The organism is Corynebacterium sp. LaCa78, from assembly GCF_046717505.1.
In the GTDB taxonomy this organism is placed as follows: Bacteria; Actinomycetota; Actinomycetes; order Mycobacteriales; family Mycobacteriaceae; genus Corynebacterium.
In genome coordinates this window covers 399,295-510,381 of record NZ_CP177112.1, presented here as the reverse complement: position 1 = coordinate 510,381, position 111,087 = coordinate 399,295, and the positions used below count along the sequence as shown (strand labels likewise).

At 60.7% G+C, this 111,087-nt stretch carries 117 protein-coding genes and 1 pseudogene (2 of these 118 cut by a window edge); 38 read left to right on the top strand and 80 right to left on the bottom strand.

Annotated features, from left to right (window positions below; translation table 11 throughout):
* On the top strand, positions 1–682 hold the 3' portion of the coding sequence (gene metX, locus ACLI1O_RS02570; RefSeq protein WP_239269002.1) for a homoserine O-acetyltransferase MetX. 425 nt of this gene lie to the left of the window's left edge; only the last 682 of its 1,107 coding nucleotides appear in the window; the start codon falls outside the window, past its left edge; the stop codon is at positions 680–682.
* Between the two features lie 283 nt (positions 683–965).
* Here metX and ACLI1O_RS02565 read toward each other — a convergent pair whose 3' ends face one another.
* The 3 genes from ACLI1O_RS02565 to ACLI1O_RS02555 all read right to left on the bottom strand — a co-directional run bounded on the left by ACLI1O_RS02565 (position 966) and on the right by ACLI1O_RS02555 (position 3,209).
* The gene (locus tag ACLI1O_RS02565; RefSeq protein WP_239269004.1) at positions 966–1,934 is read right to left on the bottom strand and encodes an HNH endonuclease signature motif containing protein; all 969 of its coding nucleotides are present in this window, start codon (positions 1,932–1,934) and stop codon (positions 966–968) included.
* Between the two features lie 115 nt (positions 1,935–2,049).
* A complete protein-coding gene (locus ACLI1O_RS02560) occupies positions 2,050–2,364 on the bottom strand; it encodes a DUF3017 domain-containing protein (RefSeq protein ID WP_239269006.1) in 315 nt (104 codons plus the stop codon).
* Positions 2,361–3,209: a bifunctional methylenetetrahydrofolate dehydrogenase/methenyltetrahydrofolate cyclohydrolase gene (locus tag ACLI1O_RS02555; RefSeq protein ID WP_239269008.1), complete on the bottom strand. Its 849-nt coding sequence runs from the start codon at positions 3,207–3,209 to the stop codon at positions 2,361–2,363. Before ACLI1O_RS02555 ends, ACLI1O_RS02560 begins: the two co-directional genes overlap by 4 nt.
* A 23-nt stretch (positions 3,210–3,232) precedes the next feature.
* On the opposite strand from ACLI1O_RS02555, the gene ACLI1O_RS02550 reads away from it, so the two are divergent.
* A complete protein-coding gene (locus tag ACLI1O_RS02550; RefSeq protein ID WP_239269010.1) occupies positions 3,233–3,703 on the top strand; it encodes a tRNA (cytidine(34)-2'-O)-methyltransferase in 471 nt (156 codons plus the stop codon).
* On the opposite strand, the gene ACLI1O_RS02545 is transcribed toward ACLI1O_RS02550, so the two are convergent.
* Both ACLI1O_RS02545 and ACLI1O_RS02540 read right to left on the bottom strand, forming a co-directional pair.
* Entirely contained in the window at positions 3,687–5,003 is a 1,317-nt protein-coding gene (locus tag ACLI1O_RS02545; RefSeq protein WP_239269012.1) for a PH domain-containing protein, read from the bottom strand. The genes ACLI1O_RS02550 and ACLI1O_RS02545 overlap by 17 nt on opposite strands.
* Entirely contained in the window at positions 5,000–5,461 is a 462-nt protein-coding gene (locus ACLI1O_RS02540) for a PH domain-containing protein (RefSeq protein ID WP_239269014.1), read from the bottom strand. The genes ACLI1O_RS02545 and ACLI1O_RS02540 overlap by 4 nt, the downstream gene beginning before the upstream one ends.
* 307 nt (positions 5,462–5,768) lie before the next feature.
* Between ACLI1O_RS02540 and ACLI1O_RS02535 the strand changes: the two genes are divergently transcribed.
* The 3 genes and pseudogenes from ACLI1O_RS02535 to ACLI1O_RS02525 all read left to right on the top strand — a co-directional run bounded on the left by ACLI1O_RS02535 (position 5,769) and on the right by ACLI1O_RS02525 (position 6,640).
* Positions 5,769–6,122: a hypothetical protein gene (locus ACLI1O_RS02535; protein WP_239302398.1), complete on the top strand. Its 354-nt coding sequence runs from the start codon at positions 5,769–5,771 to the stop codon at positions 6,120–6,122.
* Complete coding sequence (locus ACLI1O_RS02530) at positions 6,106–6,333, top strand: helix-turn-helix domain-containing protein (protein ID WP_255716931.1); 228 nt, start codon at positions 6,106–6,108, stop codon at positions 6,331–6,333. The genes ACLI1O_RS02535 and ACLI1O_RS02530 overlap by 17 nt, the downstream gene beginning before the upstream one ends.
* A gap of 42 nt (positions 6,334–6,375) precedes the next feature.
* Positions 6,376–6,640: pseudogene (locus ACLI1O_RS02525) on the top strand (helix-turn-helix transcriptional regulator).
* A gap of 113 nt (positions 6,641–6,753) precedes the next feature.
* Here the strand turns inward: ACLI1O_RS02525 and ACLI1O_RS02520 are convergent.
* Positions 6,754–9,873: an error-prone DNA polymerase gene (locus ACLI1O_RS02520; RefSeq protein ID WP_239269017.1), complete on the bottom strand. Its 3,120-nt coding sequence runs from the start codon at positions 9,871–9,873 to the stop codon at positions 6,754–6,756.
* A gap of 136 nt (positions 9,874–10,009) precedes the next feature.
* On the opposite strand from ACLI1O_RS02520, the gene ACLI1O_RS02515 reads away from it, so the two are divergent.
* The 3 genes from ACLI1O_RS02515 to ACLI1O_RS02505 all read left to right on the top strand — a co-directional run bounded on the left by ACLI1O_RS02515 (position 10,010) and on the right by ACLI1O_RS02505 (position 12,660).
* The gene (locus tag ACLI1O_RS02515) at positions 10,010–10,873 is read left to right on the top strand and encodes a MetQ/NlpA family ABC transporter substrate-binding protein (RefSeq protein WP_239269019.1); all 864 of its coding nucleotides are present in this window, start codon (positions 10,010–10,012) and stop codon (positions 10,871–10,873) included.
* Positions 10,874–10,945: 72 nt separating this feature from the next.
* On the top strand, positions 10,946–11,983 hold the full coding sequence (locus ACLI1O_RS02510) for a methionine ABC transporter ATP-binding protein (RefSeq protein ID WP_023025305.1): 1,038 nt from the start codon (positions 10,946–10,948) through the stop codon (positions 11,981–11,983).
* Positions 11,980–12,660, top strand: coding sequence for a methionine ABC transporter permease (locus ACLI1O_RS02505; protein WP_005277229.1), 681 nt, complete (start codon positions 11,980–11,982; stop codon positions 12,658–12,660). Before ACLI1O_RS02510 ends, ACLI1O_RS02505 begins: the two co-directional genes overlap by 4 nt.
* On the opposite strand, the gene ACLI1O_RS02500 is transcribed toward ACLI1O_RS02505, so the two are convergent.
* Positions 12,647–13,519 (bottom strand): sucrase ferredoxin, encoded by an 873-nt coding sequence (locus ACLI1O_RS02500; protein ID WP_239269021.1) that lies wholly within the window; start codon positions 13,517–13,519, stop codon positions 12,647–12,649. The two genes, ACLI1O_RS02505 and ACLI1O_RS02500, sit on opposite strands and share 14 nt — an antisense overlap.
* A gap of 111 nt (positions 13,520–13,630) precedes the next feature.
* Here ACLI1O_RS02500 and ACLI1O_RS02495 point away from each other — a divergent pair, with 111 nt between their 5' ends.
* Positions 13,631–14,188 (top strand): hypothetical protein, encoded by a 558-nt coding sequence (locus tag ACLI1O_RS02495; RefSeq protein WP_239269023.1) that lies wholly within the window; start codon positions 13,631–13,633, stop codon positions 14,186–14,188.
* On the opposite strand, the gene ACLI1O_RS02490 is transcribed toward ACLI1O_RS02495, so the two are convergent.
* Positions 14,185–15,717 (bottom strand): DNA polymerase Y family protein, encoded by a 1,533-nt coding sequence (locus ACLI1O_RS02490; RefSeq protein WP_239269025.1) that lies wholly within the window; start codon positions 15,715–15,717, stop codon positions 14,185–14,187. The two genes, ACLI1O_RS02495 and ACLI1O_RS02490, sit on opposite strands and share 4 nt — an antisense overlap.
* Positions 15,714–16,343, bottom strand: a complete 630-nt coding sequence (locus ACLI1O_RS02485; RefSeq protein WP_239269128.1) for a hypothetical protein — start codon at positions 16,341–16,343, stop codon at positions 15,714–15,716. Before ACLI1O_RS02485 ends, ACLI1O_RS02490 begins: the two co-directional genes overlap by 4 nt.
* A 97-nt stretch (positions 16,344–16,440) precedes the next feature.
* On the opposite strand from ACLI1O_RS02485, the gene ACLI1O_RS02480 reads away from it, so the two are divergent.
* Positions 16,441–16,959 (top strand): hypothetical protein, encoded by a 519-nt coding sequence (locus tag ACLI1O_RS02480; RefSeq protein ID WP_411706929.1) that lies wholly within the window; start codon positions 16,441–16,443, stop codon positions 16,957–16,959.
* A 39-nt stretch (positions 16,960–16,998) separates the two neighbouring features.
* Positions 16,999–18,057 (top strand): HNH endonuclease signature motif containing protein, encoded by a 1,059-nt coding sequence (locus tag ACLI1O_RS02475; protein WP_239269027.1) that lies wholly within the window; start codon positions 16,999–17,001, stop codon positions 18,055–18,057.
* A gap of 63 nt (positions 18,058–18,120) precedes the next feature.
* On the opposite strand, the gene guaA is transcribed toward ACLI1O_RS02475, so the two are convergent.
* The 3 genes from guaA to guaB form a co-directional block, all read right to left on the bottom strand.
* Positions 18,121–19,695: a glutamine-hydrolyzing GMP synthase gene (gene guaA, locus ACLI1O_RS02470; RefSeq protein ID WP_239275576.1), complete on the bottom strand. Its 1,575-nt coding sequence runs from the start codon at positions 19,693–19,695 to the stop codon at positions 18,121–18,123.
* A gap of 192 nt (positions 19,696–19,887) precedes the next feature.
* Positions 19,888–21,039, bottom strand: a complete 1,152-nt coding sequence (locus ACLI1O_RS02465) for a GuaB3 family IMP dehydrogenase-related protein (protein ID WP_296086874.1) — start codon at positions 21,037–21,039, stop codon at positions 19,888–19,890.
* Between the two features lie 7 nt (positions 21,040–21,046).
* Entirely contained in the window at positions 21,047–22,567 is a 1,521-nt protein-coding gene (gene guaB, locus ACLI1O_RS02460; RefSeq protein ID WP_023016786.1) for an IMP dehydrogenase, read from the bottom strand.
* 120 nt (positions 22,568–22,687) lie between these two features.
* Here guaB and ACLI1O_RS02455 point away from each other — a divergent pair, with 120 nt between their 5' ends.
* Positions 22,688–23,059 carry a DUF5319 domain-containing protein gene (locus ACLI1O_RS02455; RefSeq protein WP_239269033.1) on the top strand — a complete coding sequence of 124 codons (372 nt, stop codon included), beginning with the start codon at positions 22,688–22,690 and terminating at the stop codon, positions 23,057–23,059.
* A gap of 19 nt (positions 23,060–23,078) precedes the next feature.
* Here ACLI1O_RS02455 and ACLI1O_RS02450 read toward each other — a convergent pair whose 3' ends face one another.
* Both ACLI1O_RS02450 and ACLI1O_RS02445 read right to left on the bottom strand, forming a co-directional pair.
* Positions 23,079–23,837, bottom strand: coding sequence for a hypothetical protein (locus ACLI1O_RS02450; RefSeq protein ID WP_239269035.1), 759 nt, complete (start codon positions 23,835–23,837; stop codon positions 23,079–23,081).
* 65 nt (positions 23,838–23,902) lie between these two features.
* On the bottom strand, positions 23,903–24,475 hold the full coding sequence (locus tag ACLI1O_RS02445; RefSeq protein ID WP_239269037.1) for a sigma-70 family RNA polymerase sigma factor: 573 nt from the start codon (positions 24,473–24,475) through the stop codon (positions 23,903–23,905).
* Between the two features lie 419 nt (positions 24,476–24,894).
* On the opposite strand from ACLI1O_RS02445, the gene ACLI1O_RS02440 reads away from it, so the two are divergent.
* Positions 24,895–25,191, top strand: coding sequence for a WhiB family transcriptional regulator (locus tag ACLI1O_RS02440; protein ID WP_239269039.1), 297 nt, complete (start codon positions 24,895–24,897; stop codon positions 25,189–25,191).
* A 374-nt stretch (positions 25,192–25,565) separates the two neighbouring features.
* On the opposite strand, the gene groL is transcribed toward ACLI1O_RS02440, so the two are convergent.
* The 5 genes from groL to ACLI1O_RS02415 form a co-directional block, all read right to left on the bottom strand.
* A complete protein-coding gene (gene groL / locus ACLI1O_RS02435) occupies positions 25,566–27,185 on the bottom strand; it encodes a chaperonin GroEL (protein WP_239269041.1) in 1,620 nt (539 codons plus the stop codon).
* Positions 27,186–27,194: 9 nt separating this feature from the next.
* The gene (gene groES, locus ACLI1O_RS02430; protein ID WP_005277188.1) at positions 27,195–27,488 is read right to left on the bottom strand and encodes a co-chaperone GroES; all 294 of its coding nucleotides are present in this window, start codon (positions 27,486–27,488) and stop codon (positions 27,195–27,197) included.
* Between the two features lie 176 nt (positions 27,489–27,664).
* A complete protein-coding gene (locus ACLI1O_RS02425; RefSeq protein ID WP_239275574.1) occupies positions 27,665–28,906 on the bottom strand; it encodes an ATP-binding protein in 1,242 nt (413 codons plus the stop codon).
* A 106-nt stretch (positions 28,907–29,012) separates the two neighbouring features.
* Complete coding sequence (locus ACLI1O_RS02420; protein WP_239269045.1) at positions 29,013–30,272, bottom strand: FtsX-like permease family protein; 1,260 nt, start codon at positions 30,270–30,272, stop codon at positions 29,013–29,015.
* The gene (locus ACLI1O_RS02415; protein ID WP_239269047.1) at positions 30,256–30,861 is read right to left on the bottom strand and encodes an ABC transporter ATP-binding protein; all 606 of its coding nucleotides are present in this window, start codon (positions 30,859–30,861) and stop codon (positions 30,256–30,258) included. Before ACLI1O_RS02415 ends, ACLI1O_RS02420 begins: the two co-directional genes overlap by 17 nt.
* Positions 30,862–30,973: 112 nt before the next feature.
* Here ACLI1O_RS02415 and ACLI1O_RS02410 point away from each other — a divergent pair, with 112 nt between their 5' ends.
* Positions 30,974–32,170, top strand: coding sequence for a sensor histidine kinase (locus ACLI1O_RS02410; RefSeq protein WP_239275572.1), 1,197 nt, complete (start codon positions 30,974–30,976; stop codon positions 32,168–32,170).
* Positions 32,167–32,802, top strand: a complete 636-nt coding sequence (locus ACLI1O_RS02405; RefSeq protein ID WP_239269051.1) for a response regulator — start codon at positions 32,167–32,169, stop codon at positions 32,800–32,802. Before ACLI1O_RS02410 ends, ACLI1O_RS02405 begins: the two co-directional genes overlap by 4 nt.
* A gap of 11 nt (positions 32,803–32,813) precedes the next feature.
* Here the strand turns inward: ACLI1O_RS02405 and ACLI1O_RS02400 are convergent, their stop codons facing one another.
* The 10 genes from ACLI1O_RS02400 to ACLI1O_RS02355 all read right to left on the bottom strand — a co-directional run bounded on the left by ACLI1O_RS02400 (position 32,814) and on the right by ACLI1O_RS02355 (position 44,550).
* Positions 32,814–33,242, bottom strand: coding sequence for a hypothetical protein (locus tag ACLI1O_RS02400; RefSeq protein ID WP_005277173.1), 429 nt, complete (start codon positions 33,240–33,242; stop codon positions 32,814–32,816).
* A gap of 89 nt (positions 33,243–33,331) precedes the next feature.
* Entirely contained in the window at positions 33,332–34,375 is a 1,044-nt protein-coding gene (gene tsaD / locus ACLI1O_RS02395; RefSeq protein ID WP_284771941.1) for a tRNA (adenosine(37)-N6)-threonylcarbamoyltransferase complex transferase subunit TsaD, read from the bottom strand.
* Positions 34,375–34,896 carry a GNAT family N-acetyltransferase gene (locus tag ACLI1O_RS02390; RefSeq protein ID WP_284771940.1) on the bottom strand — a complete coding sequence of 174 codons (522 nt, stop codon included), beginning with the start codon at positions 34,894–34,896 and terminating at the stop codon, positions 34,375–34,377. Before ACLI1O_RS02390 ends, tsaD begins: the two co-directional genes overlap by 1 nt.
* Entirely contained in the window at positions 34,893–35,585 is a 693-nt protein-coding gene (gene tsaB, locus ACLI1O_RS02385) for a tRNA (adenosine(37)-N6)-threonylcarbamoyltransferase complex dimerization subunit type 1 TsaB (protein ID WP_284771939.1), read from the bottom strand. The genes ACLI1O_RS02390 and tsaB overlap by 4 nt, the downstream gene beginning before the upstream one ends.
* Positions 35,585–36,094 carry a hypothetical protein gene (locus tag ACLI1O_RS02380; protein ID WP_239269059.1) on the bottom strand — a complete coding sequence of 170 codons (510 nt, stop codon included), beginning with the start codon at positions 36,092–36,094 and terminating at the stop codon, positions 35,585–35,587. The genes tsaB and ACLI1O_RS02380 overlap by 1 nt, the downstream gene beginning before the upstream one ends.
* Before the next feature lie 174 nt (positions 36,095–36,268).
* On the bottom strand, positions 36,269–37,858 hold the full coding sequence (locus ACLI1O_RS02375; protein ID WP_284849565.1) for an aspartate:alanine exchanger family transporter: 1,590 nt from the start codon (positions 37,856–37,858) through the stop codon (positions 36,269–36,271).
* An 88-nt stretch (positions 37,859–37,946) separates the two neighbouring features.
* Positions 37,947–38,447 carry a tRNA (adenosine(37)-N6)-threonylcarbamoyltransferase complex ATPase subunit type 1 TsaE gene (gene tsaE / locus ACLI1O_RS02370; protein ID WP_284849566.1) on the bottom strand — a complete coding sequence of 167 codons (501 nt, stop codon included), beginning with the start codon at positions 38,445–38,447 and terminating at the stop codon, positions 37,947–37,949.
* On the bottom strand, positions 38,437–39,534 hold the full coding sequence (gene alr, locus ACLI1O_RS02365; protein WP_284849567.1) for an alanine racemase: 1,098 nt from the start codon (positions 39,532–39,534) through the stop codon (positions 38,437–38,439). Before alr ends, tsaE begins: the two co-directional genes overlap by 11 nt.
* A 115-nt stretch (positions 39,535–39,649) precedes the next feature.
* On the bottom strand, positions 39,650–41,521 hold the full coding sequence (gene glmS / locus ACLI1O_RS02360) for a glutamine--fructose-6-phosphate transaminase (isomerizing) (RefSeq protein WP_284849568.1): 1,872 nt from the start codon (positions 41,519–41,521) through the stop codon (positions 39,650–39,652).
* 224 nt (positions 41,522–41,745) lie between these two features.
* Complete coding sequence (locus ACLI1O_RS02355; RefSeq protein ID WP_349839789.1) at positions 41,746–44,550, bottom strand: FAD-binding and (Fe-S)-binding domain-containing protein; 2,805 nt, start codon at positions 44,548–44,550, stop codon at positions 41,746–41,748.
* 202 nt (positions 44,551–44,752) lie between these two features.
* On the opposite strand from ACLI1O_RS02355, the gene ACLI1O_RS02350 reads away from it, so the two are divergent.
* Complete coding sequence (locus ACLI1O_RS02350; protein ID WP_284849570.1) at positions 44,753–45,586, top strand: dienelactone hydrolase family protein; 834 nt, start codon at positions 44,753–44,755, stop codon at positions 45,584–45,586.
* 22 nt (positions 45,587–45,608) lie between these two features.
* Here ACLI1O_RS02350 and ACLI1O_RS02345 read toward each other — a convergent pair whose 3' ends face one another.
* The 4 genes from ACLI1O_RS02345 to glmM all read right to left on the bottom strand — a co-directional run bounded on the left by ACLI1O_RS02345 (position 45,609) and on the right by glmM (position 49,371).
* Complete coding sequence (locus ACLI1O_RS02345) at positions 45,609–45,887, bottom strand: hypothetical protein (RefSeq protein ID WP_023016768.1); 279 nt, start codon at positions 45,885–45,887, stop codon at positions 45,609–45,611.
* Complete coding sequence (locus ACLI1O_RS02340) at positions 45,887–47,617, bottom strand: hypothetical protein (RefSeq protein ID WP_284771935.1); 1,731 nt, start codon at positions 47,615–47,617, stop codon at positions 45,887–45,889. Before ACLI1O_RS02340 ends, ACLI1O_RS02345 begins: the two co-directional genes overlap by 1 nt.
* Complete coding sequence (locus tag ACLI1O_RS02335; protein ID WP_034653448.1) at positions 47,617–47,931, bottom strand: hypothetical protein; 315 nt, start codon at positions 47,929–47,931, stop codon at positions 47,617–47,619. The genes ACLI1O_RS02340 and ACLI1O_RS02335 overlap by 1 nt, the downstream gene beginning before the upstream one ends.
* A 96-nt stretch (positions 47,932–48,027) precedes the next feature.
* Complete coding sequence (gene glmM, locus ACLI1O_RS02330; protein WP_005277129.1) at positions 48,028–49,371, bottom strand: phosphoglucosamine mutase; 1,344 nt, start codon at positions 49,369–49,371, stop codon at positions 48,028–48,030.
* Positions 49,372–49,566: 195 nt separating this feature from the next.
* Here glmM and ACLI1O_RS02325 point away from each other — a divergent pair, with 195 nt between their 5' ends.
* A complete protein-coding gene (locus tag ACLI1O_RS02325) occupies positions 49,567–51,492 on the top strand; it encodes a BCCT family transporter (protein WP_411706928.1) in 1,926 nt (641 codons plus the stop codon).
* Between the two features lie 335 nt (positions 51,493–51,827).
* Here ACLI1O_RS02325 and rpsI read toward each other — a convergent pair whose 3' ends face one another.
* The 6 genes from rpsI to eccCa all read right to left on the bottom strand — a co-directional run bounded on the left by rpsI (position 51,828) and on the right by eccCa (position 58,856).
* Positions 51,828–52,370 (bottom strand): 30S ribosomal protein S9, encoded by a 543-nt coding sequence (gene rpsI, locus ACLI1O_RS02320; RefSeq protein ID WP_005281349.1) that lies wholly within the window; start codon positions 52,368–52,370, stop codon positions 51,828–51,830.
* Positions 52,370–52,813 carry a 50S ribosomal protein L13 gene (gene rplM / locus ACLI1O_RS02315; protein WP_239269129.1) on the bottom strand — a complete coding sequence of 148 codons (444 nt, stop codon included), beginning with the start codon at positions 52,811–52,813 and terminating at the stop codon, positions 52,370–52,372. Before rplM ends, rpsI begins: the two co-directional genes overlap by 1 nt.
* 358 nt (positions 52,814–53,171) lie before the next feature.
* A complete protein-coding gene (locus tag ACLI1O_RS02310) occupies positions 53,172–53,459 on the bottom strand; it encodes a WXG100 family type VII secretion target (RefSeq protein WP_005277116.1) in 288 nt (95 codons plus the stop codon).
* 44 nt (positions 53,460–53,503) lie between these two features.
* Positions 53,504–53,818, bottom strand: a complete 315-nt coding sequence (locus ACLI1O_RS02305) for a WXG100 family type VII secretion target (RefSeq protein ID WP_005277114.1) — start codon at positions 53,816–53,818, stop codon at positions 53,504–53,506.
* A 133-nt stretch (positions 53,819–53,951) separates the two neighbouring features.
* Positions 53,952–55,166 (bottom strand): type VII secretion-associated protein, encoded by a 1,215-nt coding sequence (locus ACLI1O_RS02300; RefSeq protein WP_411706927.1) that lies wholly within the window; start codon positions 55,164–55,166, stop codon positions 53,952–53,954.
* Positions 55,167–58,856, bottom strand: a complete 3,690-nt coding sequence (gene eccCa / locus ACLI1O_RS02295) for a type VII secretion protein EccCa (RefSeq protein ID WP_239269074.1) — start codon at positions 58,854–58,856, stop codon at positions 55,167–55,169.
* Positions 58,857–59,008: 152 nt separating this feature from the next.
* On the opposite strand from eccCa, the gene ACLI1O_RS02290 reads away from it, so the two are divergent.
* Both ACLI1O_RS02290 and ACLI1O_RS02285 read left to right on the top strand, forming a co-directional pair.
* Complete coding sequence (locus ACLI1O_RS02290) at positions 59,009–60,454, top strand: type VII secretion integral membrane protein EccD (protein WP_239275519.1); 1,446 nt, start codon at positions 59,009–59,011, stop codon at positions 60,452–60,454.
* Complete coding sequence (locus ACLI1O_RS02285; protein WP_239269080.1) at positions 60,454–61,695, top strand: S8 family serine peptidase; 1,242 nt, start codon at positions 60,454–60,456, stop codon at positions 61,693–61,695. Before ACLI1O_RS02290 ends, ACLI1O_RS02285 begins: the two co-directional genes overlap by 1 nt.
* Here the strand turns inward: ACLI1O_RS02285 and eccB are convergent.
* The 12 genes from eccB to secY all read right to left on the bottom strand — a co-directional run bounded on the left by eccB (position 61,692) and on the right by secY (position 71,623).
* Positions 61,692–62,975 (bottom strand): type VII secretion protein EccB, encoded by a 1,284-nt coding sequence (gene eccB / locus ACLI1O_RS02280; protein WP_411706926.1) that lies wholly within the window; start codon positions 62,973–62,975, stop codon positions 61,692–61,694. The genes ACLI1O_RS02285 and eccB overlap by 4 nt on opposite strands.
* Before the next feature lie 92 nt (positions 62,976–63,067).
* Positions 63,068–63,949: a tRNA pseudouridine(38-40) synthase TruA gene (gene truA, locus ACLI1O_RS02275; protein ID WP_239269084.1), complete on the bottom strand. Its 882-nt coding sequence runs from the start codon at positions 63,947–63,949 to the stop codon at positions 63,068–63,070.
* Between the two features lie 381 nt (positions 63,950–64,330).
* A complete protein-coding gene (gene rplQ, locus ACLI1O_RS02270) occupies positions 64,331–64,843 on the bottom strand; it encodes a 50S ribosomal protein L17 (RefSeq protein WP_005277082.1) in 513 nt (170 codons plus the stop codon).
* A gap of 67 nt (positions 64,844–64,910) precedes the next feature.
* Positions 64,911–65,921: a DNA-directed RNA polymerase subunit alpha gene (locus ACLI1O_RS02265; RefSeq protein WP_239269086.1), complete on the bottom strand. Its 1,011-nt coding sequence runs from the start codon at positions 65,919–65,921 to the stop codon at positions 64,911–64,913.
* Positions 65,922–66,035: 114 nt separating this feature from the next.
* Positions 66,036–66,641: a 30S ribosomal protein S4 gene (rpsD, locus tag ACLI1O_RS02260; RefSeq protein WP_023016758.1), complete on the bottom strand. Its 606-nt coding sequence runs from the start codon at positions 66,639–66,641 to the stop codon at positions 66,036–66,038.
* 21 nt (positions 66,642–66,662) lie between these two features.
* On the bottom strand, positions 66,663–67,067 hold the full coding sequence (gene rpsK, locus ACLI1O_RS02255; RefSeq protein ID WP_005277076.1) for a 30S ribosomal protein S11: 405 nt from the start codon (positions 67,065–67,067) through the stop codon (positions 66,663–66,665).
* Between the two features lie 3 nt (positions 67,068–67,070).
* Positions 67,071–67,439 carry a 30S ribosomal protein S13 gene (gene rpsM, locus ACLI1O_RS02250; RefSeq protein ID WP_023025213.1) on the bottom strand — a complete coding sequence of 123 codons (369 nt, stop codon included), beginning with the start codon at positions 67,437–67,439 and terminating at the stop codon, positions 67,071–67,073.
* Between the two features lie 182 nt (positions 67,440–67,621).
* On the bottom strand, positions 67,622–67,840 hold the full coding sequence (infA, locus tag ACLI1O_RS02245) for a translation initiation factor IF-1 (RefSeq protein ID WP_003854422.1): 219 nt from the start codon (positions 67,838–67,840) through the stop codon (positions 67,622–67,624).
* Positions 67,841–68,099: 259 nt separating this feature from the next.
* Complete coding sequence (locus ACLI1O_RS02240; RefSeq protein WP_411706925.1) at positions 68,100–68,627, bottom strand: L,D-transpeptidase; 528 nt, start codon at positions 68,625–68,627, stop codon at positions 68,100–68,102.
* Positions 68,628–68,958: 331 nt separating this feature from the next.
* Positions 68,959–69,753, bottom strand: a complete 795-nt coding sequence (gene map / locus ACLI1O_RS02235; RefSeq protein WP_239269090.1) for a type I methionyl aminopeptidase — start codon at positions 69,751–69,753, stop codon at positions 68,959–68,961.
* Entirely contained in the window at positions 69,753–70,298 is a 546-nt protein-coding gene (locus ACLI1O_RS02230; RefSeq protein WP_126318292.1) for an adenylate kinase, read from the bottom strand. The genes map and ACLI1O_RS02230 overlap by 1 nt, the downstream gene beginning before the upstream one ends.
* On the bottom strand, positions 70,298–71,623 hold the full coding sequence (gene secY, locus ACLI1O_RS02225) for a preprotein translocase subunit SecY (protein ID WP_239269092.1): 1,326 nt from the start codon (positions 71,621–71,623) through the stop codon (positions 70,298–70,300). Before secY ends, ACLI1O_RS02230 begins: the two co-directional genes overlap by 1 nt.
* A gap of 377 nt (positions 71,624–72,000) precedes the next feature.
* On the opposite strand from secY, the gene ACLI1O_RS02220 reads away from it, so the two are divergent.
* Complete coding sequence (locus ACLI1O_RS02220) at positions 72,001–73,308, top strand: class I SAM-dependent methyltransferase (protein ID WP_239269094.1); 1,308 nt, start codon at positions 72,001–72,003, stop codon at positions 73,306–73,308.
* Positions 73,309–73,319: 11 nt separating this feature from the next.
* Positions 73,320–74,822 (top strand): FAD-binding oxidoreductase, encoded by a 1,503-nt coding sequence (locus ACLI1O_RS02215; protein WP_239269096.1) that lies wholly within the window; start codon positions 73,320–73,322, stop codon positions 74,820–74,822.
* A gap of 106 nt (positions 74,823–74,928) precedes the next feature.
* Here the strand turns inward: ACLI1O_RS02215 and ACLI1O_RS02210 are convergent, their stop codons facing one another.
* The 7 genes from ACLI1O_RS02210 to rpsH all read right to left on the bottom strand — a co-directional run bounded on the left by ACLI1O_RS02210 (position 74,929) and on the right by rpsH (position 77,855).
* A complete protein-coding gene (locus ACLI1O_RS02210; protein WP_239269098.1) occupies positions 74,929–75,069 on the bottom strand; it encodes a hypothetical protein in 141 nt (46 codons plus the stop codon).
* A gap of 142 nt (positions 75,070–75,211) precedes the next feature.
* Positions 75,212–75,658, bottom strand: coding sequence for a 50S ribosomal protein L15 (gene rplO, locus ACLI1O_RS02205; RefSeq protein ID WP_005277000.1), 447 nt, complete (start codon positions 75,656–75,658; stop codon positions 75,212–75,214).
* Between the two features lie 3 nt (positions 75,659–75,661).
* Positions 75,662–75,847 carry a 50S ribosomal protein L30 gene (gene rpmD / locus ACLI1O_RS02200; RefSeq protein ID WP_005276997.1) on the bottom strand — a complete coding sequence of 62 codons (186 nt, stop codon included), beginning with the start codon at positions 75,845–75,847 and terminating at the stop codon, positions 75,662–75,664.
* 3 nt (positions 75,848–75,850) lie between these two features.
* Entirely contained in the window at positions 75,851–76,474 is a 624-nt protein-coding gene (rpsE, locus tag ACLI1O_RS02195; protein WP_005276995.1) for a 30S ribosomal protein S5, read from the bottom strand.
* Between the two features lie 40 nt (positions 76,475–76,514).
* Positions 76,515–76,916, bottom strand: coding sequence for a 50S ribosomal protein L18 (gene rplR / locus ACLI1O_RS02190; protein ID WP_023025204.1), 402 nt, complete (start codon positions 76,914–76,916; stop codon positions 76,515–76,517).
* A gap of 3 nt (positions 76,917–76,919) precedes the next feature.
* Entirely contained in the window at positions 76,920–77,456 is a 537-nt protein-coding gene (gene rplF, locus ACLI1O_RS02185) for a 50S ribosomal protein L6 (protein ID WP_023025203.1), read from the bottom strand.
* Between the two features lie 15 nt (positions 77,457–77,471).
* Entirely contained in the window at positions 77,472–77,855 is a 384-nt protein-coding gene (rpsH, locus tag ACLI1O_RS02180) for a 30S ribosomal protein S8 (protein ID WP_005276990.1), read from the bottom strand.
* 354 nt (positions 77,856–78,209) lie between these two features.
* Here rpsH and ACLI1O_RS02175 point away from each other — a divergent pair, with 354 nt between their 5' ends.
* Both ACLI1O_RS02175 and fdhD read left to right on the top strand, forming a co-directional pair.
* Positions 78,210–78,458 carry a DUF6457 domain-containing protein gene (locus ACLI1O_RS02175; RefSeq protein ID WP_005276987.1) on the top strand — a complete coding sequence of 83 codons (249 nt, stop codon included), beginning with the start codon at positions 78,210–78,212 and terminating at the stop codon, positions 78,456–78,458.
* On the top strand, positions 78,458–79,276 hold the full coding sequence (gene fdhD, locus ACLI1O_RS02170) for a formate dehydrogenase accessory sulfurtransferase FdhD (protein ID WP_239269102.1): 819 nt from the start codon (positions 78,458–78,460) through the stop codon (positions 79,274–79,276). Before ACLI1O_RS02175 ends, fdhD begins: the two co-directional genes overlap by 1 nt.
* Here the strand turns inward: fdhD and ACLI1O_RS02165 are convergent.
* Positions 79,273–80,058, bottom strand: a complete 786-nt coding sequence (locus ACLI1O_RS02165) for a formate/nitrite transporter family protein (RefSeq protein ID WP_411706924.1) — start codon at positions 80,056–80,058, stop codon at positions 79,273–79,275. The genes fdhD and ACLI1O_RS02165 overlap by 4 nt on opposite strands.
* A 610-nt stretch (positions 80,059–80,668) precedes the next feature.
* Here ACLI1O_RS02165 and ACLI1O_RS02160 point away from each other — a divergent pair.
* Both ACLI1O_RS02160 and ACLI1O_RS02155 read left to right on the top strand, forming a co-directional pair.
* Entirely contained in the window at positions 80,669–81,193 is a 525-nt protein-coding gene (locus ACLI1O_RS02160) for a sortase (protein ID WP_239269105.1), read from the top strand.
* A 233-nt stretch (positions 81,194–81,426) separates the two neighbouring features.
* A complete protein-coding gene (locus ACLI1O_RS02155; protein ID WP_411706923.1) occupies positions 81,427–84,843 on the top strand; it encodes a choice-of-anchor M domain-containing protein in 3,417 nt (1,138 codons plus the stop codon).
* 1,210 nt (positions 84,844–86,053) lie between these two features.
* Here ACLI1O_RS02155 and rplE read toward each other — a convergent pair.
* From rplE to rplN, 3 genes are read right to left on the bottom strand one after another with little or no spacing between them, the layout of a single operon-like run.
* Positions 86,054–86,605, bottom strand: a complete 552-nt coding sequence (rplE, locus tag ACLI1O_RS02150; protein ID WP_005276969.1) for a 50S ribosomal protein L5 — start codon at positions 86,603–86,605, stop codon at positions 86,054–86,056.
* A 2-nt stretch (positions 86,606–86,607) separates the two neighbouring features.
* Positions 86,608–86,922 (bottom strand): 50S ribosomal protein L24, encoded by a 315-nt coding sequence (gene rplX, locus ACLI1O_RS02145; RefSeq protein ID WP_005276967.1) that lies wholly within the window; start codon positions 86,920–86,922, stop codon positions 86,608–86,610.
* A 4-nt stretch (positions 86,923–86,926) separates the two neighbouring features.
* Positions 86,927–87,295, bottom strand: a complete 369-nt coding sequence (gene rplN, locus ACLI1O_RS02140; protein ID WP_023025193.1) for a 50S ribosomal protein L14 — start codon at positions 87,293–87,295, stop codon at positions 86,927–86,929.
* Positions 87,296–87,838: 543 nt separating this feature from the next.
* Between rplN and ACLI1O_RS02135 the strand changes: the two genes are divergently transcribed.
* Positions 87,839–88,177: a hypothetical protein gene (locus tag ACLI1O_RS02135; protein ID WP_284772178.1), complete on the top strand. Its 339-nt coding sequence runs from the start codon at positions 87,839–87,841 to the stop codon at positions 88,175–88,177.
* Positions 88,178–88,468: 291 nt separating this feature from the next.
* Here the strand turns inward: ACLI1O_RS02135 and ACLI1O_RS02130 are convergent, their stop codons facing one another.
* Both ACLI1O_RS02130 and ACLI1O_RS02125 read right to left on the bottom strand, forming a co-directional pair.
* Positions 88,469–90,496: a sucrose-specific PTS transporter subunit IIBC gene (locus tag ACLI1O_RS02130; RefSeq protein ID WP_239269107.1), complete on the bottom strand. Its 2,028-nt coding sequence runs from the start codon at positions 90,494–90,496 to the stop codon at positions 88,469–88,471.
* Positions 90,497–90,620: 124 nt separating this feature from the next.
* Complete coding sequence (locus ACLI1O_RS02125) at positions 90,621–91,829, bottom strand: glycoside hydrolase family 32 protein (RefSeq protein WP_239269108.1); 1,209 nt, start codon at positions 91,827–91,829, stop codon at positions 90,621–90,623.
* Between the two features lie 20 nt (positions 91,830–91,849).
* Between ACLI1O_RS02125 and ACLI1O_RS02120 the strand changes: the two genes are divergently transcribed.
* Positions 91,850–92,734: a carbohydrate kinase family protein gene (locus tag ACLI1O_RS02120; protein WP_239275515.1), complete on the top strand. Its 885-nt coding sequence runs from the start codon at positions 91,850–91,852 to the stop codon at positions 92,732–92,734.
* Positions 92,731–93,126, top strand: coding sequence for a multidrug transporter (locus tag ACLI1O_RS02115; protein WP_239269110.1), 396 nt, complete (start codon positions 92,731–92,733; stop codon positions 93,124–93,126). The genes ACLI1O_RS02120 and ACLI1O_RS02115 overlap by 4 nt, the downstream gene beginning before the upstream one ends.
* A 38-nt stretch (positions 93,127–93,164) precedes the next feature.
* Here the strand turns inward: ACLI1O_RS02115 and ACLI1O_RS02110 are convergent, their stop codons facing one another.
* The 4 genes from ACLI1O_RS02110 to ACLI1O_RS02095 all read right to left on the bottom strand — a co-directional run bounded on the left by ACLI1O_RS02110 (position 93,165) and on the right by ACLI1O_RS02095 (position 97,135).
* Positions 93,165–93,992, bottom strand: coding sequence for an ABC transporter ATP-binding protein (locus tag ACLI1O_RS02110; protein ID WP_284849572.1), 828 nt, complete (start codon positions 93,990–93,992; stop codon positions 93,165–93,167).
* Positions 93,993–94,076: 84 nt separating this feature from the next.
* Positions 94,077–95,111, bottom strand: a complete 1,035-nt coding sequence (locus tag ACLI1O_RS02105) for a FecCD family ABC transporter permease (protein WP_284849573.1) — start codon at positions 95,109–95,111, stop codon at positions 94,077–94,079.
* Positions 95,108–96,187: a FecCD family ABC transporter permease gene (locus ACLI1O_RS02100; RefSeq protein ID WP_411706922.1), complete on the bottom strand. Its 1,080-nt coding sequence runs from the start codon at positions 96,185–96,187 to the stop codon at positions 95,108–95,110. The genes ACLI1O_RS02105 and ACLI1O_RS02100 overlap by 4 nt, the downstream gene beginning before the upstream one ends.
* A complete protein-coding gene (locus tag ACLI1O_RS02095; protein WP_239275511.1) occupies positions 96,188–97,135 on the bottom strand; it encodes an ABC transporter substrate-binding protein in 948 nt (315 codons plus the stop codon).
* A 127-nt stretch (positions 97,136–97,262) separates the two neighbouring features.
* On the opposite strand from ACLI1O_RS02095, the gene ACLI1O_RS02090 reads away from it, so the two are divergent.
* Positions 97,263–98,057, top strand: a complete 795-nt coding sequence (locus tag ACLI1O_RS02090) for a siderophore-interacting protein (RefSeq protein WP_239275509.1) — start codon at positions 97,263–97,265, stop codon at positions 98,055–98,057.
* 71 nt (positions 98,058–98,128) lie between these two features.
* Here ACLI1O_RS02090 and rpsQ read toward each other — a convergent pair whose 3' ends face one another.
* The 11 genes from rpsQ to rpsJ are packed head-to-tail and all read right to left on the bottom strand — an operon-like array spanning position 98,129 to position 103,303.
* Positions 98,129–98,437 carry a 30S ribosomal protein S17 gene (gene rpsQ, locus ACLI1O_RS02085; RefSeq protein ID WP_239269114.1) on the bottom strand — a complete coding sequence of 103 codons (309 nt, stop codon included), beginning with the start codon at positions 98,435–98,437 and terminating at the stop codon, positions 98,129–98,131.
* A 2-nt stretch (positions 98,438–98,439) separates the two neighbouring features.
* Positions 98,440–98,670, bottom strand: a complete 231-nt coding sequence (rpmC, locus tag ACLI1O_RS02080) for a 50S ribosomal protein L29 (RefSeq protein WP_005276944.1) — start codon at positions 98,668–98,670, stop codon at positions 98,440–98,442.
* Complete coding sequence (gene rplP, locus ACLI1O_RS02075) at positions 98,670–99,086, bottom strand: 50S ribosomal protein L16 (protein WP_005276943.1); 417 nt, start codon at positions 99,084–99,086, stop codon at positions 98,670–98,672. The genes rpmC and rplP overlap by 1 nt, the downstream gene beginning before the upstream one ends.
* Positions 99,087–99,089: 3 nt before the next feature.
* Entirely contained in the window at positions 99,090–99,836 is a 747-nt protein-coding gene (rpsC, locus tag ACLI1O_RS02070) for a 30S ribosomal protein S3 (RefSeq protein WP_005276941.1), read from the bottom strand.
* Positions 99,836–100,198 carry a 50S ribosomal protein L22 gene (gene rplV, locus ACLI1O_RS02065; protein ID WP_005276938.1) on the bottom strand — a complete coding sequence of 121 codons (363 nt, stop codon included), beginning with the start codon at positions 100,196–100,198 and terminating at the stop codon, positions 99,836–99,838. The genes rpsC and rplV overlap by 1 nt, the downstream gene beginning before the upstream one ends.
* Before the next feature lie 3 nt (positions 100,199–100,201).
* Positions 100,202–100,480 (bottom strand): 30S ribosomal protein S19, encoded by a 279-nt coding sequence (gene rpsS / locus ACLI1O_RS02060; RefSeq protein WP_005276936.1) that lies wholly within the window; start codon positions 100,478–100,480, stop codon positions 100,202–100,204.
* A gap of 13 nt (positions 100,481–100,493) precedes the next feature.
* Complete coding sequence (gene rplB, locus ACLI1O_RS02055; protein ID WP_005276935.1) at positions 100,494–101,330, bottom strand: 50S ribosomal protein L2; 837 nt, start codon at positions 101,328–101,330, stop codon at positions 100,494–100,496.
* Positions 101,331–101,365: 35 nt separating this feature from the next.
* Positions 101,366–101,668, bottom strand: coding sequence for a 50S ribosomal protein L23 (gene rplW, locus ACLI1O_RS02050; RefSeq protein ID WP_005276934.1), 303 nt, complete (start codon positions 101,666–101,668; stop codon positions 101,366–101,368).
* Positions 101,668–102,321, bottom strand: coding sequence for a 50S ribosomal protein L4 (gene rplD / locus ACLI1O_RS02045; RefSeq protein ID WP_239269115.1), 654 nt, complete (start codon positions 102,319–102,321; stop codon positions 101,668–101,670). The genes rplW and rplD overlap by 1 nt, the downstream gene beginning before the upstream one ends.
* Positions 102,318–102,974 (bottom strand): 50S ribosomal protein L3, encoded by a 657-nt coding sequence (rplC, locus tag ACLI1O_RS02040; RefSeq protein WP_005276932.1) that lies wholly within the window; start codon positions 102,972–102,974, stop codon positions 102,318–102,320. Before rplC ends, rplD begins: the two co-directional genes overlap by 4 nt.
* A gap of 23 nt (positions 102,975–102,997) precedes the next feature.
* Complete coding sequence (gene rpsJ / locus ACLI1O_RS02035; RefSeq protein ID WP_003848085.1) at positions 102,998–103,303, bottom strand: 30S ribosomal protein S10; 306 nt, start codon at positions 103,301–103,303, stop codon at positions 102,998–103,000.
* A 711-nt stretch (positions 103,304–104,014) separates the two neighbouring features.
* On the opposite strand from rpsJ, the gene ACLI1O_RS02030 reads away from it, so the two are divergent.
* The 6 genes from ACLI1O_RS02030 to amaP are packed head-to-tail and all read left to right on the top strand — an operon-like array spanning position 104,015 to position 107,301.
* Positions 104,015–104,494, top strand: coding sequence for an Asp23/Gls24 family envelope stress response protein (locus tag ACLI1O_RS02030; protein WP_005276899.1), 480 nt, complete (start codon positions 104,015–104,017; stop codon positions 104,492–104,494).
* Positions 104,495–104,499: 5 nt separating this feature from the next.
* On the top strand, positions 104,500–104,847 hold the full coding sequence (locus ACLI1O_RS02025) for a hypothetical protein (protein WP_005276897.1): 348 nt from the start codon (positions 104,500–104,502) through the stop codon (positions 104,845–104,847).
* A 2-nt stretch (positions 104,848–104,849) separates the two neighbouring features.
* Complete coding sequence (locus ACLI1O_RS02020) at positions 104,850–105,044, top strand: hypothetical protein (RefSeq protein ID WP_239269116.1); 195 nt, start codon at positions 104,850–104,852, stop codon at positions 105,042–105,044.
* The gene (locus ACLI1O_RS02015) at positions 105,044–106,174 is read left to right on the top strand and encodes an Asp23/Gls24 family envelope stress response protein (protein ID WP_239269117.1); all 1,131 of its coding nucleotides are present in this window, start codon (positions 105,044–105,046) and stop codon (positions 106,172–106,174) included. The genes ACLI1O_RS02020 and ACLI1O_RS02015 overlap by 1 nt, the downstream gene beginning before the upstream one ends.
* Positions 106,167–106,733: a DUF6286 domain-containing protein gene (locus ACLI1O_RS02010; protein ID WP_023025174.1), complete on the top strand. Its 567-nt coding sequence runs from the start codon at positions 106,167–106,169 to the stop codon at positions 106,731–106,733. The genes ACLI1O_RS02015 and ACLI1O_RS02010 overlap by 8 nt, the downstream gene beginning before the upstream one ends.
* Entirely contained in the window at positions 106,726–107,301 is a 576-nt protein-coding gene (gene amaP / locus ACLI1O_RS02005) for an alkaline shock response membrane anchor protein AmaP (RefSeq protein WP_239269118.1), read from the top strand. The genes ACLI1O_RS02010 and amaP overlap by 8 nt, the downstream gene beginning before the upstream one ends.
* Here amaP and ACLI1O_RS02000 read toward each other — a convergent pair.
* The gene (locus ACLI1O_RS02000; protein ID WP_239269119.1) at positions 107,290–107,988 is read right to left on the bottom strand and encodes a hypothetical protein; all 699 of its coding nucleotides are present in this window, start codon (positions 107,986–107,988) and stop codon (positions 107,290–107,292) included. The genes amaP and ACLI1O_RS02000 overlap by 12 nt on opposite strands.
* A 388-nt stretch (positions 107,989–108,376) precedes the next feature.
* On the opposite strand from ACLI1O_RS02000, the gene ACLI1O_RS01995 reads away from it, so the two are divergent.
* The 3 genes in view from ACLI1O_RS01995 to ACLI1O_RS01985 are tightly spaced (each overlapping or abutting the next) and all read left to right on the top strand, a layout consistent with a single transcriptional unit that may run on beyond the window.
* On the top strand, positions 108,377–109,318 hold the full coding sequence (locus ACLI1O_RS01995) for an ABC transporter permease (protein WP_239269132.1): 942 nt from the start codon (positions 108,377–108,379) through the stop codon (positions 109,316–109,318).
* Positions 109,319–110,311 (top strand): ABC transporter permease, encoded by a 993-nt coding sequence (locus ACLI1O_RS01990; RefSeq protein WP_023016732.1) that lies wholly within the window; start codon positions 109,319–109,321, stop codon positions 110,309–110,311. It abuts the gene before it with no gap.
* On the top strand, positions 110,308–111,087 hold the beginning of the coding sequence (locus ACLI1O_RS01985; protein WP_239269120.1) for an ABC transporter ATP-binding protein. The gene runs 1,104 nt beyond the window's last position; 780 of the gene's 1,884 nt are visible here — the first part of the coding sequence; its start codon is at positions 110,308–110,310; its stop codon lies beyond the right edge, outside the window. The genes ACLI1O_RS01990 and ACLI1O_RS01985 overlap by 4 nt, the downstream gene beginning before the upstream one ends.

The following is a 111,087-nucleotide window of genomic DNA, read 5'->3' as shown; positions in this document are numbered from 1 at the left end:
ATGGACGCTGATGTACCCGGATGCGGTCGATGCCGCGTGCGTTATTGCCGTCTCCGCGCGCGCCTCCGCGTGGCAGATTGGTATCCAGTCGGCGCAGATTTCCGCGATTGAACGCGATCCCTTCTGGCACGGCGGCGACTATTATTCCTCCTCTCAGCGTCCCCGCGAGGGCCTGGCGGCGGCGCGGCGCATCGCGCACTTGACGTATCGCGGCGAGCAGGAAATCGATGAGCGCTTTGGCGTCCAAGCCCAAACCGGCGAAGAACCGCTGGGGCCCTACCGCCGGCACGACCAGCGCTTCGCTGTGAATTCCTACCTGGATTACCAGGGCTCGAAGCTGGCGGATCACTTCGATGCCGGTTCCTACGTCACGCTTACCGAGGCCCTCAACCGCCACGACATCGGCCGCGGCCGCGGCGGCCTGAACCGCGCTCTCGGTTCCTCGCAGGTACCGACCATGGTCGTGGGTGTTGACACGGACATCCTTTATCCCTACCACCAGCAGGAACACCTCTCGCGCAACTTGGGCAACCTGCTGGCCATGGCGAAGGTAGTCTCACCCGTTGGCCACGATGCATTCCTCACGGAATCGCGCCAGATGGACCGCATCCTGCGCAACTTCCTCACCCTGTCCCAACCGCACCCGCTGGACGTGGACAGCACCATCGACTACGCCATCTAGCCGTCCCCGCCTGCGCACGGTCACTCGGCCCCAGACACAGCTGCTTGCAGTGACAGGTGGTTCGGCGTGGCTGGGCGAGCAGCGCACGGGTGGCCATCGATCTGGCGCGCAGGTTTACGGTCGCGGGTGGTCCGGCACACGAACAGGACGCGGCGCGAGGCAGGCAGTGGCGGGGTCCGGATCGAGGGGCGCGATGTGTGGCTAGCCAGGACTCTTTACAAAAGGCATACAGAAGGATCGCCGAAGCGGCGCAGCATTTACTGCGCTGGCTTCGGCGATGTTTTTATCGGGCCCAGGGCGGGCGCCACACGATTCCTTCGTGCGGGCGGCGCTCTAAGCGCCCACGACGGGGCGAGGCATTCGGGTCATCGTCGTTAACGGAGTTGTGGTACTTGCAGGCGATGGTCAGGTTCTCGGCATTGGTCTCGCCGCCGAGCAGCCACGGTTGCAGGTGGTGAACCTGGCATTCATCGGCCGGAATATGGCAATCGGGCCACGGGCACACCGGATTTTCCGCCATCGCCATCTGCCGCTGCTTCCAGGTGGCCAGCCGGCGCGTGTGGTACAGGTTCACGGGACCGGTGACGGGGTGGATGAGGGTGATGAGGCCGGCATCGGCAAGCGCGCGCTCCGCTAGCTGCGCACCGGTGATGGTGGCGCCGTTGGTCAGCTGCAGGGTGACCTCGTCCTCGCCGTGGGTGACCTTCACCATGTCATCCAGGGTTAGGACCACGTTGGTGGTGATGGTGGAGGTAGCCGCGCCCTCTGCAAAGACCCGGCGCGCATCGTCCACGGTGGAGACGTGGTTATTAATCTCGGCCACCAAGTCCGATTCCGCGGTGATGGTCAGCGTCCACAGGTCATCGGTGCGGCGGGTGAGCCGGACGCCCTCCGCGCGCTTCTGGGTGCGTTCCTCCTTGACGCGGCGGCGGGCGCGCTTTTCTATCTCGCTGGTAGAAACGTTGAGCCGGCACAGCTCCTCGCGCAGGGCCCACGCCGCGCGCTGGGTCTTCAGCTTCTGCGCGTGCACCTCAATGATTTTCAGCGCATCGAGCGGGAGCGCGGTTTTGCGGGCGGCGCGCTGCTTGGCGCTAAACGATGTCCTACCAAAATACGTATCCGCCAAGCGCGCGAATTCCGCGGCCTCTTTATCGCTGAAACCGCGGTCTACCAATTCGGCTTCGGATAGCCCGGCGCACTCCCCGATGAGCGCCATCGGGGAGTTTATCGCTGCGAGGTAATCCGAAATCATGGCCCCGAGCCTAAACCGCAGGTAGCGGCGGGCGCGAGGCCAAGAGTGCTGCGGCTGTGGATAACCACGCGACACGCCGCAGATTGGTGATACTGAAACAATCACCTGTGGATAACTAGCTGCCCAGCGCGTCCACGGAGTAGGCGAGAAAGGCCATCAGCGCGCCGATGACGCCTGTAAACGTGGCATCGAAGCGGCGCGAGCGCACCGCCAGCACGCCGACGCGGCTCGAATCGCACGTCAGGCGCACCACCGTCAGCCACAGCAGCGCAAGCCCGAGCAAAAAGGTGGCCCTGCGCCAATACTCGAAAATGGCGTAGCCGCCGGACAGGGCCACCCCGGCGATGAAGAGCCCGATGGCCACCCACTGCACGGAGGCGGGCAGCGGGGACGGTGTCAGGTGCGCGTCGTGGGGATTGTCTAAATTCACGCCAGTTTTTCCGCGCGCTCAACGATGTTGCGTACCAAAAAGGCGCGCGTGAGCGGTCCGACGCCGCCTGGGTTGGGCGAGACGTACCCGGCCTTATCCCAGCAATCGGGGGCGATATCACCGGTGAGCTTGCCGTCGACGCGGGACACGCCGACATCGAGAAGCGCGGCGCCTTCCTTAATCATGTCCGCGGTGAGCATGTGTGGCTGGCCGGCGGCGGCGATGACGATATCGGCATCGCGAGTTTCGGCGGCGAGATCCTTCGTGCCGGTGTGGCACAGGGTAACGGTGGAGTTCTCGCTGCGACGGGTGAGCATCAGGCCAATGGGGCGGCCGACGGTCACGCCGCGGCCGATGACGACGGTCTTGGCGCCGTTCAGCTCCACGCCGAAGCGGCGCAGCAGGTGCAAGCAGCCATTCGGGGTGCACGGCAGCGGGGCCTCCTCATTGAGCACGAGCTTGCCCAGGTTGACCGGGTGGAGGCCATCGGCGTCCTTTTCGGGATCGATGCGCTCGAGGATGGCGTTTTCATCCAGGTGCTTGGGCAGCGGGAGCTGGACGATGTAGCCAGTGCAGGCGTCATCGGCATTGAGCTCATCGATAACCGCCTCAAGCTCTTCCTGCGAAATATCCGCCGGCAGGTCCTTGCGAATGGAGTTGATGCCCAGCTTTTCGCAATCGCGGTGCTTCATCTTTACATAGGACTGGGAGCCTGGGTCCTCGCCCACCAGAACGGTGGCCAGGCCAGGGGTTATCCCCTTATCCTTCAAGGCGGCCACGCGCTCGGCGAGGTCCGCAAAAATCTCGTCACGGTACAAGGTGCCATCTAGTTTGGTAGCGCTCATAGCCCCCATCCTAGACTGAAGGCATGAGCCAGCTGCACATCGTCTTTGATAATCCCGTCATTCCCACCAATACCGGCAATGCCATTCGCACCGCGGCGGTAACGGGCGCGAGCCTGCACCTGATTGAGCCACTGGGATTTAACTTTGACGATAAGCACTTGAAGCGCGCCGGGCTGGACTATCACGACCTGGCGGATGTGCAGATTCATAAGGATTTCGACGCGTGCATGGAGGCGCTGCCCGGCGCGCGCGTTTTCGCGTTTACCACGCATACGGATAAGTGGTTTACGGAGGTCGACTACCAGGATGGCGACGTGCTGCTCTTCGGCACGGAGCCGACAGGCCTGCCAGATGAGCATGTCAACCATCCGCGCATCACCGATCAGGTGCGCATTCCGATGGTCCCGGCTAGGCGCTCGATGAACCTCTCCAACTCCGCATCAACCGCGGTCTTTGAGGCCTGGCGCCAGCTGGGGTTTAAGGGAGCGGTGTAAGTTCTGGCAGGTCGCGGGAGCGCAGGCGGTTGAGGAGGGCGTGGGCATCGGCAAGCGCGAGGTTGCGCGCCGCCATCTTGACGGGCCCCTGCACGAGGTCGAGCTCCACCGTGGCCAGGCCGAATAGCTGGGAAATCGGGCCGCGGCGCAGGGTGAGCTCCTGAATGTGGCGCAGCTCGATGGCCTGGACGCGGCGGTTGAAGCGGCCGGCGCGCACGATGACGTAGTCGCCGGCCAGCGCGACGGTTTGCTGCCGGTAATCGATGGGCGAGACCCATTTGGCGCGCGCGGGCGAGGCGTAGGTCGGGGCGGCATCGGCGGGCAGGAATTGCCGGGCTTGCTCGCGCTTGCCGACGGGCACGATCCGCGTCGACCCCGATCCCTCGCCGCTGGCCGTGCCACCGTAGCCGGCGACCGACACGCGCGTTTCGTACCAGCCGAAGGGCCGCCACAGGAACGGCTGGGTGACCTGGACGGCGTGGATGCGCTCGAGGCGGATGTTTTGGCGGCGGCGATCGGCAAGGCCGTAGGTGATATTGAGCACGTCATCATCAAGGCTGGCGGTGTAGCGCCACGAGGAGTCAATCACGTTCCAGGCGCGCGGGACAGTAGCCAAAAGGATGGGCAGCGTGATGGTCAGGGACATCGGCGTGACCACGAGGAAGATGAGGGCCGCAAGCAGGACGATCGTGGACGCGTGCAAGGCGGCCGCGGCCAGGGAACGCGCGATGGGGATTTCGGGGATGAGGACGTTGTCTTCCCCCTCGGCCAGCTGTTCCTCAGCTGGCCGCTCTTCAACTGGCTGCTCTCGCGGCTCACCGTGGACTCGGGAGAGGATTTCGGCGCGCAGGGCCTCGGCATCGCGCTTTGTCAGGAAGGCGATTTCGATGGCAGACGACTGCCCGCCGGCCGTTTCCACGCGCACGGCCGCGAGCCGAAAGAGGCGGGCGATAACGGGCTCGACGACGTCTACAGCCTGCGTGCGGTCATAGCGTGCCGTGCGCTGCTGCTTCGAAATAACCCCGCGGCGCAAGGTGAGTTCCTCCTCGCCCAGCTGGTAGCCCATCTGGCGCCACCACACGCCAGAGACGAGCCAGACCACCGCGCACACTGCGATGAACCCGGCCAGCGCGAGGCCAATATCGCGCAGGTCTGCCGCACTGTGTTCCCCGGTAACGAAGGCAAAGATTCCGCGCAGCGCCTCCATATTGACGTTTAAGGCAAATGCTGCGATGACGGCCAGGATGACCGACCACAGCCGCAGCAACGGGGTCAAGCGGTGGACGCGGTGGTACTTCATAGCCCGCTCATCCGTTCGCGGGCGTGGTGGGTGAGGCGGGTGCGGAGGGCATCGGCAAGCGGGGCTTCCAAACCCTTCACCGTGGCGTCCGTGGTTGCGGAGGCGGTGTGCAGCTGCAGCTCCTTGAGCCCGAAGGCGCGCTCGAGGGGGCCGGCGGTCACGTCCACGAACTGGATGCGGCCGTAGGGCACGACGGTGAAAGAATGCCACAGCTTGCCGCGCGTAATGAGCAGCTCATCGTCGGTTTCGCACCAGCCCATCCGGCGCACCTGGGCGGGGATGAGCCAAAGCAGCCAGAAAAAGAGGACGGCGAAGAGCCCCGCCGCCCAGTAGAACCACGGGGTCCACCAGTACCCTGCCGCTGCGGCCGCCGCGGCGAAGATAATCGTCCAGCCCAGGTGGCGGATGTAGCGCACCTTAACCAAACGCGGCGAGACGGGGTTCATTTCTTCGCTCATAGCTATTGACAGTAGCAATCGAGCCCGCACTCTTGCGCAACTTATCGTTAATCGATATTATCGAATTACGACAACATCGAAAGTCGATAAGGAGTCGACGGAAAGGATTGTCACGACCACCCCACAGGCCACCTCTCAAGCTGAGCGCCGCGAAATTAACGCGGCGGCCGCCTTCTGCCTGTTCACCATTGTCATCCTCGGCCCCACCTACCTTCGCGACCTTGTCACCGGACGCTTTTCCACCACACTGAGTGCGGCCATCCCGGAAGGCCTTAGCAAGCACAACCTCGACGGCGGGCCATTCTGGATGCTCACTGCGGGGCTCGTCGTCAAGATTGCAGGAATCTTGATTATCGCGTTCTTTGCCTACCGCTTGGTCAAACCAATGCTTCGTGGGCAGGTTTTCAATACGAAAAATATCCGCTTCCTTAATGGAATGACCTTTGGGATTTTCGTCTGGTTTATCGGACGCTTCCCACTCGAAGGGATGGGCAATAACTGGGCTTCCTCGCAGCTCGAAATTGACTGGTGGGCCAACCAGAGCGGATCCTCATTAGGCGAGCTTGCGCTGCCCTACCTTTTTGTCTGCACCCTCCAGCTCTTCTCAGTTGCCATCAAGCGCGGCAGCAAGCTCGAAGAGGAGGTTGAAGGCCTTGTCTGAGGGGCAAGAACCCCAGGTGATCTGCCACCTCGACCGGATAATGGAGGAGCGCGGTATTACCGGAGCGGCGCTCGCCAAAGAGGTGGGCATCACCCCAGTTAACCTGTCCGTCCTGAAGAATAATCGCGCCAAGGCCGTGCGCTTTAACACCCTTGCGGCACTGTGTGCGGCGCTGGACTGCCAGCCGGGCGATATTTTCGAAGTGGAATAGAAAACCTTGTCTTTACTTTGGGTTTATGCAATATTCTGACCCATATCTCCAAAGAAAAAGCCCTCCGCACCCATCTATAACCTGGGTACGTGTGCTGCGCGCCGAGCGGGACATGTCGCGCGCCCAGCTGGCTGAGGCCATCAACGTCAACCCGCAGACCGTCGGCGCCCTCGAGCGCGGGGACCACTCCCCCAGCCTGGACCTAGCCTTCCGCGTCTGCGAGGTCTTTGACCTCCCCGTGGAGGCTATCTTTTCCCGCCAGGAGCTTTCCCCGATGTCCACCGAAATCTATAGGAAGAACTCCTAATGGCTAACTAGCTCACCGCAAGCGCCTAGTCCTGCCCGGCGAACTTTTCCTCGGCCTGTCCACCGCATTTGGGCTGCAAATCTTCGGTGCGGAGCGGGTCGCAGCGCAGGAAACTAGCGGAAATCGCGGGAGCCGCGGGAGAGGAAATCGCCAAAATCCAGCGGCTCAAGCTTGTCTGCAACCACGCTTACCGCGCCGGTGGCATTTTGCACGATGCCGCGGATGATAAGGGCGCGGGCGGTGCGGGCGAGCACCTTCTGCCGGGACCACAGCCCGGGCGAGACCATGACATTCATCAGGCCGGTTTCATCCTCCACGCCCAAAAAGGTCAGGCCGGAGGCGGTGCGCGGGCGCTGGCGGTGCGTAATGATGCCGGCGATGCGTACGCGTGTGCCATCGGGGACGTGGGGAAGGTGGGAGGAAGGCAGGACATCGCCAAGCGCGGCCCTGACTAACTCCATAGGCTGCTTATCGTGGGTGACGCCGGTGGCGGCGACATCGGTAGCCATTAGCTCGAAGGCCGACATGCCGGGCAGGTGCGGCGAGGCGAGCGCGGAGGTGCCCGGCAACATGCCCTCGCGCTCGGTGGCGGCGACGCCAGCCTGCCAAAGCGCTTGGCGACGCTCCAACCCCAAGCACTCCAGCGCCCCCGCCGTGGCCAGCGCCTCCACCTGCTCCACGCTGAGATCCGCCCGGCGCGACAGATCGGAGACGCCGCTAAAGGGCGCGGCGGCCTCCACGCGCTCGGCGGCCTTATCCCCCAGCCCCTTGATGAGGTTGAGGCCCAACCGGATCTCGCCGGTGGGCAGCGCCCTGGCCTGCGCGCCGGAGTCGTTGATACTCACTGGCAGCACGCGCACGCCGTGACGCCGGGCGTCCTGAATGAGCGACTGCGGCGAATAAAAGCCCATGGGCTGCGCGCGCAGCAAGCCCACGCAGAACTCCGCCGGGTAGTGATGTTTGAACCACGCGGAGAAATACACCAGCGAGGCGAAGGACTGCGAGTGCGATTCCGGGAAACCGTAGGCGGCAAAGGCGGTGATCTTGGCCCAGAGCTTCTCCGCGACCTCGCCATCGATGCCGTTGGTGGCGCGCAGTCCCTCGAAAAAGCGGCTGCGCAGCGCGGCCATCTTGGCCGGCGAGCGCTTCGAGCCCATGGCGCGGCGCAGGTCATCGGCCTCGGCGCCGGTAAAACCGGCGGCATCCACCGCAATCTGCATCAGCTGCTCTTGAAAGAGCGGGATCCCCAGGGTCTTACCCAGCGATTTCTCCAGCACCGGGTGGTCATAGGTCACGGGCTCGAGGCCATCGCGCCGGCGCAGGTAGGGGTGCACGGAACCGCCCTGGATGGGGCCGGGGCGGATGAGCGCGACCTCCACCACGAGGTCGAAGAAGCAGCGCGGTTTGAGCCGCGGCAGCGTGGCCAGCTGCGCGCGGGACTCCACTTGGAAGACGCCGACGGCATCGGCGCGGCAAAGCATGTCATAGACCGCGGGTTCGGCCAAGTCGAGCTCCCACAGGCGCACCTTGCGACCGGTGGTGGCGCGCACGGCATCGATCATGTGGTGCAGCGCCTCCAGCATGCCGAGGCCCAGCAGATCGAATTTCACCAGCCCGGCGGCGGCGCAATCGTCCTTATCCCATTGCAGCACGGAGCGGCCTTCCATTCGGGCCCATTCCATCGGCACCACGTCCGCGATCGGCCGGTCACATAAAACCATGCCGCCGGAGTGGATGCCGAGGTGGCGCGGCTGGTCGAGGAATTGCTCGGCGAGTAAGGAGACATCGGCAGGCGGCTCAGCTATGCCCTTTGACCACGCATCGGCCGAGCCCTGCGGGTAGCCCAGCGCGCGGGCGGCGTCGCGGGTAGCCCCCTTGCGGCGGTAGGTAATGACGTTGGCAACCTGTGCTGCGCGGTCGCGGCCGTGGGTGCGATAGACGTACTGGATGACCTCCTCGCGCCGTCCAGATTCGATGTCGATGTCGATATCGGGCGGGCCATCGCGATCCGGCGACAGGAAGCGCTCGAAGAGCAGCTGCGCCGAAATGGGCTCGGCGTTGGTAATGCCCAGCGCGAAACAGACGGCGGAATTGGCCGCCGAGCCGCGCCCCTGGCAGAGGATATTTTCCTGGCGGCAAAAATCCACCAGGTCGCAGACGATGAGGAAGTAGCCCGGAAAGCCCAGCTGCTTGATGATGCCCAGCTCGTGCCGCATCTGCTTTTTCGCCTTGGCCTGTATTTCGGGCGGGCGCGAGGCGTAGCGCTTTTTACCGCGCCGCCACACCTCGTGTTCGAGCCAGCTCATCTCGGTGTGCCCCTCTGGGACGACAAAGTCCGGCAGGTTGGGCGCGAGGGCACCCCAGGTAAAGGAGCACTCGCGGGCAAGGCGCACGGTTTCGGCGATAAGCTCGGGCCGGCCGGGAAGCAACTGGGCCATCTGCTCGCCGGAGCGCATCCAGCCTGCGCCCATCGGGTGGGCATCCGGTGCGGCTTCCTCTAGGGATTGGCGGTGCGCCAAGGCGCGTTTGGCGGCGGCGAGCCGTACCTGGTCGCGCGTTGCTGCCGCAGGTCGAGCGGTTGCTATGGCGCGGAGATTATTGTACTTATCCAGGAAACTGTGGTGATCCGCATCTTCGGGAGACATTGTGCACGCATATTCGAGAACTATGCTGTCTATTTTTATTCTTTCGAGAACGTGATCGATTTTTTGTATAGCCTCCCACCCCAGCAGGAAAAAGCACTCTTCCTCCAGCTCGCGCGCCACGGCATCTAGGGGCGGGTACGCGACACTCCCCTTCTCGCCGGCGTCCATCCGCGCGCGGGCAATAAGGCGCGAGAGGCGACGATAGCCTTCCGGCGTGCGCGCCAGCACGGTCACTGGGGCCTCAGCGAGGGAAAGCTCCGCGCCATACATGGCCGGAAGGCCCGCTTTAGCTGCGGCTTCCGCAAATTTCATCAGGCCGTAGAAGCCATCCCGATCCACGACGGCCAACCCCTCGAGGCCAAGCTCTAGGGCGCGGGCGACCAGCTCTTCCGGCTCGGCGGCGCCATCGAGAAAACTATAGGAACTTACCGCATGTAGCTCCGCAAAGGGCACAGCGGAGCGCCCGCGCTGGACGGGGTCATCGCCGCCGCCAAGGTGATGTACGGCGGCGGGCGCGGCGGTATCCTTGCCGGATAGTATCCTTTCTAAACGCGACCACGGTAGCGCCTTTCCACCATTAAATTTCACCCTTCACAGGGTAGTGTCGAATCAGTGTTCTATACAACCCGGCGCGATGAGACGTGTTCAATAGACAAAGCGGTTCGCTTATTGCTAGATTGCTAAACGGTCAATTTATTTAAACTCCTACATGTAAGGGGACCTCATGCAGATTCGTCGCGCAGCGGCCACTACCGCCGCCGTTACCGTCGCCGCCACTAGCCTCGTGGCCTGCTCCTCCGACGCAGATGATGACAAGACCATCGCCGTTGGCACCACCGATGATGCAAAGCAGGCCTGGGTTGCCTTTGAGCAAGAAGCCAAGGACGCCGGCTACGACATCGACATCAAGTCCTTCTCGGATTACAACACCCCGAACCAGGCCCTGAACCAGGGCGAGCTGGATACCAATAACTTCCAGCACCTGAAGTTTCTGGCCGAGTACAACCACGGCAACGGCACCAACCTGGTGCCCATCGTTGCCACCGAAATCGTGCCGCTGGCGCTGTTCTGGAAGGGCCACGACTCTCTCGACGGCATCGAGGGCGAAGAAGTTGCCATCCCGAATGACTCCACCAACCAGGGCCGCGCCATCAACGTGCTGGTCCAGGCTGGCCTTATCACCTTGAAGAAGGACGGGCTTATCACCCCGACCCCGCTGGACATCGATGAGAAGAAGTCCAAGGTCAAGGTCGTGCCGGTCGATGCCGCCCAGACCCCATCCGCACACGGCGAGGGCACCCCGGCGATTATCAATAACTCCTTCCTGGAGCGCGCCGGCATCGACCCGGCCACCGCCGTCTTCCAGGATGACCCGAACTCCGAAGAGGCAGAGCCTTATATCAACGTCTTCGCCGTTCGCGAGGAAGACGCCGATAACGAGGACATCAAGAAGCTCGCCGAGCTCTGGCACTCCGATGCGGTACAAAAGGGCGTCGACGAGGACTCCGCAGGCACCTCCGTCGAGGTCGAGCGCACCCCAGAAGAACTCCAGGAAATCCTGGACAAGCTCGAAGCAGATTTGGACTAATCACCCTTGCCTTCTACCCCGCCGGTTTTCACCCCGGCGGGGTTTGGCACTTCCCCGCTAAGGACGCAACCCGTGGCAGATTCCACCCAGAACGGCACTCGCATCGAGTTCCGCAATATCACCAAGGTCTTCCAGCAGAAAAAGGCCGAGGTCAAAGCTCTTGACGATGTCTCCTTGACCGTCGATTCCGGCGAAATCATCGGCATCATCGGCTACTCCGGCGCCGGCAAATCCACCCTGGTCCGCATGATCAACGGCCTGGACACGCCCACCTCCGGCGAATTGCTGCTCGATGGCCAAAATATCGTCGGCATGTCCGAAAAGAAGCTGCGCGGCATCCGCCGCAATATCGGCATGATCTTCCAGCAGTTTAACCTCATGAACTCCCGCACTGCGGCGGGCAATATTGAGTACCCGCTGCAGCTGCAGGGCATCGGCAAGCGCGAGCGCCAACAGCGCGTGCAGGAGCTGCTGGATTTCGTTGGACTGGGAGATAAGGGAAAAAGCTACCCGGAGCAGCTTTCCGGCGGCCAGAAGCAGCGCGTGGGCATCGCGCGCGCCTTGGCCACGAATCCGTCGCTGCTGCTTGCCGACGAAGCCACGTCCGCCCTCGACCCCACCACCACGCAGGAGGTCCTCGACCTGCTGCGCCGGGTGAATAAGGAGCTCGGCATCACCATCGTGGTCATCACCCACGAAATGGAGGTCGTGCGCTCCATCGCGGATAAGGTTGCGGTGATGGAAAATGGCCACGTCGTGGAGCAAGGCAGCGTCTACCAGGTCTTTTCCAATCCCCAGACCGCCGTGGCCGCCAAGTTCGTCGCCACCTCGTTGCGCAATGAGCCCGACGTGGTGGAAACCGATGACCTGCTTGCCCACGAAGGCCGCCTGTTTACCATCAACCTGACCGAGGAATCCGGCTTTTTCGGCGCCGCCGCCAAGCTGAAGGATGCGGGCGTATCCATCGCCGTCGTCCACGGCGGTATTACCACCTTGCAGCAGCACTCCTTTGGCAAGCTCACCGTGCGCTTGAGCGGCGACGACGCCGCCATCGAAGAGTTCTACCGCGCCCTATCTGCCACCACTCAAATTGAGGAGATTGAACGATGAACGTCAACTATCTCGCCGCCGCCGACTGGGACCGCTTGGGCGGATCGCTTGTCGATGCCATCGTCGACACCCTCATCATGGTCTCGACCACCCTCGTCGTCGCCGGCATTCTGGGCCTAGGGCTCGGCATCTTGCTCTATACCGCCCGCCCGGGCGGCATCCTGCAGAATAAGGCCGTCTACCTGGTGGTCAACCTGCTGGTGAACTTCGTTCGTCCCATCCCGTTTATTATTTTGCTGGCGTTTGCGCAGCCGCTCACCGTCGCCGTGATGGGCGGGTCCATCGGCCGCGAGCCGGCCACCTTCGTGATGGTCATCGCCGCCACGTTCTCCGTAGCGCGCGTGGTGGAACAAAACCTCGTGGCCATCGACCCAGGCGTTATCGAGGCCGCCCGCGCCATGGGCGCTTCACCGTGGAAGATCATTACCTCCGTAATCATTCCGGAGGCCCTCGGCCCGCTGATTCTGGGCTATACCTTCCTGTTTATCGCCATCGTGGATATGTCCGCCATGGCCGGCTACGTCGGCGGCGGCGGACTGGGTGACTTCGCCATCGTCTACGGCTACCGCGCCTTCGAGTGGGAAGTCACCGTCGTGGCCACGCTTATCATCATCGTGCTGGTGCAGGCCGCGCAGTTCTTCGGCAACTGGCTCTCCTCCAAGGTTATGCGCCGCTAATAAGCTCCACGCCCGTGGCTACAAGCGCCTTGCCGGTCTTGGGCGCGTCGCCGCAGGAAGAGACCACTCCTTCCACGGCGCGCTGCTCGAGCGTCACGCTCCACCGCCGGCCATCGGCATGCGTGACCACGGGGCCCTGTTTTTCGTCCTCTGCGTGGAGCTGGCCGTAGTAGAGGTCCTCGGAGTCATCGATAAGCTCGCGCGCTACCGCCAACTCCGCCACCTGGCCGCGCGGGCCGAAGATGCCGCGCCCGCGATTGACCGGGTAGAAATACTTTCCTTGCGCCGCCGCCGCAATCATCTGCGCGGCGGCTTCTTTATTCATCCGGCCAAAGGAATAGGCCCAGGGCATGAGCATGACCGAGGGCGCGAAGCGGTGCCCCTTCGTGTGCGAGGTTTCCCACACCATATCCGGGTAATCCTCCACCAGCTCCGCGGCGAGCGGCCGGCCCTTCACGGCGCAGCACTTATCGCGCTTAGCATGGGTGCACACCAAAACCAGCGGCGTATCGAGGGTTCCTCCCCCGTTGCGGCCTGGCGCGGTGAGATCCAAATCCAGGATCTTTTCCGGGCCGGTCAAAAGGATCAATTCCATCACGCCCTGCTCGGCCCACACCAGGTAGCACCGGTGCATGGTGCCGATTTGGCGGCCATCGCGGCCGGGGCGACGAATCAATTGCAGCCCGGCCTGACCGTTGAGCTTTTCCTTCAGCTGGGCCGTGAGCTCCGGGCCAAAAGTATCGCCATCAAGCACATCGCGCGACCAGCCGCCGGGCCACTCAAAGAGGACAAACACGGACTCTTTTTTCGCCGTGCCGGGCAGCGGTTCCACCTGGTAATCTGAACAGAAATCGGTCATGTACCCTAGCCTAACCTGTCTGCAACTCAGCTCACATATTTGGCAACAATTCGGTCAAGATCTGCCCCCCAACGATAGGCAGTAATTACTAGAAATTATACTCTAGTGGTCATGTATAAAGCCCGCCTCTCGCTCCTGCTTGCCGCCGCAGCCTTCCTCACCGGCTGCAGCACCGAATCAGCGGATGACACCACCATGGCGGCCTCTGTGGGAAACTCGCACATCAACCCTCTGGGTGAGGCGGATATGAGCATGAAAACGCTGCGCCCTGAGGCCCCCTCAGAACTCGTGGTGACCAAGGTGCGCGTGGGCCAGCACGATGGTTTCGAGCGCGCCGTCTTCGAGCTTGAGGGCGAAGGCTCCCCGGGCTGGTTCGTGGATTATGCCGATAATCCCAAGCAGCAAGGCTCCGGCCAGCCCATCAACTATGCCGGCGATACCGCGCTCAATGTCAATATCGACGGCGTTGTCTATCCGTTTGAGGCGGGCATCGACGAGCCGCGCATCGGCATCGTCGAGGCACCTGCCGGTGGCGTTATTACCCAAGTGGTCAACGGCCGCACCTATGAGGGGCGCAGTCAGTTTGTCATCGGCATGAACCAGCGCAAGCCTTATTCCGTACAGGTACTAGAAAATCCCACGCGCCTCGTGGTAGATATTCGCTCCTAATACGTCGCCTCCACGCGCCAGCGCCCCTCTGACCACACCAAGAGCCAGGCGCGCTGGCGTTGCTCCCGCTCAGCCTGGCCCACAATTTGTAGCCGCGCCGCGTGCTGCGGCTTTTCGGTCCACCACTGCGTATCCACCGGCCACGGGCCAGCCCAGCCGATGACGCGGTAGCGGTGTGCGCCCCACCCGAGCGCCACGGGTACAGAGGATAGGAGGGCCTCGGCGGTGACGATGACGTCCCGCGCGGCGGCATCGATAAGCCGAATGCGCGCGGCCGGGTGGTTCGGCCCACCGCCTAGGCGCGCGGGAAGCGGCGCGGGGAGCCTGCCCGGCCAGCTGCCTTGCGGCGTGGCATCGCGCTGCTCCCCATAGGGAACGTACTCGATACGCTCGGCCACCCCGCGGCCACCGGCGGCCCGCGGCTGCAAGACGCGATCTATGCCCAACTGCGATTGCACGCGCGAAATTACCCGCTTGACTTGTTCCTGTGAGGCATCCCCGCCCCATAGGCCATCGGCCTGCGGCCTAGCTACCTCCACAGGCTCGAGCACCAGCCGCACGATCGCGGCACCGTCCTTGCCGCTCGAACGCGCCGCCGTAAGCCACCCATCCAGCTGCCAGCGCACCCGGTTCGCGGTCGCTTGCTCCGTCAACGCCTCGTGCGTGCGCCATACCCGGGCCACAGTTTCACCAGTGGCCAGCTCCGCCACCACGCGCAGGCGCACGCACACCACTTCCGCTTCCGCCAACCGCACGTGCAGCTGCGCGGCCAAGTGCCGAGCCACGAATGCCGCCGCATCCACGCGCTCGATGGATTGCTCGCTGCTCACGGACAGATCAGGCCGCGCCATTTCCGGGGACACGCGCTGGTCCGCCCGCGCGTGCGCCACCTCATGCGCGCGTTTTCCCTGCTGCCCAAACCGGGTAACCACCTGCTTAAACGGCAGCGCCGCCACATCACCCAGCCGGCGCACGCCCAATTTCTGCAGCTGGGCCACAAACTCCGCAGAAAACCCCAGCGCGGCCTCCGCGGCTAAAACACTCACGGGCTGGGCAGCCAAGAAATCCCGCGACTCTCCCTCCGGCACCACCGCGCCTACCCCGCGGTGCCGAGCCGCGATGATGGCCGTGGCAATCTCGTCTGCCACACCAAGGGTGGAATCAAAACCGGCGTGCGCGGTGGCATCGGCAAGCATCTCCAACGCCTCCGGCCCGTGGTAGCGCAGCGCCGCCCCCGCATCCACGATGGCCAGGCCGGGCCGCAGCACCTCTACGGACGAGGCCACGGCATCCAAGCCCGCCGCAATCTCCGCGAAGGCCGCGCCGTCCCTATCCGGGTTCGCCTCCATCACCTTTACCTCAGGGCAAATCGCTTGGGCCTGGCGCAGGCGCATCCCGCGCCGAATGCCGGCCCGGCGCGCCGCGCTATCGCAGACCAGCACCGCATGATTGCGCGCAACCAGCACCGGCCCCGCCTGCGCAACCGCCTGAATGGGCCAATCCGGAAACCACACCGCAGCCACCCTCATACGGCCTCCAACCTGCGGGCTTCGCCCATGGTGAGACTGCCGCGCGCCGTGCCCTTTTTCGAGTCCACCGCAAGATCGATATCCACGCCGCGGATGCGCCCGCTGCCCTTGCCGATGCCCCGATACGTACTCACCTCCGCCCCAATGCGCACCGCGGTGCCCGGCAGCCGCGCACCCACGGTCAGCACCGCGGCCTGCCCGCCGCGGATCTTCGCCCACACCGGCCGCGCCTTGGCCGGGCTCAGCTCGCCGGGCGGGCCATGGTGGATAATAAGGTCCATGCCCTCTGCCAGCACGCTGGTTACTGCCCATGACTCCAGGCCCGGATCGGGGACGGTGACCACGTTATTGAGCTGCCCTATTTCGGCAACCTGTGCGAGAGAAAGATCCGGCCACCCCACTATCCCCACATGGCCCCCGCGGGCCGTAAGATGGCAGATAAGCTCCACCACGAGCGCGGGACATTCCGCGCACGAGACCACCTTCCGCCGGGCGAGCCCACCTGCGGGAAGTAGCCGCGCCAGCTGGGGAAGGGTGTCTACCAGCTCGTCTTCATCCTCCTGCTCCATCGCCTGCATGCGGGCGCGCAGCACCGCAACGCGGTCGGGCCTATCCAACCCTGCCACCGCTTTTTCCAGGCGAACGTTCGTTTGACTCACCCATACAGTATGAACCCCCAACCGGACACATGCAACTGTATGTTCGAATGGTAGCCTTAAGCGCATGAACCTGAACGAGGCCTACGGTGCTATGCGCGAGAATCCAACCCCCATCCCCACCCCGCCGTGGGTGCGCCTCGGATCCTCCATCCTGCTCGGCGCCACCGTCGCGCTGCTGACCACCCGCACCCATTTCTTCGCCACCCTATCTGGGGCCGCGGTCTGCCTCGTGGCGGCCTTCGTCTTGGTCTTTGCCCACCCCTACCGCCGCGAGATGCGATCCTATGCCGACCGGCACGATGCCGATCTCATCCCCACCATCGCGCAGCTAGTCCCGCTGATGATTCTATGGCTCCTCATCATGCTCGCGCCCATCCTAGGCCTGCCCGCGTGGGGCTCGGCGCTGGTGTGGGTTGCGGTCTCATGTATAAGTTTTCATCGCCTTCCCCCACGTGGATGGCACGCGCCGGCTGGCCTTCGTCTAATCCATGCGACACTGCGGGGACTTATCCACAGGATTTCCCCGAGTTTTCGCGCTGCGGATCCGGGTTATCCACAGTTTGTGCCCTTGCGGTTGCCCTAGCAATTGAGCGCGGGCTGCTACCGCCCTAGCGTAGGCGGCATGAACGCACTCGAGACCTACCTCACCGCCCTCGCGCCCGGCATGGATATCATCGCCGCGTGCCGCGGTCTATCTGGGTCTGAGCTCATGGAGCGCGGCGCGCCCGATACCATCGCCGCCGACCTGCTCCTTTTGTGCGAAAGCTACTACGGCCGCACCGCCTTTAGCCGGATGCAGCGCCGCGCCATTGCCGATGCCCGCACCAACGCCCACCCCATTGCCCTCCTCGCCGGCATCGAGCGCGTGGTTAATCGCGCGCCCAGCAAGAAGCAGGCGTGGGAGCTGCGCGCGGAATGCTGTGCGATGTCCGCGGAGATGAGCGCCATTATCAAACACGCCCGGCGCCGGGTGCGCGAGATGAAAAAGTCCACGGTCAGCCCCGGCGTGCGCACCTATCGGCGCCCCAATGACTACTGGACGCTCGCCATTACGGGTACCTCCCGCTTCATTGCGGATCTGCAGGGCGCGATTACGGCCGCCGATAAAAAGCCGCTGCAGGCGGTGGAAGATATCTTCTTCGGTACAGGCAGCGCCGCGCGTTCCACGGTGGTCACCAACGCCGTCGTGCCGCTGGAGAAATTCATTCGCATTCGCGATGGCCACGGCGACGACGTGCAGCTCGATCTCACCAATGGCGCGACCATGTCCGGAACCGAGTACCTGCGCCGCGTGCTTAACGATGCCGGCTATTCCGCCCCCGGCCTCAGCGGCAGCGGTGACGGTGAAACGGGCTATGTCACCCTCGTACATCCGGTGGAGGGGCCGGTCAACCTCTACCGCACGGCGCGCGTGGCCACCGATAAGCAGAGGATGATGGCGGCCGCGGAAAATCCGCGCTGCGCCTGGCCCGGATGCAATCAGCCGGCCGATTTATCCCAGGTCCACCACCTCACGGCCTGGAGCCGCGGTGGGGAGACCAATATGAACAACCTCGTCGTGTGCTGTGCTTACCACAACGGCATCAACGACGACGATCCCAATGCCCCGCCCCGGCGCGGGCGGCTAGAAAGAGTGGGCGGTCGCATCGTCTGGCGGCCACCGGTGACACCCCGTAACTAGCCGCAGGCATGCGAAAAGGCGCTCAAGCACTGAGCGCCTTCTACGCATGCCGTTTTGTGGTTTTTACTCCCACTCGATGGTTCCCGGTGGCTTGGAGGTGCAATCCAAGACCACGCGGTTGACGTCCTTAACCTCGTTGGTGATGCGGGTGGAGATCTTCTCTAGCACGTCATACGGCAAGCGGGTCCAGTCCGCGGTCATGGCATCCTCGGAAGATACCGGGCGCAGCACGATGGGGTGGCCGTAGGTGCGGCCATCGCCTTGGACGCCGACGGAGCGGACATCGGCAAGCAGCACGACCGGGCACTGCCAAATCTCCTCGTCCAAGCCGGCGTTGGTCAGCTCGGTGCGGGCAATCAGATCCGCCTGGCGCAAGGTCTCGAGGCGATCCTCGGTAACCTCACCAATGATGCGGATGCCCAGGCCGGGGCCTGGGAAGGGCTGGCGGCCGACGATCTCTTCCGGCAGGCCCAACTCGCGGCCCACCGCGCGCACCTCGTCCTTAAAGAGTAGACGCAGCGGCTCGACGAGCTCGAACTCGACGTCATCTGGGAGGCCGCCGACGTTATGGTGCGACTTAATATTGGCGGTACCGTCGCCGCCGCCGGATTCGACGACGTCCGGGTACAAGGTGCCTTGGACGAGGTAGTCGACGGTGGAGCCGGCGGGGGCATCGGCAAGCACGCCGGCCACGGCGCGCTCGAAGGAGCGAATGAACTCCGCACCGATAGCCTTGCGCTTTTCCTCGGGGTCGCTAACACCCGCCAGCTTCTTGAGGAAGGCCGAACGCTCGTCGGCAGTGACCAGCTTGGCGCCGGTCGAGGCCACGAAGTCAGTTTCGACCTGCTCGCGCTCGCCCGCGCGCAGCAGGCCGTGGTCGACGAAGACGCAGGTCAGGCGATCGCCGATGGCGCGCTGCACCAAGGCCGCGGCCACGGCAGAATCCACGCCGCCGGACAGGCCGCAAATAGCGCGGCCCTCCTCGCCTACTTGGGCGCGAATATCCGCGATGAGCTGCTCGGCGATATTATCGGCGGTCCAGTTTTGCTCCAGACCGGCAATCTCCGTGAGGAAGCGGGTAAGCACTTCTTGGCCGTGCGGCGAGTGCAACACCTCTGGGTGGTACTGCACGCCGGCCATCTGCTTGGCCGGGCACTCCATCGCGGCGACGGGGGCGCCGGCGGAGGTAGCGGTTACGTCGAAGCCCTCGGGGGCGGCGGCGACGGCGTCGCCGTGGGACATCCACACCTTGTGCGTGGGCTCGAGGCCCTCGTGCAAGATGCCGCCCTTGACGTCGATATCGGTGCGGCCGTATTCACGCTCACCGGTAGACGATACGGTACCGCCGAGAATGTGGTTCATGGCCTGGAATCCGTAGCAAATGCCGAAGACCGGAACGCCAAGCTCTAGCAGCTCAGGCTTGAGCGCCGGGGCGCCGTCGGCATAGACGGACGACGGGCCGCCGGACAAAATGAGCGCGGCGGGGTCCTTGGCTTTGATTTCCTCGATGGAGGCGGAGTTGGAAACAACCTCGGAGTAGATTTTGGCCTCGCGCACGCGGCGGGCAATGAGCTGCGCGTACTGAGCGCCAAAGTCCACGACGAGGACTGGGCGCGGGGTAGTATTTGGCTTAGTCACGCCCCATAGTCTAACCCATAGGCCCCGCGGCCCAGGAAGCGCTTACCTATGTGGGGCATTGCGGCGGCTTTCGCGCCGTGGGGCGCGGGCCGCACAGGCAACTCGCCATGCAAGGGGGGGCGGGAGTGCAGCTGCGAGGGGCGCAGCGGTGCGGCGCGGGTCCCGCACGATGCGAGGCGCGCCGCACGCTACTTAGTAGCGAACCGCGAGCTCGACCTTCTGGAAGGACTTCAGGTCGGTGTACCCGCACTTTGCGAGGGCACGCCGCAGCGCACCCACAAGGTTGGTGCGGCCGAATGGTTCGCTGGATGGGCCGTGCAGCACGGTTTCCAGGCTCGGCGCAGCCGCGGGCTCAGCGTCGCCTGCGGTGAGGAAATCCACATCGAGGTCGGTATCGACGCCCGCGAACTGCGCGTAGCCGCGCGGGAACCGCGGGTGGCCTGCGGTAGCCGGCCAATACCATCCCCTACCGCCTGCCTCACGGGCCTGGGCAAGAAGGGGGCCGAGCGCAACACTATCGGCGCCGCAGGCGAAGGCCTTGGCGATGGTCCCGGAATTATCGAATTCCGCATCCGCAATGATGTGCACGTAGCGGCCCTCGGTCTCGTCGAGGTAGTCGCGGCGGGCGGCGGCGGCATCGGCAATGGCGGTGGCCATGGCGGTATCGATGCCGACGGTTTCCGCGTTAGTCGTCACGCCCGCGCCCACGATGACGCCGGCCGCACCGGTGCGCATCAGGTGCAGCGCCGTGGTGTAGTCGGCCACGCCACCGGCGATGACGGGTACTTCGAGCGAGCCGATAAATTCCTTCAGGTTCAGCGGCTCGCCGCCGGTGGCGACGTGCTCCGCAGACACCAGCGTGCCCTGGATGAACAGTAGCTCGGCCCCGGCGGCAATGGCCTTCGGCGCCATCTCGCGGGCGTTTTGGGGCGAAACGCGCACGGCGACGGTCACACCGGACTCGCGCACTTGGGCGATGCGGGAGGCAAGGAGGGCATCGTCAAGCGGGGCGGCGTGCAGCTCCTGAATGGTGGAGTTATCGCCCGGCTGGGAATAGATGCGTGCCAACGCACCCTCGAGGTCCTCGTGGCGGCCCCACAGGCCTTCGGCGTTGATGACGCCGAGCCCGCCCTGCTTGCCCATCTCGATGATGAACTCGGGCGTGGCCAGCGCATCGGTGGGGTGGGAAACGAAGGGGGTATCGAAGGTATAGGCATCGATATTCCAGGTGGTATCCACGTCCTTGGACGAGCGCGTGCGGCGCTGGGGAACGATGGAGACCTGGTCTAAATCAAAGGTGCGGCGGGCCTCGCGGCCGATGCCGATTTCGGCGTATTCACGCATGTTTGTCCTAGCGGTAGTTCGGGGCTTCGGCGATTTGCTGCAGGTGGTGCGGGTGGGATTCCTTCAGGCCCGCGGCGGTGATCTGGACAAATCGCTTGGTCTTGAGCTCATCTAGGGTGGCCGATCCGGTATAGCCCATGGCCGCGCGCAGGCCGCCGATGATTTGGTGCACGATGGCATCGATCTCGCCGCGGAAGGGCACGCGACCCTCCACGCCTTCTGGCACCAGCTTGTCCTCGCTGCGCACGTCGGCCTGGAAGTAGCGGTCCTTGGAGTAGGAACGCTTTTCGCCGGAAAGCCCGCGGCCCTGCATGGCGCCCATGGAGCCCATGCCGCGGTAGCGCTTGTACTGCTTGCCCTGGTAGACCACGATGTCACCGGGCGCCTCGGTGGTGCCGGCGAACATGGAGCCCAGCATGACGGTATCGGCACCGGCGGCCAGCGCCTTGGCGATGTCACCGGAGTACTGCATGCCGCCATCGCCGATGACCGGCACGCCCGCGGGGGCGGCGACGGCTGCGGCTTCCATCAGCGCGGTGATCTGCGGCGCACCAACGCCGGCCACGACGCGTGTGGTGCAGATGGATCCCGGGCCGATGCCGACCTTGATGGCGTCCGCGCCGGCGTCGATCATCGCCTGGGCTGCCTCGCGGGTGGCAAGGTTGCCGCCGATGACATCGACCTTGTCGCCAAAGTCCTTCTTCACGCGGGAGACCATCTCGAGCACGCGGTTATTGTGGGCGTGGGCGGAGTCGACGACGAGGGCGTCAACGCCGGCATCGACAAGCGCGGCGGCGCGCTGATAGGACTCCTCGCCGGTACCAATGCCCGCGGCAACCAACAGACGACCGGAAGCATCCTTGGAGGCGTTGGGGTACTGCTCGGATTTGACGAAGTCCTTGACGGTGATAAGGCCAATGAGCTTGTTATTGGCATCAACAATAGGTAGCTTTTCTACCTTATTGGCCGACAGCAGCTCTAGGGCCTCGTCCTTGGACACGCCCTCGCGCGCGACGACGAGCGGCATCGCGGTCATGACATCGCTGACCTTGCGATCAAAGTCCGGCTCGAAACGCATATCGCGGTTGGTGCAAATGCCCAGCAGGGTGCCGTCCTTATCCACGACCGGCAGGCCGGAAATGCGGAAGCGGGCGCACAGGGCATCGACCTCGCCAATGGTCATCTCGGGGCGGGCGGTGACCGGGTCCGTAACCATGCCGGACTCAGAGCGCTTGACGATTTCTACCTGCTCAGCCTGCGCTTCCGCAGACAGGTTGCGGTGCAGCACGCCGATGCCGCCCTGGCGCGCCATGGCGATGGCCATGCGGGCCTCGGTTACGGTATCCATCGCTGCGGATGCCAGCGGCACGCCCAGGCGAATATTTCGGGTAAATTGCGCGCCGGTATCGACCTCAGAGGGCACGATATTGGACTCGGCGGGCAAAAGAAGCACGTCGTCGAAGGTCAAGCCGCGCAGGGCTACCTTGTTCGGGTCATCTCCACCAGTGTGAATAGGGTAATCGCTCATCGAGGTATCTCCTTAAACAGGTTCAGCGGCTACCCCAACTGTAGTGTGTGCCCGGCCAATGACACCATTCAGGCTAGGGGTTAATTGCCTTAAGCGGGCAAGTTCAATAGGCTCGCAGGCGTGAACTTCTTCGCCAATATGCCCCGCGATCCTTTTGCAGACGATCCGAATGACCCCGCCTCCTTCCTGGAGGAGGACGAGCAGGTCATGCCGCTTTCCGATGAAGACCGCCTCGCCCTCATCCACGATCTCGCCCTGGTAGAGAAATTCGCAAGTGTGCTCGGCCCGCGCGGGATCGATGGCATCTTCTTCCTGTGTGAAGACTGCCAGGAAAACCACTTCTACGAGTGGGATATTATGGCCGCCAATATGCGCGCAACGCTGGCGGGCGAGCTCGCCCCAGTGCACGAGCCTGGAGCAGAACCCGACCCGCGCCGCTACGTGCCGTGGGACTACGCGCTAGGCTACTTGGACGGCCTCGAGGGCCGCTAGGGTTGTAGCACTGCCCTCGCTACTCGGCGCCCGCCCCCAACTGAATAGTTGTGGTGGGTGCTTCTTCGGGCTCGCGCGTCTCCGGCTGCGGATTCGCTGGCGCCTGCTCCGTTACCACCACGGTTGAGGTCTCGTACTGCGTTTCCGTTACGGTCTTCGGCGCTGGCTCAGGATTCTCCTGCGACTTTTGGCCCGGCGCGGTCTCGGTGGCGGTTTCCGTCACGGTTTTCGTCTTCGGGCGGGCAGGACGCTTCTTTTCGGCTTCTTCCTTGGCGGCGATGGCATTTTCTTCTTTGCCTTCAGCCTCTTCGAGCTTGGTGCGGGCTTCCTTCATAAGCTCGCGCGCACCTTCGATATCTCCCTCTGCCGCGCGGGATTCCATCTCATCTAAGGTGCCGGCCAACTCCACGTTGCGGGTCTCATCCGGCCTATCAAATACGCCAGAATTAACCATGACCCCGCCCGCACCGGCGAGGATGACTGTGGCGGCGGCCGCGCCGATAAGTCCATGCATCACGGGGCGATTGCGCCGGCGAGACCGCGCCTTATCGAGGCTGATGACGGCCGGTTCTTCCTCTACCCCATCCACGCGCGGGGCTGGCGGCATCTGCTTATCGATGTCCCCCTTCAGCCCCAACAGCAGCCCAGCGAGCTCATCGCTGCCATTGGAGGGATCCTTGCCCTGCGACAGCTCGGTGAGGAATGCATCATCATCTACCAAGGGCTGGAGCTGCTCCGTCAGGTCATCGTTATTCTTTTTAGAATGCTTGGAGGCCATGATGGTTTCTGTCCCTCCTTCCTTTCTTAAGGTTTACGCGTGTCTCTAGAGCGGGGGTTGTGGCTTTAGCCCTCGGTGGCTAATTGTTGCCCAAGGGCCTTTCGCAATTGTGCGAGAGCTCGGTGCTGTGCGACGCGAACCGCGCCCGGGGTAGACCCCACGATATCGGCGGTTTCTTCTGCCGAAAGCCCAACGAACACGCGCAAAATAACGATGTTTTTTGCCTTGTCACTTAAGGTATCGAGCAAGGCGCGCATTCTGTTACTACCATCATTTTCTAGCGCCCATTCCTCGGGAGTCGCCTCGTTTGCGGTGCTTTCTGGAAGCTCCTCGGCGGGCGTGGAGCGATCGCGGCCCATGGCGCGGTGGGCATCGGTTACCTTATTAAAAGCGATGCCGTAGACATAGGCCATGAAGGGTCGGCCCTTATCTTCATAGGATTCGATAGATGTGGCGACGGCGAGGCAGATTTCTTGGGTCACGTCCTCCGCGGTGGGCTGGCGCCCGCCACCGATGCGCGCACGACAATAGCGCAGCACCTGCGGATGAATAATTTGCAGGATAGATTGCAGTGCGCGGCGGCTTCCACCAGCGGCCAGCGGAACGAGATCCGCTAGCTCTTTATCCTTATCGCTCACGAGTGCACCCTCTGCAGACTATTAAATCGATATTCAACCATATTTCCTCTGGGGCAGGGAGTGCAAAGGGACAACTGCCTTGCACACCTCCGCCTCGGCACTGCCCTTGCTTGGCGATGCCCCAGCAAAGAAAACCCCACCAAGAAACCCGTGCCCAGCGGTTGTACCCGCTTTGAAGGCGGGTTTATGGCCCCTGCACAATAGAAAGAGGAAAATTCATAATTCGTTAACCTTAGCCATTATTGCAGGTAAATGGGCGCTAACGAGTCCCATAAATAGATACAATACCTAGAAGTTAAATACTAGTAACCCTTTGTTTACCAAGACGCGACACACTACAAATCGTTGCGGTTCGCGGATGACTCTCCACCGGCCGCCAGCGTAAGAATTCTCGTCCTGTTATAAGGAGCTTAAGAAACGTGTCTCAGTCCAAGTCTCTTCTCGGACCTACTGCAGATGTATGGGATTGGCAGTTGCAAGGTGCGTGCCGCGGTGAAAACTCGGACGTGTTTTACCATCCAGACGGAGAGCGTGGCCGAGCCCGCGCCCAGCGCGAAAATCGCGCCAAGGCCATCTGCAATTCCTGCCCGGTTATCGAGCTCTGCCGCGAGCACGCCCTGCGTTCGGCCGAACCGTATGGCGTCTGGGGCGGCATGAGCGAGTCTGAGCGCGTGGTGGCGCTGCGCAAGCGTCGCCGCGAGACGGTCAACGCTTAACCCAAAAATTAAGTTAGCGCGCAGAGCCCACACACCGCGTTCGTGGCGGGCGGGAGTGCGGGGTTCCGAATTATCCCTGCGTAGCAAGCGCCTGCTGCAAATAACGCCCTGTGAGGGACTCCTTCGAGCCCGCTAAGTCCTGGGGCGTGCCGCTAAAGACGAGGCAACCTCCAGCTGAGGAGGACCCCTAAGCTTGGCGCCTTTTGTGAACTATCCTCTCTTCTGCTGCCGCTGGCGGCTAAAAAGGCCTACCGTGGCATCGCACGGGTTATGTGGTTCCCGCGTGCTTTACGTATAAGCCAGAAGCCCGCCGCAGCCTCCCCAATAAGGCGGGGAAGGCGCGGCGGGCTATGGGGCTAGGTATAGCGCAGGAATTAGTGGTGGTGATGGCCGTGGCCGGCCTCAGCGTTATCTTCTTCCTGCGGCTTTTCCACGACGGATGCCTCGGTGGTAAGAACCATGCGGGCAACGGAGGTGGCATTGACCACTGCGGAGTGGGTGACCTTCACGGGATCGATGATGCCGTTATCAATGAGGTTGCCGTACTCCAGGGAGTTGGCGTTAAAGCCTTCACCGTTGGCCATCTCAGAAACGCGGGAGACGATGACAGAGCCATCGAGGCCTGCGTTTTCTGCGATCCAGAATGCCGGTCGGGTCAGAGCGCGGGCGACGGCGAGCACGCCGACCTTAGCCTCGCCCTCGAAGTCCTGGGCAAAGGACTCGAGTTCCTTAGAGATCTGCACCAGCACGGAACCGCCGCCGGCGATGACGCCTTCTTCTACGGCCGCGCGGGCGGCGTTGATGGCGTCCTCGACGCGCAGCTTGCGCTCGTTGACCTCGGTCTCGGTTGCGGCACCAACGCGGATAACGGCGACGCCGCCGGAGAGCTTAGCCAAGCGCTCCTCGAGCTTTTCCTTATCCCAGGTGGAGTCGGTGCGGGCGATTTCGCCGCGGATCTGTTCACGGCGATCATCGAGGGCTGCGGCGCTGCCGCCGCCATCGACAAGCACGGTGTCTTCCTTGGTGATGGTCACGCGGCGCGCGGAACCCAGCACCTCGAGGCCGACTTCGTTCAGGTTGACGCCCACCTCAGGGTCCACCACGGTGGCGCCGGTAACTACGGCCAAGTCATCCATGAAGCCCTTGCGGCGCTCGCCAAAGTACGGTGCCTTCACGGCGGCAACCTTCAGGACCTTGCGGATGGAGTTGACCACGAGCGCCTGCAGCGGCTCGCCCTCAACGTCTTCCGCGATGATGAGGGTCGGGCGGTTGGTCTCCGCAATCTTTTCCAACAGCGGCAAGAAATCCGGCAGGGAAGAAATCTTGTTGCGGACGAGCAAAATGGCGGCATCGTCAAGCACGGCGTGGTTAGTCTCTTCCTCCGTAGCGAAGTACGGGGAAAGGTAGCCCTTGTCAAAGGAAATACCTTCGGTGACATCCACGGTGGAGTCCATGGTCTGGGACTCCTCGACGGTGACGACGCCGTCCTTTCCCACCTTTTCCATGGCGCCGGCAACCATCTCGCCGACCTCCGGATCGCGGGAGGACACGGTGGCTACCTGCGCGATTTCGGAGGCGGAGTTGACCGGAGTGGCGCGTGCTTTGAGCTCCTCGACGGCCTTTTCCGCCGCTGCGGAGATGCCGCGGTTGAGCTCAATTGGGTTAGCGCCGGCTGCAACGTTGCGCAAGCCCTCAAAGATAAGCGCCTGGGCCAGCAAGGTCGCGGTGGTGGTGCCGTCGCCGGCGATGTCGTTGGTCTTGACCGCAACGGACTTAACCAGCTGCGCGCCGAGGTTCTCGAAGGGCTCCTCGACGTCGATATCGCGGGCGATGGTCACGCCGTCATTGGTAACGGTCGGGCCACCGAAGGCCTTGGACAATACGACGTTGCGGCCGCGCGGGCCGAGGGTGACCTTGACGGCATCAGCCAGCGTATCGACGCCGCGCTGAATTCCCTCGCGGGCTTCTTGGTCGAATGCAATAAGCTTTGCCATAAGTAGTTCCTACTTCTCGATGATGGCGAGGATGTCGCGCTGGCTCAGCAGCAAGTACTCTTCGCCGTCGTACTTCAGCTCGGTGCCGCCGTAGCGGGAGAAGACAACGGTGTCGCCTTCCTTAACGTCCATGGGGATGCGGTCATCGTCGTCTTCCCAGCGGCCCGGGCCGACGGCAATAACGGTTGCTTCCTGCGGCTTTTCCTTTGCCGAATCCGGGATAACCAGGCCGGATGCGGTGGTGGATTCTGCTTCTACGATCTGTACGAGGACGCGGTCCTCAAGCGGCTTAATAGTTGCCATGATGTTTCCTCCGTATTGTTCGTTTGCGCACCTTAATGGCGCGCGCGTGCCGGTTGTGGATGTCCAGCACAGCCGTCGTCGCGGGTGAACAACTGTGGGTCAAACAACCTGATTAGCACTCTACCCTCGTGACTGCTAACCCTCAACAATGACGCGATCCCCGCTGCCGGACCGCGCTACGGCGCCAAGTGCGTCAGGGACACCACGTGTACTCCGCTCGGATGCCGAAAGCTCAGGTTTCCTCCCGTCACGATCATTAAGACGGGCGGGACCTCCCATTCAAAGCGCTCTGCGAAGGCCTGCAAATTGCTTGCCGCCTTCTCAATGATCTCTTGGCTTTGCCCCAATTTAATTTCTACGAAAACGGTCCTGCCTGCCAGCTCAAATACCGCATCTACTTCCAGCCCAGATGCGTCACGGGCGTGAAAAATACGCTTTCCACTTAACACCGCTAAGTCGTGGACTACTTGGGATTCAAAAAGCTGCCCGGCAAAGGCAAGGTTGCGCAGCAACTTGTCTGGGGACGCGTCCACGGCAGCAGCGGCCAACGCCGGATCCGCCAGATGCCTCTTCGGTGCCGTTCGCAGACTAGCCCGCGAGCGCAGATGAGACGACCACGCCAGCTGTTCTTCCACGATGAAGATGCGCTGCAACGCAGCAAGGTACTCGCTGACCGTAGCCCTTTGCGCGCCAATATCGGCAGCAATAGAAGAAATGGACTGTTCTGTGGCTACCCCACGGGCAAGCGAACGAATAAGTGTCGTTACTTTTACCGGATCCCTTCGCACACCATCGGCGGCATTAATATCCACGTGGGCCACAGTATCGATATAACTGCGCAGATTCTCCTGCGCCGCCTCAACGGAATAATTCCGGTTTGCGGGCCAGCCGCCATGCGCCATGCGCGTAATGACCCCTGCAACATCCACGACCGTTTCCCCATTCGACTGCGGGGATTCCTGAGCTACCAATTCGGCTAATGATACTGCGCCATTAGAATGCCCCGACTCATAAAAACTGAAGGTCTTCATCCGCAGCCTGGCTATGCGCCCCGCACCCGAGTGCCTGGATTGTTCCTCCATTGGCGCAGTCGACCCAGTAAGAATGAACTGCCCAGGCGCTTGCCGACGGTCAATCTCATGCCGCACCAAGTTCCACAACTGCGGTTTTTCTTGCCACTCATCAAAAACTCGCGGCGTATCCCCCTCCAACGCCAAATCCGGGACGGTGCTGAGCTGCATGTCGAGGTTTAAATCCGTATCCACCTGGACAAGACTGCCCGCAATTTGCCGAGCGGTCGCGGATTTCCCACAGCCCTTTGGGCCTTCTATCAACACTCCACCGGATCGCTGCAGGGCTCCATGAAGCCGCGAATCCTCTACTCGCGGGAGATAAAAATAGCCTTCTTGACCAGTCATTTTAAACCCATCCATCAGTTTGAGTGCGTTCTACCCATCAGAATATCAGAGTTTCACCCATCAGTTTGAGTGCGTTCTACCCATCAGAATATCGGCGATCCATCCATCAGTTTGTACGGATCTGGGCGGTTGAGCGCAGGAATCCCGCGAGAATGAGCTTGACCGCACACAGCGCAAGAAACATGGCGCCAAAAATTAGACCGAATGGCGCCCACCACACTCCGGCAAGCCCCTCCCACAGCGCGCTCATCCCGGAATAGAAATCGGGATGCAACAGGTGGTTGAGCAGCGCGACCACCGTCACGCTCAAGGTGATGACTATGGCCGCGGCAGTAATGGTCAGGCAGAAGGCCTCGCCCACCTGCACCCGCGCCCACGCCACCGGCGCGGCGCCGGCCAATCGCAGGCCGCGCACATCGCTGGCGATGCGCGAGCGCATGATGAGTGAGGTCAACACCGCACCAACGATGCTTGGGGCAACGACTGGGCCGAGGAATGCCGCGAAGACTCGCCCCGATGACAGGGTGTCGAGGCTGTCCGTACCTTTGAGCATCATCACCCCAGAGCCCACCGCCACGATCAGGCCGCCGAGCAGCACCCACGGCACGATATGAGGCACGGAAAAGCGGCGGCGCACCCGCACGTTGGCCCCGGCGATGCCGCACAAGCGCGTCCATTGGTCCACGGCGGGCATCAGCCACGGCGTCATGAGTGCAACCAGGATGACCAGCCCCATAGAGGCGGCGAGGCTATCGCCCGGATCCTCTATCTGCAGGCAGCCGTAGACGGCACCGCCTACCAAACCAACGGCAACAAGGCAGCGCAGCACTACCCACACCGGGCGCGGTTCCACCCGCGGGCGAAAGACCCGGCGCAGCGGTATGAGGGCACCGCAGACCGCCGATGCCACGCAGACGGATACGGCGATGCGGATGACCAGCGGGGTAATGGCCAACTCCGGCATGGGAATCCCGTCGCTGCGAAAGGCCGCGGCCATGGGGTCGACCAATAGGCGCGCCGGGAAGGTCCCGATGAGCGCCGCGATAGCGCTCACGGCACTCACCTGCCCCACGATGAAGCTATTGATCATCCACCCAGGCATGCCGATCATGCGCCACGAACGGTACACGGGTTCGCGCTCCTCAATGATCAGCCGCATCTGGGACAACGTGATCAACACAACGGCGCAGACCGCCATGCCCAGCACGGTGCCGCCAAGCGGCCCAGTGGGATCTTCGTCCGCGTCCGAGGTGGCCACCAGCATCGATACCGCCAGCGCGCACGCGGCCGAGGAAACCACCATGGTTAGCGCCACGGCAAGCCATGAGAGCCAATTGCTTTGTAAGTCCTTAAGCCACACCAGCATGGTTGGCCTCCTGGAGCTCAATGATGCGGTCGGCGGCCTCTGCGGCGAGGTGCGAGTGGGTCACCATGACCACCGCGGCCCCACCCCGTGCGGCGGTGCGGAGGTGGGTGAGGACGAGCTGGGCGGTGGCATCGTCAAGCGCGCCCGTGGGCTCATCAGCAAAGATATACGGCGCACCGGCCAGCAAGGCGCGCGCAACGGCGACGCGCTGCTGCTGACCGCCGGACAGCTGCGCGGGCAGGCGGCGCTCCAGCCCGTCAAGCCCCAAAGACTCGAAGGTCTTCTGCACCGCGTCCCGGGTGCAGCGCCGGCCGGAAAAGTGCGCGGTCAACGTGGCATTTTTGCGGGCGTTGAGCGATTCCAGCAGGTTATAGTCCTGGAATACGAAGGCGCGCTCTGTGCGGGCCGGCGCGTTGACCGTGCCGGAACTGGGCTTATCCAGCCCGGATAGCAGGTTCAACAGCGTGGTCTTGCCGCTGCCGGATGGCCCCATAATCGCGACAAATTCCCCCGGCTCGATGCTTAGGTCCACCTCGGCGAGTGCGGTATGGCTGCCGTAGCGCTTGCTCAGATTTTGTGCTTTTAACATGCCTTCCATTCCACCGGCCGTGCCCCGCACGCGCGATGGGGAAGGCTGCCCGAAAAATGGTGGGGCTAGCTCTACTGCCACCACCCCGGCGCGGCGGCTAGGCTGAACGGATATGCGAACTGTCAAGGCCAACGGGTGGAGCCTCGTCCTCGGAATACTTGCCCTTCCGGGACTGGTGATTTCGGTGCTCATGCTGCCGTGGATTCCGCTGGTAGCCCGCGCCGCGGAGTTTATCGGCCGTTTTGGTGCGAAGTGGATGGGCGTTGATATTCCCCCACGGCGGGCCAACCGTTGGTTTGATTGGCAGCAGTTTTATCACCTTTTACTGCAGCTTCTTATTTGCGTGGCCTGCTTTGCCAACTGGGTCTCTGTCGGTTTTGTCGCGGGCGTACTGGTTATCGCGCCGTTTATTCCGCAGGCCGAGTTCAACGTCGGCGAGTGGACCACCGATAATCGCCCATTGATTTTTGTCGTGTGCTGGCTCGCGGCCGCCGTGCTCTTCGTCCTACTGGTGGTGCTCAACCGCCTGCTGGTCAAGGCCTCCATTTCCCTCACCCGGCTCGCCCTGAGCCCCTCTGCCCAGGAGTTGGCGGCCTCGCGCGCCACGCTTATTGATGCCTTTTCGGGTGAGCGCCGCCGCATCGAGCGCGAGCTCCACGATGGCCCCCAGCAGTACCTCACCGCGCTCAAGCTCAACCTGGCCGCGGCAAAACTCCAGTCCCCGCCCGAGGCTCAGCAGGCGCTTGCCGATGCCGAACATAACGCCACCCAAGCCCTATCCGCCCTGCGCGCTACCGTGCGCGGCATTGCGCCACAAGTGCTTTTCGATGACGGCCTCATCCCTGCCCTCGATGAGCTCTTGGCCCACAGCGGGCTCGACGCGGAACTGCACGTCGAAGGCGCGGAGCGATCGATTGGGGAAACCACGGCGCTGCTGGCCTACCACGCGGTAGCAGAGGCGCTGACCAACGCCTCCACCCACGGCGCGGCCACCGCCGCCACCGTGTCCATCTGTTTTGGCGACGATCTTCGCCTCAGGGTCCGCGATAACGGCACCGGTGGCCTCTCTACAGGAGGGGGCCCTAGCGCGTCTAGCACCGCGCATTCCCGTGTCGGTGCTGATACCAGCGCCGACGCGACTGCCGGCACGGACACCAGAAAGACCGCGGGAACGACTGGGGGCACTGGCCTGGCCGGGCTGCGCGAGCGGGCCGCGGCGCTCGGCGGCAGCGTCGACTTCTCCCCCGCGCACGCAGAAGGACAAGGAGCAACCTTAACCATGTCACTACCGCTGAAGGAGGCCCGATGAAACTCTTATTGGCAGAAGATTCTGCCCTCTTGCGCGCCGGGCTGGAGCAGCTGTTAACGACACTGGGCCATAGCGTGACCGCCGTCAACGATGCGGAGAAATTGCGCGCCTGCGCGGACAGCGATGACTTCGATCTGATCATTAGCGATGTCCGCATGCCGCCCACCATGAGCGATGATGGGCTGCGCGCCGTGCACGATGTGCGTGCGGCAGACCCGTCGCAACCGGTGGTGGTGCTCAGCCAATACGTGGCGGCAAGCTACTTGGACCGGCTTTTAGAGCACGGCGGATTCGGCTACCTGCTCAAGGAGCGCGTATCCGATGTGGACGAATTCGTACGCACCCTAGAAGAAGTGGCGGGCGGTGGCACCGTGGTCGATCCAGAAGTGGTCACCGCCCTGCTCTCCGCGCGGCGCACGGGGCTGAGCCAATTAACCGCCCGCGAACGCGAGGTTTTGGGGCTTATGGCGCAGGGCTTGAGCAATCAAGAGATCGAAGGCAAGCTGGTCTTAACCGCCGGGGCGGTAAGCAAGCACGTCTCCAATGTTTTTCTCAAGCTCGGGTTTCGGCCAGAAGACGCCAATCGCCGCGTCAAGGCCGTGCTAATGTGGCTGCGCCACACCGAGAGCTAAAGGAGGGGTGCTTACGCGCTCTTCGTGGAGTTAATGACCGCCGCGCGCCAGAGCGTGTACTCGTCAGGAAAATCCTCGCGGTAGTTTTTCACCGCGCGGATGCCGTGCTCGACGGAAGCGATGACCTCATCGATGGAGTCCTCCTCGCCCTCTGCATCCACGAAGATGACCGGGCCGCTAATAGCGCGGATGGGATCCTGCAAAAAGGCGGAGTTTCCAGTGTCCGCGGCATTGCGCGCTAGGGATGCTACCGGGTTGGGCTCGGCGCCTTCCTGCTTGGCTTCTGGGTTATAGAGCGCGGCGTAGGTCGTGCCGTCATCTTGAAAGACGACGGAGACGCGATCCTCGGTGGTGCCGCCCAAGAACTGGTTGGCGTGTTCTAATTCGAACTCGATTTTGCGGCGAGTGAGATCGGGGTTGACGAGGAAACCAACGGTCATGAGAGAAAGCTCCTTTAAAGCGGAGAAGGCGTGAACTCGTTAAAGGTTACCGCCGCTTCCCCCACCTCGCAGTGCGAGGAAGAAGAACTTTAGGTTAACTGCGGCTCTTCCACGTCCAGTTGCGTATCGGTGCCAATACCCAGGCTCGACGGTGCAGCCCTCTCATGAATGAGCTGGGCGCCAAGGGCGGCAATCATCACGCCGTTATCGGTGCACAGGTTAAACCGCGGCACGCGCAGCTCCACACCAGCGGCGTCGCAGCGCTCGGCGGCTAGCTCCCGCAGCCGGGAATTGGCCACCACGCCGCCACCGAGCAGGAGCACCTTCGCCCCGGTATCCTCGCAGGCGCGAATGGCCTTGGCGGTGAGCACATCGGCCACGGCCTCTTGGAACGAGGCGCATACATCCTCCACGGAGATGGTCTCGCCGGCCTTTTCGGCGCGCTCCACATAGCGCGCAACGGAGGTTTTCAATCCCGAGAAGGAAAAATCATGCCGGTGCTCGCCGCGCAGGTCCTCGGCGCGCGACATGCCGCGCGGGAAGTCGATGGTGGGTTTTCCGCGGCTAGCCAGCTTATCGATGACCGGCCCGCCCGGGTAGCCCAGCCCTAGGAGGCGGGAGACTTTGTCGTAGGCCTCACCGGCGGCATCGTCAAGCGTGGAGCCCAACTCGCGCATGGGCTTTCCCACGGCCTCGACCTCGAGCAGCTGGGTATGCCCGCCGGAGACTAGCAGCGCGACCGAGTGCGGCAGGCTCTCGCCCTCGAGGTTGGCCACGGCTACGTGGCCGCCGAGGTGGTTGACGCCATAAAAGGGCACGCCCCACGCGGCGGCATAAGCCTTGGCAGCGGAAGCGCCGACGAGCAGGGCTCCTGCCAGGCCCGGGCCCACGGTGGCGGCAATGGCATCGGGCTTATCGATGCCCGCCTCATCCAACGCCGCCCGCATCACCTGCGGCATGGCCTCCAGGTGCGCGCGGGAGGCGATTTCGGGCACGACGCCGCCAAAGCGCGCGTGCTGCTGCATCGACGAAGCAACGGCATTGGCGATAATCTCCATGTGGCCGTCCTGGTCGAGCTCGACGATGCCCACCCCGGTCTCATCGCAGGAGGACTCGATGCCCATGACCTTCATTACTGCTCCTTTGCTTCGCGCTGGCTTGCTTGTGGCGACTGGCTGGCGCGCACCATGACGTGCGCATCCGCGCCGGAGGGCTGATAATAATTGCGGCGAATCCCCTCGACGCTAAAGCCATAGCACCGGTATAGCTCGATGGCGGGATCGTTTCCCACGCGCACCTCTAAGAAGATGGGCGCGCTTTTTAAGTCCGCGATATAGCAAATATTGTCCATCATCATGCGCGCGATCCCGCGGCGCTGAGCCTTTGGATCGACGCCGATGGTGTGGATTTCAAACTCCGGGTCTGCGGCTGGACCCATCATGCCGATGCCCGCATAGCCCAATAAGACCGGCTCCTCGTCGCCTTCTGAAGCTGCGGGTTCGAGGGCGCCTTCCACCCCGAGATAGAAGTTGAAGGGTTGGGCCATTTCTTGCTCAAATACCGCTTCCGTCCACGGAGTTTCACCGGGAAAAAGCACCTTTTCCAGTTCGGCGCAGCGCGGGACATCGGCGGGGGTGAGCTCGCGCAGGTTCACAGGCGCACCTCTGGAATGGCTGCGGAAAGCTGCTGCTTTTTGGGAGGAACCGCATCGGGGCGGCGCAGGTACATGGGCACGAATGGCGCCGGATCCGCGCCGAGCTGCGCGACGGCCACCAGGCCCTCGGCGGTGGGTGCGGCCTCACTACGCGGCAGCGCGGCGAGTTCTTCCGGCAGTTGGTCGGCCAGCTTCTCTGGGATGACCACCTGCGCGATATCCTGCACGGAAAGCTCCCCCGGCTTCGATACGTCTGGGCCAGCCAGGCGTTGTCCCGCGCGGTAGGTGGCCCAATAAATCTCCTTGCGGCGGGCATCGGTGGCAACTAGCGCCGCGTCCGCCGCGTCCCTTTCATCGGCTGCATCGGCCCCCGCTAACGCGGCGTGCGCGATGGCATCGTGGGTGCAGACGCCGTGGAGGGGGATGGAGAGGGCATCGGCAAGCGCCTGCGCCGTGGCCATGCCGACGCGCAAGCCGGTAAAGGGGCCAGGGCCCACGCCCGCCACGATGGCATCGAGGTTGCCGAGCTCCAGACCGGTCTCGCTCATCACCTCGAGGATGGTGGGCATGAGCCGTTCATTATGCGCGCGCGTATCGGCCAGAACGCGCTGCGTCAGCTGCCCAGACTCGGTGTCGACTACCCCGGTGACCAGGGCGGTCGTCGCCGTATCGATGGCCAGGACGCGCATTAGCCGACCAGCTTCCACACGCCGTCTTCGCTCTGGAAGGCCAGCGGCTGGGAGCCCTGAACCAGCGGAACCCCGCCGTCTAGGCCGTGGCCCTGCTGCTCCATGGCCTTAACCTGCGCATTGATCGTTTCGCAGACCTCAACCTCGGAGGAATCCAGTTCCTCTACATAGGGATCGACGCTGTGGCCCAGCGCCATGACGTAGCTCTTGCCCTCAGGAACGACACCGTCCTCGAAGGTAATGTCATCAGGGTTCGGGGCGGCTTCCTTGACCTTGTCTTCTGCCATGCCTGGGCAGATGAAGCCAATGGCACTGTAGTCGGCGCCGTAGACATCAGACGGGATGAGCGACATTACCTCAAGGTTCCGCGGGGCATGCTGCAAGGTGTTGGTGAGGTTGCCCTCTAGGGAATCCTCATCACGCAGGGTAGCCCCGGCAACGAGCACCATCATCACAATGATAAATAGCGCGATAATGGTCGTGGTCAGGTTGCGAGCAAATTTAGTCATGGAGTGAGTAACGCTCCTCGGGTCAAGGGGGTCCTATATGTACATATGGTGAAGTGATTGTCAGCTCTATTGCCGAGGTTACTCGGCGGCCAACAAGCACTCACCCACGGGGTAGTGCCTGCCAGTGTAGGCGGATTACCCAGTGGGTGAATAATTAGCGCGGGACATATGGGGCTAAAGCAATAACAATAGCAGCACCTGAGCGGCGATAATCTTGCCGATGATGGTGGTTGGATACACCGTTGCCCAGCCGCGCCCGGCAAGTTCCGTTCCGGTTTGGCCCCGGATATAAGCAAATACTGCCGGGTTCGTGGTCATGCCGGCCGCACAGCCCATAGCCTCGTCCCACTTCAAGCGCAGCACCAGCATGCCGATAACACCGATGAGGATGGCCGATACCAAGGTAATGATAAAGCCGACGCCGATGATGGTCAGCGAGGATGGATCCGTCAGGGCATCGCGGAACGATGCGCCTGCTGACGTCCCCACGCCCGCTAGGAAGAGCGTCAGCCCCAGGTTCGAAATGGTTTCCCTGGTATGGAAGGGCATCTGCCAATTAATGGGGCCGGTGCGGTTCAGGTAGCCGAGGATAAGGCCGACCACGACGGGACCGCCGCCAAACCCCAGCTGCAGGGTCGATCCACCCGGCATGGGGATGGGAATAAGGCCCAACAACATTCCCAAGGTCAAGCCGATGGACATAGACAATAGATCAGCATTACCGAGCGCCGATTCGGAATCGCCCAAGTACTTGCGCACCTCGCGCACGTGGTGCGAGCTACACACCACGCGCACGCGGTCAGAGTAATTCAGCACCATATCTGGGTGCGGAACCGCATCGCTATCGCCCTTGCGCACGCGCGCGATAATAAAGCCATGCTCGAGCGCATCGATATCGCGGATGCGCTTGCCCGCGACCTTCGGGTTCGACACGGTCACGCGCTTATACTGTAAACCCGCCTCTGGGGTGAGCTCGACGGGGTATTCCTCACCGAGCACCTCGATGGCACCGGCGACGTCCTTTTCGGAGCCATTAATAAGGAATGCCTCGCCCTTGCGCAGTGGCATATCCGGCTGCGCAAGCCGGTGGTGTTCCATATCGGAAATCTCGCGGGTAGCCACCACGGTATGCCCTGTGACGCGGTACAGGTGCCCGGCCGTATCCGGGAAGTCTTTGGTCAGCCGCACGCCTTTGGCCACCAGCGGAGCGGGAATCATTCCCTCTTTCTTGGCATCCTCCTCGTGGTCTACCTTGAGGATTTTCGCGCCAATAGCGGCGACCAGGATCGCTCCGATAACCGCACCCGGGTAAGCCAGCGAATAACCGACGACCGGGGTGGAATTGCCCAGCATTTCCACCACCGCTGCCATACCCGGCGTGGATGACAGCGAACCGGCAAACATACCGGCCGCCACATCGGTTTCGAGGCCAAAGACGCGGATGAGTCCAAAGCCTACGCCCACGAGCAGGACCAACATGCCGATCATAAAGACGGTCAGCTTCCAGCCGCGGGTAGCAAATTCGCGGACGAACGACGGCCCGAAATTAAGACCGATGGCATAAACAAAAATGGCCAAGCCGAATTGATATACCAGCGGTGGAATTTGGATATCCGGATTGGCGGTAGAAAGCCCGAGCGCCACGAACATCGCGGCCGCGGCGCCAAGAGAGATGCCAAAGAATTTGATTTTGCCGATGGCCAAACCAATGGCCATGATGGCAAAAAGGGCGAGCAGAGGACTAGAGGCTAGGAGATCTAACACCCTTCAAGGATCCCGCACCTTAAATACCTAAAGCAACTTGACGTCCTAAGATGTCCATCACTTATACCTTGAAATTAATGAGACCTAGCTAATCATTGTGTCGCCACGACCAGCTAATGCGGCGCACGTCCTCATCTGCGCCGGAAAACTCCGCCGGTTCGCGGTCGATGCTGATAAAGAGGTACCTATCTGCGATCTGCTCGATGAGGCCGCCGCCCCATTCGGCGACGACAACGGCATCGGCAAGCTCGGTATCCAAATCCAAGGCATCCAGCTCCCCCAGGGGATCGCCGGAATTGGCCCCGCCCTCATCCAAGAGGCGGTAGGCGTCCACGTGCACCAGGTCCGACCCCCCAACCCGTGAGCGATGCACGCGGGCGATGACGAACGTGGGCGAGGTAATCCGCCCCTTGACCTGCATGCCCTGCGCAATTCCCTGAGTAAAGGTGGTTTTTCCCGCGCCCAATGGGCCATCCAGGATAACGACATCGCCGGCTTCGAGCGCGGCGCCCAATTCCTTGCCGCAGGCGTGGGTCTGCTCCACCGTTGCCAGATCGCGGGTCCCAGACTCCGGAAAATTACTGCGCATCGGCCTCTCCTATATATTCGCGTTCGGTGCGGCCGGTAGGTCGGCACACCACTTCATAGTTGATGGTGCCCACGGCATCAGCAAGCTCGGTAGCAGACATGCCACCCCGACCAAAGATGACGACCTCATCACCGGGGGCAATGCCGTGCGGGTTATCTCCTAGATCCACCACTATTTGGTCCATGCACACTCGGCCTACCTGCGGGTAGAGCCGCTCGCCGATGCCCACCTGAAGGTGGCCCTGGTACGCCCGCGGCAGCCCATCGGCATAGCCACAATCCACCGTGGCCAGGAAACCTGGCTTATCCGCGCTCCAGGTACGCCCGTAGCTGGTGGCCTCACCCTTATCGATTGGCTTGAGACCGAAGACATTTCCGGACCAGGTCATCGCCGGGCGCAGGCCATGGTGCCGCCCAGCGATGGGCTCGAGCCCGTAACACGCGATACCAACCCGCACCTGCTCAAAGTGCGCCGATGGGCGCGAGAGCGTGGCCGGCGAGTTGGCCAAATGATTGACCGGGCACTCCAAACCTGCCGCGCGCGCCGCATCCAGGGCGCGCCGAAACTCTTCTTCCTGGGCGTCATTATGCGCATTATCCGGCTCGTCCGCGCAGGCAAAGTGGGACATGAGGCCCAGGACCGTGATGTGCGGGGCATCCCGCAGCAGCGCAAAGACCTCGTCCCAGTCCGCCTTATCCACCCCGGAGCGGTGCATTCCGGTTTCGACCTTGATATAGACCTCGGCGGGAATCTCAGCCTCTACCAGCTTCTGCGCCTGCGCCGGGGAATTGACCGCAATCTGGATGCCACATGCCAGAGCCTCTTCTAGTACCTGATCCGTCTGCCAGATCCATGCCGCGATGGGTGAGTCCACCCCCATGCGCCGCAACTGCACGGCTTCTGTCAGCGTGGCGACGCCAATAGAATCTGCCCCCGCTTCCAGCATCACAGGCACGACCCTTTCTACGCCGTGCCCGTAAGCATCCGCCTTCACCACGCACATCAGCTTGACGTCTGGGCCGATCTTCTCCTTAATCAGCCACACATTATGCGCGATGGCAGCAAGGTCAATTGTGGTTTTCAGCATGCCACTATTGTGCCACTTTCCACCCGCGCGCTGAATTTACCGCAGATATGCGCAAGACCCCTCTCCCGCCTCCATGCAAACAAGGACGAGAAAGGGGCCTGAACCGCCGGAAAGGTTATTCCACGGTGACGGACTTAGCCAGGTTACGCGGCTGGTCAACGTCGTAGCCCTTGGACTTTGCCACGTGTGCGGCAAAGATCTGCAGGGGCACCGTAGCAAGGAGCGGCTGCATCAATGTCGGCGCCTTTGGCACGCGGATGACGTGGTTAGCGTAATCCTCTACCGCGGTATCGCCTTCTTCTGCGATCACGATGGTAATGGCACCGCGGGCGCGGATTTCCTGGATATTGGACACCACCTTGGAGTGCAGCGAATCGCGCCCGCGCGGGGAGGGCACGATGACGAAGACCGGCTGGCCCTCCTCAATCAGCGCGATCGGACCGTGCTTGAGCTCGCCGGCGGCAAAGCCTTCGGCGTGCAGGTATGCGATCTCCTTGAGCTTCAGCGCGCCTTCAAGCGCAACCGGGAAGCCCACGTGGCGGCCCAGGAAGAGCACGGATTCCGCATCCTTCATGGAGTTAGCCAGGCCAGCTACTTGCTGTTCTTCATCGATGACGCTTTGTACCTTGTCCGGCATATTGCGCAGCTCAGCAAGAACTCCCTGGATTTCATCGGAGAACATGTTGCCGCGCAGCTGTGCCAAGTAGAGGCCCAGCAGGTAGGTCGCGGTAATCTGCGCTAAGAAAGCCTTGGTAGAGGCCACCGCGATTTCGGGACCCGCGTGGGTGTAGAGCGCCGCATCGGATTCGCGCGGAATGGACGAGCCCTGCGTATTGCAGATGGCGATGACCTTCGCGCCCTGCTGGCGTGCGTGGCGCACGGCCATCAAGGTGTCCATGGTCTCGCCGGACTGGGACAAGGCCACGACCAAGGTCTTCTCGTTGACGATCGGATCGCGGTAGCGGAACTCGTGGGCGAGCTCGACCTCGGTGGGAATGCGGCACCAGTGCTCGATGGCGTACCGCGCCACATGGCCGGCATAGGCCGCCGTGCCGCAGGCAATCACGATGATCTTATCGATGGACTTCAAAACCGACTCATCGATGCGCAAGTCATCCAGGGTCAGCTGACCCTGCTCGTCAAAGCGGCCGAGCAAGGTATCGCGCACAGCGGCGGGCTGGTCGTGGATTTCCTTTTCCATGAAGGAATCAAAGCCACCCTTTTCAGCGGCGGCCGCATCCCACTTGATCTCAAAGGCCTTGCCCTCGGTGGGGTTGCCGTCGTAGTCAGTAATGACGACATCGTCAGCAGTGATGGTGACCACCTGGTCATTGTCCATTTCCACTGCGGACTTGGTGTAATCAATAAAGCCCGAGACGTCAGAGCCCAAGAAGTTTTCGCCCTCGCCCAAACCAATGACCAGGGGCGAATCGCGGCGGGCGGCAACGATGCGATCCGGCTGGTCAGCGTGAATGGCCAGCAGGGTAAACGCACCGTCGAGGCGCTTGGCGGTCAGCTGCATTGCCTTGGTGAGGTCACCTGCGGCGTCGTTGTGGAAAACATCGCCAAGCAACGCAGCGGCAACTTCAGTATCGGTTTCAGAAACGAAGTTGTAGCCCTTATTCAAAAGCTCGGTCCGCAGCTCCGCGAAGTTTTCGATGATGCCGTTGTGCACCACGGCCAGCTTGCCGCCGTCAACGACGTGGGGGTGCGCATTGAGATCGGTCGGGCCACCGTGCGTGGCCCAACGGGTGTGCCCGATTCCCAAAACGGAATCCTTCAGCGGACGCGCTGCAATCTCATCGTCCAAGGCAGCAACCTTGCCCGCCTTCTTCCGCCAGCTAATCTCCCCATCGGCGTACATCGCCACACCAGCGGAGTCATAGCCGCGGTATTCCAGTCTGTGCAGACCTTCCACGACTACATCCAGAGCGAAGTATTCGCGGTCACCGCTAGCGTGACCAACATATCCAACAATTCCACACATAAAAAGGAATCCTACCTCATTGGTCAACACGAACCGGGGGTTGGACTAGGGCCTGTTATTTATGGCCGCACACTTATTCGGGCCTTTTATAGTTACTGGAAACTGGCCTGCCCACCGCTAGTTTTCGCACCCTCGGTGAGCAGCCCTCCCGCCCTGCGGCTGACTGGGGCGCGGAAGAAGACGGGGGCATCGGCAAGCAGCCGCGCCCCTTCCCCACCGGGCTGCTAGCGCGTGGCGCGCTCCAGCATCTCAAGGACGTGGTGGTAATCCTCGCCGGTGGCGCGGGTCATGCCCAGCTCACACGTGCGGTTGGTAGAGGCGTGATACTGCGCGCCCAGCTCCGTGACCTGGGCGGCCTCGGCGCGGGTGGCGGACTCCGTGAGCTCTGGGTGGAGCATGCCGCGGTCGCCGGCATAACCGCAGCAATTCCAGGCGGTGGGGATGTGTACCTCCGTGGCTGCGGCTCGGGCGACCTTTTCTACATCTCCCATCATGCCAAGCTGGAGCGCCGAACAGGTCGGGTGAATCGTCATGGAATCGACCGGCTGGGTGGTCTCGAGGCGCGGCAGCAGCGTATCGGCGGTGAAGCTCAGCGCATCGATGACGGTGATGCCGATGGATTCCAGCATCTCCTGAAAACCCGCGGTACAGCTGGACGCGTCCACGATCACGGGCAGGCAGGCGTTATCCGTGGCCTCCATGACGGTCTCGCGCACGCGCTGCTCCATGATGTCGTGACCCTTGCGCATGCCCTTTGAGGACCATGGCGTGCCACAGCAGAGCTTTTCGATGCCCTTGGGAACCTCCAGCGCCATCCCCGCCCGCTCCAAGACGGTGATGAAGGCTTCCGTTGCTCCCATGCCTTCGCCTTGCGGGGCGAACATGGAGTTTACGCAGGCTGGAAGGTAGATTCCCGAGGTTTCAGCGTAGCGATCTCCCACGCGCCCGGCCAGGCGCTCGCGGGATTTGCCGCCTTTGCCTAACTCCGGCTGGTATCCCGGCACGGTATCGGGGCCGATGAGCGAGCGGGCCACGTCGGTAACCTTCGTCACCAGCTGAGCCGGCAGCATGTGCGCGCCGGTCAGCGCCGTTGCGGCACCGCGGCTGGTGACCTGCCAATTCTTGGCGGCAGCGGACCAGACCTTTTCTTCTGTGGCCCCGGCATTCTCGTGGCGCAGCTTCTTGATGAATTTGCCGGTATCGATGCCCACCGGGCAGGCGGTCAGGCACATGGAATCCACGGCGCACGTATCGATGCCCATGTACTCATTAGCCTCATCGAGTTCTGCAACCAAGTGCGTATCGCCACTTTCCTGCGCCCGCTGGCGGGCACGGCGCACCACGATGCGCTGGCGCGGAGTCAAGGTGAGATCCCTCGACGGGCACACCGGCTCGCAATAGCCGCACTCAACGCACGGGTCGATTTCCTCTTCCACCGTGGGGTTGAGCTTGATATTTGTAATGTGTGCACCGGGGTCATCGTCCAAGATGACGCCTGGGTTCATGGTTCCAGCGGGATCGCAGGCGCGCTTGAGCAGCTGCATGACCTCGTAGAGCTCATCGCCGTACTGGCGGCGCACATACGGGGCCATGGCGCGGCCGGTGCCGTGCTCGGCCTTGAGGTTTCCCTCTGCCGAAAGCACCAAGTCCACCATTTCCTCATTGAAGTTGTTATAACGGCCAATGGCGCTATCGCCCTCGAAGCGGTCCGTTAGGAGGAAGTGGATATTGCCGTCTTTCGCGTGGCCGAAAATGACCGCATCGTCGTAGGAATAGCGGGTAAAAAGCTCCTGCAAGGAGGAACAAGTATCGGCCAAATCCCCCACCGGCACCACAACGTCTTCCAAGAGCGCCGTGGTTCCTGAGGGCCTCGCTTCTGCCACCTGGGCATACAGGCCCTTGCGGAAGTTCCACGCGGCGGTGCGGGTGGGAATATCGGCAGAAAACTCCGCCGGCGATTGCAGGTCCAATTCCCGCAAAAGGGACGAGCCCTTGTTCTCTTTTTCCCGCAGCTCTTCCTTGTCATCGGATTGGTACTCGATTAGCAACGCGGCCTGTGAATCCACATCGAAGCCGGTAATGGCCTGCGGGACCTTATCAAAGCCTTGACCCACACGAATGGAGGCAGAATCCATCAACTCCAGGGTGGCGGCACCGGTCTCCACCAAGGACGGCAATGCCTTCGTAGCGGCGGAGAGATTATTAAAGACCGCCACGGTAGTCGTCGTGAGGGAAGAGATGTGCACGGTACGAAAGACCGCTTCCGCGATAAACGCGAGCGTTCCTTCGGAGCCAACCAAGAGGTGCTCAAAAAGCTTGACGGGGCTATCAAAATCCAGGAAGGAATTAAGCCCGTAGCCCATCGTGTTTTTCAGCTGGAAATGGCGGCGGATGATATCTACTGATTCCTGGTTATCGCGCACGCGGCGCTGCAGGCGGATGAGCGTATCCACCAGTTCGGGTTCTTGCACCTGGAATTGCCGGTCCGCATCCGCGTCCGCGGTATTGATCACCGTGCCAGAAGGCAAGACAAAGGTCAGCGATTCCAAGGTGTTATAGGTATTAAACTCGGTACCGCAGGCCATGCCAGAGGAATTATTCGCCACCACGCCGCCGATGGTGCAGGCCGCCTCGCTGGCCGGGTCCGGGCCGAGCTTGCGGTTGCGCAGCCCCAACCGCGCATTGACCTGGCGCACGGTCGCCCCTGGCTGCACGCGCACCCGCTTGCCGTCATCGAGGACGTCTATGCCCCGGAAATGCTTGCGCACATCCACCAGGTAGCCCTCGCCGGAGGCCTGGCCTGCCAGGGAGGTACCGCCCGAGCGCAAGGTCACCGGAATACCCTGCTGCCGCCCTGCCTTGAAAATGGCGGCCACGTGTTCTGCCGAACGCGCTTCAATAACGGCCTTCGGGGTGTAGAGGTAGTGCGAGGCATCGGAGGCATAGGCCACTCGGTCGATGATGCCGGTCTTTACCTCCGGCCCATCCTGCGAAAATAATTGGTCGATCTTAAGGGTGCCGGTAGTCATATGCGGCGACCTGCCTTCCCAGAAAAGCATAGAGAATGTTACCTAGTGCACATTTTCGCCTGCGTTCTCACCGCCGCGCAAGTAAGGCACCCCATATAACTTCGGCGCCGCGCACCCCTTTTGGCCTCCGCGAATCCCCCGCATGTGCCACTCGCCACCCCTTGCCACCAGCACGGGGTGATCTTCATCTATCCTAGAATGCGTGTCTGCGAATTTGAATAAACACTTAGGAACGTTATCGAAGCGTGGCCGCAACCGCGTGCTGGTTGGCGACCTCGATTATGCGGGTATTACCGGCAAGGTTTATACCCCTGCGGAAGGCCAAGGCCTGCCCGCCGTCGCCTTTGGCCACGATTGGATGCACAAAATCAAGGATTACCACGCCACACTGCGCCACCTCGCCAGCTGGGGCATCGTCGTGGTCGCCCCCAATTCTGAGACCGGCATGTTCCCCGATCACCGCAACCTGTCTGCAGACATGGAATCTGCGTTGCAGATCGCCGCTGGGGTAAAGCTGGGCACCGGCAATATCACCGTATCGCCGGGCAAGCTCGGCATGGTAGGCCACGGCATGGGCGGCGGCACCGCGGTTTTGAGCGCGGTTGATAACCCAAAGGTGAAGGCCGTCGCCGCAATTTATCCCGCCGTAACCGCCCCTTCCGCCGTTGAGGCTGCCCGCAGCCTCGATACGCCGGGCTTGGTCATTGGCTCTGGGCGCGATGATATTTTCAATGCCGGAAACCCCGCCAAGCTGGCCTATAACTGGCGCGGCCAGGTGGCCTACCGGGCCATCGACAAGGGCACGCAGGCCGGCTTTAGCGAAGATCGCTTCCGCAAATTGGCCATCGGTTCCGGCGCCTTCCAATCCGGCCCCACCGAAATCGCCCGCGGCCTCGTCACCGGCTTCTTGCTCTCTACCCTTGCCGGCGAGTCCGCCTATGACGGCTTTGCGGATCCTGAGGCGAGCGCGAAGAAGGTAGAAAGCTTGACCGGCGATGAACTGGCCGAGCGCGCCGGCGTTGCCCTCGATGACTAAAAGCTAATCCGCTGAACTAGGCCTATCCACGTCGCAGCACAGATTTCACCTGCCCCGATGCGTTATTGACACGCGTTGGGGCAGCACTATTTCGGCGCCACGTTCCAGCAGCTGCTTGCCGATGCCCCACCGCATCACCGTCTCTTCCCCCACGCTGCTCATTTTTGGCCTGCTGTACGGCCTTGGCCGTGGACTTTTCTAGCTCGTCTTGGGCCTTCGCCAGGCTTTTTTCAAATTCCAACATGCGTCGCGCGGTGCGCTCGCGAAACCCCTGCGCGAATTCTGCAAAATCGTTATTCATTACCACTGCCCTGCCTTTCGTGCAGTCACGGATGGTTCATCTGAGCTTGGCTCTGGTGCAGGCTCGGGGGCCGGAGCAGGTGCCGGTGGCTGTTCAGGTTCCGGTGCTGGTGCGGGCTCAGGTTGAAGCTGCGGCTCTGGCGCAGGTGCACCAGCTCCAGCGGCTTCTGCTGCCTGCAGGTGCTGTACCTTTTCTGGAGGCGGGGCCGGTTCTTCCACCTGGGAAAGCTCCGGAGGTGGCTCAATTGTTCCTTCTTCCGGGCACAGTTCAGGCGCGGGCTCGGGTTCCGGTTCTGGTTCTGGCTCAGGGCAAGGTTCTGGTTCAGGCTCCGGTGCGGGCTCGGGTTCCGGTTCAGGCGCAGGTTCCGGTTCCGGTTCCGGCTCTGGGCAATCTGCATCGGCGATATTTTCCAGGCACTCCGCAGCGCCCTCAATGATGAGGCCTACACCTACCAAAGCGATTCCTGCACCGACGATTCCCAAGCTGCCGCTGCAGGAGGACTCGATGTCACAGGCCGCATCATCTTCCACGGCAGCCGGTGTTGTTGCTTCTTCTTCGCATTCAGAATCTTCCGGCACAGGCTCAGGTACTGGGTCCTGTTCAGGCTGCAGTGCGGGCTGTTCCGGTTGTTCTGGTGGGCAGTCTTGTGGTTTGGGTTCCGGCTCAGGATCCGGTTCCGCGTGCGCCGGGGTGGTCGTGGACTCGTTCTGTCGAGGCGGCTCGTTTACGAAACCGCGGCACTGTTGGCACTGGCACCCGGAAGGGTGCTGCTCAGGTGCGGGTTCAGGAGCCGGCTTCGGAGCCGGTCCTGGTTTCGGCTCCGGTTGCGGCTCGGGAGCTGGTTTCGGCTCGGGTGAGGGTTGTGGTTGCGGTGCCGGTTTCGGATCTGGCTTCGGCTCTGGGGTCGGCTCTGGCATCGGTTCCGGATTGGGCGGGCACTCAGCGGTGGATGCGGGTTGCGTCGGCTGCGCTGGCTGTGGCGGGGTGGAGTCGGCGCCGCCTCCGCCATCGGGCATCGGGCGCGTGGGAGCTGGCGTATCTGGGCACTTTTCCACTGGCGGTGGGCAAGAATCCTCCTCGGCCTCTGCCGGCTCGGGGCATTCCTCAGGAAGAGGCCGCTCGCAGACGCATTCGCAGCGGGATTCAAACTCGTCGTAACAGGATTCAATGGCATCATCGCGGTCCCGGCACGTGCTGGCGATGGAGTCATTGGTGTCATCGATGATCTTCGCACCAATGGTGGAGACGATGGGAATAATGAACTTGGCCAGCGGGTGCCTGGTGGCCACCATGGACAAGATATTGAGCAGCGGGATGACCGCGGAAATCAGCTCGGTGAGTGCGGTGTCGGAGGTATCGACGACATCGGAAATAGCGCCCGAGCATTGCTTGGCAGAGTCAGTAAGCTGCTTGCTTTCATCGCGGTGGATATCAAAGTCTTTTTGAATGCCGGTCAGGTGCTCGCGCAAGGTGCCGTTTGCAAAATCGGAGTCGTCAGTGCGCAGGAAATCCGCAAGCCCCTTTCCACCACCGTGCGGAAGATTGCCGCCCACCGCGGAAATGGTATGGCGCAGAATGTTTTGTGGGGCGATTCCATCTACCGCGCTGATGAGCTCACTCAGAAGCCCCAAGGGCATGCTGGGGCCGGAGTAATTTCCCAGGCATGCCAATTGGAACTGCGAAATGGCGGCGGAATAATCCCCTAAAAGCGATTTAGTCAGCGCACTCATTAGTCCACTGCCTTTCCGCTTTCTCCTGCAAAGGAGCGGCTAAAGCCGGCATCGTACGTGGCGAATGCGCGCATCTGATCGTGTGCTGCCTGGCCTGTGGCAGAGATATTGTCTAAGCGCCACGTTCCATTGTCATGAATGCGCGCGAGGATGCTTCGTATGCGCTCGCCGTGGCCGGAAAAATTCCGCCCAGCCGCGGCAACGGGAAAGTCTGGAACATCGGCGCGGTGGGCTTGGCGCTGTTCATCGTTGGCGCTTATAGCTTGTTGTAGTGCGGACATCGCCTCTGCGGGGCGAAGAAAAACCTCAGACATCGGTATAAATCCCCAAATCCATATGCGGTAAGTGTGCTCACTTTCATTGGACTGGGGTTTATACCAAATGGTTCCCGGTACTTCTTATTTTCCTGCCTATACCGAGGCGACGACGGCAGAAAGCCTACCAGCTACCTTGCGGGCGTGTTCTTCTTCGGCCGCTTCTACCATGACGCGGAACAGCTCTTCGGTACCAGAGGGGCGAAGCAGGACGCGGCCGGTTTCCCCGAGCTCTTCTTCTGCCTCCACGATGGCCTGCTTGACCTCGGCAGAATCCATGATCGCGGCCTTATTGGACACCGGAACGTTGATGAGCACCTGCGGCAATACGGTCATCACGGAGGCCAATTCCTTCAGGCTCTTTCCGGACTTGGCCATACGCGCCATGATGGAAAGACCGGTGAGGGTGCCATCGCCGGTAGTGGAGTCATCGGGAAGCACGACGTGCCCGGATTGCTCGCCGCCCAAGGAGAAATCGCCGCGGTGGAGCTCTTCGAGCACATAACGATCGCCCACCGCCGCGTGGCGGACCTCAATGCCTTGCTCCTCCATGGCAAGCGTCAGGCCCAAATTGGACATGACCGTGGCCACGAGCGTGTTAAAGCGCAGGTCATTGTCTTCCTTCATCCCTACCGCGAGCAAGGCCATGATCTGATCGCCATCAACCACGTTGCCTTCGGCATCGACGGCGAGGCAGCGGTCCGCATCGCCATCGTGGGCAAGACCCAAATCGGCACCATGCTCGAGCACCGCTGCCTGGGCTTTTTCGATATGGGTAGAGCCACAATTTTCGTTGATATTAAAGGCATTTGGCCGGTGGTAAATCGGGATGACCTCAGCGCCTGCTGCTTCATAGGCGCTCGGAGCAACCTTCGAGGCCGCGCCATTGGCCGTATCCACAACCACCTTGATGCCGCTCAAGTCAGTGGAGACGACCTCCTTCAGGTGCGCTAGATAGCGCTCACGCCCATCGGGCGCCTCCGAGATAATGCGGCCCAGCTTGGTGCCCGTCGGGCCCTCCTCAACGAGGTTATCCATAGCGGCCTGAATCTTATCTTCCACACTATCCGGCAGCTTCTTGCCGCCAGCGGAGAAGAACTTAATGCCGTTATCTGGCATCGGGTTATGGGAGGCAGAGATCATCACGCCGAGATCCGCACCATAATCATCCGTCAAAAAGGCGATAGCTGGGGTAGGAAGCACACCCACGCGCACAACGTCCACGCCGCGCGACGCCAAGCCGGCGGCGATGGCGGCATCGAGCATCTCGCCCGATACGCGGGGGTCACGGCCGATGATTGCCAATGGGCGGCGCTCATAAGATTCGCGCTGCGCAGTAAAGACCTCCGCCGCCGCTTGTCCCAGCGTCAAGGCCAAAATGGGAGTCAGCTTTTTATTCGCGAGGCCGCGAACTCCATCGGTTCCAAATAGTCGAGTCATGAAAACAATTATGCCCTGTAAGTCCCACCCGTTGCATGTTTGGGGCATCGACAAGCGAGCTAATTAGGTAACCAACATCACGAAAAATGTCCTTGTGATGAAAAGCAAAATTTGCTTAAAGTAGTACTTTTTGGCATTTATATGAAATTATTAGCTAGGTTATACTTCACTCTTTTGCCTTAGAGAGGATCAACGATGAACGAACCTAGATCTTCAGGTGACAAGTCACCTGAAACTACCTCGCAGAAGGCACGGTCAGCCATTGCGAAAGCCGCTTCTGGGGAACGCGCTATTCATCCAGCCCTCATTCCCGGAGTAAGTGTCGAAAACACCCGCGCCGATTTTAAGACCAATAAAACGGTCTTTGCGGTGGCGTTGGCATCAACCTTTGCCGTTATCCTGTGGGCCATCATCGCCCCAGATAATCTGGCTAGCACAGGAAGTACCATGCGGGCGTGGGTCGTCCAAAACTTTGGATGGCTATTTACGATCATCATGATTGCCACCACGGCATTCCTGCTGACGATCGCTATCGCCCCAACCGGCAAAATTAAGCTCGGCGCCGATGATTCCAAGCCCGATTTCTCCCGCAACGCATGGATCGCCATGCTCTTTGCCGCTGGTATGGGAATCGGCCTGGTCTTCTACGGCCCGATGGAGCCGCTTGCCCTATTCTTGACTCCCCCGCCGTATCTTTCCGGCGTCGAATCCGGCAGCCAGGAGGCCATCCTTCCGGCCTTTGCCCAAGCAATACTTCACCACGCTACGTTGCCGTGGATGATCTTTGCACTGGTGGGCGGCGCGCTTGCCTATGCCGCTTATCGACGCGGCCGTATCCCGCTTATTTCCTCGCTCTTTGAACCCCTCATTACGGATTCGAATAACCGGGTATTTGGAAAGATCGTCGATATCTTCGCGGTTTTGGTCACCCTCTTCGGCACGGCTACCTCCCTGGGTATCGGTGCGCTGCAGATCCGCACGGGTACCTCGATCCTTACCGGCAAGCCTTTAGAGGGCAACGGAATCATGGTGGTGATCATTACGATCCTCACCATCCTTTTCATTCTTTCCGCGATGTCCGGCATCAAGCGCGGCATCCGCATCCTGTCCAATATCAACATGGGCTTGGTCATCGGCCTCGCGGTCTTCGTTCTCATCACTGGGCCGACGCTCTACATCCTGGATCTGATTCCCGCCTCCCTGCTGCAGTTTTTCAAGCACTTCGAAGACATGATGTCCCTGTCCGCCTCCCAGGGTGAACCAGAAAAGGAATTCGTCACCGCATGGACCATGCTGTACTGGGCGTGGTGGATTTCTTGGTCGCCCTTCGTCGGTATGTTTATTGCGAAGATTTCCCGCGGGCGCACCATTCGCGAATTCGTCTTCGTCATCATGCTCGTGCCTACCACCCTGTCGCTTTTCTGGTACGTCATCTTTGGTGCCACGGCTATCAAGACTCACCTGGATGGAGACGGAATCGAGATTGAAGGTTCCGGCGGGAATGTGATGTTCGATCTCATGAGATCGCTGCCGCTATCTAGCATCACCACGGTCATCGTCCTCCTCGCTGTGGTCGTCTTCTTCAATACGGCTGCTGACTCCGCTACCAACGTCATGGGCTCCATGTCCCAATCAGGCCGACCAATTCCCTCGACGTCGATTTCCGTTATTTGGGGCGTTGCCCTAGGTGGCATTTCCTTGTCCCTGCTGCTCATCGCCGGCAAGGATGCCCTGAGCGGCCTGCAGTCCATCATGGTCTCCAGTTCGCTGCCGTTTACCTTCATCCTCATCGGCATCATGGTGGCGTGGGGCAAGGACTTGGCACGCGACCCTGCAATACTGCGCAGGAAATACGCCCATGCCGCCATTGAGCGCGGCACCCACTTGGGCCTCCAAGAACACAACGGTGACTTCGTATTCAGCTCTTCCGCCGTTCCAGAAGCCCACGGTGCCGGGGCAGAAATTGAAAACGATGACCCGTACCTCCACGAGTGGTACACCATCAACGCATCGGATGAATACCTCGCAGAGCAGGCAGCCCTCCGCGAAGAGCGCCGCGCCGAGCTCAAGAACTTTGCAAAGAAGAAAACCGAGGACAAGGCCGCAGAAGACGATGAGTAATCTCTCCGCCTAACCGGACCTCTCCCCTAGGCCCTAGGCCCTCGGTCCCTAGCCCGTCTCCATCGCACTGCGCATTAGCGCTTCCCGCGATGAGAGGCGGGCTTTTCTCTGTTCCTACAGTCCGTGGTGCGCTGCGGCGTGAGGGCGCTTCATCGCGCCCTCGACTGAGCGCTTATGCCTCACGCACGGCTAAGCCTCAAGAGGCTGGCCAAGCGGGGTTTGGCCGGCCCAATCGGAGGGGCATCGGCAAGAGCGATAAAACGACAAAGCCGCCGCCTCCCAGAATGGGGAAGCAGCGGCAGTGTACGGCGCTTGCGCGCGCAGTAGAAGCGAGATTAACGCTTGGAGTACTGCGGTGCGCGACGTGCCTTGTGCAGACCAGCCTTCTTACGCTCAACTGCACGAGCGTCACGGGTGAGCAAACCAGCCTTCTTCAAGGTGGAGCGATCAGCCGGGTTGTAGATGTTGAGCGCACGAGCGATAGCCAGGCGCAGGGCGCCGGACTGACCGGTCGGGCCACCACCGTTAACGGTGACCTTCAGGTCAAACTGGTTCTCGCGGTCCAGCAGGGTCAGCGGGGTGAGGATGTCCTGCTGGTGCAGCTTGTTCGGGAAGTACTCAGCGAACTCGCGGCCGTTGACCACGATCTGGCCGGAGCCAGCAACGAGGCGAACGCGAGCGACGGCGCGCTTACGGCGACCGACGGTCTGAATTGGGCCCTCGTGAACCGGAGCAGCGGCCTCAACCTCTGCCTCGGTCTCAGGGTTGGCGCTAGCCAACGAATCACCGATGGTGTTGGTGAACTCTTCGGTAGCGGCGCTTGCTGCAGCGATGTCAGCAGCCTCGGCTACATTGTTGTCGATGTTCTGCTCAGCCATTACTGTGCCACCTGCTTAAACTCGAAGGTTTCCGGCTTCTGACCGGCGTACGGGTGCTCATCGCCTACGAAGACGTGCAGCTTCTTGATGGAAGCGCGGGAGAGCTTGTTGTGCGGCATCATGCCGGCAACAGATTCTTCGATAACGCGGACCGGGTTGGCGTCCAAAGACTGACCCAGGGTCATGGACTTCAGACCGCCCGGGTAACCGGAGTGGCGGTAGCGCAATTCGCGGTCGCGCTTGTTGGAAGAAACGTGAATCTTGTCAGCGTTGATGATGATGACGTGGTCACCGGTGTCAACGTTGGGTGCGAACTGTGGCTTGTGCTTGCCGCGCAGCAGGTCTGCCACGGTGGAAGCAAGCTTGCCCAGCACCACGTCAGTAGCATCGATGACGTACCACTTGCGGGTGATGTCACCGCTCTTTGGGTGGAAAGTAGACAAAATGACTCCTTGAAAGTCTGTCTCGGAACTGCCGGCCAGCGCTAAGCATCCATTCGCTTCCCAACAGCGGCCGGTGGAGACCTGCGGGAAGCGCTTCGCCAGCTGCTTGCCGACGAGCGAACACATAGGGCTACAACTTTAGCCGCTACCGGAGTAAAAGACCAAAACGCCGAAACCGGCACCTTCCAGGAAGAAAAGGTACCGGTAAAAGAGGTTCTATGTGGCAGTTTGTGTAAGTGGCGCGGTAGGGGACGGCGGCTGCGTTCGCCTCCTGCCAGATGGATACGGGCACGGGCACCGCCCGACTCCCCTACTGCGCTTTAAAGAAGCAGGCTAGATAGATGCTGCCAAGGGTGCGTTAGCCCCAGCTAGCGGCGGCGCGGCGGTTGACATCGCTCATGGCGTCATTGCCCTGGGACACGGTCTTGGAGATGGTTGCCAGCACGGTATTGAGTTCCTGCGCTGCCTTATCCCACTTGGCCTGGGCCTGGTTATAGGCCACTGCGGATTCACCTTCCCAGGTGCTCACCATGGGCTGCAGGCGGGATTTGAGGTCGGCCAAGGTGCTGTTGATGCGGCCGGAGGTGGCGTTGATATCGGCTGCGGCAGAAGAGATGGCGCCGAATTGGTACTTGATCTCGGACATGTCGAAAATGCTTCCTTTCGAATTTGCTGGTGGAGGTGACTGGGTTACAGGGCGAGGCCGCCGCCAACATTGGAGAAGGCCTGGGTGTTTTCGGCTTCGACGTTGTCGAAGTTGTGGGCATTGCTGCGAATGTTTTCAGAAATCGAGGTCAATGCCTCGCGCAGTTGCTGCGCGGAGGTGTTGTAGCGCTGCATCAAGTTATCGAATGAAACCTGCGCCTGGCCGGCCCAGCTGCCGCGGACAGAATCAACGACACCCTGCAGACGGGTGAGCTCGCCTTGGACCTCGTCATTGGTGTTATCGACGCGGCCGGCGGTGGAGACCATGACATCGGCTTGTGTCTTAAAAGTCTGAGACATAACAGTGCGCCCCTCCTTAGGGCGGGAAGAGATGTTGAGTGTGATTTCCCCCGAAAAAGCTTCTGTGCTTTCTCACCGTTATTGGACTGTGCTCAGACCCATTTGGTTCCCGGGATGTTAAAAACTTTTCTGTTTATTTCTTGCTCAGGGATTCGGTGGCCATCCGGCACGCGGCTTTTTGCACGGCATTAGCGTTATGCCGGGTATGGCACCCCACCGACATGTGGTGGCCGGTATCTTCCCATATGGTCCATTCCACTACGGAGCCATCGCCGGGGTCTTCTACATAGTGCAAACGCCCCGTGTCCTCAGATACATCGCGCAGTTCTGGATCCTTATCCACCTGGGCTTTGATTTCATCAAAGAGCGCCCTGGCTGGAACGTTGAAAAGCGAGTCCGCCGCTAAGAGAATCCTTAGATCAGGGTCTTCTCCTGTAGCGGTCACCAGGCCTTCCTCCACAGTGGCCTGAAATCCGGTGGGAAGGACGACGGACAGCCCTTCGATATCAAGGCGCTTTTCGCCTGGGTTGAGCTCGCCATCACCGCCCGCGTCGCCAGCCGCGTCCGCGTTGTCATCGCTGCCACCACCAGATTCGTCCGTCGGCACGGAATCGGCGGCGCTCGCAGCGGTGGCACTTCCAGCGGTGGTGACCGCCTCGCCGTCTTCCTCATCATTGGACGCATTCGCGCCCATGGCCCACCACGAGGCGCCGACGACGGCGAGGATCACCACGACGATCGCGACGTGGAACATGTCGATGGCACCTATCCAGCCGCGCAGCTTATCGGCCCACCGGGTGCCCGTTCCTCTCTCCTTTCCTGCTCGCTTTCCAGTTCCGGTTCCGGTTCCGGTTCCGGTGCCAGTCTCGGTTTCCATTCCCGATTCCGCGCGTTCCATGGATATATCCATCTGGGCTGTGGGCGCGGATTCTGAAGCGTCTGCAAGAGCCGCCGAAGCCGATGCAGGCACTGTTTCCTGCGCCCCTGCCTCGCCCGCAACCGATTCAGCCTCTCGTACTGGAGTTGATTCCGGTGCGGGCGTTGCGTCCTGCTGCCGCACGCGGGCGCCAGCTACATCGAGTTGTCGGGTCAGGATGGTGACGGCCTCGCGGGAGACGGCGGTGCCAGAGGGATCCGCGATGACGGATACGTCCACGTCCGGCCAGGCGGATCCAGCGATCTTCGCAATCTGGTCCATGACGTGGCCTAAGGCCTTGCCTTCTACGATGCCTGTTCCGGCGAGATCGTAGCGGTACACGGTTTCTGGGCCTTCAAAGATGGTGGCCGCATCCATGACGGTCACCGTAATCGTTGCCGTTGGTGCGGAGATAGGCGTTTCTGTAGACATTTATTCTTCTCCTTCCCCGTAAACCACCTGGGCGATTCCCAAGTTTTCGCCGCGGATGCTCCATTGCCCGCGCCCAGGCGGCTGGTGGCTGGGCTTGAGCCCGAAGATGGTGCCTTCATCGCGGTCGGCATCGAAAAGCAGGAATGCGGGTTGCAGGTCGCGCACCGCGGAAAAGAACTGACCGAACAGCGCCCGGCCGATGCCGCCGGATTTTCGGGCGATGACCATGTGCAAGCCGATGTCCCGCGCGTGCGGCAAGAGATCGATCAAGGGCGCGAGGGCGATATCGCTGACCAAGTCCGCATCATCTACCACCACGTAAATATCCGGGCCCGCCCACCAATCGCGGGCGGCGAGCTGCTCTGGGGTGATATCCGGTCCCGGCAAGCGTTGTTCCAGCGTGCGAACGGTATTGACGATTTCCTCCTGCGCACTGGATTGCGTTGCGGCATAGGCCGCCACCATGTCCTGATCCAGCGTGCCCAGATGGGCGCGGCGCTGATCGATGACCACCAGTCGCGCCGCCTCGCGCGGAAGGCGGCTAATCCCGCGCATGACCTGCGCCAAGAAGTTGGACTTGCCGCAGCCTTGGGCGCCGATGGCAACCAGGTGTGGTTCGCGCTCCGGATTCCAGGCCAAGGTGGAAAGGTCGCGCCCGCCGATGCCCCACGGGATGCCGCCAGTGGGGGCTTCGCCATGGGCAGCCAGCGCCTCTGGGGTCAGGACCGCGGGCAACATCTTCAGCTGCGGGGCGGGAACGGCGTTAGCATGCACGCGGCAGATATGGGCAATATCTTGATTCGAGGTGTGCGCGAGCAGCATATTTTCGCCGGCCTGTGTCAGCCCCCTGCCCGGAGCGCTGGGCAGTTTTTGCTGCAGCTTGCGGTCAATAAGCGAATCGAGCGCCTCACCTAAGCGCAGCTCGAGGCGGTTTGCGATGAGATCCCTAATCGCCGGGCGCATCGTGGTCCACCGGGAGGTGGCGATGACGACGTGTACGTTGGCGGAGGCGCCGTCCGCAACGATATCCGTGATGGATTCGGCTATATCCTCAAACTCCGCATTGGATGGGCCGATGTGGTGCCAGCCATCGATAATCAAGAAGGTCTCGCGCGATTCCGGCCGGCGAATAAACCCGGCAACCTCATCGACGATGCGGCGGATCTTTTCGCCTTCTTCGCGCCCGGCTACCCCGGCAACGTGCGGTAGCCGGTCGAGGGCGGCTAGCTGCCCACCGCCCAAGTCGATGACATAAAAACGGATATCTTCCGGCCGCCGGTTGAGTGCTAGGGAGGAGACTATCGTGCGCAGCGCGCCCGACTTGCCGGATTGCGGTCCCCCGCACAGGGCAAGGTGGCCGCCGTGCTTGTGAAAGTCGATGACCAATTGGTCTTGGCGCTGGTAGTAAGGCCTATCGATGACCCCAATCGGCGCGGATAGTTGCCCTGCGGTGGAACCCGCATTCTCCATATCGAGGGACGAAAGCTCGATGACCGGCGGCAGCGGTGGCAGCCAGATGCGGTGGGCCTCCTGGCCCCGCGCGGCGGCCTCCTCACCGGCGGCGCGAACCACCTCGGTAAGAACCGATGTGGATTCATCCATGACCACCGAGGGCGAATTCTGTGCAGCGGCATCGTCCTGCGCCCAGCCTGTAAAAAGCTCCACCCGGCGCGGCGGCCCTGCAGGGTTGCCATCTTGGTCCGTGGCCGCGTGCGTCCCCGTGCCAGGTGCAGCCCGGCGCGCGAGCGGCCCTGATACGTAGGAGGCCTGAAACCGAGTGAGATCCTCGGCATCGGATTTGAGGTAGCCGGCGCCGGGTTGGCCGGGAAGGTGGTAGGCATCGGTGACGCCAAGGACCTGGCGGGATTCGGCGGAGGAAAAGGTTTTCAGGCCGATTCTGTAGGACAAGTGGGAGTCCAGCCCCCGCAAGCGCCCTTCCTCAAGCCTTTGGGAGGCCAAAAGCAGGTGCACGTGGAGGCTGCGCCCCAAGCGCCCCACGGCAACGAAGAGCTCGGCGAAATCCGGGTGCTGGCCCAAGAGCTCGGAAAATTCGTCCACGACGATGACCAGCGCCGGCAAGGGGCCGTAGTCCCGCACGGCATCCGCAGAGGCGTTGTACTCGCCCACATTGGCAAAGTTTCCCGCGGTGCGCAGGAGCTCTTGGCGGCGATTCATCTCCCCGGAAATGGCGTCATACATGCGCTCTACCAGGGTGGATTCTTCTTCAAGATTAGTAATGACCGCGGAGGTATGCGGCAGGCGGTCACAGCCTAGGAAGGTCGCACCACCCTTGAAGTCCACCAACACCAGGTTGAGTTCATCCGGGCTATGCGTGGCAGCAAGCGCGGTGACAAGAGTACGCAGGAGCTCAGATTTACCGCTGCCCGTCGCCCCGATGCACAGGCCGTGCGGCCCCATTCCGCCGTGCGCGGATTCTTTGAGATCCACGGTCACCGGCTGCCCGATTGAATCGATGCCAATGGGCACCATGAGCCGCGAGGCGCCATCGCGCCCGTGCCACATGCCGCTAGCTGCCAACTCATCCACGCCGCTGTAACCAAGCAGCCCCAGCAAATCATTGCCCCGGCGCCCAGAGGTGCTATCGGGGCGGCGAAAGACCGCCATCCGGCGGGCCATAATCGTGGCCGAGGCAGTACCTAAACTATCGGGTGTACCCAGTTCTTCCACGCCCGCGGCCGTGACCGCCTGCAGGGTATCCGCCGCGACGAGGCACAGGCCTTCTTGTTCCGCGCGCAGGCTCAACGCAGACGACGGCGCACCATCTACCTCAATGACGGTGGTATAAGAATCGCCGTGGAAGAAGTCTTCGGTGCCGGTGGTCAGGAGGGCATCGACAAGCACAATGCGAAACCGCGCCTTGTCCGGCTCCCGGGTGTGCGGCAGCCATTTCAGCCACTCCCAATCGCCGCCGATGGCCTCGATCCCGATGGTCTCGGGGCCGTGCGCCAGGGCTAGTTGCATGACGAGGGCGCGCACCGTATCGCGGGCATTATTGCCGGTAAAGGATAAAAACCTAAAGGCCTGCAATTGGATCACCACCGGCATATCGGGCACGGTGCCCACCGCCTTGATGGCCTGGCGCATGCTCACCGCACAGACCGGGTCCAGGTCCTCGGTCGCACCAGAATCAGGCACGTTGATGGGCGTGCACAACGTGGTGGGCCCAGTGCCCACGCGCACCTCCAAGGCATCCGGATCATCAGGCCCGCGCTCCCACATGCGCCGCGATCCCACCAGCGGTTCCAACCCCGCCGGATCCGGGTGCCGATACAGCTCGTGTGCGCGCTGCGCACCGGCATTATCCAGGGCCTTTTCCCGCAGCGCCTTAATGTGGCGCAAGTAAGTCCGCCGGGTTTCATCCGGGTCCTGCCCGCTATTGTGCGGCCCAAACATCATGGCCATGCTGGCCAGCATCATCAGCGGAAACATCAAGGATACCGGGCTGATATGCCGCGAATCGCCCGCGCCCAGCACCATCAACGCCACCATGCCCAGCATGGCGGCGATCATCACGATGGGCAGCAGCAGGCGCACCAGCAGCACCGGCTGTGGGCGCACCGCTTCCGGAACTTCCTCTGCCTCGATGGTGCCGGTGGGAAGCGGCGGTGGCGCGTCCCGAAGCGGCATGGACAATGGCTCCACGATGTGGGTTTCCCCGATCCCAAGCATGGGTAAAATCCTCCCCCGATCCACACGCTTAGCGCTCTTGGCCCCCTGCCAAGATTCCCCGCGCTGCGGTGGACACGACGCCACCAGTAAGCCACAATATGTGGCATTGGGCAAGGGGGACGCCCACAATCTTTAGACAATTCGGGGGAATTATGACCGCTCCAACGGCGCATCACCTGCGCCTTACCATCCGCATCCACGCAGACTCCTTCCACAAGGAAGCAGACGTGGCATTGCCATTAAGCTCCAGCCTCGGCGAGCTCATGGCAGAACTTACCGATCTTGTCGATGCACCCGCGATCGACTCACCCTGGCGCGCCAGCACGGCATCCGGGCGCACCATCGACCTCACCGCACCGCTTGCCGCCACGCCGCTTGCGGAAGGCTCCATCCTGGTGCTCTCCCCGCGCGAGGAGCGGCCCGCGCCCGTAATCCGCGATGCGGCCGAATCCCTCGCCGCCCAAAGCCGCGACGACACCACCTCCGCCATTCCCATCGTCTGGGCGTGGACTGGGCTTGCCGCGGCCTTCGCCGTGGCCTGGGTGCTCTCACTTCCGGCGGTGGCCTGCGCCGGGCTCGCCATCGCGGCCTTCGTGCTCGCGCTGTGGACGCGGGCGCTATCGCTTGTCATGCTCACCCTGGCGGCAGGGGCGGCGAGCGGGTGGGCGCTTATTTCGCCCGCGCTTGCCGATGCCCCCTATGCCGCCCTCAGCACCAGCGCCACCCTCCTCGCGGCGTTATTGGCCTGCCACCTCACCCGGTTAAGCACGGTACGCATTACCTCCGGTGTGCTCACCATCGCCGGGCTAGTGCTCATTGCGGCCGTGAGCTACCTGCTTCCTGGGCTCAGTGGGAATTCGGGCATCGGCACGAGCCACGGCACCGCAGCGGCCGCGGGCACCGTTATCGCAGGCGTCATTGTGCTTGCCACCGCCCCCGCGCTGACCATCGCCACCGCGGGACTCAAGGTGCCGCAATTGCCCACCGCAGGCCAAGACCTCGCCGTATCGGATGAACTCCAGCCCGATGTGGACGATCGCGCCACCCGCGCCGGGTACGCCTACGAGGGCATCTGCTGCGCAATCGCGCTCTGCCTCATCCCGGCCCTTATCGCGCTCAGTTTCACCGGCACCGGCACCCTCGTGGCCACGGACGGGACCGTGAACGAGGCGGGAGACGCTTCCATCGGTTCTCGCATAGCCGTGCTCTTCGGCACCGGTTTAACCGGGCTCGGCTTCGTCCAAGCGCTCTGCGTCTCTGTTGCCGGAACGGTGGTCATGCACGCCGCGCGTCACGGGCGCGTGCTTGCCAGCTGGGCTCTCATGCTCGTCGCTATGGTTGCCTGCCTCACCGCCTGCTTGTGCGCCGTGCATGCGATTGCCACCAATGGGCTTGCCGGCGCTTGGGCGCCGACGGCGGTCGCCGCCCTCCTGCTTGCCGCGATGTTAAGCGCACCACTGTGGACGGCCAAAATGAGCGAGGTGGAACCAACAACCATCGCCTGGTTCGAACGCATCGAGTCCCTGACCATCGCCGCCTGCCTGCCGCTTGCCGCGCACCTCGCCGGGATCTTCGAGCTCATTCGGGGGCTAGGATAATGCACCACAATCGCTCGCGTCGTTCTTCCGTACTACCTGGTTTCAGCGGCAGTTCAAGGCTTGCTGCTTGTGCCCTCACCGCGTGTGTCCTCGCCGAAACCGGCGGCTTCATCGCAGCAGCTCCCATCGCGGGCGCGCGGGAACCGGACCGGGAATGCGCCACCGCGCATCCTTCTCCCCTAGCGCCAGAACCTTCCGAGGATCAGCGCGCCTACCGCTCCCAGCTGCATTCCTTTGCCACGGGCGAGGGCATTAAGGTAGCCGTCATCGATACCGGCGTTGCCCACCACGATCAGCTGCCGAATCTCACCGCAGGCGCGGACCTAGTCACTCCGGAAGAACCGGATCCGCACCGGGATTGCGACCTGCACGGCACCGTTGTAGCCGGCATCATTGCCGGGCACGATATTGGCATCGCCCCGCGATCTGAGATCCGCGCCATCCGCCAAACCAGCGCGCATTATCGCCAATACGATGGCACGGCCGGCGAGTCCGACGAGGACAGCACTACCGGCTCGCTCGACACATTGGCCAGCGCCATCGATCATGCCGTGGAGGACAACGCCCAGGTCATCAATATTTCCGTCGTGTCCTGCGTTCCAGCGAAGACCGCGCAGCGCATCGATAGCTCCCGCTTGGATGAGGCGCTCGGCCACGCGGAAGATGCCGGCGCGGTAGTCATCGCAGCCTCCGGCAATATTTCCTCCGGCACCTGCGAAGAAGGCGATCACGTCTTTCCCGCTGATTCACCGACCGTATTATCCATTAGCGCCCAAGAGGATGCCCACGCGCTGGCGGAGTACTCCCTCACGCCTGCCGATGGCCCACAATTATCCGCCCACGGCTTCGTCCCTTTAGCGCTTAATCCCGCCGGTGGCTGGGCAGACGGGAAGAACCAACAGGATTCCCTGGCGCAGTTTCATGGCACCTCGTTCGCGGCTCCGGTGGTTAGCGGCACCGCCGCCTTATTAGCCGAGCGCTACCCAGACGCCAGCGCCGCCGATATACGCCAACGTCTCCTCTCTGCCGGCGAGCCCGGCAACGGTTTCATCGACCCGCTCGCCGCCCTGACCCATATCGATGGCGAATATGCCGCACCCGCGCGCGATCTGACCATCCAACCCGCCAAAGACGAACACTCCCCAGCGGCGAGCCGTACCGGGTGGGTGATCGGCGGGTTAGTCCTGCTGCTGACCGGCCTGACGGTTGCCCGCGGGCTACGCCGAGCCAAGTCGGCCTAGCGGCTGACCTGCAGAGCTTCGTCCCGGTCCAAGCGCGAGGCTTCTGGCAGTAGCCGGATGATTTCCCACGGAACCTCCGCCCCGATACCGGTGCCGAGGGCCTCCAAGAGTTCCTTATTGTCCACCGCATGGCGCTGCCCCGTCGGCGAGACAACGTGATAGCCATGCCCGGTATCCACACCAACTCCTCCTGCCGATAGCCCACCGAAGCGATCCGCTATGCCCTCACCTGCGAGCGCTACCGTCCCGGGGTTCTCAGTCACCATCGCTGCCCCACCGTTGCTATCGGCGCACATCCAGCCCTCACCTGGGTCAACGAAGTCGAAGGTGGTGGCGGGCAGGCGGAAGTTTAAGGGGGAATCGGCAAGCGCGCCTATCTCTCGTGGTGAGGCTTCTTTGCGCGTCGCGCCGTAGCTAACCAGCATGTCAGCCTGGGTGGCGGAAAGCTCGGCGACGCCGTCGTCCGTCCGGGCCCACTGATCCTGCCCGGTATCCATGATGTCCGGCAGCGGATCGGGAAACGTCAGCGGCGGCTGCTCCGCAAAGGCATTGAGCAATTCCGCGGGAACGGGCCAGGCATGGGTGCTCCCGTCGATGCCAATCCCGCGGCGGATGACCCGGCCCTCCGTGCTCTGCGCATCGGGTAAACGCACCCGCCCGTCCGCGGTGAGCAGCCACTGCGTGCCATCCGTTTCTGCGAGCGCAGCACACTCCTCCCCAAAGCCCTCCTGCGGCGGATCCGCTACCACGATGACCTCTTCTTGGGCCACCTGTTGGCTATCGATGCTGGTGGGGTTATCGGCAGGCTGCTCATCGTGTCCGGCAAGGCACGCCGCCCACGAGCGCTGCGGGGTCTCGCCCGGTGCGGCCAAATAGCCGGGCGCATCCGAAATCCCCACGGGAGTGCCCAACGAGGCCTCGCGTAAATGCTCGTCCCCAATGGTCTGCGCCTCGGCCGCCTCGCCGGCGATGATCCGCGCGGAAGAGAGGTTGTAAACGGGGTGGTACGTATCGTTGACATCCACGAAGAGCTGGCCCTGTTCCGAGCGCACGATGGGCGCGTCCCCTGGCTGCGGGCTCGGCTGCAACCAGGCTAAAAGCCCAGAACCGACGGCCAAAAAGGCCACGCCTACCCCGCCGAATATCATCGCCTTGCGGCGGCGGGCTAGCGGATCATGGATCATGCGCGTATCGCCCAATACGAGCCCGTGTTCCACGCGGCGGCGCAAAAATTTATGGCCCGAGACTTGGGCCTTCGTCGTTGGCAATGGACGTGCCATGAATTTCCCCCCGAAAATTCCCCGAAAGTCTAAATAAACCCAGACCTCAGGCTAGCGTAGGCTCCACGGCCCTGCCACTTGGCAGCGTGTTTTCACAAGGTCGTGCGCTTTTCCCTCGTCATATGCGCGCGCGCGGACATGTCGCCCGCCTCCGGGTAATCCACTTGTACTAAGGACAAGCCCCTCGCCGGTGCTACGGGAATGCGAGAGGAGCGCTTGGTTTCCTGAAGCAATGCCGCGGCAAAGTCGACGTCCATGCGGCCTTCCCCAACGCTTAAGCAACAGCCCACCAAAGAGCGCACCATCGACCAGCAGAAGGCGTCCGCGGTCACCCGGGCTTCAAAGAGCTGCGGTTCTTCCGGTGTCGAGACATCCTGCCAGCTAAATTCCTGTAATTCTCGAATGGTGGTGGCATTCGGCTTGGCCTTGCAAAAGGCCGCAAAATCGTGCAGGCCTACCAGCGCGTTGGCCGCATCCTGCATGGCATCGATGTCTACCGGTTTGAACCATTCGGCCGTATCGCGCGCCCGCGTCGGCAGCGCACCCCGCGGGCTGGTGGTTATCCGGTACACGTAGTGCCTACGCAGCGCAGAAAATCGGGCATCAAAACCTTCCGGCGCCACCTCGCAGCCGTGCACCCGGACGTCTTCCGGCAACAGCTTGGCAAGCCTGCGCACTAACTTTCCCGGATCGCCTCCTACGGACCGTTGTTCCAACATCTCTTGCGGTACGTCCACGTGCGCCACCTGCCCGCGGGCATGGACGCCCGCATCCGTACGTCCGGCCACCGTCAGCGGCACCTCCGTGCGCGCGATCATGGCCAGCTGCTCCTCGAGCACGCCCTGGACGGTACGCAGTCCGCCCTTTTGCTTAGCCCAGCCGTGGAAATCGGTGCCGTCATAGGCCAGGTCTAACCGGAGCCGAACGAATCCTTCCGCTGGTCCCTCATCTGCGATCGGTGCTGCTTCAGTCATGGTGGACCTAATGCTACCGGAGGCGGCGGCGGGTTCCCGAAATGTGCAACTTCTCCTGCTACACCTCCCCTATTCGTTTTGAGCAGAAAATGCAATATCTGAGGGCCGTAATTGCTCAGTTATCGCAGTGGAGGATGCGCATAAGAGGTTGCGCGGGTGGATGCGCGGGTGGATGCGCGACGAAACCGGCTCATAGTCACACTAAAATACCGAGGCCCAGGAGGTCGCGGCGCAGGGGCTGAGGGAAAACGACAAAAGCCGCCTTCCCGTCTCTCTTCGTAAAGAGTATGGGAAGGCGGCGATTGTGCGCTACTGCTGCGAGTAGTCGGTGCAATCCACGCGCGGCGTTAGGGCCGACGCGGATTCAGTGGCCGAGGGAGATTACTTCTCCTCGGACTCCTCAGCAGAGGTGTTCTCAGCTGCGGTGTCCTCGGCCGGAGCCTCGGTCTCTGCAGCCTCGTCTGCCTGAGCTTCTTCAGCCTCAGCGGCCTTGGAAGCGGCAGCGCGGGTAGCGCGGTTAGCCTCGGAGGTCACGGTCTCCTCAAGAACGAGGGAGATCTGGGACATCGGGGCGTTATCACCGGTGCGGTTGTCCAGCTTGATGGTGCGGGTGTAGCCACCCTCACGGTTCTCAAACTTCGGTGCAACCTCGTCGAACAGGTGGGAAACAACATCCTTGCGCGGGATGAGCTTCAGCACTGCGCGGCGGTCAGCAATGGTGCCGGACTTAGCCTTGGTGATGATCTTTTCGACGTACGGGCGAAGAACCTTCGCCTTGGCATCGGTGGTCTTGATGGCGCCGTGCTCGATCAGGCTAGCTGCCAAGTTGCTCAGCATGTGAGCTTGCTGCTTGGCGGAGCCACCGAGACGGGCACCCTTCTTCGGGGTAGGCATTGTTTACTCCTCGTGTGCGGTAAAAGTTGAGCGCGCGGCAACGAGTGCCGCAGTTCAGGGTGATTCTTTACTCGGAATCGTCCGCAGCCGGGTCCTTGAAGTCACCGGTTTCTGCGTCGTAGCCCTCGAGCTGGGTGGGGTCGAAGTCCTCAGGGGTGTCCTTCAGAGCAAGGCCCAAGTTAGCCAGCTTGATCTTTACCTCATTAATCGACTTCTGACCGAAGTTGCGGATATCCAGCAGGTCGGACTCGGTGCATTCTGCAAGCTCGCCGACGGTGTGGATTTCCTGACGCTTCAGGCAGTTATAGGAGCGAACGGAGAAGTTCAAGTCCTCGATAGGCATGCCGTAGGCGGCGATATACTCGGTCTCCTGCGGGGAGGGGCCGATCTCGATGCCTTCGGCTGCGTTGTTCAGCTCGCGTGCCAGGCCGAACAGTTCGACCAAGGTGCCGCCGGCAGAAGCCAGGGCATCGCGGGCGGAAATCGAGTTCTTGGTTTCGACGTCGATGGTCAGCTTGTCAAAGTCGGTGCGCTGCTCAACACGAGTAGCTTCGACCTTGTAGGAGACCTTCAGCACTGGGGAGTAGATCTGGTCGATTGGAATACGGCCGATTTCCCCAGAGGTTGCGGCAGCCGGGACGTAGCCACGGCCGCGCTCAACGACGAGCTCAATGTCCAGCTTAGCGGTGTCATTCAGCGAAGCGATGTGCAGATCCGGATTGTGGATCTCCACGCCAGCCGGCGGCTGGATATCGCCCGCGGTGACATCACCAGGGCCTTCCTTGCTCAGGTACATAACCACCGGCTCATCGAAGTCGGAGGACAGGACCATGCTCTTGATGTTCAAGATGATCTCAGAAACGTCTTCCTTCACACCGTTGATGGTGGTGAACTCGTGGAGCACACCATCAATCTTGATGGAGGTTACCGCTGCGCCCGGGATGGACGACAGCAGGGTGCGACGCAGCGAGTTACCGAGGGTGTAACCAAAGCCCGGCTCGAGCGGTTCGATAACGAACTTGGAACGAGACGAGTCGATGAATTCCTCGGTGAGCTGAGGACGCTGGGAAATGAGCATTTCAATTCTCCTTTTCGGCGACCGCTATTTGACGCCGGTAGAGGGGGTAAAAATCTTGAGGTTGAAGATTCCTGATGGACCGCGTGGCCGTGAAGGGCCGTGCGGTATAACAGTTTACTTCGAGTAAAGCTCGACGATGAGCTGCTCTTGCAGCGGAATGTCGATCTGAGCGCGCTCGGGCAACTGGTGCACGAGGATGCGCAGCGTATCAGGAACGACCTGCAACCATGCCGGTACGTTGGCATCGATAAGAGCGTCCTGAGCGTCTTCGAACCATTCCATCTTCTGGGACCGCGGGCGGACATCGATGATGTCGTACTGCGTAACCCGGTAGGACGGGATGTTGATGTTCTTGCCGTTCACGGTGAAGTGACCGTGGGAAACGAGCTGGCGAGCCTGGCGGCGGGTGCGTGCCAGACCGGCGCGGTAAACCACGTTGTCGAGGCGGGTCTCCAGCAGGATGACCAGGTTGTCACCGGTCTTGCCTGGGAGGCGGTTAGCCTCGGTGTAGTAGCGGCGGAACTGACGCTCCAGCACACCGTAGGTGTACTTTGCCTTCTGCTTCTCCTGGAGCTGCAGCAGGTACTCAGATTCCTTGATGCGGTTGCGGCCAGCCTGTCCCGGAGGGTACGGGCGGCGCTCGAATGCCATGTCTCCGCCGACCAAGTCGACGCGAAGACGGCGGGATACGCGGGTAGCGGGGCCAGTGTAACGAGCCATTTTCTTACCTCTTTCCTTCCCTTAAACCTTGCGACGCTTGGTCGGACGGCAGCCGTTGTGCGGCTGTGGAGTTGCATCCGTGATCGAGGAAACCTCGAGGCCTGCAGCCTGCAGGGAACGGATGGCGGTCTCGCGGCCGGAGCCCGGACCCTTGACGAATACGTCAACCTTCTTCATGCCGTGGTCCATTGCCTTACGTGCGGCGCTTTCAGCGGCCATCTGCGCAGCGAACGGAGTGGACTTGCGGGAACCCTTGAAGCCAACGTGGCCGGAGGATGCCCAGGAGATAACAGCACCGGTCTGATCGGTGATCGAGACGATGGTGTTGTTGAAGGTGGACTTGATGTATGCGTGGCCCAGAGCCACATTCTTCTTGACGACGCGACGGCCGGAACGGCGTGCGCCGGAACGAGTCTTTGGAGGCATGAACTACTTCTTCTTTCCTGCGATCGTCTTCTTCGGGCCCTTACGAGTACGCGCGTTGGTCTTCGTACGCTGACCGCGTACCGGCAGACCGCGACGGTGGCGCAGACCCTTGTAGCTTCCGATTTCAATCTTGCGACGAATATCAGCCTGAACCTGGCGGCGGAGGTCACCCTCTACCTTCCAGGAGCCTTCAATTGCGTCACGCAGTGCCGAAACCTGTTCATCATCCAGGTTGTCGGTGCGCAGGTCAGGAGAAATGCCAGTCTTTTCTAGCAATTCCTTGGCACGGGTTGGACCGATGCCGTAGATGTAGGTGAGAGCGACCTCCATACGCTTATTGCGTGGGAGGTCAACACCAGCTAGACGTGCCATAAGGCGTGTCCTTTCGGGTTGTTACGGCGGTTTTCTCCCCATCCGTCCCGCTCCATGCAACGCTTCGCCCGGACCGTGCCGGGGATCCTTGGGTTGCTTACCAGTGCGGGCTCAGGCCACCGTAGCCTGAGGTGTACAGGACAAAACCATGCTTCGCCCTTGGGTGAGGAGGCTGACTGTGTTTACTTGTAGCGGTAGACGATGCGTCCGCGGGTCAGGTCATAAGGAGACAGCTCTACGACGACGCGATCCTCCGGGAGGATGCGGATGTAGTGCTGACGCATCTTACCGGAAATGTGTGCAAGAACCTTGTGCCCATTGTCGAGCTCGACACGGAACATTGCGTTTGGCAAAGGCTCGACGATGCGACCCTCTACCTCAATTGCGCCTTCCTTAGCCATAACCTCTACTTTTCTGGCGACAGACAAGTACCTGTCACCTGCATGTTTGTTGTCTACTGCGGTGGTGCAAGCCAACCAGACCTACTGGCGCTATACACCGTCAAACCAGCATACGCTGCAGCGACACGATTTCCAAACCGTACGCACTTTCATAAATCCCAAACCAGCGGAGTAAAACTAAAAATACCCTCGAGCTCAGTTCCTGATTCTGGAACCAAGCGCGAGGGCGAGGCGCGTTAACGCGGTGAGCTACATCGAATTAGTAGATGTAGACCTTGTCACCAATCTGGACATCGTTCCAATAGCGAACCGCGGCATCGTACGGCAGATGCACGCAACCGTTGGAGTCAACGTTGGTGTTGTCCAGGTGGAAAGCGTGGCCGTTATTGGTGAAGTAAATGGAGTACGGCATCGGTGCGTTATTGAACTCGCGGGAGATTTCGTCCTTCACCTTGCGGTTGACGTGGAAGGTACCGCGCGGGGTTTCCTCACCCACCATGCCGGCGGACATGGATGGGGAAATGTAGGAGACGTCGCCACCTTCCTGCAGCCAGGTGCGGCGGCCGTCAAGGTCGACACAGATCTTGGCGTCTGCCGGGCAGGAACCGCGGTCGAACTGGTTAGCGCGGCGCTGCTCCTCCGCACGGCGCGCCGCCTCTTCAGCCTTCGCCTTTTCTTCCGCAATCTGCTGTGCGTGTGCGCGCTCAGCGGCCTCGCGAGCCTGGCGTGCTTCCTCGTTCTTCTGCGCAACTAGGCCCGGGAAAAGGAATTCCAGTGCACTATCCACTGCGGACTGTACATTCGGTGCCAGTTCTGGGGCGTACTTCTCAGCCTGATCCAGGATGTCAGTACGGGTCTGCCATGCCTGGTCACGGGTCTGGCCTTGGAAGTTATCAACCTGCTGCTGGGCCTGTGCGGTGAGCTGGTCGAGATTAGGGAGTTGCTGAGCAGAAGCTGCCGGGCGCCGGCAATAGTGCTCAATGCCATGACGCCAGCCACTGCTGGTGCAGCAACGGTGGCACTTAACTTGCGGAGGCTGAATTTAGACATAGTGGTGAGTATAAACCTTTCAGGGAATTATCGCCTAGTTTAAGCGGCGATTTTTCGGGGAATAAGTATTAGTAGCGCCTGGTGAGGATGCGCGGGCCGTCCACCGTCGCGGCCACCGTGTGCTCCCAGTGGGCGGCAACGGAGCCGTCGAGCGTGACCACCGTCCAGTCATCTTCTAGCACCGCACTATCGACGGTGCCCAAGGTGAGCATGGGTTCGATGGCCAGGACGGAGCCCTCCTGGATGAGGGGACCGCGGCCGGGCTTTCCCTCATTTTCCAAGTAGGGCTCTTCGTGCATGGTGCGGCCAATGCCATGTCCGCCGTAACCATCCACGATGTAGAGGGATACGCCAAACTTGTCCTCTGCGCGGTAAGTCGCCTGCTCCAGGGCGTGGGAGACATCCGTCAGGCGGTTGCCCGGCACCATCGCCTGTAGCCCTTCCATGAGCACCCATTCGGTCGCCGCGTTCAATGCCGCAACGCCCGGGTCGAGTTCGCCGATGGGAAAGGACCACGCGCTATCTCCTACCCACCCATCGAGGGTGGCGCCGCAGTCGATGGAGACGAGGTCGGCATCGGCAAGCACCGTCTTAGCATCCGGGATGCCGTGCACGATGACATCGTTAACGGAGGAGCAAATGGAGCCCGGAAAGCCTTCGTAGCCCTTGAAGGTAGGGGTGGCACCGGCATCGCGGATTGTCTGTTCCGCCACCGCATCGAGCTCCAGCGTGCTCACTCCTGGCGCCGCCGCGGCACGGACTGCTTGCAGCGCCTTGCCGACGATCTCGCCAGCCGCCTGCATAGCATCCAGCTCGCCCGGGGTGCGGGCGGGAATGCGCTTGGTGCGGCGCCGAAAAGCCATTACTTGCCCAGCGCTTCCATGGCGCGAGCGTTGATCTCTTCGACGGAGCCTTCTGCCTTGATGGGGATGATGGCATCGCCGTAGTGCTCGATGAGCGGGAAGGTCTCATCGCGGTAGACACCCAGGCGGGTGCGGATGGTTTCCTCGTTATCGTCGGCGCGGCCGCGGGCCATCATGCGCTCGACAACGACGTCCTCAGAAACCTCGAAATTCAATACGCCGTCGAGCTTTTCGCCCTTCTTGGACAACAGCTCTTCCAGGATGTCTGCCTGCTCGGTGGTGCGCGGGAAGCCGTCCAAGAGGAAGCCGTTTTTGGCGTCGTCTTGGCTGAGGCGCTCTTCTACCATGCGCGCGGTGACATCGGTAGGCACTAGCTTTCCGGCGTCAATATAGGACTTCGCCTCAACGCCCAGCGGGGTGCCCTCGCCAATATTGGCGCGGAAGAGGTCACCGGTAGAGATGTGTGGAACGCCGAGCTTTTCGCTCAGGATTGCTGCCTGGGTGCCTTTGCCAGCACCGGGAGGGCCAAGAAGTACAAGACGCATTATTTCAATAGTCCTTCGTAGTTGGATTGGAGAAGTTGGGATTCAATTTGCTTGACCGTGGTCAACGCGACGGAGACCATAATCAAGATGGCGGTACCGCCAAAGGCGGAGGTGCCGTTAGCAGAAGAGTGGCCGACGCCGAGGTCCAGGAGGATATTCGGCAAAATGGCAATCAACGCCAAGTACAGGGCACCGACGCTGAGCAGGCGGTTCATAACAAAGCCGAGGTACTCCGCCGTAGGGCGGCCCGGGCGGATGCCTGGGATGAAGCCACCGTACTTCTTCATGTTATCCGCTTGCTCGGCGGGGTCGTACTGCACCGAAACGTAGAAGTATGCGAAGAAAATGGTCAACAGGAAGTACAAGACGATGTACTGCCAGGACGACGGCGCCTGCAGGTGCGCAATGACATTGCGCTGCCACCAGTTATCCGGGGTGTTCACGGAGCTGGAGTTGACGATCTGCGTGATCAGCACCGGCATGTAGATAAGCGAGGAGGCGAAGATGACTGGGATAACGCCGGCCTGGTTGACCTTGAGCGGCAAGTAGGTGGAAGAGCCACCGTACTGGCGACGGCCCACCATGCGCTTGGCGTACTGCACCGGGATGCGGCGCTGGCCCTGCTCGATGAAGGTAATGCCGACGACCAAGACGATAAGGCCGACCAACACCATCGCGAAGACCATGCCGCCGTTGTTTTGCAGGATATTCATGCCATCGGTAGGCAGGCGCGTAGCAATACCAGCGAAAATGAGCAGGGACATGCCGTTGCCAATGCCCTTTTCCGTAATCAGCTCGCCCATCCACATTACGAGGACGGCACCGGAGGTCATCGTCACCACGAGCAGGATGAGGGTGAAGAAGTTGCGGTCTTCTGCTAAGACCGGCACGCCCTGGCCCAGCAGCTGCTCGCGGTCCGCCAGCGCGACGATGCCGGAGGATTGCAGCAGCGCCAAGGCGACCGTGAGGTAGCGGGTGTACTGGGTCATTTTCGCCTGCCCAGATTGACCTTCCTTCTTCAGCTGCTCAAAGCGCGGGATGACCACGGTCAGCAGCTGCACGATAATGGACGCCGTAATGTAGGGCATGATGCCGATGGCGAAGATCGACAGCTGCAATAGGGCGCCGCCAGAAAACAAGTTAATCACGGAGTAGAGGTCTCCGGATTCCTCTGTCAGTTGACGCAAGCGTCCTGCAATTGACGCGTAATCTACACCCGGCGACGGGATCTGTGCACCGATGCGGTACGCAATGATCATCACGACGGTGAAGACGATCTTCTTGCGTAGGTCGGCATCCTTAAAAGCCTGCAAAATGGCGGACACTACAAAATCCTCCTGGCCTACCGCTGTCACGCGCGAATCTATGGATTCCTCACGCAGCAACACACGGAGGTGGACACTCGTTGGCCCCCTCAGGGCTCCACATCTTTCTCACACGGCGTTAAGAAGTAAAGACAAGGAGTCCCAAAGGAACGGTGGAACACTTTTGACCCCATAACCCTACCAGCTATATAACTGCGAGCCACATCTAACCCGCATTATGTGACAATGATTGCCCATTCTTTCGCGCTTATTCCGCTAGGGGTTTACCATGTTAATTATTGCCCTGCGCAATTTTCTACCCGTAGGATTCCGGCCTTGCGGTCCCTAAACACCAAGGTCGTTATTGGTGTGACCCCAACATTGCGAAAGAAGTCTGAATGAGCAAAAAATTCACGCCGATGACCGTTGCTGAGATCATCGACGTCTTCATCCCTAGTCCCAACCCGTTCCGCTGGGAGGCCTTTGATGGCTCGGCCACCGGCCCTGTCGATGCCGAATACAAGGTCACCATCAATAGCCTTGGCGGACTTGCTTATATCGCCACCCACCCAGGCGACGTCGGATTCGCCCGCGCCTATGTCACCGATGGCATCTCTGTAGAAGGCGAGCACCCCGCCCACCCGTACGGCATCTTCAATGCCCTGCACGCCATGTATGACAAGTTTGAAAAACCCAGCGCTAAAGACTTGGCCCGCGTGGTTCGCTCGCTGGCTTCCATGGGCGCTTTCCACATCCAGCCGGTGCCTGAGGTAGAGCGCGCCTCTTGGCTGCGCCGCAAGCTGCACGATGGCCTGTCCAAGCACTCCAAAGAGCGCGACGCCGACGTTATTTCTGATCACTACGACGTGGGCAATGACTTCTACGAGCTCTTCTTGGGCGATTCCATGACCTATACCTGCGCCTACTTCCCCACCCCGGACGCCACCCTGGAGGAGGCACAGGAAAACAAGTACCGCCTCATCTTTGACAAGCTGCGCCTGAAAGAAGGCGACACCCACCTAGACGTGGGCTGTGGCTGGGGCGGCATGGTGCGCTACGCCGCACGCCGCGGCGTGAAGTCCATCGGCGTGACCTTGTCGCAAGAGCAGGCCGAGTGGGGCCAAAAGAAAATCGAGGAAGAAGGCCTACAGGATCTGGCCGAGGTCCGATTCATGGACTACCGCGATGTCACCGAAGAAGGCTTTGATGCCATCTCCGCCATCGGCATCATCGAGCACATCGGCGTGCAGAACTACGATGACTTCTTCAAGTTCATGTACAGCAAGCTCAAGATCGGCGGCCTGATGTTGAACCACAACATCACCTACCCGGATAACCACAAGACGCCCAAAGGCGGCTTCATCGACCGCTATATTTTCCCCGATGGCGAGCTCACCGGTTCCGGCAACGTCACCAAGGCCATGCAGGACAATGGCTTCGAGGTCTTCCACACCGAATCCCTGCGCTTTGATTACATGCGCACCCTGCACGAGTGGTGCGAGAACTTGAAGGAGAACTGGGAAGAGGCCTGCAACCTGGTAGGCCTGCCCACCGCCCGCCTCTACGGCATCTACATGGCCGGCTCGGAGTGGGGCTTCGAGCGCAATATCATTAACCTCTACCACTTCTTGGGCATCAAGCTCGGCGAGGCCGGCTCCCGCGCCGGCGTGCCTGAGCGCCGTTGGTGGGAAGACAGCCGCTTTTAAAAGGAGCCCATATGACCCTTTTGGATCACTTACGCGAGCGCGTTTCTGCCCTGCAGCCGCGCCCCGTCGACGCCGTGCGCATCGAGCCCGTAGGCTGGCAGGCCCACCGCGCCGGCGTAGACACCTTACTGCGCAGCTTCCGCGAGGTCCCCGCCGGCAAGCGCGTGCGCTTGGCCAAAAAGACCTCTAACCTCTTTCGCGGCCGCAGCGAGAATCAGGTAGGCCTTGATGTCTCCGACCTAGGCGGGGTTATCGAGGTCGATCCCCTCGCCCGCACCGCCGATGTGCAGGGCATGTGCACCTACGAGGACTTGGTCGATGCCACCTTGCCGCACGGCCTCATGCCGTTCGTCGTTCCGCAGCTTAAGACCATCACCCTGGGCGGCGCGGTGACCGGCATGGGCGTGGAATCCACGAGCTTCCGCAACGGCCTGCCGCACGAGTCCGTCATCGAGATGGATATCCTGACCGGCACCGGCGAAATCCTTACCTGCTCGCGCGAGCAGAACGTCGATCTCTTCCGCCTCTTCCCCAATTCCTACGGTTCTTTGGGCTACGCGGTGCGCCTGAAGATCGAGCTCGAGCCCGTCCCGCCTTACGTGGAGCTGCGCGAGCAGCGTTTCCACACGGTGGAGGAGGCAAGCCGCGTGCTTGCCGATGTCTCCGTCAACCACACCCACGAGGGTGAGTCCGTCGATGGCCTAGACGGCGTGGTCTTTTCCGAGGACGAGGCTTACCTCGTCTTCGCCCGCTTTACCGATGAGGAGGGCCCTACCTCCGATTACACGCGGGATAAGATCTACTACCGCAGCCTGCAGCACGCCCAGGGCATGCGACGCGACCGCCTTACCATCCGCGACTATATCTGGCGCTGGGATACCGACTGGTTCTGGTGCTCGCGTGCCTTTGGCGCCCAGAACCCCAAGGTGCGCAAGGTCTGGCCGCGCGAGCTGCGCCGCAGCTCCTTCTACTGGAAGCTGGTGCGCCTGGACCGCAAGTACGAGTTGGAGTACAACTTCATCAAAAAGCCGCACGGCAAGCCGCGCGCCGAGCGCGTGGTCCAGGATATCGAGGTCACCCCGGAAAACCTCCCGGAGTTCCTCCACTGGTTCTTCCAGGCCTCCGATATCCAGCCGGTCTGGCTCTGCCCCATCCGCCTGCGCGATGGTGTGGGCGATCTCGTGGGCACCGGCGATATTGCCGCCGAGTCCCAGGACCCCTGGCCGCTCTACCCGCTGCGCCCCGGAAAGACGTGGGTCAACGTCGGCTTCTGGTCCGGTGTGGACGGCGATCACGTCGATCCCAGCGCCCCCGGCAATGGTGCGTTCAACCGCGTCATTGAAGAGAAGGTCAATGACTTGGGCGGCCACAAGTCGCTGTACTCCGAGGCCTTCTACTCCCGGGAGCGGTTCGAGGAGCTCTACGGCGGAAAGCTTCCCGATGCCATCAAGGCCGTAACGGACCCCGATGACCGCTTTCCCGGCCTCTTTGAAAAGACCGTGGACGAGGCCTAGGACGGGTCCCAAAACACATAAGGGTGGAACGCTAGTGAAAGCGTTCCACCCTTTTTGCAGCTACGGGCCCAATCCCTGACAGGGCCCGAGGCTTTAATCAGCGCGACTACTGCGCTTGGGCCACCTGCGCGGTCTCAGCGTTATCCGGCTGGGACAGCTGCGGGTTGGTGTCAACGGGGCCGGTGGAGCCGGCGAGCGCAAGCACGGCGGAGATGACAGCGGCAAGGAATGAAGAAATGGACGACATAGCAAAATCCTAGCTAGTAGGGATGAGTGTTTACGGTGATAACACTACCACTGCCATGCATACGCCCGCATAGATCGACTACACCCCCTCACCCCGCACATAAGGTGCGAGGAAAGGGGGTGTAGTTATTCCCTAGTCCAGATTACTTGGTGTTGGCGGAACCGCCAGCAGCCTCAATCTTTTCTACAGCGGACTTGGAGAACTTGTCTGCGGTGACGTTCAACTTAACGTTGATGTCGCCGCTGCCCAGAACCTTGACCGGCTGGTTAGCGCGGACGAGGCCAGCAGCTGCGATGTCAGCGACGGTGATGTCGCCGCCATCGGCAAACTTCTCGGCCAAGTCAGCCACGTTAACAACCTGGTACTCAACGTGGTTCGGGTTCTTGAATCCCTTGAGCTTAGGCAGACGCATGTGGATGGGCATCTGTCCACCCTCGAAAGCAGCGGGAACCTGCTTACGAGCGCCGGTACCCTTGGTACCGCGACCAGCGGTCTTACCCTTGGATGCCTCACCGCGGCCAACGCGGGTCTTGGGCTTATTTGCTCCTGCGGTTGGGCGCAGGTCGTGCAGCTTGATGATATCAGCCATGGTTTACTCCCCTGCCACTTCTTCGACGGTGACCAGGTGGCGAACCTTGTGAACCATGCCGCGGATGATCGGGGTGTCCTGCTTAACAACGGACTGACCGATGCGCTTGAGACCCAGAGCCTCAATGTTCTTGCGGTGGTTCGGCTTGGTGCCCACCAGGCCCTTTACCTGTGTAATCTTCAGAGCCATTGTTTATGCCTCCTGACCTGCGCGCTTGCGCAGCATACGGGCCGGGGTGACCTCTTCGATGGACTTGCCACGGCGTGCGGCAACCTCTTCGGGGCGGACCAGCTGCTTGAGGCCGTCCACGGTTGCGCGGACGACGTTGAGTGCATTGTCGGAGCCCAGGGACTTCGACAGAATGTCCTGCACGCCAGCGCATTCAAGCACTGGACGAGCAGCACCGCCGGCGATGACACCAGTACCAGGAGCGGCGGGCTTCATCATGACGATGCCCGCTGCGTCGCGACCCTCTACCGGGTGGGTGATGGTGCCGGCAACCATAGGTACGCGGAAGAAGTTCTTGCGAGCCTCTTCTGCACCCTTCTGGATTGCAGCCGGAACTTCCTTAGCCTTGCCGTAGCCAACGCCTACCTGGCCCTGGCCGTCACCAACGACGACGAGAGCGGTGAAGGACATGTTGCGGCCACCCTTGACGGTCTTGGAGACGCGGTTGATGGTCACAACGCGCTCGATGTACTTATCGCGCTCGTTGTCCTGCTGGTTACGACGATCGTTGCGACGGCCGTTGCCGCCGCGGTTGTTCTTGTTGTTCTCGGCGGAGCGTCCGCCGTCACGCTGTTCACGGTCCGACATTACGCGATCCTTCCGTTGATGTTTCCGTTGACGATGATCATTAGAACTTCAGACCACCTTCACGTGCGGCGTCTGCCAGCGCAGCGACGCGGCCGTGGTACTTGTAGCCTGCGCGGTCAAAGACGACCTGCTCAATGCCAGCGGCCTTGGCGCGCTCAGCAATCAGTTCGCCCACCTTGGCAGCCTTTGCCTTCTTATCGCCCTCGAATGCACGGATGTCCGCTTCCATGGAGGATGCGGAAACCAGGGTGTGGCCTGCCAAGTCATCGATGACCTGGACGTGCATGTGGCGCGAAGAGCGGTGCAGGACCAAGCGCGGGGACTCAGGGGTGCCACGCAGGGTCTTACGGATACGGAAGTGGCGGCGTGCGCGTGCTTCGCGACGACGAGAAGAAATGTCCTTGCCGACTGGAGTGCGCTTCGTGTTTTCAGTGTTTGCCATTGCTTACTTACCCGTCTTTCCGACCTTGCGACGGATCTGCTCGCCTTCGTAGCGAATACCCTTGCCCTTATAAGGATCGTCCTTACGCAGGCGACGGATATTAGCGGCGATCTGTCCGACTAGTTGCTTGTCAATACCGGTAATGGACAGCTTGGTGTTGCCGTCCACTGCGAAGGTGATTCCCTCCGGAGCCTTAATGAGGACCGGGTGGGAATAGCCCAGGCTGAATTCCAGGTCCTGGCCCTTTTGCTGCACACGGTAGCCGACACCAAAGATTTCCATCTTGATGGTGAAGCCCTCGGTCACGCCGATGACGGCGCTGTTGAGCAGCGAGCGGGACAGGCCGTGCAGTGCACGGTGCTTGCGGTGATCATCAGGGCGGGAAACGGTCAAGATGCCGTCTTCCACGTTGATGGTGATCGGATCCGGAACGTTTACGCTCTGGGTACCCTTAGGGCCCTTGACCTCAACGTCTTGGCCGTTGATGTTGATTTCGACGCCGTTTGGTACGGCGATCGGTGCTAGACCGACTCGAGACATGTGTCAAACCTCCCTTTACCAGACGTAGGCGAGAACTTCTCCGCCTACGCCCTTCTCCTCAGCCTGACGGTCAGTCAGCACACCGTGGGACGTGGAAATGATAGCCACGCCCAGGCCGCCCAAGACCTGTGGCAGTTCGGTGGACTTTGCATACACACGCAGACCCGGCTTAGACACGCGACGCAGACCAGACAGGGAACGCTCGCGGTTGTTGTACTTCAGCTCGAGGGACAGGGTGTGGCCCTCAACGGTGTAGTCAGCGATGTAGCCTTCCTGCTTCAAGATGTCAGCAATGTTTGCCTTCAACTTGGAGGTAGGCATCGACACGACGTCGTGGTGTGCGTTACTTGCGTTACGCACGCGCGACAGCATGTCGGCAATAGGATCAGTCATAGTCATATGAGTGACCGTGTACCTTTCTCGTTGCGGTTCCCGTGCTCACCAAAGCGTTTTCCGTGTGATTTCGGGCTACTCACGCTCCTCACGGTCAATACCGCAAGGCGCTCGCCACCCTTTGATTCAGACAACGGTCCGCTATAAACGGCGAGGGGCCTACAACAAAGTTGATGTTCAATTCTTTTTCGGCTCTGCGTTTTACCAGTTCAGCACGCAAAACCCGCAAGGCTTTGCGCGTGCACCGGCTGCAGCGCAGGCACGCCGGAACACTTTACGCCATATCCTGCGGTTTTCCAAATAAATCCCCTGCATTCATTACAGTCGGATACAGCGCCACATAGTTGAGGAGTAGTTGAGATGAGTACCGAGAACGAAGATCCGATCCGCACCGCCCACCAATGGCTTGAAGAAGCCGCGCGGCTATTAAACCTCGAGCCACATGAGGCCACGGCGCTGACCCGGGAACTGCTGGATTTAACCAAGGACGTGGCCCATACCCAGTCGCGGCCGGCAGCACCGTTGACGGCGTTCGTGGTGGGGTTGGCATCGGCAAGCACGGCAGAAGCCAAGGTAAATATCGAAACCCTCAAGGAGGCGCTGAAGTAATGGCCGGACGCAAGAATGCCACCTTCGCTGTCACGAAGGTCCGCTTGGGCGAGCATACGCAGGTAGATACCCGCGCCGATACCGTCGCCGGTGAGGAGCCGCTTGAGATTCGCGTGGGCGGGCAGACCATCACCACCACCATGCGCACCCCGGGCCACGATATTGAGCTGGCGCACGGTTTCCTCCACTCCGAGGGGCATATTGCCGCGCTTTCCAATGTCACCACTGCCCGCTACTGCGCCGGTTCCACCGTCGAGGGCATGAATACCTATAACCTGCTGGACATAGACTTGGTGAAGAATACGCCGTTGGACTTGAGCGATCTCCGCCTGACCACGACGACGTCCGCCTGCGGGGTGTGCGGCACTTCGTCCATCGAGGCGCTGGCAAAGAAGTCGCGCTACCCCATCCCCCAGATCCCCGTGGACCCACAGCTGGTGGTCCAGCTGCCGGAGAAGCTGCGCGCCGCCCAAAAGGAATTCCGCAAGACCGGCGGAATCCACGCCGCCGGCGCATTTACCCTCGAGGGTGAGCCGGTGGTCATCCGGGAGGACATCGGCAGGCACAACGCCGCCGATAAGGTTATTGGCCACCTGCTCATGGAAGAGCGCCTGCCCGCCGATGACCTCATTTTGGTCATGAGCTCCCGCGCCAGTTTCGAGCTGGTCCAAAAGGCCGCCATGGCCGGTTTTGGCATGCTCGTTGCCGTCAGCGCCGCCTCTTCCCTTGCCGTAGAGACCGCCCGCGAGACCGGCATGGCGCTAGTGGGCTTTGCCCGTGCCGATCGCTTTAACCTTTATTCGGGCACGCTGGCCTAGTCGCGGTAATCTTCCGGCCCATTATTGAGCCAGGCGTACACGCCACCGATGAGCAAGCCGCCGCCGATGAAGTTGCCAATCCACACCAGCGTCCAGTTGAGAGCAACATTGCCAACGGTCAGCGCGGCCGGCAGCGGATCGCTGCCGAAGAAGGTGAGCGCGAAGAGACAGAAATTGGCAATCACGTGCTCCAGGCCTAGGCCCACGAAGATGCCGATGATCGGGACGATGACGATGAACTTCGACACGATTTCCTTGGCAAAGACCGCGCCAACGATGCCCATATTGACCACGAAGTTCGCGGCCATGCCCTCCACGAGCATTCCCTGCGGGGATTTGGTCAGCTTGCCTTCAGAGATGGTGACCAACAGGTGCGAGGGATCCATATTCGCGAGCTTGGCAGACATGCCCATGACGGCGGCAAAGATGATGGCGCCGACAAGGTTAAAGATCGTGGTAATAAGCAGTACGTAGAAGGCCTTGCCCCAGGACAAGTGTTTCTGCATCGCCCCGTAGACCATGTACATCATATTGCCCGTGGCCAGCTCAGCACCGAGGATAACGATGGCGAAGAGGCCTAGGCCGAAGAACAGGGCAAAGATCACGGAGCCCAAGCCTGGGGCAAGCTCTTCCACCGCTTGGCCAACGACGCCGGCAAATACGGTGCCGATGCACAGATACACACCGGCGAGAATTGCGCGGACAGAAAATCGTGAAAATGATTGATCGAGTAGGGCGGCCTTTTTCAGGGATCCGGCCTTGGCAGTTTCGTTGAGAGACACCGTTTTTATTTTCCTTATTTAGCTGTACTTATACGGACAAGAGAATCACGGAGTATCGTAGCGGTTAGCGCAACCGCTGCCTCGATAAGCCGGAAAAGAAAATTATTACTCTAAGCTGGGTTCACACCCACCCCTATTGTCCCTAGTTTCCTCGGAGGTCGCAGTGGAGCACCAAGACCACCCACGGAGGAAGGGATCTCACTTATCCGCAGCGCAACCGCGCCACACTACATCCTTAAATCACAACACTCCAGGCCATGCTTCTAGCGTTGCTGATAAAAATTCCCGGCCCAAAGGTGGATCTGGCCGGCACCATTCCACAGAGCGCGATTGGCGGAAAGCAGAGCATCACGCGCGTCACATCCAAAGCCGTTACCCGAATCGCAGGATAAAAGAGACCTCAGCTCCAAGGCACCGAAAAGCCCCTTCTTCCCCTTGGGATCGCTTTAAAGGCGCATGGGCGTCCTCCGGAGTCCTTCGAGTCTCAGCCGGCATCGTTGCAACGATCCTCGTCATCAGCACGATCGATCGCAGCATCAATACGTCCGAACGCAACATCAGCTCGCCCGAAGGATTAGATACTAACCAAGTTTCTGCAGAAAATGCTCCCGTGTTCGAACCGTCCGCGGCAGTAGAAATGTTTATCCCTGCCATCGACGTCCATGCCCAATTTGAGGATGGCACGTGCCGCGTAGTCGATGGCGCCATAAACCCTGACACCATGGATAAGGCTTGCACTTATACTGCCGATGACCGCCCCTACTCCCTGCCTAGAACAAATGCCGACGATATCGTCGTTATCGCTTGGCACACCGGCGCCGGCGTGCCTGCCGTATTCAATAAGCTTTACGATGGCGCTGCCAACGAGCACAAGGTCAGCATCGGCGACAAGCTGTACGTACGCACCAAGAATTCCGACCAGAACTGGCTCACCTACACCGCAACCGATCTCCATGACCCCGATAAACAAGGCCTAGCCGGTGACTCCAGCGTATGGGGCGAGGACGCGATGCCAGGCAGGCTGCTGACGACTAGCTGCATCCAGCCCGCCAATCCCCTCGAGGCCGCCGTGCGCAATGCCGTCGTGGGATGGCAATTCGAGGGCACCACCCACACCGCGGACGACAAAGTTTAACCGCTCAGCAGCACTGCGGTCACTCGCCCGCCTTCCGCTTATCCGCTCCTTTTCCTCAGCTTTACACAGTCCCCGCTTCCGCAACCGGAGGTGGGGACTTTCTATATCTTCTTTCCCAGCTCGCGGGCAAAGGTTCACTATTTTCAACAACGCTAACGATAACGGTTTGCAATAGTGTAGTATTCGTCGCAACCTATATAAAAGTTCACTGCACCTAACCTTGGGAGAACCTTATGCCGTTGCGCACCTCACTACCGCGCCTTGCCACCATAGTCGTGGTCTTGGCGCTCGCGTTATTCCACGCTCCCTTCGCCCTCGCTGAGGACGCCCCACTTGTCCGCACCCAAACGCACGTAGATTCCCCGCACGCGGTGTGGAAGGACGGAAACTTCAAACTCATGTCCAATAGTGCGGGCCTAGTCCCCATCGAGGACACGATCAACTGGGTCAGCCACGGCCGCGTCGATGGCGGCCTAGGAGCCTATGCCTGGCGCGTTCCCGATGACCCGCGCTTCGAGTTTCTCAATGCCGAGAAAAACCAGCTCATGTACTACGGCGGCCCCGCAGTAGGCTTCCCGAAAAACACCATGCCCATCTGGGCTGGGTTCGGTGCCGCCGCGGATCTTCCCACCGATCAATTCCGCGATAAATCCTTCAACATGGAAATCGTTGATTTTAAGGGCCCCGGCCGCATGGAGCTGTTTACCTACAGCGACGAGAACTATCCTCTGAACCGCCTCTGGTCCTCCCACGACCCGGGATTCCGTACCACCTGGGTCAATGCAGGCACGCACACGCATAACGCCACGACGTTTACCCGTCCTGGCCACTACGAGGTCACCTACCGCGCTTCTGCGCGAAAGAAGGATGGCACTTTCATCCACTCCGAGCCACAAACCTTGGTCTGGCAGGTAGGCGGAACCAACCCCGCCGAGCGCACGATCACCGACCTTGATACCGCCTTTAACGACGCCAAGTCTGAATACTCAGGCTCCGAAGGGGCCGAGTCCAACGCTCCTATATTTAAGATGGCTCCCTCCAAGGCCGATACAAAGGGCGCGAAGCAAGGCATCCTCACCACGCTCTCCCTCGATACTGGCAATGCCAAAGACTCCGGCCGCGCCGTATTCACCATCAACGGCCACTACCTTGCCGAGCGCAAGGTAGAAGGCGGTAAAGCTTCGTGGGATGAAATAATTGGTGATGAAGAATCCAACTTCCAAGCCATCTTTATTCCCGACAATGATTCCCCAAGCCCTCGCTGGGTATCCGAACCCGTAAAGTCCTGGACCAGCACCGATGGGGAAAAGGACGATGAAGATGCCGAAGCTTATACAACGAAAAGCGGCGAGCTTCCTACCCCTGAGATGGAAGAGATAGAGCCGTTTGAGACCGATCCCCTTAAGATCGAGAGCTCAGATATCACCGTGTCCACCAGCGAGGTGTACGGCGATGGTGACCGCAATATCGACATCACCGTAGAGCCCGAAGATGACCGCACCACGGTGCGCGTTACCGGCGGTTTCTACAAGGTAAATGGCGAACCGATGACCAGCCTGCCGGAAAAGCATATTGCAGATTGCGAAATCAGCTTTACTTCCGGGCCGGGGCAAAGAACGAGCAGGCAACTCATCGATAGTTGTAAGCAGCCCGGATACCAACTCATGCTGCGCATCGTTCCTGATTCCCGCTCCGATGCCGGTGGCGCCACGCTATTTAGCCATACTCACAAAGATGCTTATGAGCCGATCGCTGAGACCACCGTCTCGTTCGCTGAGGCTTCTGACTCCACGGATTCACAGGAACCAGAAGGATCGGAGAAGCCAGAAGACTCCGACGCCCCAGAGAAGCCGCAGGATTCGGAAGAATCAGAAGGCTCTGCCCCATCCAAGAATCCATCGCCTTCCACGACCTCGAAGCCTTCTGTTCCCAAGATCCCCTCACCCAAGCCGCAGAACCCGAAGGATAAAGACACCCCGCACAAGGAGCTCAATCTGCACCGGGGTCACGTAGATATCTCCCCGATCCACGAAGATGGTGAGCTGCACCTGGGCATCAAGGACGAGACGAACCTGTACCACATTGGTGCAATCTGGCGTAAGCCTTCCGATGTCTTTTTCACCGTTCCAAAGCAGGTCAAGTCCACTTTGAACAAAGACATTCCGCACTTTGGAAAGAAAGGCAGCGCTGCCTACGTCCTGCCAGAGACACAGCGCACCGGTGTAGTGTGGCCTGGGCTCAGCACTGAGGATGCTTACAAGGACACCAAGAAGAATTACACCTTTACCTTCACCCCCGTCAGCGCCCCGAAGGACGGCGAATGGTTGGCATACCAGGCTGATCAGACCGGGCTGGACCAGCGCGTTGCCGGCAGCGATGACACGCATTCCTACACCACCGAAACCGCAGAACACATGCACCTCAACTGGGCATTCAACAAACCCGGTACGTATGAAGTTGGTGTCACGGTCGCAGAAAAAGACGGTAAGCCTGCGAAAAAGGCTGTTCTGCGCTTCAAGGTAGCTACCGAGGATTCATCATCTGCTGCCCCACCCACTACTGGGAACGACAGTGCCACTGAAGGCGACTCCAACGGCACGGAAAGCACCACACCGTCGAAGGAACCAAGCCCAGAGACAACGGAACCTGCTCCCAGCGCAGAACCGTCTAAGAAGCGCGAGATTACCAAGGGCCACATCGACTTCGGGCCAAAGGTTGTGGACAACAAGCTCGGCTTCTATGTCAACGAAGACGACCAACACAACGTGCCTGAAGACGTAGCGCTGCGCATTCACGATGCCCGCCGCGTGACGGTCGCTGACTCCCTGGCTAAGACGCTGTCTTTTACCGGAATGGTAAAGACTGGCTCAACGATCTACCACCTACCATTGCAACAGGACCACGACGCTGTGTGGCCGGGGTGGGACACGATCAAGGTGGGGCAAGACTACCGTGACGCCGCGATCGAAGTTCGCCCTAAGTCGGCACCTACGGACGGAAAATGGTGGGCCGGCCACACTGCCTCCCTAAACACACCGGCACGCACCTTAGCCGATAGCAACGGTACCCATACGATCAAAGGCGTTGAGGATGGTCCTTTCCACGTCCACGCGCACTGGATTTTTACCGAACCAGGGCGCTACGAAATGGAAATGCGCACCGTCAACAACGACGGCGACAAACTCACCGACTGGCACACCGTGACCTTCCTCGTGGGCGATTCAACCACCCAGCCCGGTGGAAAAGGCACTGACAAAGAAGGCGAAGAGGAAGAGGGCAAGCCCGCAGACTCCTCGAAGGTTAAGCAGCCAGGCGCTACCAAGCCAGATAACGGCTCGAATAGCACCGACACTAATAAGCCGGGGGCCGATAAGTCCAAGGCAACTAACTCATCTGGATCGAATGCGGGCGCTAAGGCATCCATGGGAAATGGCGCTGGGAAGTCGAACGGCTCCACCAAGTCCACTACTGCTAAGGGCGCAGGCAGTGGCTCTGGTCCAAGCTCCGGATCCGGCGGAGGCTCTTCCAGCCCCCACAACGGCGCACTAGCTTCTACGGGTGCCAATATCGGTTGGGTTCTCGTGCTCGCCGCACTCTTTGTTGTCGGCGGCATAGTACTGGTGAAAAAGCGGTCTAAAGGCAGTCAGTAGCCCTCAAGCTCCGGGGTTCGTTGACCGCCCAACCGCAACGAACTCTCACCGAGGAACTGCTCCACGACCTTAGAACCCAAGAAGCATCAACCCCTAACGCAGAGCTCAGCCCCGAGCATGGTCGATTACTAGCTCGGGCCGGGCTCATTTTGCGTTTTAAAGTGGTTTTTACGCACCAAGCCTTTAATCTCTGCCCGAATAGGTTGGAAGCTAACCTGGACTGCTGCATTCAGCATGTTAAACATAGTTCAATGGAATATGCCGGGTATCTACCTACCTTCCTGATTCATTCCTTTTGACAAAGAAAAACTATGCATAATAAATTTAGCTAACTGTTTACGGGTTCTTGGGAAAGTCAGTGGAAATTGAGCCCGTATGCAGTGATGACCCAAATAAGTGATAGAATAGACTGACCACTAAGAGAAATTGGGTCTATGCCGATCACCGTGATGACCTGAGCTATTTATAACCAATGGATGGACGAAGGCTCCCCCGTGAGAAATGTGATTAGCTTTGTTTAGTCGTATATCGAAATCTGTTTTACTTCCTTTAATCATTCTTGTATCCACTTCTCTAGCGGGCTTTTTCTGGGGAGAATTAAGTGTTTTCCCTCTTGCTATGGCAGTAATATACTTGACCCTGTATAACGCCTCTATACGTAGAGATTTTTACCCAAGATCGGAGTCTGGGGTATTTTTCGTCGGGTTTGTGCTATCCATTTTTGGTGGATTAATGAATGATTCAAACTACACGTTCTCCCTCGGGCTAATGATAGGTTCGACCCTCCTTATGTTAATAAGACTTAATAAGGAGGACTCAACCGGACCAAGGAAGTGAAGTGTCTGGCCATATAGCTTTTACCATGGCCACTGATATTCCCATCTACTTCTGCCGTCCAGGATCGCCGTGGGAGAGAGGCAGCAACGAAAACACCAACGGTAGGCTCAGAAGAAACCTTGCCAAAACAGTGGCCTGTACATCTACGCCGCCACGGACCTAGAGATGATCGCCAACATTCACAACCACAAACCACGCAAAGCACTCAACTGGCGCACCCCAGCCGAAGTCATGACCAACGCCCTGACACAAACCGGTAGTATCACACCCAAGTAACCGTCATCGTTGCAATGACCCCTAGAATCCACAGATGACAATAAAACTAAAAGGTCCCAACTCCTTCCATGGAAGTTGGGACCTTTTAGCGATCTATTTACTTGAACGGGAAGCCGAGCTCGCGCAGGAGCTTACGGCCCTCCTCGTCGTTGGTAGCACTGGTAACGACGGTGATATCCATACCACGGGGACGATCGATCTTGTCAATGTCGATTTCGTAGAACATGGACTGCTCGGACAGGCCGAAGGTGTAGTTACCGTGACCGTCAAACTGCTGGTCAGACAGACCACGGAAGTCACGAATACGTGGCAGCGCGATGGTCAGCAGACGGTCCAGGAACTCCCACATGCGGTCGCCACGCAGGGTAACGCGTGCGCCGATGGGCATGCCTTCACGCAACTTGAAGTTCGCGATGGACTTCTTTGCGCGACGCAGCTGCGGCTTCTGACCAGTGATAGCGGTCAGGTCCTCGAGAGCGCCATTGATGACCTTGGAGTCACGAGCAGCTTCGCCAACACCCATGTTGACGACCACCTTGGTGACGCCAGGGATCTGCATGACGTTGTCGTAGTTGAACTCTTCGTTCAGGTTCTTGCGGATTTCCTCGCGGTAGCGAGTCTTCAGACGCGGGGTGTAGTTCTCGCTCATTTTTAGATGTCCTTCCCGTTGCTACGCGCGATACGGACCTTTTTGCCGTTCTCGTCGAAACGGTAGCCCACGCGGGTCGGGTTGCCCTCGGAGTCAACGATCGCAACGTTGGACACGTGGATCGGGGCTTCTTGGGTAACGATTCCACCGGACTCAGCGCCACGCTCGGTAGCGGAGTTTGCGACGTGCTTCTTGATGCGGTTAACGCCCTCAACGAGGACCTTTTCGCGCTTCGGGTATGCCTCGATGACCTTGCCCTTCGCACCCTTATCTGGGCCCGAAATGACAATCACCATATCTCCCTTATGGATCTTCATAAGATTAGATCACCTCCGGTGCTAGAGAAACGATCTTCATGAAACGCTTGTCACGAAGTTCACGAGCAACCGGGCCGAAGATACGGGTACCGCGAGGTTCGCTATCGCCCTTCAGAATAACTGCAGCATTCTCGTCAAAGCGGATGTAGGAACCGTCTGGACGACGGGTCTCCTTCTTCGCACGGACGATAACTGCCTTAATTACATCGCCTTCTTTTACGCTGCCGCCTGGAACAGCGTCCTTGACGGTCGCGACAATTACGTCGCCGATGCCAGCGGAGCGTCGGACAGAGCCACCGAGAACGCGGATGCACAAAATTTCACGTGCACCAGAGTTGTCGGCGACGCGCAGACGCGATTCTTGCTGAATCACTATGGGTCTCCTGACCTGGATTGATGTGCGACAAGATTTCCGTCCTTGCCACACGCGGTCTACAAACTTGCTGTGCTCGAGCCTTTACAACGAACACCGTAAAGCGTCGATGGGTCTCGGACCGGCGATTCGGAAACGCACCGCTACGGACCGACCAGCTCTCGCAACCTATACATTCAACCATATGGGGGTGGCGCTTTCCAAACTTCGAATGCGAAGCAACTTTTCGCCCTAGCACCCCCCTATTTAGGACAGCTGTGCCTGGTTTTAAATAATCGGACGATTTTTCTTTGCGCAGCGGTAATGCAGCACAAAGAATCCTGTTAATCTTTAGATCCGTTTATCTCTCAGACGGACTCTTCCCTATTCCACTGCCCCCTAAGGACAAAAATAAATCGCATACCTAAAGTTCTGACCGCCACGGCGTTAGCTGGCGCCCTCACCTTCGGCGTCACACCCACCGCCCCTACGCCGGAAGCAAACGCTCAGGCGCAAAGTGGAATTGGAATTGCTGCCTTAGCAGCAGTTCTCGTAATCGGTGGCGTGACGTGGTACCTCGCCAAGGACGGCATTACCTACATCAGAGATCAATCTCGGACTCACTTGGAGCCTACTCCAGAAGAGAAGGCCGCCTCCCAAGAAATGATCAAAAACAACAAAGAAGAAGTAATCGCTCAAAGTGGCGCAATCGAGGAAACAGCTCCTGAGCAGGCCCCCGTCGAAACACCGGTGGAAGCCGAAGCACCTGCAGCTGTTGAGGCTCCGCGTGGCATGGCGGCAGAAACCGGCTCGAACACTGTCGCTCGGCTCCTGGCAGCCCTCAGCATTGCAGCAATGATGCTTGGCGGCGTGTTCACCGCCCGCCGGAAATTCTTCGCATAGTTCAATTCTCTTGCACTAAACGGTAGGTGTGCGTTAGCACTCGTATTCCTGAGTAGTCCTAAGGCAATTTCCCACGCGATTGGCCCACAACAAAACTTAGCCGTGCCGGTGTTGGTAGCGACCGACTTGGCGGTCTCTTATGGTTTCTAGGGGATCGATACCGTAGCCATTGTCACCGTGGTGACACCAGCCGCCCAAAGCCTGGGCAACGGCGCAACGGCGCCTAATGAACACCTGCAAGTAAAAGGCTGGGTTTATCCCCAGCCTTTCTTGTATCAGAAACCCCAGCCCTTAAGACGTTGCTTCCTTTGTAGAAGTCTCCGCAGTCTCCTGCTGAGCCTTCGGGTCAACGGTAAATAGGTCCGTCCCAGAGCCAATGAGCTCGCCCTCGCGGAAAGCCGCGGTGGGAATAACGGGACCGGTCTTCTTGGCGTTGGACACAACGATTGGCGTCGTTACCGGCAGCCCCGCTTCCTTGATGGCCTCGATATCGAATTCAGCCAGGACCTCGCCTTGCTTGACGGTATCGCCCTTATTGACATGCGAGGTGAAGTGTTCGCCCTTGAGGTTTACCGTATCAAAGCCAATGTGCATAAGGATGTCAATCGGTCCCACCGCTGGGTCGTCTACGCGCAGGGCGTAGGCGTGGTGGGAAGGAAAGGTCACGGTGATGGTGCCATCGGCAGGCGCGACGAGCTTGCCGACGGTCGGTTCGATAGCAACGCCTTTACCTAGCTTGCCCCCGGCGAACATGGGGTCCTTAACTTTGGATAGGGGCACAGCATTTCCCTCTAGCGGGGAAAATATTGTCGCGGCATCTGCGGCGGCGGAAGCGCTGGCAGCAAACTCTTCAGCAGCCTCGGCGGCCATAGCCTGTGCGGCGGGAGGATTGACCTCATCAGGATCGATGGTGCCGTTGCGGTGGATGAGCACCCGCCCGTACAGGTAGGCCCCGATGAAGGCTGCGGCGAAGGAGATGACACCACACAGCAAGAAGGTCGGGACAAAGCGGGGGACGGAAACGAAACCAATGAAGCCGGCGGCACCGAGGGCATCCGCAAGCACGCCAAAAATGGCGATAAACGTAGACGCAATAGCTGATGCCGCCATACCGATATAAAACGGCCAACGCAGGCGCAGGTTAACGCCGAAAATCGCGGGCTCAGTAATACCAAACAGTGCCGAGATACCTGAGGCGCCGGCCAAGCCCTTGAGCTTTTCGGAGCGCGCCAAGAAGTACACGGCCAAGGCCACACCACCTTGGGCAATATTGGCCATCGAGGCAATGGGGAAGATGAAGGAACCGCCCTCATTCCACAGCATCGTCTCAATGGGCGGGAAGGATTGGTGTAGGCCGGTAATGACGATCGGCGAATAAACCAGACCGAAAAGGAAGCCCGCCACGGGACCGGCAAAGTCATACAAGTTGGCCAGCCCCATGCCCAACCACTCACCGGCGGTGCGCAAGATTGGGCCCAGCCCCATAAAGGTAATAAAGCCCGTCACCAGCAGGGTAAGCAGGGGTGTAAGCATGAAGTCCACGGTGCCCTTGAGGTGCTTGTGCAGGAACTTTTCAATCGTCGCCAGGATCCAGGCGATGACCAGAATGGGCAAGATGGAGCCCTGGTAGCCAGCTTGGGCAACGTCGATGCCAAAGATATCCCAGTAGGGCATCTCGCCATTTTCAATAGCCTCGGCAACGTTATAGCCGCTAACCAAATCCGGCATGACCATCGCCATGGCCATGCCAGCGCCGAGGAATTCATTGCCGCCAAAGCGCTTAGTAGCAGTAAAGCCCACAAGGATGGGCAAGAAAGCAAAGGGAGCGGATGCCAGGAGGTTGACCAGCCCAGCAAAACCTTCCCACGAGGGATACATTTCGATGACGGATTGATCCCCAAATAGTCCCGGCGCGGTCAGCACATTATTTAATGCCATCAACAAACCGCCGCCGAGCAGGATGGGGATTAGCGGAACAAAGATATCGGCCAAGACCTTGACCGCGCGGGAAAACCAGTTGCCGGATTCCGCGGCAATATCCTTCAAGCGATCGGTGGACACGGCGACGTCCTTGGAAATGGACTTGGTCATCTCCTGAAAGACGATATTGACATCACCCGGGCCCACGATGACCTGGAACATGCCACCGGCTTCGAAGGTGCCCTTCAGATCCGGATCGTTGTCTAGCGCTGCGGTATCGACCTTGTCCGAATCATCCAAGACCATGCGCAAGCGCGTGGCGCAGTGGGCAAGGGCAATAATATTTTCTTCGTCGCCTAATGCCTTCAGGGTGCGGGCGGCGACCTCTTTATGCTCCATGGACCGACCTTTGTTATTTAGGTCACATCAAATGACCGGATGTGATTGGCTACTTCCCATTTAAGTCTGTTTGGACCCAAATGTCCACAAAGCAAAAAGCTGTCGACCCTAGTTTCGCAGGGTCTTAGTCCAGCGGCTCCCATGCCTGCCAGGGAGCATCCCCAAAAACGGCGAAGGACGCGGCGATGCGACCGCCGCCGGCAAAGACTTCTACGGCGCAGCCATCGGCAATGAGCCGCATTTCTCCATCGGGGCATGTGATCGGCTCACCGCCGTTGAAAGAGATGGTGCCACCGCCTTGCACCACGCGGAACGCTTCCTTCCCGGTGGCGTCGACAAGCGCATAAGCCCCCTCCCCCGTTACATCGATGGTCGAGCCAAAGCCGTCCCTGCCGCGGGTTTCCGGCAGCGCAGGCCACAGCGGTTCTTGACACAGGTAGTTATCTTCCAGCCACAGCCGCCGCGGAATAGTCAAGGTATGCACCCACCCCTGCGTTGGCGTCTCATCATGACCGGGCATGCCCATCCAGCCCAACAGGATATTTTCCTCGGTTGCTTGCGGCGCATAAAACTGCGTGCCGTGATCCAGAAGGGTAAAGCCGCGCTCAACGTGGAAATTAAGCCCGTCCAAGGTGCCGACGACGTAGCCACACCGGTCCGTTTCCTCCTGTGGGCAGAAGATCAGCACGTGTTTATCCCCAAAGGTCAGCAGGTTGGGACACTCCCACATATAGCCACCGGGAAGCTGCGCGGGATCATCAAAAACAAGCTCACCTTGGAATTCCCACCGCTTTAAATCCTGCGAATAATACAGCACGATGGTTCCGCGTTCGTCTTCCGTTTGCGCACCAATGACCATGCGCCCTCCCTCCCCGGCGCGGGAAATATGGGGATCGCGGAAATGGCCGGTATATCCCTCCGGAGAATCAGCGATGAGCGGGTTGTCGGTATCGCGGACATAGATCCCGCCTTCTGGCCCGGAAGGGTCTATAACCCGCACGCGGTTCTGCGACGGGATGCGGCGCCCGTCTTCTTTCAAGTTCCCCGTATAAAAAAGCCACACGTCAGTGCCGTCAACAACGGCCCCGCCGGAGTAGCACCCATCCTTGTCATAGGGCAGGTCAGGATAGAGCGCATCGGGATAATGCCGCCATGGAGTAGGCGCGGACACCGTGGTGGTGGCGTGACCCCAGCCAGTCCGCTTGGGCTTGTGCGGAAAAGCAGGGTCATGCTGGTAATACGCGTGCAGAATATCGCCATCCACAAAAAGGCCATTGGGGTCATTGAGGCGGCCCAGTGGTGGGGCAAGGTGAAAGTTCGGTCGGTGGTTCATGTCCCCGATACTATGGAACTATGACTATTCATGTGTGCGGCGAAGGCCTCGTGGACTTGGTTCCGGTATCCCCCGGCCGCTTGAATGACCTCACCCCGGCGCTGGGCGGCGGCCCCTTCAACGTGGCCATCGCGGCGGCGCGCTTGGGCGCGGACGTGGAGTTTCAATCGCGGATTTCTACCGATGGGTTTGGCCAAGAATTATTTCGACGCTTGGAGGAAGAAGGCGTCGAGACCGCCCACGTGCAGCGCGGCGAAGAACCGACCACCTTGGCGGTGACCACCATCGCGGAAAACGGCACGGCTTCTTATAACTTTTATGTGGAAGGCACCGCAGATCGCTTCGTTGAGCCCAAACTAGCTCCGGCAGATATCGCCTGCTTCGGTACCGTCTCCCTGGCCTTGGAACCGGGCGCTTCCCGCTACGCGCAGCTGCTCAGGGACTTCGCCGCACAGGGAACGCTCGTGGCCCTAGATCCCAATATCCGGCCCTTTTATGCCACCGAAGCGCATAAGAAATTCCTGACGGATTTGCTGCCACACGTCTCGGTGCTGAAGCTATCAGATGAAGAGGTGGACTTTTTAGGCGAGGACTTCACCAACCAAGTGCCCATCGTGGTCACCACCCGCGGCGGCGACGGAATTAGCGTCAGGGCTGGGGACACGTCCCTCGACGTTCCCGCCGCCGCAGTTGAAGTCACCGATACCATCGGTGCCGGCGACACCATCATGGCAGCCCTTTTGGCGCAATTAGATGAACGTGGCCTCGATGTGGACAAGGCCGCAGCACTAAGCGCCGAAGAGTGGCGCGAAATCCTCCACTTCGCTGCCACCGCAGCCGGCATCACCGTCTCCCGCACCGGCGCCAATCCCCCACTGCGCAAGGAAGTAGAGTCTGCCCTATGAGCTATACCAAGCGCACGCTGTGGATACACCTGGGACTATTCCTCTTAGCGTTCCTCGCGTTCATCCTCCCCGTCGTCGTCGGCACCGCAGCCCTACTCCCCCTCTGGCTCTCGGGTGGAGTAAGCATCATCCTTGCAGCGGGCGCGCTTATCGATGCCGCCTTTAAATTCTTCGCCCCCGCCTCCCCACGCAGCCTCAAGCTACTCTCCGGCATCGCCGGCATCGTGCTGCTGGTGGGCTGGGTAATCTGGATCTACATATACGGCAACATGGCGGCCGTGGGTACGGGCACCTACCGCATTGGCAATTTCCTGTTGAGTGTCGGCTGCGTGCTCAACCTCTTCATCATCGCCATTTCGGTTTTGGACATCCGCCGGTTGGCGCGGCAGTAGCCAAGCCAAACGCTCCTGGCGCTTAGCGCGGGCAGCGCTTAGCTGTCGCTGGGGAGGACGCGGCGAGGGACGATAATGGGGGCATCGCCAAGCGGGTCGTCCCAGGCCTCCGCCTCGATACCATAGGCCTGCGCCAATACCTTCGGAGCCAGCGCTTGTTTCGGCGCCCCGCGCGCGATGATATCGCCGGCCTTCATCACCACCATGGAATCGGAGTAGTGGCCCGCCAGCATGAGATCGTGCAGGACCACAACCACCGTTTTGCCGGCGCGCGCCTGTGCGCGAGCCAGCTCCAGCATGCTCATGGCATGGGCGGGGTCGAGGAAGGTCGTGGGTTCATCGAGAAGCAGCACCGGCGTATCTTGCGCAAGCGCGAGTGCCAGCCAGACGCGCTGGCGCTGCCCGCCCGACAGCGAAGCGATATCGCGATCGAGGAAGTCCACAATCTCCGTGGCTTCGCAGGCCTGGGCGATGATCTCCCGGTCCGTTGGAGAAAGGCCGCGCATCCTGCCCTGATAGGGGTGGCGCCCGCGCGCAACCAACTCGCCTACCCGCAATCCATCGGGTGCTACAGGGTGCTGTGGCAGCAGCGCCACCTGCTGCGCGGCTTCCTTCGCATTCATCGCATGCAGGTCAGCTTCCCCGACCATGACGCTGCCCTGCCGCGGGGCCAGGATTTTAGACAGCGTTTTGAGCAGCGTGGACTTGCCGCAGCCGTTGGGCCCGATGAGCGTGGTGACCTCACCGGCGCGTGCATGCAGGTCGACGCCGGCGAGAATATCCTCACCGTCCTTATATCCCGCATGGATGCCGGTGGCTTGGAGGCTGCACCGGCGCTTCGAGCGCGTGGGCTGATTATCCGTCATATCTTTTCCTTCATCCACGTACGAGTGTGTAGCACTTTTTGGGTGGCTCGTTTGCCCAATCCGCGCTGTGGCGCGCCACAGCGATTAGCTGCGCCGGGCCGCATTCCACACCAAGACCACCAGAGCGCAGCCGCCGATGACCGAGGAGACCGCGCCCACCGGGGCGTTGACCGGAATCGCGCCGGCGATAACGGCGCACACGGTCAACAGCGCCGCACCTGCGGCTGCCGATGCCACCGGCGATGGCGTGGGCGTGCGCGCCGCCATCCGCGCCAGGTGCGGGGCCAGCAGGGCGATAAACCCAATGGGCCCCACCACCGAGACCACCACGGCGCAGATCCCGGTTGCCGCGATGAGCAGCAAGGCGCGCTGGCGGGAGATATTTACGCCCAGGGTGATGGCAGAGGAATCATCGTGGGCAAGCAGCGGCAGCTCCCGCGCGCACCAGATGCCTATGGCAAGAAACGGCGCTAATGCCACGAGTAGAGGCACGATGACCTCCATGCGCACGAACCCGGTCGAGCCCGCCAGCCACGTTTGCGCCTCCGCTGCGCGCTGGATCTGCGCGCTGCGCATCAAATACGCCACGACGGCCTGAAACATCAGTGATAAGGCAATGCCGACGATGACGATGCGGTTGCTCGTGCCGATGCCACCCAGGACGGCGAGGAGGATGACAACGAGGAAGGCGCCGATCATCGCCAAGCATGCCCGCCACCAAAAGTCCGGGATGCCGTCCGCGAAACCGGGGCGCGAATGCACGGTGCCCAGCACCACCAGCACCGATGCGCCGCCGGTCACGCCCAGGATATCCGGCGATGCCAGTGGATTGCGGGCCATGGTCTGCGTCCATGAGCCGGCCACGCCGAGGGCGGCGCCGACGATGACGGTGGCGATGGCGACCGGCAGGCGCAGGTCCCACACCACCCTGATGTGGCTCTCGCTGCCGCCGCCGGTGAGCACATCGAAGACCTGCCGCGGGCTTAGGTCCAAAGGCCCTTGCCCCAGTAACACCAGGTACGCGGCGAGGGCGATAAGGGCAAATACCAGCGTGGCGGCGAGCACGCGGACGTGCCTGCGACGCTGCTGCGCTTGCAGGGTACTGCTTATTGTTGTCATGCGTTATCGCCCCACGCTCTGCCCACGCCGCGGTGGGCGCCCCAAATGAGGAAGGGCGCGCCCACTATGGCAAGCACGATGGACATTTCTAGCTCCGAATTACCCACGATGAGCCGGCCGATGATATCCGCGGCGAGCACGGCGCAACCGCCCAAAAGCGCGGAGGGCAGGATCATCGTGGCAACGCTGGGGCCGACCGCCCGCCGCACGATGTGGGGAATGGCGAAGCCAACGAAGGCGATGGGACCTGTTGCCGCCGTCGCGCTGCCGGCTAGCACCACGACGCTTAGCGCCGCGCCCACCCGCGCGGTGGTCGGGGATCCGCCCAAGGCGAGCGAGGACTCCTCCCCCATCGCCAAAAGATCAAGCGGCCTGGCCGCCATTGTCGCGCACGCTAGGCCGATGAGGAGGCCAATGCCCGCGATGGCGACGTCTTCTGGACCGCGCCCGAAGGTCGAGCCGATGGTCCAGCGCCGCATGCTATCGAGCACGTCCGTGGAATACAGGCCGATGATCGCCGCGCCCGATCCCAAGGCGGCGGAGACGCCGGCGCCGACGAGAATGAGCGTCAGTGGGTCCTGGAACCGCCGCGAGACGGCCAGAACCAGCAGCGTGGTAATGCCCGCGCCAACGAGCGCGAGGGTGGTCCGCATGCCGGTGGTGGTAGCGATGCCAATGGCCGTGCCTAGGGCAACGAAGAACGACGCGCCCGCGGTAATACCGATAAAGCCCGGGTCCGCCAGCGGGTTCCTGGTCCACGATTGCGCCAAGACACCGGCGACGGCAAGGGCCGCGCCGGCGAAATAGGCCAAGAAGGTGCGCGGCATGCGCAGGTTCCACACGATATCGCGGATATCCTGCTCGCCTGCCCTGCGCAGCGCGGCGATGACCTCATCGGGTGGAATGGAACGGGAACCCAGCGCCAAGGACGCCACCGCCAGCGCGAGGCTGGCGAGGATGAGGGCGACAAGGAACGTCGTGCGACCCTTTCCCCGCTCCATCACCGGTGTGGCTGTGGGGTTTTGCGCTGTGGAACCCGTCTGGATAGTCTGGCCGTCCTTCGTGGTTGCTGACAATTACAGCTTCTCTTCAAACTTATCTATTGCCCAAGGGATGGTCACTGGGTTCGGCATGCTCATGGCGTTGCCAGTATCCGTGTCCAGGTAGCGCACACGCTTATCCTTGACTACATCGAGGCCCTGGAAGGTCTTATCCTTCTTCAAGACATCGGCAGAGCCGTTGTAGTCCAGGACAAAGAGGTGATCAACCTGGTTCAGCTTTGCGTAGTTTTCCGGGGCAATGTCAACGAAGAAGCTGCTGCCATCGCCCTTCAACTCATCGGGGATTTCCATGCCAAGATCCTCGATGAACTGGCCGCGCCCATCCTCATCGGTGTACAGGCCAATCTTGCCGTCATAAGGCATGACGATGGCTGCGGACTTGCCCTGCAACTCGGTGTGCTCGCGGCGGAATTCCTCGAAGGCGTTCTCGGTGTCCTTGATAAGTTTATCGCCTTCGTCTTCCTTATCCACGGCATCCGCGATGGCCTCAACTTGGTCCTCCCAGGGAACCTGCCAGTCTTCATAGCCATCCGGCTTGACGGTGGTCGGCGCGATATCCTCCAGGGATTCCTTCGTGCGCGCATCTACTGCCTGGTTCACAGCAATAATCTTGGTGGGATCAGCAGCGGTAATCTGCTCGAAGGTATCCGCGGTGAAACCAGTTGCGGTGTTGTAGATGACCTCAGGCTTGGCATCGCCAAGCAGCTTCTTTGACCACGGGCCAACGCCGGAAGGATCGCCATCGCCCTCAGCGCCCCACGGCGCCACCGTCACGGGAGTAATGCCTAGGGCGAGCAGCGTATCGGCATCCCCCAGGCCCAGGCTAGCCACGCGCTCTTCGCTGGCGGCGTCGGTGGACTGCGTGCTTTCATCGCCCTCACCACGCGAGCAACCGGCTAATGCGACGGCTCCGGCTGACAGCAGTGCCACAACGCCCATGGTGCGGCGTCCGAAAATCTTCATGAAGCTGGCCCTTTCAAAAAGGAAGAAATTGACGTTGCTGATCCTAGACCCCAATCAAAGGATTAGGCAAGGCTTAGCTTCGAACGAGTATGTTGAATGCATGAGCTGTTCCCTACAATCGTCCCCGATGACTGAACACCAACTGATTCCCGTTACCCTGACCGCGAATGAACTGATCCGGCCGCGCCTGCACCGCCTGACGTTTCATGCCGAGGCGTTCCGGACGTATGACCTTGCCGGCCCCGATGAATTCTTTGGCCTTGTCATGCCCCAAACCGGGCAGGAATTTACGCCCTTCCCCGTCGACGGCGTTAACCTCCGAGCCGCCGTCGCCGCTATAGACGAGGAGACGCGGCCGGACCTGCGCTGGTACACCATCCGCGCGCTCCACCCCGAGGAGGCCACTATCGATGTCGATGTGGTCACCCACGGCGATTCCGGCCCCGGCTCGCGATGGATTCTGCGCGCGCAACCCGGCGATACAGCGGGGTTCTTTACCTGCAACGAGATGTGGCGGCCTACCGAGGCTGCGCAGCTATTGGTCGCCGATGCCTCCGCCCTGCCTGCCCTTCGGCACATCCTTTCCTACCAAGAGGAACATGACCCAGCGAAGCTCGGTTCCACCGACGTTGTAGCGGTGGTCACCAGCGATGACGAGGTAGAGCCCGGGCTTACGGACAGGTGGGAGTCCCGCGTGCGCAGCATGCGCGTCCTTCGCACCGAGCCGCACAAGGAGGCGGATTCTGTCGTTGCCACGCTGAAAGCAGATTATGCCGGTGCGCCGACGCCAGGATACGTGTGGGTCTCCGGCGAGGGGGACTTGGCGAAGAAGGTCCGGGGCCTCGTGGTGAGAGATTGGGGCCTTTCTTCCGACGACGTCACCTGGGTGCCCTACTGGTTCTACGGAAGGGCCCGGCCTTAAGAGCTCTAAAACAGCGAAAGGCCCCTGTATCGAACCATATGGTCCGGTACAGGGGCTGCGCTGGCTAGGTTTTACTTAGCCTTCTCGATGATCTTTACGAGACGGAAGTGCTTGTCCTTGGACAGCGGGCGGGTCTCAGCGATACGTACGAGATCGCCTACGCCTGCGGTTTCTTCCTCATCGTGCGCCTTAACCTTCTTGTTAGAGCGCATGATCTTGCCGTACAGAGCGTGCTGCTTGCGGTCTTCGATCTCGACGACGATGGTCTTGGACATCTTGTCCGAGACGACGTAGCCGGTGCGGACCTTAGGAGCACCCTTGACCTTCTCCTTCTTCGGAGTTGGTCCCTTCTTGGATTCAGTCACGTTAGCCTCACTCATGATTAAGCCTCAGCTCCCGGAGCGACAGACAGGCCCAGCTCGCGCTCGCGCAGAACGGTGTAGATGCGGGCAATGTCGCGCTTAACCGTGCCGATGCGGCGGTTGTTGGTCAGCTGGCCGGTGGCCTTCTGGAAACGAAGGTTGAACAGTTCTTCCTTCGCATCCTTCAGACGGGTTTCCAGCTCTGCGTTGTCGAGCTCACGGAACTCGTGGGCGGGGGTACCGGTTGCCATTAGAACTGGTCCTCCTTCTTGATGATGCGGACCTTGCAAGGAAGCTTCTGGCCAGCGCGGCGCAGAGCCTCGATTGCAACAGCCTCAGTTGGGTAGCTCATCTCGAAAAGTACGCGGCCAGGCTTCACGTTAGCCACCCACTTCTCAACCGGGCCCTTACCAGAACCCATACGAACACCGAGCGGCTTCTGGGTCAACGGACGGTCCGGGAAGATGTTGATCCACACCTTGCCACCACGCTTAACGTGGCGGTTGATGGCAATACGTGCGGCCTCAATCTGACGGTTGGTGATGTACGCAGGCTCCAGTGCCTGGATTGCGTAATCGCCGAAGTTAATGCGGTTTCCGCCCTTGGACACGCCACGACGGCTCGGGCGGTGCTGACGGCGGTACTTAACACGCTTAGGAATCAGCATGGATTAGCCCTCCTGCTTCTGCTGTGCACGCTGGCGGCGCTGGCCACCGCGGCGGGAGCGACCGTTGCGGTCACCACGGCCACGGCCCTGTGCCGGAGCGTTCAGTTCGGACTCGCGTACGCCACCGACGACGTCACCCTTGTAGATCCACACCTTGATGCCGATGCGGCCGAAGGTGGTGTGGGCCTCTGCGGTGCCGTAGTCGATCTCGGCGCGAAGAGTGTGCAGCGGAACGCGGCCCTCGTGGTAGCGCTCGACGCGGGACATTTCTGCACCGCCCAGGCGGCCGGACAGCAGGATCTTGATGCCCTTAACCTGTGGCTGGCGCATAGCGGACTGGATAGCCTTGCGCATTGCACGACGGAATGCGACGCGGTTAACCAGCTGCTCCGCAATGGAGTGAGCAACGAGGGTTGCGTTTGCGTCTACCTGCTTGACCTCGAGGATGTTGAGGGCAACCATCTTGCCGGTGAGCTTTTCCAGCTCGCGACGGATGCGGTCAGCCTCAGCACCACGGCGGCCAATCACGATGCCCGGGCGGGCGGTGTGAATGTCCACGCGTACGCGGTCACGGGTGCGCTCGATAACAATGTCGGCGATGCCGGCGCGCTCGAGGCCCTTGTTGAGGTAGTTACGAATCTTGATGTCTTCGGCTACGTAGTTCGCGTAGTCCTTATCCGCGAACCAGTGGGTCTTCCAGTCGGAGGTGATGCCCAAACGTAGGCCGTGAGGATGGATCTTCTGGCCCATTACTTGGCCCCTTCCTGCTGGCTTTCGACAACCACGGTGATGTGGCTGGTGCGCTTACGAATCATGAATGCACGACCCTGTGCACGCGGCTGGAAACGACGCATGGTCGGTCCCTCGTTGGCGTATGCCTCAGAGATGACCAGGGTGCGTGGGTCGAGGCCGAAGTTGTTCTCAGCGTTAGCGGCTGCGGAAGCAACGACCTTTGCAACTGGCTTGGAAGCACCCTGCGGTGCGTACTTCAGGATTGCCAAAGCTTCGCTTACGGACTTGCCGCGGACCAGATCGAGCACACGACGTGCCTTCATCGGGGTAACGCGGACGTAGCGGGCCGTAGCGGATGCGGAGGTGATGGTCTCACTCATCGCTTATCGACGTCCCTTCTTGTCATCCTTGACGTGACCCTTAAAGGTCTTGGTTGGTGCAAACTCGCCCAACTTGTGGCCGACCATGGAGTCCTCGATGAAGACCGGCACATGCTTGCGGCCGTCGTGGACGGCGAAGGTGTGTCCGATGAAATCGGGGAGAATGGTCGAGCGGCGAGACCAGGTCTTGATGACCTGCTTGGTGCCTGCATCGTTTTGAGCATCCACCTTGTTGAGGAGGTGCTCATCGACGAACGGGCCTTTCTTAAGGCTGCGTGGCATTGTTTACCTCCTCTTAGCGCTTCTTGTTCGGGCGACGACGGCGCACGATCATGTTGTTGGAGTAACGGTTCGGGTTGCGGGTGCGACCCTCCTTGTGACCCCATGGGGACACTGGGTGGCGACCACCGGAGGTCTTACCCTCACCACCACCGTGTGGGTGGTCAACCGGGTTCATAACGACACCACGGACGGTCGGGCGAACGCCCTTCCAACGCATGCGGCCGGCCTTGCCCCAGCGGATGTTCATCTGCTCGGCGTTGCCAACTTCACCAACCGTTGCGCGGCAACGGATGTCCACGCGGCGGATTTCAGAAGACGGCATACGCAGAACTGCGTACTTGCCTTCCTTACCCAGCAGCTGGATGGAAGCACCAGCAGAGCGAGCCAGCTTAGCGCCAGCGCCAGGCTTGAGCTCAACAGCGTGGATGGTCGAACCGGTCGGGATGTTGCGCAGCGGCAGGTTATTGCCCACCTTGATATCTGCGTTCGGGCCGGACTCGACAACGGCACCCTGCTTCAGGCCCTTCGGCGCAATGATGTAGCGCTTCTCGCCATCTACGTAGTGCAGCAATGCAATGTTTGCGGTGCGGTTCGGGTCGTACTCAATGTGAGCGACCTTTGCCGGAATGCCGTCCTTGTCGTTACGACGGAAGTCGATCAGACGGTAACGGCGCTTGTGGCCACCGCCGATGTGGCGGGTGGTGATGCGGCCGTAGTTATTACGACCACCGGTTTTGCTCAGCGGGCGCAGCAGGGACTTCTCCGGAGTCGAACGAGTGATCTCGTCAAACTCAGATACGGAGGATGCGCGGCGACCCGGAGTTGTCGGCTTGTACTTACGAATAGCCATAATTCTTCCTTTTCCTTTCGGCTCTCCGGTGGCGCTTAAGCGCCTGCGCCGAAGACGTCGATGGAGTCGCTGCCTTCACGGAGCGTCACGTATGCGCGCTTGGTGGACTTACGCTGACCGAAGCCGGTGCGGGTGCGCTTGCGCTTACCTGCACGGTTTACGGTATTCACGGAGTCGACCTTCACGTCAAAGATCTGCTCGACGGCATCTTTAATCTGGGACTTGTTGGAGTCTGGGGAGACGAAGAACGTGTAAACGTTCTGCTCCATCAGACCGTAGGACTTCTCAGATACAACCGGGGCGATGATGACATCGCGCGGGTTAGAAATCTTAGCCATTAGTTCTCCTCCTTATCCGCGCCGGTAGCGCGAGTGATGAAGGTGTGTAGCGCCTCAACGGAGAACACAACGTCATCGGAGTAGAGAACGTCGTAGGTGTTGAGCTGACCGGCGTCCAGGATCTGAACGTTCGGCAGGTTATTAGCGCTACGACGGGCGTTGATATCCTCGCGGCCGATAACCAGCAGCACGTTGTCGCGCTCGGTCAGGGACTCGAGGAAAGCCTTGGCCGCCTTGGTGGACGGCTTCTGGCCTGGAACCAACTCTTCGATGACATGGATGCGCTCGTTGCGAGCACGGTCAGACAACGCACCGAAGAGAGCAGCCTTGATCATCTTCTTAGGGGTGCGCTGTGCGTAGCTACGTGGCTGCGGGCCGTGGACGGTGCCACCGCCGGTGTAGTGCGGCGCACGGATGGAACCCTGGCGCGCACGACCGGTGCCCTTCTGGCGGAAAGGCTTGCGGCCACCACCACGGACAGCGCCGCGAGTCTTGGTGGCGTGGGTGCCCTGACGAGCAGCAGCAAGCTGTGCGTTGACAACCTGGTGCATCAAAGCAACGGATGCCTCGGTGTCAAAGATTTCAGCCGGCAGGTCCACGGAGCCATTGGTCTTACCTTCAGAGGTGTGGACGTCTAGCTTGAGGTTGCTCATGCGTGTGCACCGCCCTTCACTGCGGTCTTAACGGTGACGAGGCCGCCGCGCGCACCAGGGATAGCACCCTTGATGAGCAGCAGGTTGGACTCGACATCGACTTTCTGAATCTTCAGGTTTTGGGTTGTCACGCGGTCGTGGCCCATGCGGCCAGCCATGCGCTTGCCCTTGAAGACGCGGCCCGGGGTAGCAGCGCCACCGATACCACCAACGCGGCGGTGAGCGGCCTGGTTACCGTGAGCTGCGCCCTGACCCTGGAAGCCGTGGCGCTTCATAGCACCAGCGTAGCCGTGGCCCTTGGTCTGGCCGGTGACGTCAACGAAGGTGATGCCTTCGAAGATGTCTACCTTGACCTCTTGGCCAACCTCGTATGCGGAGGTGTCGTCCATGCGGATTTCTGCAACGTGACGACGCGGGGTTACGCCAGCCTTCTTGAAGTGACCAGACTCAGGCTTGTTTGCCTTGCGTGGGTCAATCTCGCCAAAGGCGATCTGGATGGCACTGTAACCATCGGTTTCGGGGGTGCGAATCTGGGTGACAACGCATGGCCCTGCTTCAACGACGGTAACCGGAACAACGCGGTTCTCATCGTCGAAGACCTGGGTCATGCCGAGCTTCTTGCCCAGAATGCCCTTGATCTCGTTTTCACTCATTATTAGTTCTCCACCAAAGTCGCTTACTGGATGTTCACGTCGACGCTTGCCGGAAGATCGATGCGCATCAAAGCATCAACGGTCTTCGGGGTCGGGTCGAGAATATCGATCAGGCGCTTGTGCGTGCGCATCTCGAAGTGCTCGCGAGAGTCCTTGTACTTGTGCGGAGAACGAATAACTGCGTACACGTTCTTCTCGGTTGGGAGCGGCACTGGGCCAACTACACGAGCACCCGTACGGGTAACGGTCTCGACGATCTTCTTTGCAGAAGCGTCGATTGCCTCGTGGTCATAGGCCTTCAGCCGAATGCGGATCTTTTGTCCCGCCACGCTTATCCTCTTCCTCGCTTCCCCACTTTCACATTCCCGGCGTTTCCGGGGCGTGAAGCGGTGGGAAATTGCTTCTCGATTTCTCTATAACGTTGTCCGGGCCTGGGGCCTGACACAACGCCAGTGGTCTGACTGTCATGACAACCAAGAGATACAGCACATGGCAAATGCCAGTCTGCAGTGCTCCTGACGGGGTACAAGACCCGTAGTCAAAGTATTGTGAAGAGGACGGTTTTCACGCATTACACGTGGAGAGTGTCCTATTCGCTAACTGCCGCTGTTTATTTGCCATGCCCCTTCTCCGGTCCATCGTCTCGGGGTGTCTCTGCTCTAGCGCGGACCTAGCCCGATCGGATGACCTTCCAGTCTGTGTTTCAGGAAACCCCTGAGCCACGGTGACAACGAAGGTGTCATGTTCGCTTTACCAGCTCAGCGTCTCCCCGATATGCACCGTGTTTAAGACGGCCCATTATCGGTTCGCGCTGCCCTGTTAAAGCAACCTAAGTATTTAAGCACGATGGGCTGGTGTTTTTCAAACCACTCCGGCAATAGTGCCAATAATCACGTTTTGGTAAATATTGTTGTCCTAGACCCCACGTCTGCTTGGGCGGTAGGTACGCTCAAGGAAGGATTTTGAACCGTTGGTTCTTGGTCCTTCAATTTCATATTGCGACCATGCAAGTCAATTTTTAAGGAAAGGCCTTAAAGACCATGTCTGAGAACAACACTCCTGCAAAGCACTCTGAGAACAACGTTGCCGCTTCTGAAGAGCGCGAGGTAAACAACAACCTGGAGACTCAGTACGGCACCACCACCATTGATGACGTCGTTGTTTCCAAGATCGCTGGCATTGCAGCCCGCGAAGTTTCCGGCGTTGACTCCCTCGGTGGCGGCGGCGCTCGCATGATGGGCACCATCCGCGAGTCCTTCGGTGCATCCGAGGACGTACGCCAGGGTGTTGACGTAGAGGTAGAAAACGGCTCCGCAAAGATCGAGATCGCCATCACCGCTGAGTACGGTGTTGCTATCCACGAGCTGGCTGAGGCAATCCGCCGCAACATCATGAATGCTGTCGAGCGCATGACCGGCCTGACCGTAGAGCGCGTTGACGTTGTCGTTCACAACGTCAAGCTGCCGAAGGAAGACTCCGAGTCTGAAGAGCAGGCTGCACTGAACCAGGGCCAGGCATAAGAACAATGCCTGAACCCCGAGCACAATTTGAGCTCGAGGTAAGCCACGCTCACGCAATTGCGGAAGCGGTGCAAAAGCTCAACGGTGTCGCGGGCCTTGACGGCGGACGCTACGGCTCGGTGAACCTACTCTTCCCGGGCGAAAGGGTTTCCGGCATGCGCCGGCCCGATCCCCGCGACGATCGCCACCTGCAAATCAACGTTCGCGTTGATATCAGTGCGCAACCTGATCTGTACCGTCTGGCGGAAGAAATCCGCTCGACCGCCCGCAAGGCATGTACGGAACTAGATCGCGTCGACGTTGAGTTTTCTGATGCCGTAGATGGCTTATCCGCTGCTCCCTCGAAGGATTAGATATGAAAAATTACACCACATTGGGCATTGTTATCGGCCTGCTACTTGCCTTCTTTTTGTACTTAGGTTGGGGTTGGATGCTGCTGGCCGTGCTGCTTGCTGCCATCGGTGGCCTCTTGGGCTCCCACTTTGATGGCCGCATCGACCTCACCGCTGTGTGGAATGGCCTCATTGGCAAGGAGAAAGGCCAAGGCTAATGTCAGAAGGTTCCACTAAGGGCCACACGCGTTTCTCGCTGCGGACCATGGAACGAATCGTGACCGCCGCAATTGCTAGCGTGCCTGGCACAAAAGATTTAGATGCCAAGCTTGCTGGCATTGGCGGACGCGGTTATCCACGGGTTTCGGTACAGATGGATCCAGAGCGTGAAGTCGCTGCCGTGAGCGCGACCATCGCTGTGGTGTGGCCGTCTCCGGTTACCGCAGTCGCGGAAAGTACGCGTGCCGCCATTTCAGAGGCTATTGCTGCCCATACCGGCTATTCCACCACCCGCGTTAATGTCACCGTCGGTGAATCGGTTCCGGATACCCGGGTTACCGCAGAACAGCTTGCGCAGCGTCCTGCCGCTTCAGCTTTTACCCCGGAGGTCAGTCCTTCTACCGTGACCCAACCCGTTACTCAGGACTCGGTCGAAGTGCGAAGCATCGAGACTCCGGAAGAAGCAACGGTTCGCAACGTCGACACCCCGCAAGAGGCGGAAATCCGCGAAATTTCTTCTGGAAAGGAAGTTGCTGTTCGCGGAGTATCGACACCCTCTGGTGACACGCCAGTGCGCTCCGTCGATACGCCGCGAGAAGCATCGGTGCGCAGCATTTCCGCTGCTCTTCCAGACCACCAGCTGCTAGAAATTAGCGCTCCAGAAGATCACGAACCGCGTCGCATCGTCGAACCACGCCCAGAGCAGGTACGCAGCGTTCGCGCTCCGCGCCCTGGCAGGTTGCTTCCGAGCGGACAGGTACGCCCCTTTGTCAAAAAGGCAAAGGTCTCTGTTCCCCGTCCGCAGCCTTTGCGCAAAATCGAGATCGACAATTCAGAACAGAAAAAGCGCGTTCGCATTGCCCGCCCGGCTCCCCTGCGCAAGGTGCAGCCACCGCGCCCGCAGCCGCTGCGCAAGATCGAGATCGACAACTCCCGAAGCGAGCAACGCGTGCGGACCGTTAGGCCCGCGTCACTGCGCAAGGTTCAGACCCCGCGTCAGGAACCGCTAAAGCGCATTGAGGTATCGCCAGCTAGCCAGCGCCCGTTGCACGTCTATGCGCCACGACCTGAGCCGCTGCGTGCCATTTCCATTACCCCGTACCACGAGCAAGGAGGCAATAATGGCTGAAATGAATTTGCCTGAGCATTTCGGGCAGCGGCCCAAGGCGTCTCCTGCAGTGCGCACGTGGACCGTAATTCTGGGTTTCGTTCTGCTTGCCATTGGCATTGTGGGTGTCCGCGAAACCTGGCTTGTCGGAGCAGATGCCAATGCCCAATCGTGGGTTCAGCCGGTCCTTGATCTTATTGCCACCGAGCAATTAGAGACGTGGATGATCTGGGCTGGCGTGGCTTCCATCGTGGTTGGTCTCATCTTTGTATTCGCTGCGGTAAAGACCCGTCGCAATACCCACACCCAGGTCGCTTCCGAGTCCGCTTCCATGTGGATGCGGCCAGTCGATGTCGCGCGATTGAGCTCTGCTGCAGCACGCCGTGTTCCGGGAGTTGCTTCCGCGCAGACTTCGGCGGATACCAAGAGCGCGAAGGTCACCGTTAATGGCGATGAGCAAGACGCCGATTTGCCTGGGCGAGTGGAAAAGGCTGTCACCCGCGCTTTAGAGGTCCTTGCAGACCCACCCAAGGTCACCGTAGCCGTAGAGAAGATTCCGGAGATGGATAATCATGTCTAAAAAGCTTGCTACCTTTGACCGAATCCTCCTCGGCTTGCTTGGAATCATCCTCATCGCGCTAGGTGTATGGCCGATCCTCATTAACTTCAATGTGGAATTTGCTGAGTACTTGGCCGAGTGGGTAGACCACGATACGTGGCGCACTTTGGGCGATAATAATTGGTGGGTGTGGGTCTTGGCTGGCGCCTCTGCCCTGCTGCTCATCATTGGCTTGTGGCTCATCGTCGTGAACCTTCGTCACCGCCGCTTTAATAATGTGGAATCCGCAGCCTCCAATGAACAAGGAGCAATCTCTGCATCCATGAACGCCATCGCCACCGCGGTGGCCAAGGATCTGGACTCGCTCGATGGAGTGGAACGCGTAGACCGCTTGGTTGCATACGACCGCGCCCGCCCAACGCTGCAGTACACGGTGGTTGCTAACCCAGATACCCCGCTGGAGAGACTGACTGATGCTGTGGAGACCAATGAACGCGACTTCCGGGAGGCTTTCCCCGACGCTGACCTGGATACCAGTTATAAGCTGCACTTCACCAAGGTCAAACCTATGAAGGATTTAGCTGAATAAGGGGTTTGGGGTCTCTGCAATAAGGACCTCAACCACCCTGCCCAATCGCGCATAATCGCCGCCCTCGAGGAGTACTTCCAGCTCCTCGCCGGGGCGGCATTTTTCTATCCTTTTCCACGCATAATCGCGGGCCACCACCCGCCGATTCTCCTTATGAAAGAGATGCAATCCGTGGTCTAGAACTGCAATCGCGTCCTCCAAGCGGAGGACATAGACAAAGTCACCCAACTCGTAGCGGCTCAGGCCGCTAAGTTCCGGCAGCGGTTCATCCAGGCGCATGATGCTGGAGACGATCCCAAGCCGGTGTTCAAAGCCCTCAGTATCCGTAACCACAAAGGGCCGCCCGGGCCCCGTTGGCCTAATGGCGCTGTATTCCCACACCACCGGCTGAGCATTCGGGCGGCGCACAATGATGCGGGAGGTATCGGCGGTGATGCGGGAGGTGGGGGCATCGCTAAGCACGAGCCACACACCAGTGCCCACGCGGCCGCCCTCAAGGGGCAGTAGGGGCGGGTGGACCTCGGCCTGCCGTTCAAGTTCGGTCACCAAGTCCGCGTCGCTCACGCCCCAGCCGATGCCCCGGTTGGCCAATAAGGCAAAGAGCGTCGGCAGGCTCAGATCGGGCTGGCCCTCCCATGCGTTGCGCAGCGCCGCCAAGGTCGGGTCAATGCGAGTGGGATCTTCCATAAGGGTCTAGCCTACCGAGCCATTCCGCCCTATTACAGCCACGGGCAGCAGCCCGCCTTGGCTGATTGGTTACCCCCGTTTTCCCTTATTTTCAGGTAAGCGTTCCTTATAACTGTTGAACAATTCAGGTTTTTAAATCTGCAGCTGAATCCCATTTTTCTTTTTAAGACCCTAAGCGTCTACACTGAAAAAATACCTGTCGTTTGATTGGCGATGTACATCACGGGACTACATGAATTGTGCGCTCGCTTATATCTTATTAGATTGGTCACATACAACGACTCCATCGTTGGCTTCATATTTGTTCGCACTGTTTCCTGCTTAACCGCGCACGGAGAATTTCCCAATGACAAAGTAGTTGATCAAAAAGATCTTGGGCTGGTTACTCATGATCTTTTTAGCCACTAACTTGGCTTATTTCTTGGCGGCCTCGTTTTTGGACCCGCGTTCAAACTACACCGAGCGCCGTCCACCACTTTCAGATGAGGAAATCAATAACCTCCTCGAGCCTTATAACCTCAGCCCAGAAACCCCGCTCTTAGAGCGTTGGTGGACCCGGCTGACCAATATCCTCACGAGGTGGGACTGGGGACAATCTCCGGTCGGTGAGATGGTTAACGAAGAGATCAGCTACCGCATCTGGGTATCCGCACAGCTGCTGTTGCTGGCCACCATCCTCTCCATCGTCATCGGTGTGGCCGTTGGTGTGTACACCACCTCCCGCCAGTACAAGACCGGTGACCGCGTGTGGCAGGGAATTTCGATCATTGCGATGAACACCCACGTGGTTGTCGCCTCGATCGCCGTCGTCTGGGCCGCCCTGGAGATCAACGATTTGACCGGCAAGAAGATCTTCTACGTCGTCGGTTCCAAGTCCCTGGGGGTCGAGGGATTCTTCCCCAAGCTCCTGGACTCCGCGCAGCACCTCGTCTTGCCCACGATTTCCCTGGTGATCATCAGCTACGCCAGCTACCACATGACCCAGCGCACGCTGTTGCTCGATAACCTCGATGTGGATTATGTCCGCACCGCACGCGCAAAGGGGCTTACCCGCCAGCAGGCCATCCGCAAGCACGCGCTGCGCACCTCCATTATTCCGGTGGCAACGTCCGTCGCCTTCTCCGTGCCCGGCATTTTCACCGGTGCCGTGATGACGGAGCGTATCTTCGGCTGGAACGGTATGGGCCAGTACTTCATCCAGACCATCAGTAAGAACGACATCAATGGCGCGGTAGCCGTCGCGGCATTCGGTGCCGCGATGACGGCCGTGTCCGCCGTCCTGGCAGACCTCGTTGTTGTCGCCTTGGATCCACGAGTAAGGGTGAGCTAAATGACAAATCCCAAAGAACCAAAGATGTCCAAGAAACAGCCCCGTGGCGAGGTTTCTACGCGCACCGAGGTCGTCTCCGAGGATCCTTTAAGCAATGAGGAGGCCGAGCGCATGGCCACGCTGCCGGAGGTTCCCCGCGGTACTTCCCGGTACAAGCTGTACGTCCGCCGCTTCTTCCGCAACAAGCTGGCTACCGTCGGCGTTTTCATCTTGGGTTTTCTCATCTTCGCCGCCCTTTTTGGCAATTTCTTTGCCCAGTGGGACTACACGGAACCGGACTTCCTCGCCCTGTCTGAGCCACCGAGCTCCGAGCACTGGTTCGGTACCAACGATTCCGGTAATGACCTTTATGCCCAAACCATCCACGGTCTAGGCAGGTCCCTGACCATTGCCATCGTGGTGTCCTTTGCCACGTTGGTCATCTCCGCATTCATCGGCTGTGCCGCAGCCCTGTGGGGCGGAATCGCGGAAAAGGCCGTCCTCGCCGTTATCCACTTCCTGCTGTCCATCCCGACCTTCCTGCTCATCGCCCTCGTGGTGGCAGACTCCGGCGGTGACTGGAAGCTTTTGATGGTCGTCCTTATCGCCTTCGGCTGGATGTACCAGGCCCGTGTGATTTGGTCCTTGGCCCTTACCGTCCGCGAGCAGGACTATGTCCGCGCCGCAAGCTACATGGGCGTATCCAAGATGCGCACCATCATCCGCCACGTCATTCCCAATATTGGTTCGCTGCTTATCATCCAGTTCGTCTTCGGCGTTGTGGGCACCGTGGGCTCTGAGACCGCACTGTCCTTCTTGGGCTTGGGTGTAAAGCTTCCCGATGTCTCCCTCGGTACCTTGCTGCAGGGCGGCACCGCCTCCCTGCAATCCGCCCCATGGCAGTTCTACTTCCCCGCCGCTACCTTGACGCTGCTGACCGTCTCCATGGCATTTATTGGCGATGGTCTGCGCGACGCACTCGATCCCAACTCCAATTCCGGAGGTAAACTATGACTTCGCCTATCTTGTCCGTCAATGACTTACGCGTCAGCTTCCCCTCTGAAGCTGGAACCGTCTCTGCAGTGCGCGGTGTCAGCTTTGACCTGCACCCCGGCCGCACCCTGGGCATCGTCGGCGAATCCGGCTCCGGTAAGTCCGTAACCTCCATGTCCATCATGGGCCTGCTGCCGGAATACGCCAAGGTAGAAGGCTCCGTGAAATTCGATGGCCGCGAGCTCCTTGGGCTTTCTGATAAGGAAATGTCCGGTATCCGAGGCGATGGCATCGGCATGATCTTCCAGGATCCGCTCTCCGCGCTGACTCCAGTCTTCGATATTGGTTCGCAGCTGGTGGAGGCAATCCAGGCACACCAGGACATCGGCAAGAAAGAAGCCCTGAAGCAAGCCACCGAGCTCTTAGATCTGGTGGGCATCCCCGAGCCCCACCTGCGCCTGAAGTCCTTCCCGCACGAGTTTTCCGGCGGTATGCGCCAGCGCGTGGTCATCGCCATTGCGATTGCGAATAACCCGCGCGTACTCATTGCCGATGAGCCGACGACGGCCCTCGACGTCACCATCCAGGCCCAGATCCTGGACGTCATCCGGCTGGCCCAGCGCGAAACCGGCGCCGCCACCATCATGATCACCCACGATATGGGTGTGGTGGCAGAAACCGCCGATGACGTCATGGTCATGTACGCCGGCCAGCCGGTAGAACACGGCGATGTCGATACCATCTTCTCCAACCCGCGCATGCCCTATACCGTGGGCCTGCTTGGTTCCACCCCGCGC

Excerpts from the sequence above, each read along its gene's own strand:
- ACLI1O_RS02425 (WP_239275574.1), bottom strand. The coding sequence starts at position 28,906 with ATGACTGGTCAAGAAGGCTATTTTTATCTCCCGCGAGTAGAGGATTCG.
- ACLI1O_RS02355 (WP_349839789.1), bottom strand. The coding sequence starts at position 44,550 with ATGACTACCGGCACCCTTAAGATCGACCAATTATTTTCGCAGGATGGG.
- rplF (WP_023025203.1), bottom strand. The coding sequence starts at position 77,456 with ATGTCTCGAGTCGGTCTAGCACCGATCGCCGTACCAAACGGCGTCGAA.
- ACLI1O_RS02015 (WP_239269117.1), top strand. The coding sequence starts at position 105,044 with ATGTCAGAAGGTTCCACTAAGGGCCACACGCGTTTCTCGCTGCGGACC.
- ACLI1O_RS02025 (WP_005276897.1), top strand. The coding sequence starts at position 104,500 with ATGCCTGAACCCCGAGCACAATTTGAGCTCGAGGTAAGCCACGCTCAC.
- ACLI1O_RS01990 (WP_023016732.1), top strand. The coding sequence starts at position 109,319 with ATGACAAATCCCAAAGAACCAAAGATGTCCAAGAAACAGCCCCGTGGC.
- rplO (WP_005277000.1), bottom strand. The coding sequence starts at position 75,658 with ATGGCTGATATCATCAAGCTGCACGACCTGCGCCCAACCGCAGGAGCA.
- ACLI1O_RS02125 (WP_239269108.1), bottom strand. The coding sequence starts at position 91,829 with ATGAACCACCGACCGAACTTTCACCTTGCCCCACCACTGGGCCGCCTC.
- ACLI1O_RS02495 (WP_239269023.1), top strand. The coding sequence starts at position 13,631 with ATGTATAAAGCCCGCCTCTCGCTCCTGCTTGCCGCCGCAGCCTTCCTC.
- rpmD (WP_005276997.1), bottom strand. The coding sequence starts at position 75,847 with ATGGCTCTGAAGATTACACAGGTAAAGGGCCTGGTGGGCACCAAGCCG.
- rplX (WP_005276967.1), bottom strand. The coding sequence starts at position 86,922 with ATGAAGATCCATAAGGGAGATATGGTGATTGTCATTTCGGGCCCAGAT.
- ACLI1O_RS02490 (WP_239269025.1), bottom strand. The coding sequence starts at position 15,717 with ATGAGGGTGGCTGCGGTGTGGTTTCCGGATTGGCCCATTCAGGCGGTT.
- eccCa (WP_239269074.1), bottom strand. The coding sequence starts at position 58,856 with ATGCTTGGGATCGGGGAAACCCACATCGTGGAGCCATTGTCCATGCCG.
- rpsD (WP_023016758.1), bottom strand. The coding sequence starts at position 66,641 with ATGGCTCGTTACACTGGCCCCGCTACCCGCGTATCCCGCCGTCTTCGC.
- ACLI1O_RS02420 (WP_239269045.1), bottom strand. The coding sequence starts at position 30,272 with ATGCTGGTGTGGCTTAAGGACTTACAAAGCAATTGGCTCTCATGGCTT.
- ACLI1O_RS02130 (WP_239269107.1), bottom strand. The coding sequence starts at position 90,496 with ATGGAGCATAAAGAGGTCGCCGCCCGCACCCTGAAGGCATTAGGCGAC.
- ACLI1O_RS02090 (WP_239275509.1), top strand. The coding sequence starts at position 97,263 with ATGACTGAACACCAACTGATTCCCGTTACCCTGACCGCGAATGAACTG.
- ACLI1O_RS02555 (WP_239269008.1), bottom strand. The coding sequence starts at position 3,209 with ATGAGCGCTACCAAACTAGATGGCACCTTGTACCGTGACGAGATTTTT.
- ACLI1O_RS02475 (WP_239269027.1), top strand. The coding sequence starts at position 16,999 with ATGAACGCACTCGAGACCTACCTCACCGCCCTCGCGCCCGGCATGGAT.
- ACLI1O_RS02155 (WP_411706923.1), top strand. The coding sequence starts at position 81,427 with ATGCCGTTGCGCACCTCACTACCGCGCCTTGCCACCATAGTCGTGGTC.
- eccB (WP_411706926.1), bottom strand. The coding sequence starts at position 62,975 with ATGGCACGTCCATTGCCAACGACGAAGGCCCAAGTCTCGGGCCATAAA.
- ACLI1O_RS02400 (WP_005277173.1), bottom strand. The coding sequence starts at position 33,242 with ATGACCGTTGGTTTCCTCGTCAACCCCGATCTCACTCGCCGCAAAATC.
- ACLI1O_RS02415 (WP_239269047.1), bottom strand. The coding sequence starts at position 30,861 with ATGTTAAAAGCACAAAATCTGAGCAAGCGCTACGGCAGCCATACCGCA.
- guaB (WP_023016786.1), bottom strand. The coding sequence starts at position 22,567 with ATGAGCGATTACCCTATTCACACTGGTGGAGATGACCCGAACAAGGTA.
- ACLI1O_RS01995 (WP_239269132.1), top strand. The coding sequence starts at position 108,377 with ATGATCTTTTTAGCCACTAACTTGGCTTATTTCTTGGCGGCCTCGTTT.
- ACLI1O_RS02000 (WP_239269119.1), bottom strand. The coding sequence starts at position 107,988 with ATGGAAGATCCCACTCGCATTGACCCGACCTTGGCGGCGCTGCGCAAC.
- ACLI1O_RS02115 (WP_239269110.1), top strand. The coding sequence starts at position 92,731 with ATGAGCTATACCAAGCGCACGCTGTGGATACACCTGGGACTATTCCTC.
- rpsQ (WP_239269114.1), bottom strand. The coding sequence starts at position 98,437 with ATGAGTGAGGCTAACGTGACTGAATCCAAGAAGGGACCAACTCCGAAG.
- ACLI1O_RS02565 (WP_239269004.1), bottom strand. The coding sequence starts at position 1,934 with ATGATTTCGGATTACCTCGCAGCGATAAACTCCCCGATGGCGCTCATC.
- rplW (WP_005276934.1), bottom strand. The coding sequence starts at position 101,668 with ATGGCTAAGATTTCTAACCCGCGCGATGTCATCATCGCCCCGGTTGTA.
- ACLI1O_RS02405 (WP_239269051.1), top strand. The coding sequence starts at position 32,167 with ATGAAACTCTTATTGGCAGAAGATTCTGCCCTCTTGCGCGCCGGGCTG.
- ACLI1O_RS02030 (WP_005276899.1), top strand. The coding sequence starts at position 104,015 with ATGTCTGAGAACAACACTCCTGCAAAGCACTCTGAGAACAACGTTGCC.
- rpsK (WP_005277076.1), bottom strand. The coding sequence starts at position 67,067 with ATGCCTCCAAAGACTCGTTCCGGCGCACGCCGTTCCGGCCGTCGCGTC.
- ACLI1O_RS02105 (WP_284849573.1), bottom strand. The coding sequence starts at position 95,111 with ATGACAACAATAAGCAGTACCCTGCAAGCGCAGCAGCGTCGCAGGCAC.
- ACLI1O_RS02515 (WP_239269019.1), top strand. The coding sequence starts at position 10,010 with ATGCAGATTCGTCGCGCAGCGGCCACTACCGCCGCCGTTACCGTCGCC.
- rplB (WP_005276935.1), bottom strand. The coding sequence starts at position 101,330 with ATGGCTATTCGTAAGTACAAGCCGACAACTCCGGGTCGCCGCGCATCC.
- ACLI1O_RS02325 (WP_411706928.1), top strand. The coding sequence starts at position 49,567 with ATGAACGAACCTAGATCTTCAGGTGACAAGTCACCTGAAACTACCTCG.
- ACLI1O_RS02465 (WP_296086874.1), bottom strand. The coding sequence starts at position 21,039 with ATGCGTGAATACGCCGAAATCGGCATCGGCCGCGAGGCCCGCCGCACC.
- infA (WP_003854422.1), bottom strand. The coding sequence starts at position 67,840 with ATGGCTAAGGAAGGCGCAATTGAGGTAGAGGGTCGCATCGTCGAGCCT.
- groES (WP_005277188.1), bottom strand. The coding sequence starts at position 27,488 with ATGGCAACTATTAAGCCGCTTGAGGACCGCGTCCTCGTACAGATCGTA.
- rpsM (WP_023025213.1), bottom strand. The coding sequence starts at position 67,439 with ATGGCACGTCTAGCTGGTGTTGACCTCCCACGCAATAAGCGTATGGAG.
- ACLI1O_RS02220 (WP_239269094.1), top strand. The coding sequence starts at position 72,001 with ATGAGCAAAAAATTCACGCCGATGACCGTTGCTGAGATCATCGACGTC.
- rpsS (WP_005276936.1), bottom strand. The coding sequence starts at position 100,480 with ATGCCACGCAGCCTTAAGAAAGGCCCGTTCGTCGATGAGCACCTCCTC.
- ACLI1O_RS02310 (WP_005277116.1), bottom strand. The coding sequence starts at position 53,459 with ATGTCCGAGATCAAGTACCAATTCGGCGCCATCTCTTCTGCCGCAGCC.
- ACLI1O_RS02110 (WP_284849572.1), bottom strand. The coding sequence starts at position 93,992 with ATGACGGATAATCAGCCCACGCGCTCGAAGCGCCGGTGCAGCCTCCAA.
- rplD (WP_239269115.1), bottom strand. The coding sequence starts at position 102,321 with ATGAGCAACCTCAAGCTAGACGTCCACACCTCTGAAGGTAAGACCAAT.
- ACLI1O_RS02335 (WP_034653448.1), bottom strand. The coding sequence starts at position 47,931 with ATGTCTGAGGTTTTTCTTCGCCCCGCAGAGGCGATGTCCGCACTACAA.
- tsaD (WP_284771941.1), bottom strand. The coding sequence starts at position 34,375 with ATGAAGGTCATGGGCATCGAGTCCTCCTGCGATGAGACCGGGGTGGGC.
- fdhD (WP_239269102.1), top strand. The coding sequence starts at position 78,458 with ATGGCCGGACGCAAGAATGCCACCTTCGCTGTCACGAAGGTCCGCTTG.
- rplC (WP_005276932.1), bottom strand. The coding sequence starts at position 102,974 with ATGAGTGAAAACGAGATCAAGGGCATTCTGGGCAAGAAGCTCGGCATG.
- rpsE (WP_005276995.1), bottom strand. The coding sequence starts at position 76,474 with ATGTCGGACCGTGAACAGCGTGACGGCGGACGCTCCGCCGAGAACAAC.
- ACLI1O_RS02010 (WP_023025174.1), top strand. The coding sequence starts at position 106,167 with ATGGCTGAAATGAATTTGCCTGAGCATTTCGGGCAGCGGCCCAAGGCG.
- rplQ (WP_005277082.1), bottom strand. The coding sequence starts at position 64,843 with ATGCCTACCCCGAAGAAGGGTGCCCGTCTCGGTGGCTCCGCCAAGCAG.
- alr (WP_284849567.1), bottom strand. The coding sequence starts at position 39,534 with ATGCTGAAAACCACAATTGACCTTGCTGCCATCGCGCATAATGTGTGG.
- ACLI1O_RS02175 (WP_005276987.1), top strand. The coding sequence starts at position 78,210 with ATGAGTACCGAGAACGAAGATCCGATCCGCACCGCCCACCAATGGCTT.
- tsaE (WP_284849566.1), bottom strand. The coding sequence starts at position 38,447 with ATGCGCAGTAATTTTCCGGAGTCTGGGACCCGCGATCTGGCAACGGTG.
- rplV (WP_005276938.1), bottom strand. The coding sequence starts at position 100,198 with ATGAGTGAGACCATCACCTCCGCATCCGCTACGGCCCGCTACGTCCGC.
- rpsC (WP_005276941.1), bottom strand. The coding sequence starts at position 99,836 with ATGGGCCAGAAGATCCATCCTCACGGCCTACGTTTGGGCATCACCTCC.
- rpsH (WP_005276990.1), bottom strand. The coding sequence starts at position 77,855 with ATGACTATGACTGATCCTATTGCCGACATGCTGTCGCGCGTGCGTAAC.
- ACLI1O_RS02505 (WP_005277229.1), top strand. The coding sequence starts at position 11,980 with ATGAACGTCAACTATCTCGCCGCCGCCGACTGGGACCGCTTGGGCGGA.
- ACLI1O_RS02020 (WP_239269116.1), top strand. The coding sequence starts at position 104,850 with ATGAAAAATTACACCACATTGGGCATTGTTATCGGCCTGCTACTTGCC.
- ACLI1O_RS02545 (WP_239269012.1), bottom strand. The coding sequence starts at position 5,003 with ATGAAGTACCACCGCGTCCACCGCTTGACCCCGTTGCTGCGGCTGTGG.
- amaP (WP_239269118.1), top strand. The coding sequence starts at position 106,726 with ATGTCTAAAAAGCTTGCTACCTTTGACCGAATCCTCCTCGGCTTGCTT.
- rplR (WP_023025204.1), bottom strand. The coding sequence starts at position 76,916 with ATGGCAAACACTGAAAACACGAAGCGCACTCCAGTCGGCAAGGACATT.
- ACLI1O_RS02300 (WP_411706927.1), bottom strand. The coding sequence starts at position 55,166 with ATGTCTACAGAAACGCCTATCTCCGCACCAACGGCAACGATTACGGTG.
- ACLI1O_RS02210 (WP_239269098.1), bottom strand. The coding sequence starts at position 75,069 with ATGTCGTCCATTTCTTCATTCCTTGCCGCTGTCATCTCCGCCGTGCTT.
- rpsI (WP_005281349.1), bottom strand. The coding sequence starts at position 52,370 with ATGGCTGAGCAGAACATCGACAACAATGTAGCCGAGGCTGCTGACATC.
- tsaB (WP_284771939.1), bottom strand. The coding sequence starts at position 35,585 with ATGCGCGTCCTGGCCATCGATACGGCGACGACCGCCCTGGTCACCGGG.
- ACLI1O_RS02120 (WP_239275515.1), top strand. The coding sequence starts at position 91,850 with ATGACTATTCATGTGTGCGGCGAAGGCCTCGTGGACTTGGTTCCGGTA.
- ACLI1O_RS02380 (WP_239269059.1), bottom strand. The coding sequence starts at position 36,094 with ATGACTAAATTTGCTCGCAACCTGACCACGACCATTATCGCGCTATTT.
- ACLI1O_RS02410 (WP_239275572.1), top strand. The coding sequence starts at position 30,974 with ATGCGAACTGTCAAGGCCAACGGGTGGAGCCTCGTCCTCGGAATACTT.
- map (WP_239269090.1), bottom strand. The coding sequence starts at position 69,753 with ATGGCTTTTCGGCGCCGCACCAAGCGCATTCCCGCCCGCACCCCGGGC.
- ACLI1O_RS02550 (WP_239269010.1), top strand. The coding sequence starts at position 3,233 with ATGAGCCAGCTGCACATCGTCTTTGATAATCCCGTCATTCCCACCAAT.
- ACLI1O_RS02500 (WP_239269021.1), bottom strand. The coding sequence starts at position 13,519 with ATGACCGATTTCTGTTCAGATTACCAGGTGGAACCGCTGCCCGGCACG.
- rplE (WP_005276969.1), bottom strand. The coding sequence starts at position 86,605 with ATGAGCGAGAACTACACCCCGCGTCTGAAGACTCGCTACCGCGAGGAA.
- groL (WP_239269041.1), bottom strand. The coding sequence starts at position 27,185 with ATGGCAAAGCTTATTGCATTCGACCAAGAAGCCCGCGAGGGAATTCAG.
- ACLI1O_RS02480 (WP_411706929.1), top strand. The coding sequence starts at position 16,441 with ATGAACCTGAACGAGGCCTACGGTGCTATGCGCGAGAATCCAACCCCC.
- ACLI1O_RS02290 (WP_239275519.1), top strand. The coding sequence starts at position 59,009 with ATGACCGCTCCAACGGCGCATCACCTGCGCCTTACCATCCGCATCCAC.
- ACLI1O_RS02095 (WP_239275511.1), bottom strand. The coding sequence starts at position 97,135 with ATGAAGATTTTCGGACGCCGCACCATGGGCGTTGTGGCACTGCTGTCA.
- truA (WP_239269084.1), bottom strand. The coding sequence starts at position 63,949 with ATGACTGAAGCAGCACCGATCGCAGATGAGGGACCAGCGGAAGGATTC.
- ACLI1O_RS02305 (WP_005277114.1), bottom strand. The coding sequence starts at position 53,818 with ATGTCTCAGACTTTTAAGACACAAGCCGATGTCATGGTCTCCACCGCC.
- glmM (WP_005277129.1), bottom strand. The coding sequence starts at position 49,371 with ATGACTCGACTATTTGGAACCGATGGAGTTCGCGGCCTCGCGAATAAA.
- ACLI1O_RS02265 (WP_239269086.1), bottom strand. The coding sequence starts at position 65,921 with ATGCTCATTTCCCAGCGTCCTCAGCTCACCGAGGAATTCATCGACTCG.
- ACLI1O_RS02340 (WP_284771935.1), bottom strand. The coding sequence starts at position 47,617 with ATGAGTGCGCTGACTAAATCGCTTTTAGGGGATTATTCCGCCGCCATT.
- ACLI1O_RS02540 (WP_239269014.1), bottom strand. The coding sequence starts at position 5,461 with ATGAGCGAAGAAATGAACCCCGTCTCGCCGCGTTTGGTTAAGGTGCGC.
- ACLI1O_RS02450 (WP_239269035.1), bottom strand. The coding sequence starts at position 23,837 with ATGGCCTCCAAGCATTCTAAAAAGAATAACGATGACCTGACGGAGCAG.
- ACLI1O_RS02215 (WP_239269096.1), top strand. The coding sequence starts at position 73,320 with ATGACCCTTTTGGATCACTTACGCGAGCGCGTTTCTGCCCTGCAGCCG.
- ACLI1O_RS02285 (WP_239269080.1), top strand. The coding sequence starts at position 60,454 with ATGCACCACAATCGCTCGCGTCGTTCTTCCGTACTACCTGGTTTCAGC.
- rplP (WP_005276943.1), bottom strand. The coding sequence starts at position 99,086 with ATGCTGATTCCTAAGCGTGTTAAGTACCGCCGTCAGCACCGCCCGAGC.
- ACLI1O_RS02535 (WP_239302398.1), top strand. The coding sequence starts at position 5,769 with ATGCTCACTGCGGGGCTCGTCGTCAAGATTGCAGGAATCTTGATTATC.
- rpmC (WP_005276944.1), bottom strand. The coding sequence starts at position 98,670 with ATGGCAACCGGTACCCCCGCCCACGAGTTCCGTGAGCTCGACAACGCA.
- ACLI1O_RS02345 (WP_023016768.1), bottom strand. The coding sequence starts at position 45,887 with ATGAATAACGATTTTGCAGAATTCGCGCAGGGGTTTCGCGAGCGCACC.
- ACLI1O_RS02230 (WP_126318292.1), bottom strand. The coding sequence starts at position 70,298 with ATGCGTCTTGTACTTCTTGGCCCTCCCGGTGCTGGCAAAGGCACCCAG.
- glmS (WP_284849568.1), bottom strand. The coding sequence starts at position 41,521 with ATGTGTGGAATTGTTGGATATGTTGGTCACGCTAGCGGTGACCGCGAA.